Source organism: Streptomyces sp. 11x1 (genome assembly GCF_032598905.1).
Taxonomy (GTDB): domain Bacteria; phylum Actinomycetota; class Actinomycetes; order Streptomycetales; family Streptomycetaceae; genus Streptomyces.
This window is the reverse complement of record NZ_CP122458.1, coordinates 4651922-4767264: the sequence shown is the minus strand read 5'-3', so window position 1 is coordinate 4767264 and position 115343 is coordinate 4651922. Positions and strand designations below refer to the sequence as shown.

Here is a 115343-nt window from a genome sequence, read left to right as displayed (position 1 = left end):
GCGCCCGGCATGTCGGCTTTTTGGTTGATGCTGTCGGACGTCCAGTCGCAGGTGTCGAAGAGGGCCTTCGCCGACTGTGGGGTGGAGAGCGAGAGGGCGATCACCCCGAGTGCCACGAACAGCGCGGCGCGTGCCGCGACACCGGCACTGACCAGTGTTTTGAGGAGGGACCGCTTCGGCCGGCGCCGTGCCGGGCGGTCGGCGCGGGGCCGGCTGAGGGTCAGCATGAGAAGTCCTTCGGAGCGGATCAGACGTCTGTGGGGATGTACGTGGTCATGACGCACCCGTCGGCCTGCGCGGGCTTCTTCTCGTAGCCGCTCGGGACCTCGAACTTCGGGTCACACGCCAGGTAGTTGAGGCCCGACGTCCGCAGAGCCTCAGCCGTCTGGTCGTCCTGCGGGTACACCGCGAAGTCCTTGCCGATGAGGATGCCGCGGTAGCCCTTCTCCTTCATCGTCGTCTGGAACTGCTTCATGTCCGAGATCAGGAGCAGCGTGTTGGGGTGGTCGTACTGGTCCATGCAGACGGCACGGTCCTTGATCGCCCAGACCGGGTCGGTCGACTGGTCCTCCTCCAGCCAGGCGGCGTAGCGCTCCGCCTGGGTGGAGGCGTCGTACTCCTTGCCGGTCTGGAGATCCAGGCAAGCGGCGTGCTGGTTGAGGAAGTACTCGATGGACGCCATGTCCGAAGCCGCCGGCAGGGCGTCGGGCTGCTTCTCACCGGTCGACTCCTTGCTGCCCTTGCCCGCCTCCGCGCTCGCCTTCCCCGACGGCTTGCTCGTGTCGTCGTCACCGCCGCATGCCGTCAGGGACACCGACACGAGGAGGAGGGCGCCGATGGTGAGTGCTCGTTTGATTCGCATGGTCCTTCTTCGGCTGGGGGCTACGGGTGGGGGGCGCTGCGGCGCTGGCGGTGGGAGGTCACACGGTGGCCGTCTCCGGGGCCGTCGTCTCCGGGGCCGTGGGGCGCGCCGGGTCCTCCGTCATCTCCTGCAGGAACGTCCAGTCCCACACGCTCAGCGGCGGGTTGACCCCCTGGCGGGCCGGGCGGGTCGTGCCGTTGGTGTCCGTGGCCGCGAGGATCTCCTTGAAGACCAGGTCGACGGCGACCGTACCGACGCGCTTGTCGGCGTCGCGCTGCAGGCAGACACCGGTGCGGAGTTCCTGGAGGGCCGCGATGACCTTCGGGTCGTCCTCGGGGCGGCCGAGCAGCGGGGCCACCAGGGACGCCTCCTGCGCGGACTTCTGCTTGAAGGCGAAGACCGTGTGGATCTGGTTGGCGCCACCGCTGCGGGCCTCGGAGTCCTCGATCTGCACCAGGTCGATGGCCTGCTGGGTGATCAGGACGGTGACCGCAAGGTAGGAGCGGCCCTGCTTCAGGGCGCGGCGCATCAGGTCGCGGCCCGACTCCGTGGCCGTGACGACGTACGCCTCGTCCACGAACAGCGCCTTGGGGCGCAGGCCGATCTCGCCCGTCACCGGGTTCTTCTCGTAGCCGACGTCGAGCATCTGGCTGCCGAGTTCCACGACCGCCATGAGGGCCGTCGCCGCGAGCCGTTCCGCCGGGTTCCAGCTGCGCGGGTCCGAGGCGGCGGGTGACTGGAAGCCTCGCAGGGTGATGACCGTACGGCGCTTGCGCATCGCGGACAGCGGCTGCGGGCGCTCGGCGAAGGCGAGCCGGGCGTAGGGGAGGGTGCGCAGCTCGGTGAGGAGCATCTGCGCGAGCTTCAGGTCCTTCGCCGCCTCGCGGTCGTTCGTCGCGATCGCGTGGTCGTACGCCGCCACGACCTCGTCGACGACCTGCCACAACGTCGGGCGGGGCACCTGCTGGTCGGCGTCGCGGGCCGTCAGGCCCTGGTCCACCGCCTGCCGGATCGCGGAGTTGTAGCGGCCGATGACCGTGGCCATCGCCTCGATGACGGGGAGGCGTACGCGCTGGTAGTCCTCGTCGCCGAGGAAGCCGCGCAGCATGGACTCCGCGAGGAGACGACCGGCCGGGACGTCCCGGGCGATCACCCACGGGTCCAGTACGCCCGCCTGGCCCTTGAGGAGGTCGACGACCTCGGTCTCCGCCCAGAACTCCGGGTTGACCGGCTGGAACTTGCTGGCCGGGGTGCCCAGCAGGCCCGTCTCCGCGTCGCCGGCGAAGTCCGGGTCGTTCACCTGGGAACCGAAGGCGAGGTAGTAGCAGAGCTGGGCGAAGTCGGTCTTGGGGTCGATGACCAGGCAGCGGACGCCCGACTCGGACTCCTCGTAGAACTTCTGCAGGGCCAGGGAGGACTTACCACCACCGGAGGCCCCGACGATGGCGAGGCCACCGCCGTCGTTGCGGGCCGGGCCGACGTGCAGGGAGTAGTGGACCGGCATCTTGCCCGCCCAGCCGACCAGGTTGCCGACCCAGCCGAGCCGCTTTCCGGAGCGCTGCTCAGGGTTGTCGCCCAACTCCGTTCCGGCGGTGGGCAGTCCGGCGCCCAGCTGCTCCACTTCCTGGAGGCGGAGGTAGGGGGCGATGGGAAGCTTCGGCGCGTCGCCCGGGAGCTGGGACTGCAGCAGGCGCCACTGCTGGCGGGTCGGGCGCAGCAAGGTGACCTTCAGATCCTGCTTGAACTGCATCTCCAGGACCCGGCGGCGACGCTCCAACTCCTTGACGTCCGGGGCCGAGATCGTGAAGCGGATCTGCGCCTCCATCCCCGGCATCTTGTGCTCCTCGATGTCGTCGACGAGCTCCTGGGCGCGGGTCACCTGGGTGGCCAGCTTGGTGTCGGGGCTGCGGCCGGAGTTGGCCATGTCGTTCATCTCGTCGACGAGGTTGCCGCGGATCTTGTCGGCGCGGTCCTTGAACTTCAGGTACGGGATGAGCGTGAACCGCATGTCGATCTCGACCGGGAAGTCCACGTGCTGCGCGGCGTACCGGGCCCACGCCGTCGACTGGCGGAAACGGGTCTCCGCGGGCCAGTTGGCGGCGACCAGAGTCGTCGTGTAGCTGGTCTGCTGCTCGCCGGTGATCTCGTCGTACTGGTTCAGGACGATGTGCGTCTTGCGGTTCTCACCGGAGAAGTCGACGACGAGGTCGAAGGCGTTGGGACCCCAGGCGCGCGAGCCGAGCACCGGCTCGGGCGGGACTGGCAGGTCGCCGTGGAGCGGCTTGCGGATCAGCCAGACCAGCTCCTCGCGGGTGAGGGGGGTGCCGCGGAGGTTCTCCAGGCTCTCGTGGACCTCGGCCGCGACCTGCGTCCACTCCGCGACCACGGACGGGGACAGGTACTCGTCCGCGACACCGGTCGCCGCGGCGGTGACCTGGTCGGCGGCCCCGCTCACGCCCTTGAGCAGGCCGGCGTCGTCGTGCGGCTCGTCGTCCTGCGACAGCACACCCGTCCCGCCGCCGGTGCGCTTCACCGAACCCAGCTTCACCAGCAGGATGTTGCGCTCGCGCTTGGCGCCGATGCGCTCCTGGTACTCGGCCTTGCGCAGGTTGTACGCCTTGTAGTTGTCGGTCGGGTCCCAGGCGACCGCGTTGAGGTCCTCCGCCCAGGTCAGCGCGGTGATCGGCTGGTAGACCTTGCGGTAGTGGCACTCGACGTTGCGGTCACCGCGGGCGAGGTTGAGCAGACCGCGCGGCGGGCCCTCGGCCATCGCCTGCAGTTCGCCGGCGTTGAGGTACTCGTCGATGGCGGTGGGCAGGACGAGACCCGTCCACACCGAGTCGCCGTGGACGAAGATCATGTCGTCGGCGTAGCGGTAGGGGAGGCGGAGGTCCTCGCGGCGCGCGGAGGCCGAGGAACCGGAGGACCTGGAGCGGGAGGAGGACGAGCTTCTGCCGCCTCCGCCCTGGCCCTGCTTCTTGCCCGACGAGGCGGCCATGATCATGGCGACCACGAAGAAGGCGGCCGCCCCGCCCAGAAGGATCATCATGAACATGGAGGAGTCACCTGCGGTGGATCGAGGTCGGTTGGAGGTGGGTCGGTGCGGGACCGGGGGTCGGTGCGGGACCGGTCGGTGCGCGGTAGTGGCTCAGCGGTGAGCCGCGAAGGCGGTGCCGCGTTCGGCGGCCGCCCGGCGTGCGTCGTCGTAACGCGCCTGCCAGCGTGGTGAACCGGGGGTCCAGAGGATGACCTGCCAGTGCAGTTCCTCCGGTTCCTGGTCGGCGGAGAGCCCCTGGAGACGCTTGGGCTGGAACCACCAGTCGGTCCACACCACCAGCTGCTGGCTCAGGGTGAGCGCCGAGGGCAGGGGCCGCCCCCAGACGAAGTAGACGGCGAACGGCGGCCCGAAGTAGAGGATCGACGTCCACATCGACATGCCGAGGAACGGCAGGAACGCGGACAGGGTGAACAGCCCGATGAGCCAGACCAGGCCGAAGCCGAAGGCCGCGCCCAGCGCGGGCAGCAGCAGGCCGGGCAGCGGGATGTTGCCCCAGTTCCAGATCCGCTTGGGACGGTTGACCAGATCAGTGTGGTCGTACGCGACCAGCGGCTCCGGTGCCTCCTGGGCCATCGCGGCTGACTCCCCTCGTTCCTAGGGTGGCTGACGATCCGTCGGACGGACGTCAGTTGTTGCCCTGGCCGCCCTCGCCCCCGCCGATCTGGCTGCCGAGGTCGATCAGCACACCGGCGAGGCCGCTGGCGCCGCCGATGATCAGGGCGGCGAGCGCGATCATGCCGAAACCCTGGAAGGCCTCGCGCATGCCGTCACCGCGCTTCATCGACAGCAGCATGCGGATGCCGAGGACGAGGAGGGCGATGACGGCGACCATCGTGCCGGCGTTGGTGAGGATGTCCTGGATCTCTCCGAACATCGAATCCAGGGTGGCTGCCAGGTACACGGGTGGTTCCTCTCGATCAGACGGTGAAAAGCGTGGTGAAGAGGGGGACGTGGTCACGCTCAGGACTTGTCGGACTGCTTGTCCTTCGAGGACCGGGGGGACTTGGAGGCGGACGGTGACTGCGACGGGGAGGCGGCGCCGTCCTCGTCGGGTGCCGTGTCCTCGTCGGACCCGGTGTCGTCGTCGGGCGCGACGGTCTCCTCGTCCACGTCGGCCCGGCCGCCCTCCGCGTCCAGCACACCGCCACGGACGTCCTTGATGAACCAGCCCTGGGCCGTGTTCACCACGGTCATCCGGTACGAGCGGTTCACGGCCCCGCCGGCCGGGTCGGTCCAGGCCACGACCACCCGGAGCTGGACGGCCTGGCCATCGGCGTAGGAGTACGGGTCGGTGCCCTGGACGTTCCTCGGTACCAGTGCGTCGACTTCGCTGACGGTGGGATCGGACAGTTCGCCGGAGAGCCCGGTGGTCGCGGCCTGCGTGGCGTCGGACGTGGTGAAACGGGCCATGGCCGTGGTGTCGGACGCACCCCATGCCTCGAAGTAGCCGGGCAGCACCTGCTCCCGCAGCTGGTCGGACAGGGTGTCGTCCACGACCTCGGCGTCCTGGTCGACCGGCGGCACGTCCGCGCGGGGCGGCAGCGGCATCTGGCCGACGTCGCCCGCGACGCGCATGCCCTCGCCGGTCGCGAGGTCCTTCACATAGACGGGCACGGTGAGCGTGGTCAGCTTGCCGCCCTCGCTACGGACCTGCACGCCCAGGTAGCGGCCGTGGTCGCCGTACTCGGGCAGCGTCTCGGCGGTGCCGTCCCAGGTGGCGGCGACGGCCTTGCTCGTTCCCTTGCCGTCCCAGCCGCACTCGCCGTCGACGCCGGAGGAGATGTAGCGGGCGAGGTCGTCACGGCGCGTGGACGCGGTCTCGGGGGAGTACGTCATGCACAGCAGCGCGTACTGCTCGGCGAAGGTCGCCGCCTGCCGGGTCGGGAACTCGCTGAGGCGGTACTTGGCCGCGTCGGCGGGGTCGAGCCCGGCGGTCGCGGGCGTCGACGACTTGCCGATCACCAGCCCCATCACCCCGCACGAGCCCAGCGCGAACACACAGGTGGTGATCAGCAGGGTGGCCCGGAGGGCGACATGCGTACGGCGGCCACCTGCGGGGATACGGCCACCGGGCTTGGGGACCCCGAAGTCGCCGGCAGGGGTGGCCTTGGCGCCGGTCTGGGCGGAAGCGCCGGCGGCCGGACCCGTGGCGGAGGGCCCCGCGGCCGTGCTCCCCGCGGTGGCCCCGGTCGCCGAGGCGGCACCGGCCCTGAGGGTGAGCGTGGCGTTGGCCGGGACGTTCGCCTGGTGCGCGGGCGAACCCCCGGCGGCGTGGGGGGCGGTCGGGGAGGCGGGCCGGGCGGCCGAGGCAGCGGCGGGGGCCGGTGCCGAACCACCCTTCTTGCGCTGCTCCTTCGCCGCCTTCTTCTGCTCGTACGCGGCCTTGCGGGCCGCCCGCTCGCGCTCGCGCTTCTCCTTCTTCGACTCGCTCGCGGGACGCGTCTCGCGCGGCGGCAGCGCCGGTACGGCGGCCTGGCCGGCCTGGGGCGTGTTGCGCACCCAGGCGGCGGCGACCTGCGCACGGGCCGCGTCGGAGGGGAGCTGCTGCGGCTGGGGGTGCGAGGCCTGGGGAGCCGCGGGCTGCGCCTGGTGCGGAGCCGGGGCGTTCTGCCCCTGGCCCTGCGCCTGCCACGCCTGCTGATGCGGCGGCTGGGGCTGCTGCGGCTGTTGGGTTTGTGGGGGAGGACCGAAGGACCCGGGCTGCCCGGAAGGCTGGCCTCCGCCGACCGCGCCAGCAGGGCTGTTGTGGTCTGTCATCGAGTCGGTTACTCCAGCGAGTCGGTTCCCCGTCCGCCTGGGCGGGTCACGACCGCACCGCACGACGGGCCCTGGCCCAGCCAGGTGCGCAGGCAGTGTGACAAAGACCTGTCACCGGACCGTCGCCGCTTTCCCCGTCGGGAGAGTGTGGATTCCCGACGGGGCGGCCCCCGGGAAAGCGGCCGGGAAAAGTGTCAGGGACACGGCGGGAAAGCGGGCTCGCTGTCCCGGCCCGCCTTGGGCCCACAATGCGCGGGGCACGCGTGCCGTACGGCGGCGCACGTCCGCGGTACGCACGACGTCCCGGAACACCCTGCACCCGACGGACCCGGCGAAGGACGAGAGTTGACCGACCACAACGGGCACCCGCAGCAGCAGCCCGAACCGCGCGCCTGGGGCGTCCCCCAGCAGACGCCGATCCAGCAGACGCCGCCGGTCCAGGAGACGTCGGTCCGGCACACCCCGCCGACATCGCAGGCGCCCGTTCCGGCCCCCGCTCCCGCCTCCGTCCAGGCTCCCGCCCCCGCGGCCGTACCGGCGGCGCCCCAGGTCTTCCAGGCCGACCACGCCTGGGTCGACGGTTACGAGCCCGGTAACCCCTGGCAGGCACGGCTGTGCATGGAGACGCCGTACGGCACCTTCACCTATCCCCTCACCCCGCACACGATTCCCGAACTCCTGGAGCAGATGGTCCTGGTGGCCCAGGAGCAGCAGGGGTTGCCGGTCGGTTTCGACGCCGACCCCGAGTCCGGGCCGCTCCCGCCGGACGGGGAGGACGTGGACGTGGATCAGCAGGGCCAGGCGCCCGGTCTCCACGGCGGCCGCGCCGCCCGGCTCACCGGCTGGGCCCTCGTCCACGACCTGTGGGAGCGCGAGGACCCGACGGCGCGCATCGTGATGGGCGCTGTGGTCGTGGTGCTCCTGCTCCTCGGCATCGTCCTGACCTGATCCCTCCACCGTCCCCGGCCCCCGACAGCAGCCCGCAGGAGCGGAACGATGAGCGGCACCGAAGCATCCTCCGAACAGCCGGAGTTCTACTTCGCGGACGTCTACGCGTTCGTCTCCGACTACCTCGCCCAGATGGTCCGCCGCCGCGTCAACGGTTCGTCGGCGACCTGGTGCCCCCGTTGGTGGGAGCACCCCGAGGCAGGCGCCCGCCTCTCCGCGCTCTGGCTGGCCTGGGAACACCTGCGCCAGGATTCCGCGCTCGGCATGTCGACGTGGTGGCTGCACCACGCCGACCCGCATCTGCGGGTGCTGATGGACGCCGACGCGGGCCCGTTCGCGGCGTGTTCACCCAAGGACGGACACACGGCCTACCCGTTCGACCCGCTGCCGGTGGACGCCCGGCCGGAGTGAGCGGGACGGACGGGCGGGGGAACAGCGCGACGAAGCGGTGCCGGGCGTACGGGCCGACACGAGTGCCTCGGACGCCGACGGCCCGCCTCGCCCCTGCCCGTGGCGGTGACGCCGGGCGGCCCGTCCGGGCGGCACGGCCAGCCGCCCCCTGCTCGCGTGTCCCGCTCTTTCCCGGCGGCACCCCGTGCTTTCCCCGCCGGGAATCCCTTCGGCTCCCCGCCCCACACCTCCCCCTACCGTGTCCCGGTCACCCGTCGACCGCCGTACCGGCTCAGCACAAGGGAGGCGCGGGAGCGTGGAGTTGCCTGAGGAGAACAAGCGCACGGGGCTGTTGGCCCTGGGGGTGCTCGGCGTTCTCCTGATCGCCGTCCTGACCGTGTTCACCGTCTTCGACGGGGACGAGGGGAGCGACGAGGACGGTGGCTCGGCGAGCCCCACCGCCACCGCCGGCCAGGGTGGTACGGGATCGGGCGGACAGGAGACCTCCGACTCCGACTCCGACGAGGACACGTCGGACGGAGGCCGCGACGCGGCGACCGCGCCGATCGTCTCGGTAGCCGAGGCCGCCGAGGCCCACGGGATCATGACGCGGTACATGGCGGGCATCAACACCTACGACCACACGGCCAGGGCGGCGGCCTGGCGGGCACCGCTCCTCGAACTCACCCTGAACGACGAGCGGATGAAGGAGCTGACGGCGCTGCCCACCGGCAAGGCCTGGGCCACCTGCCAGGCCGAGCGGTGCACCTCCAAGGGCACCGCCGTCGTGGAGCGCGACGCGGTGATCTCGGACGATCTGGTGCGCGGCAGCGGCCGTTCCATCTCCAGCCTGGTCGAGGTGAAGGCCACGCGCACCGAGGGCGGCGAGACCATCACCGAGTCGAACCAGTGGCTGGTGAGCGTGCAGGAGGTCAACGGCAAGTGGGTCGTCTCCGGCTTCGACATCTTCGGGCTCGGTGACGTGGGCGCCTCCGACGACTCGGGGGCGTGACGCGCGATGGTGGCACCGGCGGTACTGGCCGCCGCCGCGAAGGCGGCGAAGGTCGCCAAGGCGGCCAAGGCGGCGGCCCAGGTCAAGAACGGCTCGGGTGGCGGCAAGAAGAACAACAACAAGAAGTGGCTGTGGATAGCGGCGGGTGTCGGATTCCTGCCCCTGGCCGGGATCGGCACCCTCGTCCTCGTGCTGCTGGGATCGCTTCTCGGAGGCATGGGAGCGGGAGCCGCCGCCGCCTCCTGTGCGGACTACGCCGACAACGCCGAGGCGGGCAACACCGACGACGCGGCGGCCACCAACCCGGTCATGCCGGCCGGGAAGATGTACACACCCAGTGAGACCGCGCGCAACGAGATCCCGCCGAAGATGATCCTCGCCGCGATGCGCGCGGCCGCCCGCTACGACGGTCTCGACTGGACCATGATCGCCGGGCAGATGTACCAGGAGACCAAGTACGGCCAGGACCCCTCGGCCGCGCCCGGCGGTGCCAACTCCCTCGGCTACATGGGCATCCTGCAGTTCGGCAAGCCGGCCTGGACGGACTACGGCGACGACGGCAACGGCGATGGCAAGAGGGACCTGTACAACATCGACGACGCGGCCTACGCCGCAGCCAACTTCCTGCACGCCAAGAAGGCGGAGACCCAGCCCTTCAAGGCCCTCCAGATCTACTCCGGTTCGGCCTCCTCCAACAGCGTCTACCCGCGTGTCGTCCTCACCCAGTCCGCCCGCTACCGAGGCGCGCTCACCGGTGACAAGGACCTCATCAAGCGCTGGTACGCCCATCTGAAGGAGACGATCGAGAAGAACCCCGACTTCCCCACCCTGGGGAAGCAGTCGGACATCCCCGAGCCGGTCGGCAACGGCGCCCAGCCCAGCCGGGCCCTCAGCATCGCCGCGAGCCCGGCCCGCTCCTGGTCGACGCCCCCGCTGAACGACGGCGGCGACGACACCACCACCGCGATGTCCCTGGCCGCGTACTCCGCAGACGCCGCCACCGGTTCGACGACCCTCGCGCTCCCCGCCGCCAAGCCCGTCACCGGTGGCAAGGACTGGCAGTGGCCCATGAAGAAGGGCACCTACCAAATAGGTACGCCCTACCACAAACAGGGCAACATGTGGAGCCTCGGCTACCACACCGGCCTGGACCTGACGGCCACCACCGGCACGCCGATCTATGCTCCGGCCGACGGAGAGGTCATCGTCGCCGGGCCGGGCGGGTCGTACGGAAACATGACCAAGCTCCGCCACGCGGACGGTGTCATCACGCTCTACGCCCACCAGACGTCGATCAAGGTGTCTGTCGGTCAGTCCGTCAAGCGCGGTGACCAGATCGGCACCATCGGTGCGACCGGCAATGTCACCGGCCCCCATTTGCACTGGGAGGTCCTCGTCCCGGGTGTCGACAACCCGTTCGTCGGCGGCCAGGACCAGGGCCCCGGCATGGTCGACCCGGCGGAGTGGATGGCGGGCCGGGTCACCGCCAACCCCGACTACGGCACCGTCCCGGGCGACAGCAACGGCGAGGGCCGCAACGCGCAGTACGAGGAGTGCGCCGAGGACAACGGCGGCGCGGCCGTCGCCCCCGACGGCGCCGGGGCCTCCGGTGTCCTCCCCGACTCCGACGACCCGGTGATCCGCGCTGTCCTCGGCTGGGCGCAGCGCGGGGTCGGTGTCCCGTACGTGTACGGCGCGCCGCGCCTCCAGGGCCGGAACCCGACCAGCTTCGACTGCTCCAGTTTCACGCAGTGGGCGTACTACATGGCCAGCGACGGGAAGATCAACATCGGCGCCACCACCCGTGATCAGGAGCCCAGGCTCCGCAAGTACGAGGTGCCGCTGTCCGAGGCGCAACCCGGTGACCTGATCTTCTTCCGGCCCGAGGGAGGCGGCTTCTCCGGGCACGTGGGCCTCGTCTGGGATCCCAAGACCAAGAAGATCATCCATGCCCCGCGCCCCGGCAAGTCGGTCTCCTTCAGCACCTGGGACGTCCAGGACGAGATCACGGGCGTCTACCGCGTGCCGATCCCGGCCGGTACGAACGCGGTCGAGGGCGACGGCAAGACCGGTACGGAGGACGCATGAGGCGCACGTTCCTGGTGACCGGGACGATCCTGTCCCTCGGTGTCCTGACCGCCTGCGGCGGGAGCGGCGATGCCGAGGACACGGAGGCGACGGAGAGGGCGAAGCCCAAGGCCTCACCCCCAGCCGTGCAGCGGACGGGTCCCGCGTACGAAGGGGCGAGGCTGCCCGGCCTGTCGGCGGAACCGGTGTGGAGCCTGAAGGGCGGCAGCCTCAGGGGCTGCGCCGACGACCCGGCCGAGGCGGCCGCGACCGAGGTCGTCCACTTCGACGCCCAGACCTGTGTGCTGGGTGACGCCGTGGTCCTGACCGAGGACCTGTCGGAGCACTCCGAGGCCGAGGAGACGGAGAGCCGCTTCCGGGCCCGGCTGTACGACCCCGCCACCGGCGAGATCCGTCGGACAGTCGACGTCACGGTCCCCGCCGAGTGGAAGGGCGACCGGGAGCGGTCCCTGGACCGTTTCCTGCAGATCTCCGAGTGGAAGGACGGCTCCCCGGCCCTCCTGGTCGTCTCCGGCGCCGTGGTCGAGCCGGACGGACTGAAGAAGGCCGCGATCACCACGACGTACACCATGTACGCGCCGTCCGGGAAGGAACTGGGCAGTTCCACCCTCACCGGTGAGGACGGCTCCGGCCTGAGCGCCGAGGCCGGGCACCTCCTCACGAAGGAGAAGCACAAGAGCGACACGTACACCCCCATCGGCGGCGGCTCCCCCGTCGAGGTCCGCGACCGGGGCCTTGACCCGCAGCCGCTGGGCCCCGGGTTCGGTTACCGCACCGCCTCGACCTGGTCCGTGGTCGACGGCAGCGGAAGCCGCCTGGTCGTCAGTGACCGCCTCACCGGCCAGGAACTGTGGGACCTCGGGGACGTCGACCGGCCGTCCGCCCTCGCCGCGGTCGAGGACTCCGGCGACCTGGATGCCCGTCTCCTCCCCCTCACCGACGACAAGGGCATCCTCGCCTGGAAGCAGCCGGGTGACGACGCGGACGACGAGATCCTGACCGTCGTCGACCTGAAGACCGGTCGGCTGATCGCCGAAGGGCCGAAGCAGGACCTCGACGAGCTCTCCCGAGGACAGGGGAACATCGTCCTGGCTCCGGACGGCGCCACTGTGGTCACCCGGTTCGGTGGTGCTGCGGTGGCCTGGGACCCGGGGACGGGCGCCGAACTGTGGCGGCAGAAGGAGGACGAGCACAGCGTCGAACCCTGGGGACTGACGACCACGGATGTCCTCTACGCCTCCGTCGACGGCATGGGGCTCACCGCGCTGGACCCGAGGACCAAGAAGGTCCTGGCCTCCGACCTCGCCCCGGACCTGAGCCCCGGCCTGACCGCCGACGCAGAACCCCTGCAACTCACCACGAACGGCTACGGGGTGCTGGCGGGGACGGACCTCTTCGTCTTCGCCCCCGAGACGAAGAGGTAGCCGCGACCGGCACGCATGGTGTGGTGGCGGACGCCGCCCCAGCCCCCATCCCACCCCCAGAAAGGACGGACCCGCGGGTGACCGCAGAACAGCAGAAGAAGCCCCGCGCCGAGGACGACTGGACGATCGAGATCGTCATCGTCGTCGCGATCGTGCTCCTGGGGGTCGTCGGGGCCTGGCTCGCGGCGAAGATCGGCGCGCCGTTCGCGGACGCGCCGGCGCCCGCGTCGAACCCGCTGACGTTCCTCGTCGCCCTGGTCAAGGGCGACTACAGCTGGCCGGGGTCGCCCGCCAGCGCCGTCGCCGCCGCCGAGGCCGTGCTGCTCGGCATCCTCGGGACCGCCGTGTACCGCATGGTGCAGCGGTTCAAGAAGAAGCCCAAGGTGGACGGGGCGGCGCAGCATCTCGCCAAGGGCGAGGAACTGGGCAAGCTGACGATGAAGGGCGCGGCGGCCATCGCCGAACGGCTCGGCGTGAAGGCCCAGACCCCCGGTGTCTTCATCGGACGGTCCGTCAAGGGCCGCCAGCCGCTGTTCGGTTCTTACGAGGACATGCACGTCGACATCTGGGGCCCGCGTACCGGCAAGACGACCCGGCGGGCGGTCCCCGCCATCCTCGACGGGCCCGGTGCGGTCCTCGTCACCTCCAACAAGCGGGACATCGTGGACTCCACCCGGGGCCCCCGTTCCGCGCGCGGCCCGGTCTGGGTCTTCGACCCGCAGCAGGTCGCCGCCGAGACGCCCAGCTGGTGGTGGAACCCGCTGTCGTACGTCACCGACGTGGCCAAGGCCCGCAAGATGGCCGACCACTTCGCCAGCGGCTCGCGGGACGCCAACGCCTCCACGGACGCCTTCTTCGACCCGGCGGGCCAGGACCTGCTCGCCAACCTGCTGCTCGCCGCCGCCTGCGGCAGGATGCCGATCACGCAGATCTACACCTGGCTGTCCAACCCGAAGGACGACACCCCGGAGCGGATCCTGCGCGGTTCCGGGCACACGATGGCCGCCGACGGCCTGAGCGGTGTCCTCACCGCCCCCGACAAGCAGCGCAGCGGCATCTACGGCGTAGCCCAGCAGATGGCGTCCTGCCTGATCAACCCGGAGGTCAACCGCTGGGTTACCCCGCCCGCCGACCCGAACACACCCCAGTTCGACCCGCACGCCTTCGTCCGGACCGGCGGCACCCTGTACTCCCTCTCCCGCGAGGGCCGTGACTCCGCCGGACCACTGGTCACCGCGCTCACCGTCGCCGTCGTCGAGGCGGCCGAGGAGTACGCCACCACCCAGCGCGGCGGCCGCCTCCCGCTGCCCCTCGTCGGCGTCCTCGACGAGGCCGCGAACGTCTGCCGCTGGCGCACGCTTCCCGACCTGTACTCCCACTACGGCTCGCGCGGCATCATCCTCATGACCATCCTCCAGTCCTGGGCCCAGGGCATCGAGGTGTGGGGCGAGCGCGGCATGGAGAAGCTGTGGTCCGCCGCGAACATCCGCGTCTACGGCGGCGGTGTCTCCGACACCCGCTTCCTGGGCGACCTCAGCGAACTGGCCGGCGAGTACGACATGCGCGAGTACCAGGCGAGCCGTGAGTCGGAGTTCGGCGGCTGGAGCGGCAACCGCACGGTCAGCGAGTCCGTCAGCCGCCAGCGCGTCCTCGGCGTGTCCGACCTGGGCGCCATGCCCCCGGGCCGCGCCCTCGTCCTCGCCTCCGGCACCAAGCCGGTCCTCGTCGAGACCATCCCGTGGTGGGAGGGGCCGTACGCCCGCGAGGTCCAGGAGTCGCTGCGCAAGTACGACCCCGGGGCGCGCTGAGCGCGAGGCGGGCGCCTGGCGCACGCCTGGAGGCGTCGCACGCCCGGCTGCGGTGAGGCCGGGCTGAGGCCGGGGCGGACGCGCCGCCCCGGCCTCACCGCCTCACACCTCGATTCCGTCGCCGCGGGGTCCGGACAGATCCGGCGGCGGCTGCTGTGCACCCCCGGACCGTCCCGCTCCGCTCTCCCCGGCACCGCGCCCCGCCGCGGGCGGGTCCTGGGAGACGCCCACCTGCCACAGGGACGTCGCGCTCTCGGCAGGGGCGGTACCGCGAGGGCTGCCGGTGCCGCCCTGGTGCTGGGGAAGGCCCACCTGCCACAGCGGCGTCTGCTGCTCGGGCGAGGCGGCACTCCGGGCGCTCTCGGCCCCGGCCTGGTGCTGCGCGCTCTGCGGACTCTGTCCGCCGGGCGCGTCCTGCGTGCTCTGTGTGCTCGGTGTGCTCTGGGCGTTCTGCGGCAGACCCGCCTGCCAGATCGGTGCGGGAGCGTCGGGTGCCCGGCCCTCCTGCACCGGCCCGTCACGCTGCACACCGACCCCGGGTTCCGGCCCCTCCGTCGCGGGCGGCGCCTGCTGTGGCGCGTCGGGCCTGAGCAACTGCCCGTCGGGTCCCTGCACCGTACGCATCAGATCCCGCTCCTGAGCGGTGACCAGCGCCCTGGGGTCCCGGTGCGGCAGCGGGGTCTGCTCCATCGCGGCCTGAACGGTGGCTTCGGCGGCGTGCTCCCAGGAGTACTGCTGGAGGATCTCCCGCATGCGCAGGGCACCGGCCTGGCGCTGGGGGAGGTCCTGCCTGAGCTGATTGATCGCCTGCATCCATGCCTGTGCGCGGCTGCTGCCGTCCGTAGGCTCGGCGACCACGCACGGTCGGCCGATCTCCGGCGGGAACCGCTCGGTGTCCTGGAGGAACTGAGCGGCCCCGCTCTCCTCGTTGACTAGTACGGGGACACCGTGCCCCAGCCCCTCCGAGGCCACCATGCCGAAGCCCTCGTGCTTGGACGGCATGATCATCGCGTGGGAGGCCCTGATGTCCTCGTTGATTTCGTCCACGCTTTTCGTGCGGGGTTTGACCGTGACGTTTCCGCCCGTGAGGTCCTCAAGCCTCTCGAACTGTTCTTCGAGCTCTTCCTGGCGGATGCCACGGACGGTGAGGTGTACCCGGAGACCGGCCTCGTTCAGCCGTTTCACTGCCATTGCGGCGTCGTCCACGCCCTTGAGGGGGTCCCCGACGCGTCCCATCACCAGGAGGTTCAGCGTCTCCGGCGCGGGGTCGTGCTGCACGGGATCGTAGACCCTGGTGCCCGGAACGAACTCGTGGGAGTGCGGGATGTGCTCGCCCTCGGCGGAGAGGTCTCTGCTCGCCTGCGCCAGCAGTGGGCCGACTCCGGCCACGACGTCCGAACGCTCCATCAGACCGCGTTCGATGGCGGAGTCCTTGGCAGCCTTGGCTTCGGCCCTCTCGGGAGTGAGGCCCCGCACGAACGGAAGCCGCTCGGGGCTCGTGTGCAGGAAGTGCACCAGGCGCGCGTCCTGGTACCAGTTCTCCCGCAGCCCGGCGGCGGCCGGCCCGGAAAAGCGCGAGTGCCCGATGATGATGTCGTACGGCTGGGCCGCAGGGTCTTCCAGTCCGTACTGCTGCGGGTCCTGACGGGCGAGTTGTTCGAGCCAGTCCCGCCGTTCCATCGGCTTCGGTTCACCCTCCTCGCCCGGTCCCGGCTCGATCAAGGGCGGTTGCGTCTGCACCGTCCTCTGAATGCCCTGGTGCGCGGGCATATCGGGATTGGCCGTGAACAGCGTGACGTTGTGCCGACGGGCGAGAGCCTCGGCCAACTCCTGGTTGAAGACCTCGGCACCTCCCTCACCTCTGCCACTGTTGTCAGAGACGACGAGAATGTTGTAGCGCGCTTCAGACACCGATTCCCCCGTGTTTCGCAACCTTCATCCGTCCCGTCTCAGAAGCCGTACGTCGCCCTGAGTTCGCGGCCGATTCCCTGGGCGATGAAGTCCGTCAGGTCGTAGGAGGACAGGTGCATGACGCCGCACTGGGCGCCCGGATGGATCCGCGCCGCGTACTCGTCCAGAAGCTCCGCCAGGATTTCCGCGCGGACGGCGGAGATGGCCACGTCCTCGGGGTTGCCCTTCTCACGGAAGATGCGGCGCTCGTTCGCGCGTGGGGCCCTCGGCTTCCGGCCCAACTCCACACTGCGCAGAAAGCCCTTGGCCATGCCCGTGACCGGCCGGGGATCCGGCTGGCCCTCGTTCCACTCCACCCCCAGCAGCGTGTGCACCCGCGGATCGATCGTCTCGTGCTGCTCCCGCCAGTACAGCCCCGACCGCCCGGCCAGCAGGTTCTGCAGGTCGTCGGCCGCGATCGTCGTCGCCGGAGTCACCGAGAAGTCCCCGTGGTCCCGCATGTCCTTCAGGGACGGCAGGTTCTCCGACGCACGCCAGGCCGCCCGGGACATGGTCTCGTACCGCGTCTGCAGGTCGTCCACGTCGGACGGCCGGTGGAACACTCGCGCCACGTCGACCGTGCCGACCGGGTGCGGGGTAGGTGTGGGCAGGCCGATGGCCGCCCTCAGTTCGTCGGCCGCCTCGTGCAGTAGACGGCTCAACTCCGCGGTGTCCGCGGCGATGGTCACCGGGGGACGCCCCGCCGCCAGCCGGTGGACCAACTCGTCGAGCGGGCGACACAGCACCATCATGTGGCCCTCGGGGATCACCACGGTCTGGCCCGGCACCATGTAGTCGTCCGGGTAGGGCTCCATCCGCGGCTCGTAGGGGCCGGGATCCTCGATCAGCCGTGCGGTCCACTCGGCGACCGCCTCGGCGAAGGTGATCGGCCGGTCGACGGGGCCCGCCGCGCGACGGGAGATCAGATGACGTACGGGGTCAGACGGTTCACCGGCCTGCGGCTCGGGCGCCTCGGAGACGCTGAGGGCCGCCTCCAGCGCGCGCCAGGCATCCCGGCGCTCCTCCGGCCAACCGCCGCCCGGGCTGTCCAGGCGCCACACACGGGTCTCTTCCACCCACATCATCCGCGCCGCCGCCGAGTACACGAGGTCGTAGGCGTCGGCAAGCTGCATCTGGCCGCTCATCCCGGCTCTCCTTCACGACTGATCAAGTAACTCACATTCTCACACTGCGCTTTAGCGAACCGGTGAAGATCAAACCGCCGATGGCGGAGCGGGTCCTTCGGTGAGCGTCGGGCGAAGGCCGAGAAGCCGAGGACTGCAGTTCGCGTGCCTCGCACGGAGCCTGTGCGCCCGTCAGGTGTGCCTCCGTGGACGGCTCAGGGCGCTGAACCATCCACGGCCGAGTGACGTCTCACCAGGTGAAACGCGTAGGTCGCCGGTTGGGGAGGCACTCATGGCCATGGTCGGACTGTTCTGGATCGCCGAGGACGGTGGGGTGTACGTCGGGGCGCAGCCGGAGGGGTTCGGGCACGGGGTGCGGCTGACGCGGGACTGGGTGGAGGGGCTGGGGACCGGGCAGAGCGCGGTGTGGGGCTGGTCGGAGATCAAGTCCGCCACCGTGCGGTACGTGCGGGTCCGGTCCGGCGCCCGGCTGCTCGCCACCACCGCCGTCGACCTCGTGACCCACGCCGTCGCCGGCGGCGGGGACGCCGCGGCCGCGTTCGAGGTGCACCTGGAGACCGCCGACCGGACCGTCGAGCTCAACGCGCTGTCGGCCGCGGCCCTCGGCGGCTACGTCCGGTCCGAGTACGACCTCTCCGTCGCCCTGCTGGACCGCCTCGTGGCGGGTACGGCGGACGTCGACACCCTCGCACGCTGGGGCCGCGACCACGCCGCCGAGGGCACCCCGCGGCGCGAGCAGCGCGAGGCCCTGTTGCGGGAGTGGACGGCCGTGGCCTGAGCCGTCGGGAGCGGGCGGCCGTGGCCTGCGCCCGTGGCCCGAGCCGCCGGGGTGTCCCGCGCGGTGTCTCTCTCCCGCCCGCGCGTTCCCGGGAACCCCGTTCCCCTCGTCCGCCGTCCCCCACAATGACCACTGGACACCGGGACACCGGAGGGACACATGACCGCACGGGACACTCCGTCAACCACCCCGCAGGGCGCTCCACGGGACACCGCACGCGGCACCGCGCGGAGCAGCGGTGTCTCGGTCACCCACGACCTGGAGCCGCACGACTGGTCGAACGAGGAGACCGCGGCGTACGAGGCCGCGATCGAGGCCGTGAACGGCGCGGTCGGCGCGTACAGCGCGCGCATCGCGGCGGAGGAGGCCAAGGACGCCCCCGACACGGCCGTCATCGAAGCCGCGCGTGCCGCGCAGGGACGGCTGGCGAAGGAGCGTGAACGGCTGCGGTCGGCCGACCGGGAGCAGATCGCCGAGGCCCGCTCGCGCTACGCCCGGCTCGCCCGCGAGGTCATGGCGGACCTCACGTGACCGACCCGGCCGAACACCGGTCCAGTGCGGGGCCCCAGTCGCCCCCGCCGCAGCCCAGCTCGCCGCCCCGGCCCGGCCTGCCGTCCCAGGCCTCCCCACCACCCCAGCCCAGCCCGCCGTCCTCGGCTGCCCCGCCGCCACCCCGGCCCGCTCCACCCCCGCGCCAGATCGACCCCGCCGAGGTGGAGCGGCACAGGCTGTCCGACGCCGAGAACCGGCGGATCTTCCGCGAGCGGATCGTCCCCGACCTCCTCGCGGGCCGCGTCGGGCAGGAGACCCCCACCGTGGTCTTCCTGGTCGGCCAGCCCGGCGCGGGCAAGAGCCGGGTCACCGAGATGGTCGCCGGCGCACTGAACCGGCACGGCGGCTTCGCCGACGTCGACAGCGACCTCTACAAGCCGTACCACCCCGCGTACGCCCGTCTGATGGCCGAGGACGACACCCTGATGGCCGCGTACACCCGTGCCGACGGGCGGGCCTGGATGGCCCAGGCCGAGGCGTACGTCCGCGAGCACGGGCTGCACGCGATCATCCAGGAGACCTCACAGAACGCGCGGGCCGTGGAGGAGAAGATGCGGGCCTACCGCGACTCCGGCGCCCGTGTCGAGGCCCTGTTCATGGGCGTGCCGCAGGCGATGAGCAACCAGGGCATCGTCAACCGGTACTTCGAGCAGCTCGCCGACCGGGGCCAGGGACGGCTGACCGTGCAGTCCAACGCCGACGAGTCCTACGCCGGCATCCTCGAACTCGCCGACCGCGTCGACCGGGGAGCCCTCGCCGACCTCGCGAGTGTCTACCGCCGGGGTGAGAGCAAGCCGCGCTACAGCAACTCCCTCGACGGCACCGGCAACTGGGCAGGCCCGCCGGAGCTGCGCCAGGCCCTCGCCACGGAACGGGCCCGCCCCTGGACGGCGGCCGAGAGCGACTCCTTCGTCAGTACGCAGCTGCGCCTGCGCGAAGGCGCACAAGCCCTGGGCCCCGAGTGGCCGGACCGCCTCACCCGCATCGAGGACCAGGCCCGCCCCCTGCTGACCCCGGCCGCCGCCGCCCGGCTGCCCTCCACGGCACCGTCGCCGCCACAGCCCCCCATGACACCTCCGACACCTCCGACACCTCCGGCGCCACCGAAGGCCGCCGGGCCGGCAGCACCCTCTCCCTCTCCCTCTCCCACCTCTCCCTCGGCCGCCGCCGCCCGCTCCCGCAGCACCCCACGCTCCGGCGGCCCGGCCACCCCGGGACAGGCCCCGCCTCCCGGACAGGGGCCCCGCCCCGGCTCCGGTCGGGCAGCCGTGCCCCCTCCGCAGGGCCCGACCGGCCCCGACCCCAACCGGCGCGGCAGGTAGCGGACAGCGGCCGGTCCGCTCGGCGGGTGGCGGCCTCCGCGTGAGGTCCGCCACCCTCTCCGCCCGCCCCCGTCGGCCGGAGAAACAGAACAAGCCGTGGCGAGCCCGTGGTGATCCCTGTCGCAGTCGGCCGCCCCAGCACGCCACACCACCCCGGTCGGCCCCCCGCCCTGACCTGCCGCCTCTCCTCGGCGACCCCCGTCCCGGCCCGCACACCCCCCTGCGCGGACAACACGCGGCCGTACGCCGGACCTTGGCGCCAGGCGGCCACCGGCGGGAGCCGCCCGCCCGGCTCGGGGGTGAAGGCCACGCGGCGAGATCGAGGGCCCTTGCTTTACCCTCTTCACACCGAGACCACACAAGGCTGTTGTCATCTCGTTAAGTGATTGGTCCTTGACGCAGAGGTGATCACCGCGTTGGCTTTCAGCCACCTGGGTCGCAGTGCTGCGTGCCCACGCCCGGAAGGCCCTTGATGTGAACGCCCGTACCACCAGCACCACCCCCAGCACTCGTATACGGCGTCGCGCCACAGTTCTGCGCCGTACCGCCACCGCCCTCGTCGCCTCGGCGGCGGCCGTGTCCCTGGCCTCCTGCGGGGTCTCGGACATCGGCGACAGCGCGGAGGCGAGCCCCACGAAGGGCGACGACATCACGGTGGGCGTGCTGTTCCCCGACAAGGACACCAAGCGGTACGAGCAGTTCGACTACCCGAACATCAAGAAGAAGATCGCCGAGCTCACCGACAACAAGGGCGTGACCAAGTACGCCAACGCGGACAAGGACGCGGAGACCCAGAACAGCCAGATCGACCAGATGGTCGCGGACAAGGTCGACATCATCATCCTCGACGCCGTGGACTCCAAGGCCGTCGCGCCCGCCGTGCAGAAGGCGGACGACGCGGGCATCCCCGTCATCGCCTACGACCGGCTGGCCGAGGGCCCGATCGACGGCTACGTCTCCTTCGACAATGAGCTCGTCGGGCAGGTGCAGGGACGGGCGCTGGTCGAGGACCTGGGTGACAGCGCCGCCAACAAGATCGTCATGATGAACGGGTCGCCGTCCGACCCGAACGCCGCTTTGTTCAAGGATGGGGCGCTCTCCGAGCTCCAGGACAAGGTGACGATCTCCGAGAGCTTCGACACCAAGGACTGGGACCCGAAGGTCGCCAAGGTCAACATGGAGCAGGTGGTCGCCAAGCTCGGTGCCGACAACATCGACGCGGTCTACGCGGCCAACGACGGCATCGCCGGTGCCGTGATCGACGTGCTGAAGACCGCCGGCGTCGCCAAGGTGCCGCCGGTCACCGGGCAGGACGCCGACCTGGACGCGGTGCAGCGGATCCTCTCGGGCGACCAGTACATGACCGTGTACAAGTCGTTCCCGACGCAGGCGAGCGCCGCCGCCGAGATGGCCGTCGCCAAGGTCCAGGGCCGCTCGATCGAGTTCGAGGCCCTCGCCAGGGACAGCATCGACTCCCCGACGACCAAGAACATCCCGGCCCAGCTGGTGCCGCCGGTCGCCCTCACCAAGAACAACATCCAGGACACGGTCATCGCCGACGAGATCTACACCGTCAAGCAGATCTGCACGGCGGAGTTCAAGTCCGACTGCGACGCGGTCAACCTGAAGTAGCGCACAGGGGCCCCGGCCGACCTGAGGTGGCGCCCAGGCGGCCCAGGCCGACCTGAGGCAGCGCACAGGCGGCCCGGCCCACCCCTGGCAGCCCTCAAGCCACCCGGGTGAACTCGACCGTCACCTCCGGCGGGCCCCCCGCCACCCCCCGGTAGATGCCCTTGTGCGGTGTCACGTCGTCGTAGTCGCGACCTCGGCCCACGACCACGTGGGACTCGTCTGCGGGGACGCTGTTCGTGGGGTCGTAGCCCGTCCAGTCGCCCGCCCAGTACTCGATCCAGGCGTGGCTCTGGCCGGCGACGGGGCGGTGGAGTTCGGCCTCGCGCTCCGGGTGGAGGTAGCCCGAGACATAGCGGGCCGGCAGGCCGAGGCCGCGGAGCATGCCGAGGGTGAGGTGGGCGATGTCCTGGCAGACGCCGGCCCCCTGCTCCCACGCCTCGGCCGCGCTCGTGTGCACCCCGGTCGCGCCCGGCACGTACGCCACCCGGTCGGCGACCAGGGACGAGACCGCGATCGCCGTCTCGTGCGCGGAGAGACCCTCCGACGCCTCCCGGGCCCGGTCCAGCAGGTCCTGCGGCAGCGTCGTACGGCCCGTCGCCGTCAGGTACTCCAGCAGCCGGGAGTCGGCGCTCGCCCGGCGGATCTCCGCCCGGTCCGGCGCGTCCGGGAGCGGCTCGGGCGGGGACGTCTCCACCAGGCTGGTCGCGGTGATCGTCAGGTCGGAGTGCGGCTCGATGAGGTCGAAACCGGTGACCTGGGTGCCCCAGTAGTCCCAGTACGACCAGGTCGGCGTCGACGGGTTCACCAGGACCCGGGCGTCCAGGGTGGTCTGGCCGGGCAGCGTCAGCGGCGTCATGCGGACCTCGTTGTGGGAGGAGGCCGCGGGCTGCGCGTACGCGACGCGGGTCGTGTGCCGGATGCGCAGGCGCCGGGGCGCCCGAGGAGCCGTGGCGGCCGTGGCGGGCGTGGCGGGCATGTTCATCGTGCTCACGCGCCTTCCTGGGCCCATTCGACGGGCCCCTGGTACGGGAAGAACTTCTCGGCGACCGCCTCCGCCGAGGCCATGCACGCCTGCTGGAGGTCGCGCAGCAGCGCCGGCAGCCCGGCCTCCAGCGACTCGGAGTCGAGGTATTCGAGGTGGGTGCGCAGGGCGCCGATCGGACGCCGGGCGGGGTCCTGACGGGGGCGGCCGAGCGCCGCCAGGCACTCCTCCGCCGTGGTGAGGGCGTGCAGCGCCGAGCGCGGGAAGTCGCGGTCCAGGAGCAGGAACTCCGCCACCTTCGGGCTGTCGCCGAAGCCGCCGTGCACCCGCGCGTACGCCTCGTCGGCGCCGCTCGCGCTCAGCAGGGTCGGCCAGTCCGGCGCGTGCGCCGCGTCCAGCACCCGTACCGACAGCAGCCGCACCGTCATGTCCACCCGCTCCAGGCTCCGGCCCAGCACCACGAAACGCCAGCTGTCGTCCCGGCTCATCGTGGAGTCCGCGAGCCCGAAGAAGAGCGCCGCGCGACGCCGCACCAGTTCCAGGTACGCGTACGGGCCACCCGTGCGGCGCGCGGCCGTGCGCTGGTCGGCGAGCGCGTGCCAGGTGGAGTTCAGGCACTCCCACATCTCCGACGACACCGCCTCACGGGCGCTGCGGGCGTTCAGCCGCGCCGCGCCGAGCGCGCCCTCGATCGACCCCGTCGAGCGGGCGTCGAAGGCCAGCCGGTCCAGCACCTGCTGCATGTCGCAGTGCCGGTCGGGCGCGTCGACGCCGAGGATCGCGTAGAGCGAGCGGCAGGCCGCGTCCTCGTCGCGCCAGGGATCTTCGAGGAGGCGGTGGAGGTAGGCGTCGAGGATGCGGCCGGTCGCGTCGGCCCGCTCCACGTACCGTCCCGTCCAGGTCAGGGCCTCGGCTATCCGGGAGAGGATCACGTCGTTCACTGCTGCTGCGCCCCTTCCTGTACGACCGCGCGGGTGCCGTCGGGTCCGAGCAGACGCGGTGCCTTCTGCGGCAGCGGTCCGCCGATCGCCTCGGGGCGCTGCTCGGCGGGGCCCTCGGCGAGCACCCAGGTGTCCTTGGAGCCGCCGCCCTGGCTGGAGTTGACGATGAGGTTGCCCTCCTGGAGGGCGACGCGGGTCAGCCCGCCGGGCAGGACCCACACCTCGTCGCCGTCGTTGACGGCGAAGGGCCGCAGGTCGATGTGGCGCGGGGCCATCCGTTCGCCGGCGAGGGTGGGGGAGGTGGACAGCGCGACCGGCCGCTGCGCGATCCAGCCGCGCGGATCGTCCGCCACGGCCTCCCGGGTGCGCTCCAGCGTCTCCCGGTCCGCCTTCGGGCCGATGACGATGCCCTGGCCGCCGGCCCCGTCGACCGGCTTGATCACCAGCTGGTCGAGCTGGTCGAGGACCGCCTCCAGTTGTCCGGGTTCGTCCGGCCGGAAGGACTCCACGTTCGGGAGAATCGGTTCCTCGGAGAGGTAGTAGCGGATGAGGTCCGGGACGTAGGTGTAGAGGAGCTTGTCGTCCGCGATGCCGTTGCCGACCGCGTTCGCCAGCGTCACGTTCCCCGCCATCGCGGCGCTCATGATCCCGGGGCAGCCGATCACCGAGTCGGGCCGGAAGTGGAGGGGATCGAGGAAGTCGTCGTCGAGGCGCCGGTATACGACATGGACCGGCATCTCCCCGCGGGTGGTCCGCATCCACACCCGGTTGCCCCGGCAGACGAGATCGTGTCCCTCCACCAGCTGCACGCCCATCAGCCGGGCCAGCAGCGCGTGTTCGAAGTAGGCGGCGTTGTTGGGGCCGGGGGTGAGGACGACGACGCGCGGGTCCCCGATCCCGCCGGGCGCGGCGGCCCGCAGCGCGGCGAGCAGCCGCTGCGCGTAGCCGTCGACGGGCACCACGTGCTGCTCGGCGAAGAGGGACGGGAACACCCGGGTCATCGCGCGCCGGTTCTCGATGACGTACGACACCCCGGACGGCACCCGGACGTTGTCCTCCAGCACCCGGAAGTCACCCGCCTCGTCCCGTACGAGGTCGATGCCGGCGACATGGATGCGGACCCCGCCCGCGGGCTCCACGCCGTGCGCGGCCCGGTGGAAGTGGGGGGAGTTGAGGAGCAGCCGCCAGGGCACCACCCCGTCCTCGAAGGCCCGGCACGGCCCGTACGCGTCGGCGAGGTACGCCTCCAACGCCCGTACGCGCTGCGCCACTCCGCGCTGGATCAGATCCCACTCCAGGGCGTCCAGGATCCTCGGCACCAGATCCAGCGGCCAGGGTCTCTCCTCGCCCGCGAAGGCGTAGGTCACGCCCCGGTCGGTGAACGCGCGGGCCATCTGGTCCGCCCTGAACCGCAGTTCGGCCGGCTCGATCGGCTGGAGCGCCGCGAGCACCGGCTCGTAGGCGGCCCTGACCTCACCCGGCCGCTCGAACATCTCGTCCCACGCGTCGGCCAGCGCGTACGCGTCAAATATGTCCGCCATGGGCCGACGGTAAGCGCGCTCCGTAACACCGTGATCACCATCGCGTTTCCGCCACCTTGCGGGGACGGCCACGACCTGCGGAAACGGAGGGTTTGAAGTACGGCCGGGCGGGGGAGGCGGGGGCCCTCTCCCCCCCATCAGGGGTGGGACCCCCCGCTGGGTGGATTCTCGTGGAGATCGCCGCCGGGCAGAGTGATGTGCGCAGGGACCGCACGGAACGCGCCGCGCGGACAGCCCTGTTCCGTCCACCGCGGGGACGGCTGGAGCATTCGGAGAGAGGAACACCCTGTGAAGGTCACCATCGCAAGACGCCTGGGCGTCGGCGTCATCGCCGCCCTGGCGCTCGGCACGGCTACGCCGGCCATGGCCTACGAGATCGGTCCGCACACCTACCCTGGCGAGCTCAGGTTCTGGACCGAGGGCACCCCGGACCGCGGGATCATGAACATCAAGGACACCGGTGAGGACCACTGGGTCAAGGCCGAGTACTACCGCGTCGCCCACGCGGACGACAAGCTGACCCTCTGGAACAAGGCCGGCCCGAACGGTCCGGCCGACAACGACGGCAACAGGGGCACCGTGGAGAGCGGCGAACACTCCGAGATCTACAAGGCCCGCGGCACGGTGTCACGCAACAACCTGCCCGACTACCACACCTCGTGGTACACCAACTGATTTCACCGCGCTCGGCCTGACGGATCGTTCGCCCGATCCTGACTCCGGCACCCGACCTGACCGAGAGGCCGAACTGCGCCTCTCGGTCAGCCGTGTTCGCCGTCCCCGCCGCTGTTCCCCCATCCGCACTTCCGACCGAGGGAGCCTCGTGTGACCCCACCCCCCACCCAGCCCGTCCTGCGTCTGAGCGACGTTGTCTACGGGGTCGCCGAACGACAGCTCCTCGCGGGTGCCGATCTCACCGTGCCGGCCGGACGCTCCGTGTCCGTGATGGGGCCGTCGGGCAGCGGGAAGTCCACGCTGTTGATGTGCCTCATGGGGCTGATACGCCCCGAGTTCGGCAGAGTCGAGGTCATGGGCGAGAACCTCGCCCGCCTTTCGCCCCGCGCCCTTGCCGCACATCGGCGCCGGCACATCGGCATGGTGTTCCAGTTCGGCGAGTTACTGCCCGAACTCACACCGGTGGAGAACGTGATGATCGCGAGCCTGCTGGCCGGGGACCTGGCCGACACCGCCCGGTCGCGTGCCGAGAAGCTCCTCCACGGCCTCGGCGTACCCCACCGTACGGCCACCCAGGACCTGTCCGGTGGCGAGCGCCAGCGCGTCGCTGTCGCCCGGGCCCTGGTGAACACACCGGAACTGCTGGCGGACGAGCCCACCGGCTCCCTCGACGGCGAGCACCGAGAGGCCGTCGCGGACCTGCTGTTCAGCACGCCCCGGGATCACGGATGCGCCCTGGTCGTGGTCACCCACGACCCCGCGGTGGCGAGTCGCGCGGACGTGCGACTGCATCTGCACGAGGGTCGGCTGGTCCAGGTCGAGGAGGCACGGTGAGCGGGCGCGGGCTGCGCCGACGGCTGCTGCGCATGGGCCGGGCCGCCTCCTGGACCGCCGAGGCAGGCCGGATCCGTTTCTTCGCGCTTTTCGCGGCAACGACGGTGGCGGTCCTCGCCGTGTGCGGGTACCTCCTCGCCTCCGCCTCGTTCGATGGCCGGGCCGAGCGTGGTGCGGCCCGCTGGCCGCAGATCACCGAGAACGGAACCGGCGAGCTGCTGTGGAAGGCGACGGTCGAGACAGTCGCCGACCGGCAGTACGACGTGGTGTACATCGAACCCCGTACGGCCGATGCCCCTCTGCCGCCCGGCCTGAGTCGCTGGCCCGAACCGGGAGAGGCCGTTCTCTCCCCGGCGCTCAAGTCCGCGCACCCCGAGGTGCAGCACGAGTACGGCGAGCCCGTTGGCACGATCGGCTTGGTCGGTCTGGAGGCCCCGGGTGAGTACTTCGTCTACGTACGGCCGTCAGCCGAGCGGCTCGACCCAGCGTCCATGGCCAAGGTCACGGGCTTCGGCGTCCCCTGGTCACCGCCCTTCGGTGAGCATCTGTACAACTTCGGCCCCGGAGAGTTCCGCTGGGCCTATCTGGCACTGGTCGGCCTGCCCGCCGGGCTTTTCGTCGTCATCGCGGCCCGAGTCGGCGCCGTGGCCCGTGACCGGCGCACCGCTCTCCTGACGGCCCTCGGGGCGTCCACCGAGGCGCGCGCCTGGTTCACCTTGGGGGAGGCAGTCGTACCCGTGGCCCTCGGCGGCCTGACGGGCGTGCTGGCCGTCACCCCTGCGCTCGCCTCCGACATCCCCCTGCCCATGGTCGACTTCGTGCTGTATCGGCCTGATGCCCGTGCCGCGCTCGGCGCCTTGGTCGTCGCCGCGCTCGCGGTCCCGGCGGCCGTGCTGGCCGCGGTGGTGCTGCTCCAGCCACCGTACCGGCCCGGCCGTTCGACCAGGCCGACCGCGGCACGGCGGCGCCGGGAGTGGACGCTGTGGCTGTTCCCCGTCGCCCTGTTCGGCACGGTCCAGGGCACCGGCCTGGCACCGTACGACCTACGTCTGCCCGTTCTGGCAACCGGATCCGTCGTCACCATCGCGCTGCTCCCGGGAGTGGTCGGTGCGGTGGTGGCGGCGACCGGTCCGGCGATGGCGCGGGTCGGTGCGGCGCGCGGCCGGATCGGCATGCTCATCTCCGGGCGGCGGCTCGCGGCAGGGGCCCGCCCCGTAGCGCGGGTGGTCGCCGCGGTGGTGGTCGCGATCGGGCTGGCCGCCCAGGGCCAGATAGCCATCAGCCTCTTCACGGAGATGAGCGACCGTGTCGACGCGATGGAGAAACACCTGGGCACCAGCGTGCTGCGGGTCTCCACCACGATGGACACCAGGTCGGCCGACATGGCTGCCTTCGAGAGGGCGTTGGGCTCGGGAACCGGCGTCCTGGCTGTACGGCAGGACCCGCGCAAGGGCCGGACGGACCTCGTGGCCCCCTGCTCGGCGTGGCGTGGGCTCGGCCTTCCCTGCCCGAAGACCGCCACCGAACGGCGCACCGTCCGGCATCCAGGTCTCGCGCAGGCCGTGGAGCTGGAGCGCTCGGTGGGCGTGGATCTGTACGCCGCGACGGGCGACGTCGAGGACATCGTGCGGACGACCGAGGCTCCGGCCCTGATGGTTCTCGCGGACGACGGACGCGAGTTGTCGATGTCATCGGTGCACCGGTCCGCCAACGAGCACCTGGCGATGGCGACGACGGTGACCGTCTTCGCGATGACCGGCACACTCGGCGGGAGTGGTGAGGGCATTGCGGCACAGCAATGGCTCGAACTGTTGTCTGTCACCGGGGTGTTGGTCATTGTGATGGTGGCCGGCATCGGGTCCGTCGCCCAGTTCGTGCGCGCCGGGCGCGAGTTGGGCCCGGTGTCCGTACTGACGGGCGATGTCCGGGTGTACTACTCCGTCTCCGTGTGGTCCCTGCTGGTGCCCGTCGTCTTCGCGGTGTGCGCGGCGGTCGCCGTGACCTGGTTCGTGACCACGCCGCTCATGGCCGATTCGGCGAGCCGGCTGTCCGCGCTGTCGACGGTGGGGGGCGCGGGACTTCTCTGCGCGGCGGTGATGGCGTGGTGGGGTGCCCGCACGGCGGCGTCGACGGGTTCCGTGTGGCGCCCCCGCAACGACTGACACCACCAGCTCAGGGGCTCGGGGGCGCAGACCGGTGCTCCCCGAGCCCTTGCTGTCAGCGCGGGTGGGGAATCAGCGCACCGCTCGGCCGGAAGCCGCTGCCGGGGCCCCTGACCGCGTCCGTGACCGGACCAGGGCGCCCGCCCGGTCGCTCCGCACCCGTGGATCTGCCGACGTCCGCCTGCCAGGCGATCCGCGCGGCCTGCACGCGGTTGTCGACCCCGAGTTTCGTGTAGATGGCGCGGATATGGTCCTTCACGGTGTGCCCGCTGATGGCCAGGGCGTCGGCCAGGTCTGCATTCGAATGTCCTTTCTTCAGGAATTCCAGAATTTCCTGCTCGCGCGGACTCAGTGCGGATATCGCATTGCGTGCGGCGGATGTTTCATCGCTCATGCGGTCGGGCTGAGTGCATTGTTCCCTCACCATCGCGGCTGCGGTGGGTGCAAGGGCGAGGCCGCCCGCCGCGGCGGCCCGTACGGCCCAGTGCAGGTGGGCGACGGAGTCCTCGCGGAGCAGGATCCCGTTGGCGCTGTGGTGCAGCAGTAGCCGGGTCGCCTGCTCCGACAGACGGTTCATCAGGACGATTTTCGGCAGGCTGGGGGCGATTGAGCCCAGGCCGCCGAGCGCGTCGTCCGCGTCGTCGTGGAGTATGACGAGCAGGTCCGGCCGTACCGTCCGGGCGAGGTGCGATGACTCGTTCATACTCCCCTCGCCCACGACTCGGATCCCCGCCTCCTCCTCCAGAACGCGCTTGACCCCGGCCCTTTCCAGCGGCACGCGCCCGAGTATCGAGACACGTAACAATTTCGCCTCCCCGTTTTCATGCCCGAAGAACCTCGCCGAAGCGGAAAAGAGAAGCTCTCTCGGTAAGTCGTTCGGTGATGCCATACGCGACGAGTGGGTCCCTGTACGACAGGTCGCGCGCGAAATGGCGACTCAGGTTGATCGATTGAATGAGTTCACTTACTTTGCACGGAACGCACATCCCTTCGCCACCTTCAGCTTGTTGCAGAGCGGACTGCCTGAAGGGTGTAGAAAGCGGCATATGTATGGGTATACCGGTGCATAAACGTGGCATGGCCGTGTTGCGGTGCCGGTGGCGGGCCGCGCATAGTTGCGCTGCGAAGGGCTGGAACCGGGGGTGAATGGGTGATGGCCGGGCACGCGACCGAGGAGCATCCGCACGGTGCCGACCGGCTCTGCGCGGCCGGGGACCGGGTGTACTCCAGGGCCGTACGGCGGGGCCGTGTCCCGCGCGCGGACGCCGACGCCGTGCCCTGTCTGCTCGAACTCGCCCTGCTGCATCCCGACCCCGACGACATGGGGTGGCTGGTGCCGACCTCCCCGCAGGAGGTCATGACCCGGCTGCTGCGCGGCGTCCATGCAGAGGTGAGTGCCAGTCAGGCCCGGATGGGCGCGGCGGTCGACGCGGTCGAGTGGTACGCCGGGCTCGGCAGCTCCCGGGGAGCGCATCCGGCCGAAAGCACGGCGATCCGGGTGCTCGACGGACTCTCCCGGATCCGGGCGGCGATCGACGAGGCCACCGACCGCTGTACGACCGAGGTGCTGACCGTGCAGCCGGGCGGCATCCGGCGCGAGGACGAACTGCGCGAGGGACTGCACCGGGCGCTGGCGATGTGCCGCCGGGGCGTGCGGATGCGGGACCTGTACACGCATGTGGCCCGGCACGGGCAGGGCCTGCACAACTACATGGAGCTGATGGGGGAGTCGGCGGAGGCCCGCACCCTGGACGAGGTCGTGGAACGCCTCATCGTCTTCGACCGCACGGTGGCCTTCATCCCCGCGAACTCCGACCGCACCATGGCTCTGGAGATCCGCCACCCCGCGCTGGTGGAGTACCTGGTCACCGTCTTCGAACGCCTCTGGCGCCTCGGAGTCCCGCTCGCCGCATCGCTCCCGTCCACCGGTGTCGCGGGCATCACCCACCGGGAGCGGTCCATCGCGGCGCTGCTGGCGGAGGGCCACCAGGACGCGGTGGTCGCCGAACGGCTCGGCATCAGCGTCCGCACCTGCCGGGCCCATATCGCCCGCCTCTCCGAACGCCTCGGCGCGGCCAGCCGCACGCAACTGGGCGTCCGCATCGCTGAGGCCGGCCTCGACGGTCCACCCCGTTCCACCCCCCCGGCCGGCCTGCCCACCTCTACGGCCTCAGTTTCGGCTCCCGCTCCAGAATCCCCGACCGCCCGATGAGGTAGCCGAGTTGAGCGCGGCTTTCGCTGCCGAGGGTGGCGGCGAGTTTGGCGATGTGGACGCGGGCGGTGCGGACGTTCATGCCGAGGCGGTCGGCGATGGCGGTGTCGGTGTGGCCTTCGGTGAGGAGGGCGGCGATGGCGCGTTGGCGGGGGGTGATGCCGTGGATCGTTGGGGGCTGGACCGCGTCGGGATACATCGGGGTGGCCAGCCGCCAGAGGCGGTCGAAGAACGTGGCGAAGTATCCGACCAGGGCTGGCTGGCGGACCGCCAGAGCGGTGGAGCCGGCCTTGTCACCGGAGATGAAGGCGACTTCGCCGTCGACGACGATGAGCCGGTCGGTGATCTCGTCGAGCGTGCGTGCCTCGGTATCGCCCTTCAGCTGTTCGTAGCGCGCGAGGACCATGGGAGCGTGGCGGAGAGTGTGCTGGTAGAGGGTGCGGATACGGACACCGCGGTCCAGCACGGCTTGGTCGCGGTCCAGTGCGACATGGCGGTTCTGCTGATGGTGGTATCTGACGTGTGGCTGGATACACAGAAGTTCCCGCGACGCGTCGGCGACAGCCGCGGTGATGGCCTCGTTGATCTGCTCGGAACCACTGAGGAAAGCGATCGCCGAATTGTCCACGATTCCCGTGTGGCGCGTGTCGACGCGCATTAGCGGTTCGAACATCGCGGTCAGCTGTTCCTCACGGTGGCGTTCGCGGGATATGCGATCCTCGATGCCGCGCAGGAGCCGATGGAGGGCCGCGACGGGTGAGACGGGTTCCAACCGCCCCGGGCCGTCGGTGGCAGGGCGGAGGAGCCCGAAGGCGAGGAGACAAGGGGTCTCGGCTGCGTCCTCGCTGCGTACATGTCCTTCGCGGAGGGCTCGTTCGTATAACTCCGCCCCTTTGGCGCATAGCTTTTCCGCGCCGTGTTCCGTGTGTGTCGCTGTGCTCACTGCGCGCTTCCTTCTTGTTCCAGGATCCCGGACTGTCCGATGAGGTAGCCGAGTTGGGCGCGGCTTTCGCTGCCCAGTATCGAGGCGAGTTTGGCGATGTGGACGCGGGCGGTGCGGACGTTCATGCCGAGGCGGTCGGCGATGGTGGTGTCGGTGTGGCCTAGGACGAGGAGGCGGGCTATGGCGCGTTGGCGGGGGGTGACTCCGTCGACCACGGGTAGCTGGACGGTCTCGGGATACATGGGTGTGGCCAGGTGCCAGAGGCGGTCGAAGGTGGTGGCGCAGAAGGCGATCAGCGCGGGATGACGGATCTCCAGAGCCGTGGTCAGGTCGCGGCTGGCGGGGATGAAGGCCACCGACCGATCGATGAGGACGAGGCGGTCGGTGACCTCGTCGAGGGTGCGGGCCTCGACGTCGCCCCGCAGGTTTTCGTAGCGGGCGATGGCCATGGGAGCGTGGCGGAGCGTGTGCGGGTAGAGGGTGCGGATACGGGCACCGCGGTCCAGCAGGGACTGGTCACGTTCGAAGGCGACGACGTGCGGGCCGCGTTGGTCGTAATAGTTGGTGTGTGGCTGGATGCAGAGGAGTTCCTGCGAGGCTCCCGCCATGGCCTCGGTGATGGCGATGTTGATGCGGTCCTTATTGCTGAGCACGGTGATTGCAAGGGGGCTGCCACTTGTCGGGGCGGTCTGTCGCTCCGCGATCCGCAGCAGCGGCTCGAAGGCTGTCACCAACCGCTCCTCACGGCGCCGTTCCTCAGCAACCCTGTCCTTGATGGCGCGCAGCAGTCTGTGCAGGGCGGTCGCCGGGGGTGCAGGCTCCAGCCAGGATGGGTCCTCGACCACCGGGTGCAGTAGTCCGGCATCGATCAGGCAGGGCGCGGACTCGGCATCCGTATCGCGCACCCGTCCCTCCCGCAGGGCGCGCGCGTACACCTCGGTGCCGGCCTCGCACGGGTCGTCCATCGCGTGGACCCGGTGTCCTTCCGTGCTCACTGGTCCGTGTCCTTCTGCTTGAGAATGCCCGACTCGGCTATGCGATAGCCGAGTTGGGCACGGCTGTCGCTGCCAAGGGTGGCGGCGAGCCTGGCAATATGGGTGCGGGCGGTTCGGATGTTGAGGCCGAGGCGTTGGGCGATGACGGTGTCAGTGTGGCCGTCTACCAGCAGATGGGCGATGGCGCGGGGTGATGCCGTCGGTTGGCGGTATCCGGACGGCTTCGGGGTACATAGGGGTGGCCAGGTTCCAGAAGCGGTCGAAGACCGTGGCGAGGAAGGAGACCAGGCCGGGGTGGCGGATCTCCAGAGCGTGTGTCCGGTCCTCACCGGCGGGGACGAAGGCCACGGCCCGGTCGACGATCAGTAGGCGCTTCGTGACCTCGTTGAGGGTGCGGACCTGGACGTCACCCGCCAGTCGTTCGAAGTGGGCGACGACTCCGAGATCGTGGCGTGTGGTGTCCTGGTAGAGCGTGCGGATGCTGCAGCCCCGGGCGAGCATCCGCTGTTCGCGCGGGAGGCCCACATCGCGCAGACGCACTGCGGAGCGTCTGCCTCCGGGCTGGATGGTGAGCAGTTCTTCATGGGCTTCGTCCATGGCCAGGCCGATGGCCTCGTTGATCCGGTCGAACCCGGTGAGCAGGCCGATGCCAGGAACGTCCGCAACCGATGCGGAATGACTGTCGAGAGCCAGCAACGGTGCGAACGCCTCTGCCAGTCGAGCCTCCTCACGCCGTCGCCTGGCGATGTCCCGGGCGCTTTCTTGCAGCAGGCGAGGGAGGGCCAGGGCTGGCGCCAGCGGACGTAGCCACCGGGGATCGTCGCGGTCCGGACGCAGGAGCCCTAAGCGGAGCAGGCATGGAGGGCGAGTACAGTCCTCCACTGAGACTCGCCCTTCACGTAGCGCCCGGCCGTACAGTGCCAGACCCGCCTCACACAGCTCCGCCGGCCCGTGATCGTGCTCCTCGGTGACGTTGCGCAACCCCTCTCCCGTGTTTTCTAGTTCTCCTGCTCCAGGATCCCCGACTGCGCGATCAAATAGCCGAGTTGGGCCCTGCTGCCGCTGCCCAGTGCCGTTGCCAGCTTGGCAATGTGGGCGCGGCAGGTACGGACGTTCATGCCCAGGCGGCGCGCTATGGCCTCGTCCACGTGGCCTTCGACGAGGAGCTTGGCGATGGAGTGCTGGATGTCCGTGATGCCGTCGGGGGCCGTCTCGTAGGGGGCGCCGGCGTTCAGAGGGACCGAGCGACCCCACATGAACTCGAAGACCTTGATCAGGTAGCGGACGAGGCCGGGATGGCGCAGTTCCAGCGCCACTTGCCGGTCGTCACGTGTCGGGATGAAGGCCACGGTTTCGTCGCAGATGATGAGTCTCTCGACGAGTTCGTCGATGGTGCGGTACTCCACCTTGTCGTTGGAGAACTGATCCACGTAGGCCTGTGTCTCAGGGCTGTACCGGGCCGTGTGCTGGTAGAGGGTCCGGATCCGTACGCCTCGATCCGTCAGGGCTCTGTCACGTTCGAGTCCTTGCTTGAGGATGTGTTCGAGGCGACGCCCGCTCGGTTGCACCGTGAGCATTTCCACCCGGCACTGGACCGTGGCCAGGTCGAGGGCCGCGTTGATGCGGTCGAGCCCCTCCAGCACCGTGATCGCGTGAGTGGCGGCGGTCGCCTGGGCGCTCATGGCCATGAACGGCTCGAATGCGTCGGCCAACTGGATGGAGAGCCGTCTGCGGTCGGTGATTTCCTGCTCGATGGGATTGAGCCGTTGAGACAGTGCGACCGAGGGTGGAACGGGACGTAGCCAATTCACGTCGTCGATGTCGGGGTGCAGCAGGCCGAACTCCATCAGACAGGGGGCAGCTTCGATATCGACGCGCGCTATGCGCCCTGCGCGCAGGGCGGTTGAGTAGACGCGGCTGCCCTCCTCGCACAGTTCGGTCACCGCATGGGGATGTGTCGCCTTAGTCCCATTAATCACCAAATCTCCACCCCCCAGGGTCCTGAACATGCAGGAACATGATGCATCGATTGTGTGGCCATGACGTGCCCGAATGCGCCATCGTCGTATCCGACGGGGGAAGAGGGGACCTTCAAGTGAGGACGAAGCCGACTATGCGTACCAGAATGCTTCGCTCGGTGCTTGTCGCCGCCTTCTCCGCCGTTGTGGCCTTCGGGACTCTGAGTGGCCTTGCTGGTGCGAAGGGTGATGACCGGACCGACGGTAGCCGGGGTTCGGTGCACATCTCCGCTGCCGCCAGCGACGAAAACGACAGCAGCTGGGGTGTGACGCCCGCGCTGCCGGCCGACAGTAGCTGGGGCTGACCGATGACCACTCCTCCCGACGACCGTTCCTTCCGGCGCGAGATGGCCACCGCCTATCGCTCCGGCTGGCACTTCATCGACCTGGCCACCGCCATCCCCCACAGCGGTGACTCGTTGATGGTGACCGTGTTCGGCGAACCGGTGGTGGTGACCCGGGACGAGGACGAGGACATCCGGGCGTACCGATGTCTGCGGCGACCGCGCGGCGCGCCGCAGCCAGTGCGGTGTGCCGTTCGGTACGGGATGGTCTTCGTCAATCTCGACCAGCGCGACCACCGGCTCGCCGAGCCGGAGACCCAGGCCTCCACGGCCGTCTCAGCCACCCCCCGCAGTGCCTGAAGCGATTCCCCCGTCGTTTCAAATCGCTCAGGCGCTTCCCCCCAGCAGCGGCGTCACCGTGACCTGAACACGGTGACGCCGCTGCAGGTTTGTGGGGACATTTCAGGACCCCTCCCGGTATCGGCGCCACCCCGTCGGCCCGTTCGGCTGTACGGCGCCCGTCCGCATCTGTCCGAAAAAAGGTCAACCGGAAGCGGACCGTCACCCCCGCCCCAACGCCCGCGTCAGCTCGATCTCGATCACCACGCGCTGCGGATTCGGCCGCGGATCCCTGCCGTACCGCTCCGCGTACCGTCGCTCGGCGTCCGCGATCCGCTCCCGGTCCGTGCGGACGAACGCGCGCCCTTCCAGCGTGGCCCAGCGCTTGCCCTCCATCTGGCAGACGGCGACCCGGGCGCCTTCCTCCCCGGCGAGAGCCACATGCCGCGCCTTCGCACTCGTCGAACTGGTGATCACCCGAGCGAGACGCGCCCCGGGCTCGTATGTGACCCCGACCGGCACCACGTGGGGGCTGCCGTCGGCGCGGAGGGTGGTGAGGGTGCAGAGGTGGCGCTCCCGCCAGAAGGCCAGGTACGCGTCGTCGGGATCGCCCGGATCCACTCGGTAGGTGCTCACGGTCCCGGAATCTATCCAACGGGGAACGCTCCCGACTCCACCTTGAGTGGAATAGACTCAACTTTGTGTACGTTGCTCAAGTCACTGTCACCGTCACTGTGACCGACGACTGACGCCAGGAGGGAAACGCGACTGTGGACGCCGAGCTGACCAACAGGAGCCGGGACGCGATCAACGCGGCCAGCAACCGGGCCGTGTCCGAGGGGCACCCCGACTTCACCCCCGCCCACCTGCTGCTGGCTCTGCTCCAGGGGCAGGACAACGAGAATGTCACCGACCTGCTCGCCGCCGTCGACGCCGACCAGGCGGCCGTACGCGCGGGCGCCGAGAAGATCCTCGCCGGTCTGCCCAGCGTGACCGGCTCCACCGTCTCGCCGCCGCAGCCCAACCGCGAGCTGCTGAGCGTCGTCGCCGAGGCCCAGGCCAAGGCCAAGGAACTGGGCGACGAGTACGTCTCCACCGAGCACCTCCTGATCGGGATCGCGGAGAAGGGCGGCCAGGCCGGGGACGTACTCTCCCGGCAGGGGGCGAACGCCAGGAAGTTGCAGGAGGCGTTCCAGAAGGCAAGGGGAGGACGCCGGGTGACCACCGCCGATCCGGAGGGCCAGTACAAGGCCCTGGAGAAGTTCGGGACCGATTTCACCGCCGCCGCGCGGGACGGGAAGCTCGACCCCGTCATCGGCCGGGACCAGGAGATCCGGCGCGTCGTGCAGGTGCTCTCCCGCCGGACCAAGAACAACCCCGTCCTCATCGGTGAGCCCGGTGTCGGCAAGACGGCCGTCGTCGAGGGGCTCGCCCAGCGGATCGTGAAGGGCGACGTGCCCGAGTCGCTGAAGAACAAGCGGCTGGTCGCGCTCGACCTCGGCGCCATGGTCGCCGGGGCGAAGTACCGGGGTGAGTTCGAGGAGCGCCTGAAGACGGTCCTCGCCGAGATCAAGGACTCCGACGGACAGATCATCACCTTCATCGACGAGCTGCACACGGTCGTCGGCGCGGGCGCCGGCGGCGACTCCGCCATGGACGCCGGCAACATGCTGAAGCCCATGCTCGCGCGGGGTGAGCTGCGGATGGTCGGCGCGACGACCCTCGACGAGTACCGCGAGCGCATCGAGAAGGACCCGGCGCTGGAGCGCCGTTTCCAGCAGGTGCTGGTCGCCGAGCCGACCGTCGAGGACACCATCGCCATCCTGCGCGGACTCAAGGGCCGTTACGAGGCCCACCACAAGGTCGTGATCGCGGACGCGGCGCTGGTCGCCGCCGCCACCCTCTCCGACCGGTACATCACCTCCCGCTTCCTGCCCGACAAGGCCATCGACCTCGTCGACGAGTCCGCCTCCCGCCTCCGGATGGAGATCGACTCCTCGCCCGTCGAGATCGACGAGCTCCAGCGGTCCGTGGACCGGCTGCGCATGGAGGAGATGGCCCTCGACAAGGAGACCGACGCCGCCTCCCGCGAGCGCCTGGAGCGCCTGCGCCGCGACCTCGCCGACAAGGAGGAGGAGCTGCGGGGCCTCACCGCCCGCTGGGAGAAGGAGAAGCAGTCCCTCAACGCCGTCGGTGAACTCAAGGAGAAGCTCGACGAGTTGCGCGGCCAGGCCGAACGCGCCCAGCGCGACGGCGACTTCGACACCGCCTCCAAGCTGCTCTATGGCGAGATCCCCACGCTGGAGCGGGCGTTGGAGGAGGCCTCCGAGGCGGAGGAGGAGGCCGCCGCGTCCAAGAACACCATGGTCAAGGACGAGGTCGGCGCCGACGACATCGCGGACGTCGTCGCCTCCTGGACCGGCATCCCGGCCGGCCGCCTGTTGGAGGGCGAGACCCAGAAGCTGCTCCGCATGGAGGACGAGCTGGGCCGCCGTCTCATCGGCCAGACCGAGGCCGTACGCGCGGTGTCGGACGCCGTACGGCGTTCCCGCGCGGGCATCGCCGACCCGGACCGCCCCACCGGCTCCTTCCTCTTCCTCGGCCCGACCGGTGTCGGCAAGACCGAGCTGGCGAAGGCCCTCGCCGACTTCCTCTTCGACGACGAGCGGGCCATGATCCGCATCGACATGTCGGAGTACAGCGAGAAGCACAGCGTGGCCCGGTTGGTCGGCGCGCCCCCCGGCTACATCGGCTACGAGGAGGGCGGGCAGCTGACCGAGGCCGTCCGCAGGCGCCCGTACTCCGTGGTCCTGCTCGACGAGGTGGAGAAGGCCCACCCGGAGGTCTTCGACATCCTCCTCCAGGTGCTGGACGACGGCCGGCTCACCGACGGCCAGGGCCGTACGGTCGACTTCCGCAACACCATCCTGATCCTCACCTCGAACCTGGGCAGCCAGTACCTGGTCGACCCCGTCACCACCGAGGCGGAGAAGAAGCAGCAGGTCCTGGAGGTGGTCCGGGCCTCTTTCAAGCCGGAGTTCCTCAACCGCCTGGACGACCTGGTCGTCTTCTCCGCCCTGAACAAGGCGGAGCTGGAGCGCATCGCCAAGCTCCAGATCGACCGCCTCTCCAAGCGGCTCGCCGAGCGCCGCCTCACCCTGGAGATCACCCCCGAGGCGCTGGCCTGGCTCGCGGACGAGGGCAACGACCCGGCCTACGGCGCCCGCCCCCTGCGCCGCCTCGTCCAGACCGCCATCGGCGACCGCCTCGCGAAGGAGATCCTCTCCGGCGAGGTCAAGGACGGCGACACGGTCCGGGTGGACGCGTTCGGAGAGGGAGAGGGCCTGATCGTGGGGCCGACGACGGGCACGCCGGCCACCTCCGCGACGGACGGCCCGACCGCCCCGTCGATGGAGAAGAAAAACCCGTGACCGTCGATGTCGATGGAGAAGGACGCGTGACCGGGGGTACCCGAAAAGGCGTGACCGGGGGTACCCGAAAGGTTCCCGTCCACGCTCGTAGCTGAATCCGCGGACGAATCCCTTCCCGGATCCGGCCAAGGGCGACGAACCACGCGGGGCGGGGGTTGCCACTCCCGCCCCCGCATGGGGGAGGATGGCGGAATCCGTACGAAGGGAAAATCACGGTGAGCATCGACCCGTCCTCGATTCCGAACTTCGGGGGCCAGCCCGAGCCGCAGCCCGGCCCGCCGCCCGGCCCCGTGGTCCCGGATCAGGACCTCGTGAAGCAGCTCCTGGACCAGATGGAGCTGAAGTACGTCGTCGACGACGAGGGTGACCTCGCGGCGCCGTGGGAGGAATTCCGTACGTACTTCATGTTCCGTGGCGAGGGTGACCAGCAGGTCTTCTCAGTGCGCACGTTCTACGACCGCCCGCACCAGATCGACGAGAAGCCGGCCCTGCTGGAGACCATCGACGACTGGAACCGCCGCACCCTGTGGCCCAAGGTCTACAGCCACACCCACGACGACGGCACGGTCCGCCTCATCGGCGAGGCCCAGCTGCTGATCGGCACCGGCGTCAGCCTGGAGCACTTCGTCTCGTCGACGGTGAGCTGGGTGCGCGCCGCCATCGAGTTCGACAAGTGGCTCGTCGAGCAGCTCGGCCTGGCCGAGGACGTCGACGAGGCCGACAAGCCCAAGGACGACGAGGGCGACGCGTAGCCGCCCCGCCCGCTTCCGTGGCCACCGGCGGCCGACCGCCCCCGGTGGCCGTCCGGAGGGACACCCGAAGGCGAAGCCAGCCCTCTCGCCGAGCGCACCGCAGTCACCAGCTCGGGCGCGGCCTTGCCCGGTGTGCCCCAGTCCTGCTGATCTCCGAGGTCGTCTCGACCTCCTCCGCGCGCAAGGACGGCATCCCGATCTACCTGGTGGTTGACCCCTACGCCCAGGAAGTCGTCCTCCACACCCAGCCGACCGGCACGGGGTACATCGCGGCACACACCCACAAGTACGGCACGGGCAAGCTCCCCATCCCCTTGGCCGACGGCCGCACCTTCACCCTCGACCTCAACGAGCTCCCGCGTCCGGAGTGAGCAACCAGCCCTCACCGCGGTGGTAATTCACCGCGTCACGCTCCAGTTCGGCGCGAAAGCCGAACGAAAGCTCCTCCCGATCGGCGCACCACGGATCACCCCTGCCTCGGCTTCCTGACGGGCAGGCCTCTTCCGGCCTGCGTGGACGACGGCGTCCGCGAGCCTCGCCGACAGCAGGTCGCGCTGGGCCAATTGGGTATGGACATGACATGCTGCTGTCCTCTTGAATGCCAGCACAAGATCGGCGCCGCCCCCGGCGCCTCTCATGTGCCACCCCCCCCGGTGCCGCCCACGCGCGCCCCAGGCATTTCTCCAGGAGACAGAAGACACTGATGAGTCGGTTACGGCAGCACGTCCGAGGTTCCCGTCTCGCCACCGTCGGCATCGCCGCCACCACCACCGCCACACTGCTGGCCGCCGCCCTCTCCCCGGCCGCCGACGCCGCCGACAGGCCGACGCGTGCCACCGCCCTCGACAACGCGGCGGCGGTCCTCGCCGACCGGGCCGCGGTCCTGGGCCTCACCTCCGCGCAGGACACCTCCGTGCGTGACGTGGTCGTGGACAGGGACGGCGCCCAGCACGTCCGGTACAACCGGACGTACCGCCAACTACCCGTGCTCGGCGGCGACTTCGTCGTTCACCTGGCGCCCGACGGAACGTACCGCGGCGCCGACCGGGCGGCGAGGGCGGCGATCTCGCTGCCGAGCACCACCCCCAAGGTGTCGGCCCCCAAGGCGGCCGACGTCGCCGTGAAGGCCCTGCGCTCGGCCAGGCCGGGCGAGACGCTGAAGCAGGTGAAGGCCAGACCCCAGCTCGTCGTCGACGCTGTGCACGGTGCCCCGAGACTGGCCTGGCGCACGAACGTCTCCGCCCTGGACTCCCTCGGCAACCCGGTCGCCCGCGCGGTGCTGTCCGACGCGCGCACCGGCGCACAGATCGACGCCTGGGACACCATGGAGACCGTCGCCGGCGACGGCCAGTCCCTGTACAGCGGCACCGTCCCGCTGGAGACGACCCTCTCGGGATCGGCGTACCAGCTCAAGGACCCCACGCGCGGCAACACCTACACCGGTGACGCGGCCGACAAGACGGACGTGTGCGCCGGCGGCACCTGCAGCAGCCGTGTCCCCCTGACCCTCTTCACGGACGACGACAACCACTGGGGCACGGGCACGACCGCCGACCGCTCGACAGTCGCCCTCGACGCCCAGTACGGCAGCGCCATGACCTGGGACTACTACAAGGACGTGCACGGCCGCAACGGCATCGCCAACGACGGCAAGGGCTCCTACAACCGCGTCCACTACGGCAACAAGTACTCCAACGCGTACTGGACCGACGACTGCTTCTGCATGACGTACGGCGACGGTAACGGCGTCCACTTCGGGCCGATGGTCGGGCTGGACGTGGCCGCCCACGAGATGTCCCACGGCGTGACCTCGAGAACCGCCGGACTGGTCTACTCGGGCGAGTCCGGCGGTCTGAACGAGGCGACGTCCGACATCCTCGGAACGCTGGTCGAGTTCCACGCGGGGAACGCGCAGGACCCCGGCGACTACCTGATCGGAGAGAAGGTCGTCCGCTCCGGCTTGGGGCGCGACGCCCTGCGCTACATGGACAAGCCGAGCAGGGACGGCGGCTCCGCGGACTACTGGAGCGGTTCCGTCGCCAACCTCAGCGTCCACTACTCGTCCGGCGTCGCCAACCACTTCGCCTACCTCCTCGCGGAGGGCAGCGGCACCAAGACCATCAACGGGGTCACCTACAACTCCCCGACGTACAACGGCTCGACCGTCACGGGCATCGGCCGCGCCAAGCTCGGCGCGATCTGGTACCGCGCCCTGACCGTCTACATGACGTCCACGACGAACTATGCCGGCGCGCGGACGGCCACCCTGAACGCGGCTCGCGACCTCTACGGCGCGGGCAGCACGGAGTACGACACGGTGGCGGCGGCCTGGAGCGCGGTCAACGTGAACTGAGCGGCCGTCAACTGGCGGGACCGGCGGCGGTCAGCCCGCGAATGCCTTGCGTAGCCGTTCCGTCGCGTCTGCCAGCACCTCGGTGCGCTTGCAGAACGCGAACCGTACGAACGGGGCGCCGGCCTCCCGGTGGTCGTAGAAGACGGCGTTCGGGATGGCGACCACCCCGGCGCGTTCGGGCAGCGCGCGGCAGAAGGCGAAGCCGTCCCTCTCACCCAGGGGGCGGATGTCGGTGGTGATGAATTAGGTGCCGGCCGTGCGGAACACTCCGAACCCGGCGTCCGCGAGTCCCGCCGACAGCAGGTCGCGCTTGGCCAGCATGTCCGCGCGGAACGCGTCGAAGTAGCTGTCCGGCAGGGCGAGGGCCTCGGCGACGGCGTACCGGAACGGCCCGGACGCCACATAGGTCAGGTACTGCTTCGCCGAGCGCACTGCTGTCACCAGCTCGGGCGCGGCCGTCACCCAGGCGACGCCTCGTTGGCCTACCTGTTCCTCTGTCGTGCGAGAGGCCCCGATGCGGATCTCCGGCACCGGCGGTGAGCGGGCCGCACACCCTGTCCGGACCGGTCTCCCGGCCGTACCGCCGGTCTCGGTGACGCGGCACTGTCCGTCGTATCCTGACCACACACGGGAAGGAGCCGTTGATGAGCGTCGACGCGATCGCGCACACCGAGTTCCCCAAGGGATACATGGTTCTGTTCGGGGCCGACGGAAAGGTGATCATGACCCCGCGGAGCTTCGAGCACTCCAGCACGATCAAGTCGATGCAGTACGACACGATCGTGTCCCTCGGGCGCCATGCGAAGACCGTCTCCGACGTCTACATCGACTTCCCCGCCGACGAGAACTCCGCCCCCGATCTGGCGATCCTCCGCGAGGACGCCCGCCGGGAGGGCAAGCGCTACAGCTTCGAGGACGTCCTGCTGATCTCCGAGGTCGTCTCGACCTCTTCCGCACGCAAGGACTACGACGACTGCACCGCGAAGTACGGCCGCTGCGGAATCCCGATCTACCTGGTCGTGGACCCCTACGCCCAGGAAGTCGTCCTTCACACCCTGCCGACCGCCACCGGTTACATCGCCGCACACACCCACAAGTACGGCACGGGCAAGCTCCCCATCCCCCTGGCCGACGGCCGCACCTTCACCCTCGACCTCGACGAACTCCCGCGCCCGGATCCCGAGGCGGACGCCCGCTGACGAGGGACTCCCCGCCGGCCAGGCCCGTGCCGTCGGCACCGCCGTCGCCGGACGTGGTCGTTCCTGGTCGGGGCAGCCGGCTGGGATGGCCCGGCCTTTCGTCGATCGAGATCGGCCAGGGTGGCGTGCCGTTCCATGACGTGAGCTTGTGCGACGAAGTCCGTTTCGCCGCAAGGAAGTTCGAAGCCGCGTTTGCTGCGGGCGACAACCACCACGTACTGCCCTGAGGTAGCGGGCGACCAGACGGCAGCCGAGCTTGCCGAAGAGGACGCGTGCTTCGAGCGAGCCCAAAGGCGGCCTGAGTTCAGGACGCGAGGCGTTGCAGTCGACCGGCTGCCTCGTGGAGAACGTCGTTTTTCTTGCAGAACGCGAAGCGAACAAAGGGTGAGCCCTGCTCACGGTGGTCGTAGAAGACCGCGTTGGGGATCGCGACCACCCCGCAGCGCTCCGGCAGTGCACGGCAGAAGGTGAAACCGTCGCTCTCACCAAGGGGCCGGATGCCGGTGGTGATGAAGTACGTGCCGGCCGGGCGGAAGACCTTGAAGCCCGCCCGCTCCAAGGCCGCCCGCGAGCAGGTCCCGTTTGGCCGGCATGCCCGCGCGGAAGCCCGCGAAGTATGGCGCGAGTCCTCACCTCAGCCTGTGTGCCCCGACTGCCGCCCGTGGTCGCGTGCATAGGCCTCGAACGCCTGACTTGTTGTGCCTTCCGTATGGAGGAAGCGCTCGTCGAGGATGGCGGCGAGATCTTCAAGGGCTGCCTGGAGTACCGCGGCGGAGTTCCGGGCCTTGCGGTGAGTGGTGGATGCTGCCAGGTCGGCTTGTTCGGCGGCGTAACCGATCTGGCCGGCCAGGGAGGTGCGGTCGTCGCCGTCGTAGAAATAGTAGGACTCGGCGTACTGCATGAAGTCGATGGAGACGACGGCGACTTCCCTGGAGAGACTGTCCAGCAGATCCGCATCGGCAAGAAGAGCGCCCTGCTCTGTCGCGGGGTGGCTGCGACGCAGATGGGAGAGCCGTAGGGCCAGGGCTCGCCGGCGAGCGAGGGCCGGGTAGATGCCGAGGATCCAGGAGACGGTGGCGCTCAGAAGGGCGAAGCCGACGAGGGCCTCCATGGGGGCGATGATGCGCAGCCATCCCGTGGCCGGTGCGATGTCTCCAAGACCGAGGGTGGTGATGTTGACAAGGGAGATGTACATTGCGTCCGCAAATTCGGCGTGCTCGGAAGGCTCAAGGCCGGTGGCGTAGGTGAAGGAGCCCGGCATGTGCGGCCAGTAGATGAGCGCCCATCCGACGGTTGTGGTGAGAGCCCACAGAGCAACAACCGCGACCATGGCGAGCGGGCCCGCCAGGCCGGCCGTCCGGCGGCGCGTGCTGAGCCGCGAGGTAAGCCGCCACGCGGCTGTCATGACGAGTCGGCTGAGGCCGCCGTGGCGGGTGGGATGCCACAGCGTGTGGAACACGTCCCGCAGGATGAGCAGCACGACAAGCGCTCCCACGACTGCAATCGGCCACTCCATGCCGCTCCCCTTCCGCCGCTATGCCACCTTCTCGCGACTGTGGGCCTGAACGCTGGAGCCGCACGCACCGGACCGGGCTCGCTTCCCCGTGGCACCGCCCCTCACAGCGGGGGCGCCACGGCCAAGGGCCCTACGTGCCCAGCGTCTTGAGACGGGCCGCGGCCTCCTCCAGCACGTCTGTCCGTTCACGGAAGGCGAACCGGTGTTCATGCACTTGCTGCCGGCGCAGCAGCAGCGTCGGAGGGGGTGGGTCCTGTCGCAGGAGTGGGGCTTTCAGCTGCTATCCACGTCGCGCGATAGAAATCAGAGCGCAATCAGAGTACAGTCTGAGTATGAGCGTCGCACCCTTGGCATTCGAATCGGAGTCTGTCTCGTTCACCGATCTGTCGCGGAACCCGAGGGCTGTCGCTGCCAGGGCCGCCGCCCTGGGATGCCTGCGTGTCACGCACCGAGACGCGCCCGACATGGTGTTGACCACGGCCATATACGCAGAGCGCACCGAGGAAAACCTGACCACGGCGTCCCGGCTGTTTCTTGCACTGTTGAAGCAGGACGACGGTGCCAAGTCGCTCATGCTCGCGCTGCCCGAGGTGTTCCCGTGGGTGCGTCACCTGGACGCTGAGGAAATCCGGGAATTCACCGTCGAGCTTCTGGAAGCGCTGTCCGACGCCGCTGAGCTGGGCGCCAGGGAGGCTGTGCACCGAGCGATCGTCTCGTGGCGGGCCACCGCTCGCATCAACGCCGACCCTGACCAGCTCAGGGAAGCGCTCCGTCCGCTCGGTGACGTCGACCTCGGTCCCGTCGAGGTGCACGAGTGAGTCCGAAGAAAGGCGATCGGGTCAGCGTTCCTCCGCTGAGCGGCTGGAACGTCATTTACGGGACGACGGAGGCCGCGACCGGTTGGGAGGAGCTGTGCCGGGTGGCGTTGCCGAACGCCCATCGCTGCCTGGAAGCCCTTCGCACGGACCCGCTGTCGCGGGCCAACTGGAATCGCCGGCACCAGCTCCGCGGCAGGCATGCCACCAGGGAATGGAAGGGCTCCGAGCCGGAGCAGTGGGAGTACGAGATCACCAGCGGCGGCCGGGTCCGCTACCTGGTCAGTACGGATACCTCGACTGTGATCCTGGTGTACGCCTCCCCGCGACACCCGAAGGACACCGAATAGCCTCCGGCGTTTCGCCCGTGCGGAAGGCAAGGCGAACCGGGGCGCGGGTTGCGATGGGCTCTTGCGGTGCAGTTGGCGGGCCGACCGGAGTCGGAGGACGGCCGTGCCAAGGGCGACTGACCCCATGCAGCGGCGGTCAGTGCGCGAATGCCCTGCGGAGTCGTTCTGTCGCGTCCGCCAGTACCTCGGTGCGTTTGCAGAACGCGAACCGCACGTAGGGTGCCCCGGCCTCTTTGTGGTCGTAGAAGACCGCGTTTGGGATGGCGACGACACCCGCCCGCTCGGGGAGGGCGCGGCAGAAGGCGAGGCCGTCGGCCTCGCCGAGTTGGCGGATGTCGGTGGTGACGAAGTAGGTGCCGGTCGGCCGGAAGACGGTGAAGCCGGCGTCGATGAGGCCAGCGCTGAGCAGGTCCCGCTTGGCCTGCATGTCCGAGCGGAACCCCTCGAAGTACGTGTCGGGCAGCGCCAGCGCCTCGGCGACGGCGTACTGGAAGGGCCCGGAGGCGACGTACGTCAGGAATTGCTTGGCGGAACGCACGGCGGTCACCAGTTCCGCGGTTCCGGTAACCCAGCCCACCTTCCACCCGGTGAACGAGAACGTCTTGCCCGCCGACCCGATGGTGACCGTCCGCTCCCGCATCCCGGGGAACGACGCCAGCGGCAGGTGCTCGGCGTCGTCGAAGACCAGGTGCTCGTAGACCTCGTCCGTCACCACCAGCAGGTCCCGCTCCACCGCCAGCTCGGCGATCGCCGTCAGCTCCTGGCGGGTGAGGACCGTTCCGGTCGGGTTGTGCGGTGTGTTGATCAGCAGGAGCCGGGTCCGGTCGGTGACGGCGTCCCGCAGTTCGTCGAGGTCCAGCCGGAACCGCCGGTCCCCGCCCGTGTCGCCGGGCCTCTCGTCCGACTCTTCCGACGGCCGCAGCGTCACCGGTACGCGCGTTCCGCCCGCCATCGCGATGCAGGCCGCGTACGAGTCGTAGTACGGCTCCAGGGCCACCACCTCGTCGCCCGGCTCCAGCAGCCCGAGCAGGGCGGCCGCGATGGCCTCCGTGGCACCGGCGGTGACCAGCACCTCGGTGTCCGGGTCGAACGTCAGTCCGTACCGTCGCCGCTGGTGGTCGACGATCGCGGCCCGCAGCTCGGGCACGCCGGGGCCGGGCGGGTACTGGTTGCCCCGGCCGTCCCGCAGCGCCCGAACGGCCGCCTCGCGGATCTCCTCGGGGCCGTCCGTGTCCGGGAAGCCCTGTCCGAGGTTGATCGACCCGGTCCGCAGGGCGAGCGCCGACATCTCGGCGAAGATCGTCGTCCCGAACTCGGCGAGCCGCCGGTTGAGCACCGGACGAGGGGCGGGGGCGGAGCTTGCGGTGGAGGTCATGGCCGTCATCCTGCGCCGAAGCTCTGGTCTTCCTCAACCCGCGTACGGAGCGGCACCTGCGGTGTCGCTCCGCGCACCGCCCGGCCGGGAAGCCCCGGCCGGGCGCCGTGCGTCCCGCGATCAGGCGGGCGGACCGTCGAAGGAGGACCACTCGGACCAGGCGTCGTCGGGGTGGGTGCTCACCTTCCACGAGGACACCGAACCGCTGTCGGTGCCGACCACGATCTGCGGACGGCCGTCCGTCAGGGTGGCCACACCCACACTGCGGGCCGAGCCCGGCAGGCCGTTGAACTTCGTCCAGTCGGCCCACGCGGCGCTGGGGTCGGTGCTCACCTTCCAGGTGCTCCACAGCTCGCCGCCTTCGGACACGGCGAAGATCTGGGGCCGTTCGTCCGTGAGCGGGGCCGCGGCCAGCGACACCACGCGGCCGTGGTCGAAGTCGAACGGCTGCCAGTCGGTCCAGCCGGCATCCGGGTGCTCGCTCACCTTCCAACGGGTGAACAGCCCGTGGTTGCTCCCCGCGAACACCTGCGGACGACCGTCCGTGAGCCGCGCCGATGCCATGCTTCGAACAGACATATGATCCGTCTCCTTGTTCAACGCCCGGACAGGTGTTCACGTCCCTCCCCTCCGCTCCAGGTTCGCGCGGCCACCCGGAACCGCAAGTCGGGCGGCCCGCGACCCGCATGTCTGTGCAGGTCAGGAGGTGTTGACCCGGGAGAACCCTCTGAACTTGCTCAACTCGGCTTTGACCGGTGAGACGCGAGGGCATCCCCACGTCACGCACGGCCCACGGGGGGTCCGTACGGGGGAACGAAAGGCGGGTGCCGTCATGGATGGCTTCTTCATTCTCTTCCTGGGCGCGGTGGCCCTGATCGGGGTGCTGTCGTCGCTCGGCCGAGGCTCGCGGCGCAGCCGCCGCAGCAGCTGGTGGGCGGACGGCGGGTCGTCCCACCGGTCGTCCGGGGGCGGCAGCTGGTTCTCCTGCGGCGGTGGCTCGTCGTGCGGCGGTGGCTCGTCGTGCGGCGGGGGAGGCGGCGGTGGCGGCGGTTGCGGTGGCGGCAGCTGAGGACGTGCCGCCGCGCGCGAAGCTCTGGACTTGCTCAACTCGGCTTTGGGCGGTCACCGGCGGGGGCATCCCCGCCACACGCAAGTGAGCGAGGCACCCACGGGGGGTCGCTTCGGGGGACACGAGCAAGGAAGAAGGGAGGGTGGGCCATGGCGGATGTCGGTTTCATCCTGGTGCTCAGCGCCATCGGTCTGGGCATCGTCGTCGGAGTCGTCAGGAGTGCCAGGCGACGCGCCCGGCGCGGCAGCTGGTGGGCGGACAAGGGCTCGTCCAGCAGTTCGTCGTCCAGCGGTTCGTCCTGCGGGGGCGGCTCGTCCTGCGGAGGCGGGTCCTCCTGCGGTGGGGGCGGCTGCGGCGGCAGCTGACCGAGCGCGTTTCCGGACTCGCTCGACTCGGTCCGAGCGGTCAACCGGCGGGGGCTCCCGCGACACGCATATGAACGAGGCACCCACGGGGGGTGGCTTCGGGGGACTCAGGACAAGAGGGGAGGGGTGACGCCATGAACGCGATCGCGGTGATCGGCATCATCCTGGTGGTGGTCTGTGTGGTGACGGTGGTCGTCGTGGCCGTCAACCGCGGCAGGGCGAACGCGGCACGTACGGCGGCAGGGCGGCGTCGGACGTCCGCCCGGGGCGGCAGCGCGTACCGCGGCAGCCGAAGCGGCAGCGGTGCCCACAACAGCAGCTCCGACAACAGCTGGTGGGTGATCGGGGCGGCGACCGTCGGCGACTCGGGATCGTCCCACTCCTCGGACGACGACCGCGGTTCGTCGTCCGGTGGTGGTGGCTCGTCCTGCGGCAGCAGCAGTGGTTCCTCGTGCGGAAGCAGTAGCGGCTCGTCCTGCGGTGGCGGGTCCTCCTGCGGAGGCGGCGGGGGCGGATGCGGTGGAGGCAGCTGACACGGGGCAGCCGAGCTCCACGACACGAGCGCCCGTCGGGACGAACCTCCCGGCGGGCGCTCGCGTATCCAGGTTCGCGTGTCCAGGTTCGCGTGTGTATATCCGTCACAAGGGGGCAGGCGCACCGATGTGGCGTTTTTTCACGCCTGAGTACGCCGGGTGGGCCCGGTTGTCCGGCAGGCGCTCCCCCGAGTTCGCGCGCCCGGCCCGATGGGCGCGTGGGGAGCGCGTCGACCGACGGGGCGTACGCCTGGTTGAACAGTTGAGCTGGGCAGCCCTCGGGGGGATGGAAAGCACGTCAAGTTGGGTAAAAACGCTGTGGTGGCGCCACAGTTCATGATTCCCTATAAATCGCCAACGCAGCCCCCGGACGTCCCTCCCGGCAGGCCTGACCTGGCTGACCGGACCGACCGGGACGTCGTCCTCACGTGACCTGGCTGACCGGGCCTCAGCTCCCGGTGCCTACCGGGGTGCGCCGGACCCACCTCCTCTTCTCTTTGCGTCGCTGCGGAGCCGACCCATGCTCACGACCCTGAACACCGCCTACACCGACACGCGCGCGGCCGACCTCGCCTGGGCGCTGGGGCGCGAGCCGCTGCCCGCGCTCGCCACGCTCGATCTCGAACTCACCGGTGCGAAGCTGCAGTTGAGGCTGCTCGGCGCGTCCCATCAGGTTCTCCTGGAGGAGGAGCGGGGGAGCCACTGTTCGGAGACGGTCGCGTGCATCCCGGGATCCAGCACGCCGCTCCCGCTCGGGGTGGCCAAACGTGTGGGCGACTGGGAGTACGAATTCGCCGCGCGGGTCGAGGTCTTGTCGCCGGGGTCGTTCGCGGGCCGGGCCCAGGAACTCCTGGCGCTCGTCTCCGACCATCCCCATGGACTGGCCGGGGTCTTCCCCGGCAGCCCGCACGCCTTCACGGCGATGCTGGCGCAGCGTCACGAGGGGCAGGTGCACTGGCGTACGTGGCACGCGTATCCCCAGGACGGGCAACTGGTGGCCACGAGAACGAGGGTGGGGGTGCCGGTGCCTGCGGCGCTGTGATGGGTGCCTGATAGCTCGGGGGTGCGGGTTCGTCGGCGGGTGCGGCTCGTGGGGCTTCTCGCGCAGTTCCCCGCGCCCCTGAAAGACCAGGCCCTGCGGGCCTGCAAGCGCACGGCCCTGCGGGCCTGCAAGCGCACGGCCCTGCGGGCTTGATGAGCACGGGGCTGCGGGTCTGAAAAGCGTGGGGCGTAGCCCCCGGTTTTCAGGGGCGCGGGGAACTGCGCGAGAAGCCCCACCGGAGCCGCAGCCGCCCACCCACCCGAACCCCCGAGCTATCAGGCACCCGGCCAAGCGTCGCAGATCACCCGTGTGGGTGACCCAGTGCAGCGCGACCGTGACGGTAGCGTGCCAGGAGTGATCGAGCCGCACGCCCCCGCACCCCCCGGCGCCCCTCCCCCCTGGCGCGGCAACGGCGGCCCGGGCCCGGGTGCCCAGGCGTGGCTCCCGGTCCGCCCGGGACTCGGCCGTTTCCTCGTCCTCGCCGGCGTATTCGTCTGCGCCGCCTGTGGACTGGTGTACGAACTCGAACTCGTCGCCCTCGCCTCGTACTTGATCGGCGACTCCGTCACCCAGGCCTCCGTGGTCCTCTCGGTCATGGTCTTCGCCATGGGCATCGGCTCCCTCGGCGCCAAACGCCTCCGCCCCCGCGCGGCCCTCGGTTTCGGCCTCATCGAGGCCGCCCTCGCCCTCGTCGGCGGCTGCAGCGCCCTCGCGCTGTACGCCGCGTTCGCCTGGACCGGCGACTGGGGCGGCATGTGGGCGAGCGGCTCCCGCTACCTCCTCGTCGCCTTCTCCCTGGCCATCGGCCTGCTCATCGGCGCCGAGGTCCCGCTGCTGATGGAGCTGATCCAGCGCATCCGCCGCCAGGACGCGGGCGGCGCGGTCGCCGACCTGTTCGCGGCCGACTACGTGGGCGCGCTCGTCGGCGGCCTCGCCTTCCCCTTCCTCCTGCTGCCCTGGCTCGGCCAGTTGACCGGCGCCCTGCTCACCGGCACGGTCAACGTCCTGGTCGGCGGCGCGCTCGTCCTCGGTCTGTTCCACCGCGACCTGACCCGCCGCGCCCGATGGCTGCTGCTGGTCACCAACCTCGCCGTGCTCGGCCTCCTCGCCACCGCCGCCGTACAGGTGGACGACTTCGAGCGTGCCGCACGGCGCGCGATGTACGGCAAGGACGTCCGCGTCGCGTGGCAGACCGGTCGGCAGGAGGTCGTCCTCACCGGCGGCCGGGACGGCCGCCCGTTCTCCCTCTACCTCGACGGCCGGCTGCGCATCAACGGCAACGACGAACAGCGCTACCACCGGGCCCTCGTCCACCCCGCCATGACCGCCGGACCGCACGCCCGTGTCCTCGTCCTCGGCGGCGGTGACGGCCTCGCCGCCCGCGAGGTGCTCCGCCACGACGGCGTACGCCGTGTGGACATCGTCGAGATCGACCCGGGCGTGGTGCGCCTGGCCCGCACGGACCCGGCGCTCTCCGCGCTCAACGGCCACGCCCACGACGACGACCGGGTACGCGTCCACACGGAGGACTCCTTCGCCTGGCTGCGCGGCGCCCGGCCGACCGAGCCGTACGACGTCGTGATCTCGGACCTCCCCGACCCCGGGATCACCGCGAGCACCAAGCTCTACTCGCAGGAGCTGTACGGGCTGGCCCGCGAGGTCCTGGCGGTCGACGGGCGCATGGTGGTGCACGCCGGGCCGGTGGCGTCCCGGCGGCGGGTGTTCTGGACCGTCGACGCGACCGTCCGCGCCGCCGGGCTGCGCACCACGCCCTACAGGGTCACGGCCGCCGACCCCGGTTTCGTCACCGGCCCCGACCGTACGGCCCACACCTCCAGCGCGCCCCACGACTGGGGCTTCGTCCTGGCGACCCGTCCCTCGCCCTACGACGGCCGCCGCCCGGCCCCGGCCCTCGGCGCCGAGGTGATGCGGCTCAGCGCGGCCGACGGGTTGCGGGACCTGCCGCCGTCGACACTGGTGCACCCGAGGTACGCGGGCTGAGCCGTGGAGGGGGTGGTGGGGCGCAGGGAGGTGTGTGGGGCCGCGTGGGCGGAACACGAGCAATAACGCGTATGTACGGGTGCGGTGCGGGGCCTCGTGGGTAGGCTCGACTGCCATGGAGCATGAGGTGTTCGTTCCGGTTCCCGTCGGCCGCCTCCGGGAGGCGCTGTCCGACCCCGAGCGGGTGGCCCGAGCGGTCCCCGGGCTCCAGCAGGACGCGGGTACGCCGCCGGTCGCCGGGCGCCTGAAGGTACGGGTCGCGGGGCACACCATCACCTACCGGGGCACCCTGCGTGTCACGCCGCAGGAGGACGGCTCCTACGTCGTGGAGGGGGACGCCGCCGAGGTCAGGGGCTCCGGCACCGTGAAACTCACCCTGACCCTCCGCCTCGTCCAGGCCGGTGAGGGCACGACCATCGCCTGCTCTGCCGCCGCGACCGCCACCGGCCGGATCACCGACCTCCCGCCCGACTCGGTGACCTCGGCGACGACCCGTCTGCTGGACAGGTTCGCGGAGAACCTGGGTGCGGCGGGGCCGACGGCATCCGAAGGCGAAGCCCCCGCCGACCAGGACGAGCACGGAAAGCCCCCGGCCCCGGCCGAGGAAGAACAGCCGGCCGCACCCAAGCCCGCGGACGGAGCCAAGCCCGAGGCCGACGGCGAGCCCGGTGCCACCGCCGACGAGAAACCCCCGGCTTCCGGCGACGAGAAACCCCCGGCTTCCGGTGACGAGGAGCCCCCGGCCACCGCCGACGAGGAGCCCCCGGCCACCGCCGACGAGGAGAACCCCCCGGCCACCGCTGACGAAGAACCCCCGGTCTCCGCTGAGGACGAGCCGTCGGCCTCCGTTTTCGAGACCGACGTCCCACCCTCGGCTCTGGACCCCTTCGGCGAGGGCGGCTTCGTCGCCGGGGACGAACCCCCGGCCGAGGCGGCGCACGCCCGCCGGACGATGATCGGCCGCAGTGCGGAGGAGGTGGACCACGCCCCACCCCGCGGCAGATACGCCCCGGTGCCGGCGCTCGGCGCGGTGCCCGCGAGCGCTGCCCTCCGCTGGGCGGTGCCTGCGGCGGCCCTGGCTGTGGCGTCGGCCATCATCGTGAGTCGGGCCTTGCGCAGACGCCGCTGATCGTAGGCCGCCGGGCTGTGCCCGCTCTTCGGCTCAGTTCTGCTGTCGAACTGGCCCGGCTCTGGGTTTCAGCTCCGTTCCCGGTGCCGGCGCTCGGCGCGGTGCCCGCGAGCGCTGCCCTCCGCTGGGCGGTGCCTGCGGCGGCCCTGGCTGTGGCGTCGGCCATCATCGTGAGTCGGGCCTTGCGCAGACGCCGCTGATCGTAGGCCGCCGGGCTGTGCCCATTCCTCGGCCCAGTTCTGCTGTCGGTCGGCGCCGGCTTGCCTACGGCCCTTTTCCGGTCCGGGGCCAGCCGCCCCTTCCTGCTCCCGGCCTTCCCCCCACCACCTCTTCCCGCCTCACCCCCCGGCGACTCGCGCCGCGGCATCGTCGTCCGTAACTCCCCCGTCCCGTCGACCAGTAGGGTCGAGGCGTGAGTAGTGAAGAGATCACGTTGGCCGCGGGTGACGCGGAGGTCGTGTTGGCGCCGGGGAACGGTGGCCGGGTCGCGGGGCTGCGCGTCGGTGGGGTCGAACTGCTGCGGCAGGGCGAGCGGTTCGGCTGCTTCCCGATGGTGCCGTGGTGCGGACGTATCCGCGACGGACAGTTCCTCAGCGGCGGCTTCGTCCAGCAGATGCCCCTCAACGCCCCGCCCCACGCCATCCACGGCACCACCCGCGAGGGCGCCTGGCGCGTCGCCCGTCACGACGCCACCGAGGCCGTCCTCATCTACGACCTGGTCGAACCCTGGCCCTACCCCGGCCGTGTCACCCAGGTGTTCGCCCTCGCCCCCGACGCCCTCACCCTCACCATGGCCGTGGAGGCGTACGACTCCTCCTTCCCGGCCCAGATCGGCTGGCACCCCTGGTTCAACCGGAACCTGGACGGCGGCGGCGAGGACGCGGACGTACGGATCGACTTCCAGCCCGCCTGGCAGGAGGAGCGGGGCGCGGACCATCTGCCCACCGGTAACCGCGTCGATCCCAAGAGCGGCCCGTGGGACGACTGCTTCGGGATGCCCGACGGCGTCGACGTCACCCTCACCTGGCCGGAACGGCTGGAGCTCAAGGTGACCTCGCGCGAGGAGTGGGTCGTGGTCTACGACGAGCAGGCGGAGGCCGTGTGCGTCGAACCGCAGACCGGCCCGCCCAACGGCCTCAACACCCACCCCCGTCTGGTCACCCCCATCGACCCGCTGGAGGCGAGCACGACCTGGACCTGGCGTCGCCTGTAAGCGGACACGCCTGTAAGCGGACATAAGGGCCCCCTTAAGCTGACTGCCATGACTGACGTGGACGTACGTGGATCTTTGCTGCAGCAGATCAAGGACAAGGCCGTGGTGCACGGCAAGGTGACCCTGTCGTCGGGTCTGGAGGCGGACTACTACGTCGACCTGCGCCGCGTCACCCTCGACGGCGAGGCCGCCCCGCTGGTCGGTCAGGTCCTCCTCGACCTGACCGCCGACCTCGACTTCGACGCGGTCGGCGGTCTCACGATGGGCGCCGACCCGGTCGCCGGCGCGATGCTGCACGCGGCCGCCGCCCGGGGCCGCAGGCTGGACGCGTTCGTCGTCCGCAAGGCCGCCAAGGCGCACGGTCTGCAGCGCCGGGTGGAGGGCCCCGACATCAAGGGCCGTCGCGTCCTCGTCGTCGAGGACACCTCCACCACCGGCGGCTCCCCGCTCACCGCCGTCGAGGCCGTCCGCGAGGCCGGTGCCGAGGTCGTCGCCGTCGCCACGATCGTCGACCGTGCCACCGGTGCCGCCGAGAAGATCGAGCAGGGCGCCGGAGTCCCGTACCGGTTCGCGTTCTCGAAGGACGAACTGGGTCTCGACTGAGGCCGACTCGCCGGGAGGAACACCAAGGTCAGGGGTTACCGAACAGTTCCGGACACCCTGGCCGGAGCATCGGGTCCCGTCTGGAAGGATGGGGCCGACGATGATGTCGCAACCCTAGGTCAGGGACCGTAAGCACAACGCCACCCGCACATACAAGGAGCGGACCATGCCCATCGCAACCCCCGAGGTCTACAACGAGATGCTCGACCGGGCGAAGGCAGGCAAGTTCGCCTACCCGGCCATCAACGTGACCTCGACCCAGACGCTGCACGCCGCTCTGCGGGGCTTCGCGGAGGCGGAGAGCGACGGCATCGTCCAGATCTCGACCGGCGGAGCCGAGTTCCTGGGCGGTCAGTACAGCAAGGACATGGTGACGGGATCCGTCGCCCTCGCCGAGTTCGCGCACATCGTGGCCGAGAAGTACCCGGTCACGGTCGCCCTGCACACCGACCACTGCCCGAAGGACAAGCTGGACGGCTACGTACGTCCGCTGCTGGCCGTGTCGGAGGAGCGCGTCAAGGCCGGTCGCAACCCGCTGTTCCAGTCGCACATGTGGGACGGCTCGGCCGAGACCCTCGCCGACAACCTCTCCATCGCCCAGGAACTCCTCGCCCGCGCCGCCGCCGCGAAGATCATCCTGGAGGTCGAGATCACCCCGACCGGTGGCGAGGAGGACGGCGTCTCCCACGAGATCAACGACTCCCTCTACACGACGGTCGACGACGCGATCCGCACCGCCGAGGCGCTCGGCCTGGGCGAGAAGGGCCGCTACCTGCTGGCCGCCTCCTTCGGCAACGTCCACGGCGTCTACAAGCCGGGCAACGTCGTCCTGCGCCCCGACCTCCTCAAGGAGCTGAACGAGGGCGTGGCCGCCCGCTTCGGCAAGGAGTCCCCGTTCGACTTCGTCTTCCACGGCGGCTCGGGCTCCACGGAGGAGGAGATCCGCACCGCGCTGGAGAACGGCGTCGTCAAGATGAACATCGACACCGACACGCAGTACGCCTTCACGCGTCCGGTCGCCGCGCACATGTTCCAGAACTACGACGGCGTCCTGAAGGTCGACGGCGAGGTCGGCAACAAGAAGACCTACGACCCGCGCACCTGGGGCAAGCTCGCCGAGGCGAGCATGGCCGCGCGTGTCGTCGAGGCGACGCAGAACCTGCGCTCGGCGGGCCAGAAGATCAAGTAAGCCCAGCCCGCACATCTCCTTTCGCACAGCGAGCCCGGCGCCACGGCGCCGGGCTCGCTGTATACCTGGACCCATGCCCGACATCCGGCTCTCCTCGCCCCAGGGCAAGTGGGTCCTGTTCACCACGATCCTCGGCTCCGGCATGGCGCTGCTGGACTCCACCGTCGTCAACGTCGCCCTGCCCCGGATGGGCGAGGACCTGGACGCGGACCTCGCGGCCCTCCAGTGGACCGTCAACGCCTACATGCTGACCCTCGCCGGTCTGATCCTGCTGGGCGGCGCTCTCGGCGACCGCTTCGGGCGGCGCAAGGTGTTCGTGATCGGCGTGGTGTGGTTCGCCGCGGCGTCCCTGCTGTGCGGTCTCGCGCCGAACGCCGGCGTGCTGATCGCGGCCCGCGCGCTGCAGGGCGTGGGCGGGGCGCTGCTCACCCCGGGCTCCCTGGCGCTCATCCAGGCATCCTTCCACCCCGACGACCGCGCGCGGGCCGTCGGCCTGTGGTCCGGCTTCGGCGGCATCGGCGCGGCCGTCGGCCCGTTCCTGGGTGGCTGGCTGGTGGACGGCCCCGGCTGGCGCTGGGTCTTCCTGCTGAACGTCCCCCTGGCGCTCGTCTGCGTGCCCGTGGCCACCCGGCACGTCCCCGAGTCGGGTGACGGCCGGGCCCACGAGAGCCGGTTCGACGTGCTGGGCGCGTTCCTCGGCGCGGCGTCGCTGGCGCTGGTGACCTACGCCCTGATCGAGGCGGGGGAGGGCTCCCTGGTGGTGACCGTCTCGGCCGTCGCCGGGGTCGCGGCGGGCGTGGCCTTCGTGTACGTCGAACGCGGCCGCCCCGACCCGATGATGCCGCCGGAGATCTTCGCCTCCCGCCAGTTCACGACGGTCAACCTGGTCACCCTGTGCGTGTACGCGGCCTTCGGCGGCTTCTTCTTCCTCGCCGCGCTCCAGCTCCAGGTGGTGTCGGGGTACTCGGCGCTGGGTGCGGGCACGGCCCTGCTCCCCATCACGGTGCTGATGCTCCTGCTCTCCTCCCGCGCGGGCGCGCTCGGCGAACGGATCGGACCCCGGATCCCCCTCACCGTCGGCCCGCTGCTGTGCGCGGCGGGCATGCTGCTGGCCCTGCGCGTCGGGCCGGACGCGTCGTACGTCCTTGACGTCCTGCCCGCGCTGCTCGTGCTCGGCCTGGGCATGGTCACCCTGGTCGCGCCCCTGACCGCGACGGTCCTGGCCTCCGTGGACACCGAACACGCCGGCCTGGCGAGCGGCATCAACAACGCCGCGGCGCGTGCGGCCGGTCTGGTCGCCGTGGCCGCGCTGCCGCTGATCGCGGGGATGGGGCCGGAGGCGTACCGGTCGGTGACCCAGTTCGACGAGGCGTTCGGCACGGCGATGATCGTCTGCGCCGCGACGCTGGTGGTGGGCGCGGTGCTGTCCTTCACCACGATCCGCCGCCCGGAGCCGGACTGCCGCCATCCCGAGTGCCGGACGCACTGCGGGGTGGTGTCGCCGCCGTTGGAGGCGGGTGAGGTGGGGGAGGGGTGACACAGGGGCGGGCGACCGGCCCCGCGACGGCCACACGGCCGACGGCGGCGGAGCTGAGGGTGCTGCCCACGGGTTGCGTGCCGCCGTCACTGGGCGGCGGCCCGCAACCCGTGGGCGGCGGTGACTACCGCTTCAGTTCGGTGTACGCCTCGGCACTGCTGTCCTTGAGGAACTGCCAGCAACGCTCCGTCTCGTCCTTCTCGTCGATCGCGCCCGCGGCACGAGCGAGCGCGGCAAGGCAGCGCAGGAAGCCCCGATTGGCCCGGTGCTCCCAGGGGATGGGGCCGTGGCCCTTCCACCCGGCACGGCGCAGCGAGTCCAGACCGCGGTGATAGCCGGTGCGCGCGTAGGCGTACGACTCGACCACGCGCCCCGCCTCGAAGGCGTCGTCCGCGAGCATGGCCCAGGCGAGCGAGAACGTGGGGTGCTTCGCCGCGACCTCGGCCGGGGGCTGGGACTCCTCGCCCAGGAGGCGGTACGCCTCTTCGTTCTCCGGCAGGTGCGTCGGGTCCGGGCCACCGAGCAGGTTCTTGTGCGTCGTCATGTCTGCAGTCTGCCACTTGCGGATGAGCCCTCGGACCGTCCCCCCGGGGGCAGCGCCCCTTCGTTTCCAGGGCCTCCCGCGCGGTCATGACCGCTCGCTCTCCACGGCGATCTCCGCCCAGATCGACTTCCCCGAGGCCCGGTGGCGGGTGCCCCAGCGCTCGGCGAACTGGGCGACGAGCAGCAGGCCGCGACCGCCCTCGTCGAACATGCGCGCCCGCCGCATGTGCGGGGCGGTGCCGCTGCCGTCGGAGACCTCGCAGATGAGCACGGAGTCGCGGATCAGGCGCAGCTCGACAGGAGGCGTGCCGTAGCGGATGGCGTTGGTGACCAGTTCGCTCACGACCAGTTCGGCGGTGAAGACCACCTCGTCCAGTCCCCAGTCCGCCAGGAGTCGGGCCACCTTGGCGCGGGCGTCGGCCACGGCGGCGGGGTCGGACGGCAGGTCCCAGGCGGCCACCAGGTTCGCGTCGAGGACCCGGGTGCGGGCGACGAGCAGTGCGGCATCGTCCGAGGGCTGCGCGGGGAGCAGACCGCGGACCAGGTCGTCGCAGGTGGCCTCCAGCGTGCGGGCGGGGTGTTCCAGGTGGTGCCGCAGCAGTTCCATGCCCGTGCCGAGGTCGTGTTCGGAGCCCTCGACGAGGCCGTCCGTGTACAGCACGAGGAGGCCGCCTCGGGGCACTTCCCACTCGACCGCCTCGAACGGCAGCCCGCCGACTCCCAGCGGTGGGCCGACGGGAAGATCGATGAACTCGGCCTTGCCGCCGGGCGTGACCACGGCGGGCGGGGGGTGGCCCGCGCCGGCCGCGGCGCAGCGGCGCGAGACAGGGTCGTAGACCAGATACAGACAGGTGGCGACGAGATCGGTGACGATCTCGAACTCGGGATCGGCGGCCACTTCCTCCTCTGCCCTGAGATGGGTGATCAGGTCGTCGAGGTGGACGAGTAGTTCCTCGGGTGGCAGATCGACGTCCGCCAGCGTGCGTACCGCGGTCCGCAGCCGTCCCATGGTGGCGGAGGCGCGCAGGCCATGGCCCACCACATCGCCGACGACCAGGGCGACCCGGGCGCCCGACAGCGGGATCACGTCGAACCAGTCGCCGCCCAGCCCCGCCCGGGACCGGGCCGGGAGGTAGCGGTAGGCCACCTCCGCGGCGCTCTGGGCGGGCAGCCGCCGCGGCAGCAGGCTCCGCTGGAGGGCCAGCGCGGTGGTCCGCTCCCGGGTGAAGCGTCGCGCGTTGTCCACGGCCACGGCGGCACGCGCGGCGATCTCCTCGGCGAGCAGCAGGTCGTCCTCGTCGAAGGAGTCCCTGCGGCGGTGGCGGACGAGCACGGCCACGCCGAGTGCGATGCCACGGGCCCGCAGCGGGATGACCATGATCGAATGCATCCCGAAGGAACGGACCTTCGCCGCGCGCTCGGGATCGGTGGCCTGCCAGCTCGCGACGGCCTCGTCCAGGGTCCGGTGCAGCGACGACCGGCCCGTGGCCAGACAACGCGCGGGAGGTGAGGATTCCGGGTAGTGGTCCACCTCGCCCGGCTGGACCACGGACTCGGGGATGCCGGGGAGGACCGACTGCTGAGCGGCGCGGCGCAGCGCGACGGTGCGCGGAGCGGACGGCTCGGGTTCGACACCGCGGAAGAGCCCGTCCAGCAGGTCGACGCTGATGAAGTCGGCGAGCGACCTCACCGCCACGTCGGCCATCTCCTGGGCCGTGCGCGTCACGTCGAGGGTGCTGCCCACCTGTGCGCTGACGTCGTTCAGCAGGGCGAGCCGTTCGCGCGCCCGGTGCTGTTCGGTGACGTCCAGCGCGATGAGCTGCACGTGTCGCACCTGTCCTGCCGGGTTCCTGAGGGGGGACACGGAGACCGCCCAGTACCTGTCGCGGGCTCCGCGCCGCGGTCGGCCGTGCACCGGGAAACGCTCCGGTTCGCCCGTTTCGAACACCCGGCGCATGCCCTCCTCGACCGTGGTGCAGATGTGGGGAGGCAGGATGTCGGTGACGCGCCGGCCGCGTATCTGCTCCTGCGTGAGCCCCAGTTCGCGGGCGGCGCCGGCGCTTCCCCGCAGGGCCCGCAGCTCCGCGTCGTAGATCATCACCGGCAGGTGGGACTGTGCGAAGGCTTCCTCCGCGGTGGCCTCCTCGTCCTCGTGCGGGCGGGGTGGATGCGGCGGAAGCGGGGACTGTGGCGACTGCGGTGACGTCGCCACGATGATCCACTGTGCGGCGCCCTCGCGGTCGAGTGACGCGTACGCCCGCAACCCCGCCTCCACGGGGTGGCCGTCCTGGTGCCGCAGCCGGGCGGGCCCACCTCGTTCCTCGAGAACCTCCGCGAGAGCCTCGGGCGTGCACACCTCGGCGTCGGCGGTCCCGCCGATCAGGCGCGCCGCGGGACGCCCCACGACGTCCTCGTGCGCGTACCCGAGCAGCCGCTGCGCACCGGGACTCCACCCCGTCACGATCCCTCCCGCATTCACGACCGCTGTGGCCGCGGCGACCGGGTCCGGGAACTGATCGAGGCCGTTTCCGAGGGGGTCGGCATGCTCCATGTCCATACATCGCCCATCCTGCCCCGTGTCCCGGGGCTGGGGAGACTCGGCGGGGACCGCGGGGCGGTGGCGACCTCGTACCGGTCGCGTCGGGTCCTCTCCCACTTGTAACTCCCGTCGCGCACACCCGCAGGTCGACAGACTTCGCGCCGGCCCCGCCGCCCCGGCACGCGTTCCCCACGCCTCGGGACAAGTGGCTTCGTCGGCAGGCGAGTTCACGGCCGCCCCGCACGGCGACATCGGTTCCCGGAGTGCGTGGGGAACACCGAGCGCTCACACTGGTCTGGAGGGACCCCGGCCGGGTCGGGCAGACACCATGGGCTCTCCCCGTCGGTACGGCGGCGCCGGACGATGGAGACGCTCACGACCGCCGCCGGACATCGTGCCCGTCGGAGCACGCGCGCCCAGGAGAGCGGACCGCTCCTGGACGTGGCAGGCCGGGGAACCGGACGCGGGGGCTCTGCCGGTCGGCGACGACCATCGCCTCAGCACCCCGGCACTTCTTGCTGTTCGTCGCCGTCGGCGCCACCTACTCCACCGGCACGGAATTCGTCCTGGACGGCGGTGTCACCGTCGGCCCACCGACCGCCGTGGCACCTCCCCGCTGCTCCGTCGCGGCCGTCCGGCGTTGGCGTGCGTCGGTCGGTCGACCGTCCCGTCCGCCGTCCGTCGGCTACCCCTCCTTCGAATGCCTGCCCATCGAACGTCCGCCCATCGAACGTCCGGCCCTGAAAGGAGATTTCCCGTGCTCTACGTCATGACCATGCGCTGGCAGCCAGGGCTGAGCCGTGAGGAGCGCGACGGCATCCTCATCCGGCGTGCCCAGTGGCCGTACCCGGACAACGTGACGGTCGTCGGCGAGTACTGGACGGCCTCGGACGACGCCGCGATCGTCGTGGTGTTCGAGGCCGACGACTTCGCCTCGATCCTGGACATCGGCCTGACCTGGGGCGACGGCTTCCAGGTCACGACCAACCCCGCGATCACCGCTGAGGAGGGCCTGAGGATCGGCCCCACCGTCCTCGAACAGCGGCGGGCGTAGCGGCCGGACCGACGGGCCGTGCGGCCGCGGCCCACCGCCTCGTCACCTGACGAGGTGGACCTCCACCCGCGTCGTCACCGGGTCGACGGGATGCCCACGCATGAAGCCCCTGGCCGTACGGTAGGCACCCGTGCCTCCGGTGACCGCGACCTCGAAGTCACCGGCGAGAACGGGGCGTCGGGCGGCGCCCTCGCCCGAGGCCAGGACGGGGAAGCGGCCCTGGAACGCGATGTCACCACCGGACAGGGACGAGGTGATGGCACACTGCGCGTCCCCCGTCCCGTCCGGGTGGGCGGCGGTCACCGTACAGATCCCGCCGTTGCGCCCGATCTTTTTGTTCCCCTGCGAGAGTTCCTCGGAGAACACGAGCGTCGCTCCCTGCACGAAACCCTCCGGCCCTTGGTAGGAGGCTTGGACGATCCTGGATGTGGCGTACAGGACGGTCTCCCGCGGCTTTCCCGTGGCCGCGGCGGCGGGATCCGTCGCCCTGTCTGCAGCAGCGGCGGGAGTGGCCCCGGAGAGGGCAGGTACGGTCCCGGAGACCATCAGTGCCAGGACGGCCGCCGCACCGCGCCGCCCGAGTCTGCCCGCACAAGCCATTCCAGTCCTCCTGAACCGGGAAGGTCGACACCTCCTCGGAAGAGAACCCTTCCCGGCCCCCGCCGTTCTCTCTTCCGCTGCCGTGTCGGCTTCAGCGGGACGAGTGACAGACAGGAGTCGTTCCTCGGCCCCCTCGGTCAGACCGCACGAACGGCACTTCTGCGGCTCCCCGAGGGCGAGCGCGGCGAGCGGACGCCGATCGGTCACTGAGCCGGCCGGAGCGTCGTTCGCGCAGGTCCGCCTGGTGTGACCAGGCGGACCTTGCGGTGCGGGGGTGGTATCGCCGACCATGCCGGTGGGGACCGGGGCCCCCGTGTCGGAATTCGGCAGGGGCGGACCGCTACCCGGAGTACACAACAGGAGACAGCGATGTCCCAGCAGGCTCAGCCCCACGAGGCTTCGGAGCCCGAGACCCCGCATCTCGACTTCCAGGGCACGACCCCGTACGAGGACTACGTGCAGGCGGACGTCCTCACCCACCTCCAGCACCCCCTCTCCGACGACCCCGGCGAGATGGTCTTCCTGGTGACGACCCAGGTGATGGAGCTGTGGTTCACGGTCATCGTCCACGAGTGGGAGACCGCGACCGCCGCGATCCGGGGCGACGACGTGGCGAGGGCCAGGGACGCGCTGAAGCGTTCCGTGCGCGAACTGGAGGCCCTGAACGCCTCCTGGCGCCCGCTGGCCCAGCTCACCCCCGCCCAGTTCAACTCCTACCGCGCCGCCCTCGGCGAGGGCTCCGGCTTCCAGTCGGCGATGTACCGCCGGATGGAGTTCCTGCTCGGCGAGAAGTCCGCCTCCATGCTCGTCCCGCACCGGGGCGCGCCCCGCGTCCACGCCGAACTGGAGAAGGCGCTGCACGAGCCGAGCCTCTACGACGAGGTCCTGCGGCTCCTGGCCCGGCGCGGCCACGCGATCCCCGAGTCCGTGCTGAGCCGTGACGTCTCCCAGCGCTACGAGCCGTCCCCCGAGGTCGAGGAGGCGTGGACCGCGCTGTACTCCGGCGACCCGGACCATGAACTCGCCCGCCTCGGTGAGGCGTTGACCGACGTCGCCGAGCTGGTGTGGCGCTGGCGCAACGACCACCTCGTCGCCACCCGCCGCGCGATGGGCGCCAAGGCCGGCACGGGCGGCTCCGCCGGGGTGGCCTGGCTGGAGAAGCGCGCCCGCAAGAACGTCTTCCCCGAGCTGTGGACGGCGCGCTCCCATGTCTGAACCGACCGCGCTCAGCGCTGAACTGACCTCCCAGGCAAGGGAGTTGGACAAGGCCGACGAACTGGCCTGCCTGCGCACCCGCTTCGTCCTCGACGACGCGGTGTACCTCGACGGCAACTCGCTCGGCGCGCTGCCGGTCGCGGTCCCCGGCCGGCTCGCGGACGTCCTGTACCGCGAGTGGGGCGAGCTGCGCATCCGTTCCTGGGACGAGAGCGGCTGGTGGACCGCGCCCGAACGCATCGGCGACCGTATCGCTCCGCTGGTGGGCGCGGCCCCCGGGCAGATCGTGGTCGGCGACTCCACGAGCGTGAACGTCTTCAAGGCGGTCGTGGCGGCGGTCCGGATGGCGGACGAGGACGCGGCCGCGGGTACGTCCGAGAGGGAGGCCGGGGCCGGTGGGGGTGGTGTCGGGCGGCGGGACGAGATCCTCGTCGACGCGACGACGTTCCCCACGGACGGCTACCTGGCCGAGTCCGCGGCCCGGATGACCGGCCGCACGCTCCGCCCGGTGACCCCGGCGGAGGTCCCGGCCGCCCTGGGCGACCGTACCGCCGCCGTCCTCCTCAACCACGTCGACTACCGCACGGGCCGCCTCCACGACCTCCCCGGTCTGACGGCGGCGATCCACGAGGCCGGTGCCTACGCCGTCTGGGACCTCTGCCACAGCGCAGGCGCCCTCCCCGTCGGCCTCGACGCGCACGGGGTCGACCTGGCGGTCGGCTGCACCTACAAGTACCTCAACGGCGGCCCCGGCTCACCGGCCTACCTCTACGTCCGCCGCGACCTCCAGCCCCGCTTCGACTCACCCCTGCCCGGCTGGACCTCCCACACCGCCCCCTTCGCCATGCGCCCGGCCTACGAGCCCGCGCCGGGCGCGGTACGGGGCCGGGTCGGCACGCCCGACATCCTGTCCATGCTGGCCCTGGAGGCGGCACTGGACGTCTGGTACGGCTGGGTCGACGGGAAGGAGAGCGGCGACGGGAAGAGCCCGGGCCCGGCCCAGGAGGCCGGGGCGATGATCGAGTCGGTCCGCGCCAAGTCCCTCGCCCTCACGGACTTCTTCCTGCGCTGCGTGTCGGCGTACGTCCCGGAGGGCCGCGTGGAGTGCCTCACGCCGACCGCCCACGCGGAACGCGGCAGCCAGGTCGCCCTGCGCTGCGACGACGCCGGCGACATCATGAAGCGTCTCATCGCCCAGGGAGTCATAGGCGACTTCCGCCACCCCGACGTCCTCCGCTTCGGCTTCACCCCGCTGTACGTCAGCTTCACGGACGTGGAACGAGCGGCACGGGTGCTGGCGGAGACGCTGGAGGGGGCGGGGTAGCGAGCGCGCGGGGCGGGGGTGGGGTGAGCGGCCGGTCTCCGGCCGCTCTCAGCGGCACCCGGCGAGCGCCGGTGAGTGAAACCCACCCCCGTCCGACCCCGCCCAGCTCCACCCCCTGACCCCCCGTCACATCCCCGTGTCCGCGCACGTCACCCGCCTGATACCGTCCCCGCCAACGGCAGGCGCCCATTCCCCGGTACCCGCCCACCCAAACCCTTCCAAATCCGTTCCCCCGAGAGGTGCCGCATGCCGGACGACGACGCCGCAGCCCGCGATGCCGCCGAAGAGGCATCCGCCTTCTCGCACCCCCCGGTCACCCCCGACGCGACCGCCCCCTACGGCGACCACCCCGACCAGGTGATCGACTTCTACGCCCCCCGAGGCGCGGTCACGGCCTCGGCCACCGCCCCCCTCGTCGTGGTCCTGCACGGCGGCGCCTGGCGAGCCCCGTACGACCGTCACCACATCACCCCCTTCGCGGACTTCCTCGCCCGCCACGGCTTCGCGGTGGCCAACGTCGAGTACAGGAGGGGCAGTTCACTCCCGGCCCAGACCGGCCCCACGGGCACCCCCTCGCCGGTCGCGGGCCGCTGGCCGGAGACGTTCGACGACATCGCAGCCGCCCTCGACGCCCTCCCGGACCTCGCGCGCGAGGCCCTGCCCCAGGCCGACTCCCGCCGCACGGTCCTCACCGGCCACTCCGCGGGCGGCCACCTCGCCCTGTGGGCCGCCGCCCGCCACGTACTGCCGCCCGACACCCCGTGGCGCAGCCCACGCCCCGCCCCCCTGCGCGGCGTGGTGGCCCTCGCCCCGATCGCCGACTTCGCCGTGGCCGAGAAACTCGACGTCTGCGGCGGCGCGACCCCCCAACTCCTCGGCGGGCCGGACAAGTTCGCGGACCGGCGCCCCTACGCCGACCCGGCCCTGCTGCTCCCGACCGGCATCGCCACCACCCTCGTGCAGGGCCGCTCGGACATCGTCGTGCCCCAGGCCGTCGCCGAGGCGTACGCCGACGCCGCGGCCAAGGCGGGCGAGGTCGTGGGCCTGACCCTGCTGGAGGAGGTGGGCCACTTCCCCCTCATCGACCCGGCGGCGGACGCCTGCGCGGTGGTGGTGGAGGAGATCGCCCAGCTGGCCTGGTGAACGACGGAGCCGAGCCCCCTGCGGGTTCCCGCCCCCGCCCCGCACTCGACCCGTAGTACCTGAGACGGACCCGGACAGACCCTCCTCACTGGTGACGACGGCACACCCGCCCTCCGCCTACCGTTTTCCACGTGACCGAGACGACCCAGACGCAGACGATGCCCTCACGCGGCGGGGGCAAGCCGAGCAGCCCGGAGTTCCGGGTGGTGATGGACGCGTGGCGCAGGCTGCGACACGACCTGATCGATGACGCGTTCGCCTACCGGCCGATGCCGCCCATGAAGATGGACGGCCTGTTCACCAGCAGGCTCTCCGGCCGTCTCCGTGCCTATGCGGCCTGGGCCCCGCACGCGGCGGTGGTGGCGGCGGGCCTGCTCTCGATGACCATCGCCGCCTCCGCCACCGACGGCGACGGCATCGCCGCCCTGATCGCGGCGGCCTTCGCCCTGATCCCGATCCTGCTGACCATGGTCCGGCCCGTGGCCGCCTTCTGGGCGTCCATGATCGCCACCCCGCTGACCTCGGTGTTCAGCGACATGTGGGACGACTGGCCGTGGACGGCCGGCAGCTTCGCCACCCACCTGGTGGTGATGACGGTGGTGGCCCTGCGCAGCCGGCCGCGCATAGCCGCCTGGATGTGGGGGCTGACCGCGGCGTACGGGGTGTTCGTGGAAAGCACGATCGGCGGCGCTCACTACGCGTCCAACACGGGCCCCCTGCTCGTCATCTCCGCGATGTCCCTGCTGGCCGTCTCCGCGCTGACCATCCGCCGCACGGCCCAGCGGGAGGTCACCGCCCAGCAGACGGTGACCGAGCACGAGCGCTCCCGGCGCACCCTCCTGGAGGAGCGCACCACGATCGCCCGCGAGCTGCACGACGTGGTCGCCCACCACATGTCGGTGGTCGCCATCCAGGCCGAGGCCGCGCCCTACCGCGTGGAGAACCCGCCGCCGGAGCTGGAGCAGGCCTTCGCCACGATCCGGGAGAACGCGGTGGCCGCGCTCACCGAGCTGCGCCGTGTCCTCGGGGTGGTCCGTGCCGAGGACTACGAGGCCCCGGACGCCCCGCAGCCCACCCTCGCCGACCTCGACGGCCTGCTCGCCAATGTGCGCGAGGCCGGGCTGACGGTCGACAAGGCGGTCACCGGAGCGGTCCGCGAGCTTCCGCAGGGCGTGGAGCTGTCGGCGTACCGGATCGTGCAGGAGGCCCTCAGCAACACCCTGCGGCACGCACCCGGGGCGACGGCCCGCGTGGAGATCGGCTACGTCCTGGGCGGCCTCGGGCTGCGCGTGGTCAACGGCCCGCCACCGGAGGTGAACCTGGTGAAGTCCACCCACGGCACGGGCCACGGCCTCACCGGCATGCGGGAGCGCGTCACCATGCTGAACGGCGAGATGACGGCGAACGAGACGCCGGACGGAGGCTACGAGGTGACGGTGTTCCTGCCGGTGGCCGGCGCGAGCGAGGCCGACGCATGACGATCCGTGTGCTGATCGCCGACGACCAGATGATGGTCCGCGAGGGCTTCTCCGTGCTGCTCGGCGCGATGCCGGACATCGAGGTGGTCGGCGAGGCGGTGAACGGCCGGGACGCCGTCGACCGGGTCCGGGAACTGTCGCCGGACGTCGTCCTGATGGACATCCGGATGCCCGAGCTGAACGGCATCGAGGCCACCCGGGAGATCGTCGCGTCGGACGGCGGGGCGAAGGTGCTGGTGCTGACGACGTTCGACCTGGACGAGTACGTGTACCAGGCGCTGCGCGCGGGGGCCTCCGGGTTCCTTCTCAAGGACGCCTCGGCCCGCCAACTGGCCGACGGGGTGCGGGTGGTGGCCTCCGGGGAGGCACTCCTCGCGCCGTCCGTCACCAAGCGGCTGATCACGGAGTTCTCCAAGCTGGCCCAGGCCCCCCGCCCCTCGGCGGCCGCCCAGCTGGCGTACGGCGAGCTCACCGACCGGGAGACCGAGGTCCTGGTCCTGATCGCCCAGGGCCTGTCGAACTCGGAGATCGCGGAGCGCCTGGTGGTCGCCGAGTCCACGATCAAGACCCATGTGAGCCGGATCCTGGTCAAGCTGGGCCTGCGCGACCGGACACAGGCGGCGGTGTTCGCCTACGAGGCCCGGCTGGTCACCCCCGGCTGACCGGGCACCGGGAGCGGTTTTGGAGAGGTCACACGCCGGTTCCCCCTGTTCAGCGGGCCCGGTCGCGGGTTAGCGTCCGTTCATGGCACCTGCTTCCGACCTCGCTTTCGACCCGTGGGACCCCGACTTCGTGGCTGACCCGTACCCGGCGTACGCGGAGCTGCGGGCCCGGGGCCGGGTGCGGTACTTCGAGCCCACGAACCAGTGGCTCGTCCCGCACCACGCGGACGTCTCGGCGTTGCTGCGGGACCGGCGGCTCGGGCGGACGTACCAGCACCGGTTCACGCACGACGACTTCGGCCGCACCGCCCCGCCGGCGGAGCACGAGCCGTTCCACACCCTGAACGACCACGGGATGCTCGACCTGGAGCCCCCGGACCACACCCGGATCCGGCGGCTGGTCTCGAAGGCGTTCACCCCGCGCACGGTGGAGCAGCTGAAGCCGTACGTGCGGGAGCTGGCCGGTGAGCTGGTGGCCGCACTGGTCGAGGCCGGCGGCGGCGACCTGCTGGCGGACGTCGCGGAGCCGCTGCCGGTGGCGGTGATCGCCGAGATGCTGGGCATCCCCGAGTCGGACCGGGCGCAGTTGCGGCCCTGGTCGGCGGACATCTGCGGGATGTACGAGCTGAGCCCGTCGGAGGAGACGGCGAAGCGGGCGGTGCGCGCGTCGGTGGAGTTCTCGGACTATCTGCGGGACCTGATCGCGCACCGCAGGGCGGAGCCGGGCGAGGACCTGATCTCGGGCCTGATCGCCGCGTACGACGAGGGCGACCGGCTCACCGAGCAGGAGATGATCTCGACCTGTGTGCTCCTGCTGAACGCGGGCCACGAGGCCACGGTGAACGCCACGGTCAACGGCTGGTGGGCGCTGTTCCGCAACCCCGACCAGCTGGCGGCCCTGCGTGCGGACCACTCGCTGGTGCCGACGGCGGTGGAGGAGCTGATGCGGTACGACACCCCGCTGCAGCTGTTCGAGCGCTGGGTGCTGGACGACATCGAGATCGACGGGACGACGGTCCCCCGGGGCGCGGAGATCGCGATGCTGTTCGGGTCCGCGAACCATGACCCGGCCGTGTTCGCCGACCCGGAGAAGCTGGACCTCACCCGCCGCGAGAACCCGCACATCTCCTTCAGCGCGGGCATCCACTACTGCATCGGCGCGCCCCTCGCCCGTATCGAACTCGCGGCCTCGATGACGGCACTCCTGGAGCGGGCCCCGACCCTCGCCCTCACCACCGAGCCGACCCGCAAGCCGAACTTCGTGATCCGGGGCCTGGACGGCCTAGCGGTCGAGATCTGAGGGTCCGGCGGCGCCCGACCGCGGCCCCGACCTGGGGCCTGGCTCCGGACCAGCCCCTGGTCGCGGCTTCGGCTCCGGCGCGTGCCTCGGCTCTGGCGCGTGCCCCGCACCTGCCCTCGACCTCCGTCGGCGGGCCAGCAGGAGCGCGATCGCCAGGCAGACGGCGGCGGGGAGGGCGGCGCCGGCCAGGGCGACGAGGGGGAGTTCGGTGGCGAGGACGGTGTAGTCCATGTCCTCGCCCTCGAAGCCGCCCCCCCAGATGGCGCCGGGTCCGGTCCGAGGCCCCCCAGACGAGGGTCGCGGCCACCGCGCCCACCCCCGACAGGGCACACCCACCACACCCGGAAACACTCTGCCGATCCAACCCCGGCCCCCTCGCCCGACCCCGCCTGCTGATGCTCCTGCCGGCGGTCGTTTCCGCCCGCCGTGGTCCCTGTCCCCTCAGCCGCCCACATCCCGTCGCCGCAGCCCCGCCAGACCGCCGGCCACCAGGACCACCGCGATCCCGGTCAGGGCCAGTACCGGCGTCCAGTCCATCGTGCCGCCCGGCAGCTTCGGGAGGTGGCCGAAGGGGGAGAGATCGAGGACCCAGCCGGGGGCATTGAGGGCGGGGCCGATCCAGCCGATGAGGAGGACGGCGCCGGCGAGGCCCCAGGCCGCGGTCGCCGCCCGGGGGGTGAGCCCGTGGAGCAGCACGGCGGCACCGCCGATCACCCAGACCCCGGCGACCTGGACGAGACACGCGCCCAGGATCGGACCGGCCTCCTTGCCGTAGCCGAGGGTGAAGCCGAGACCGGCGAGGACCATGATCCAGACGGTTCCGCCGAAGGCGATCACCAGATGCCCGGCGGCCCAGCGCAGCCGGCTCAGCCGGTTCGCGAGAAGCGGCTCGGCACGCCCGGAGGTCTCCTCGCCGTGCAGCCGGAGCACCGCGCCGACGATGTAGAGCGCCGCGACCAGCCCGAGCACGCCGATCATCGACGCCAGGAAGGCGTTGGTCAGCCCGGACTGCCCGCCCATGCGTTCGAAGATCTCGCGTGCGCTCTTGTTGTCGCCGACGAAGTCGGCCGTGCCCTCGGTCAGGCCGCCGTAGACGAGCCCGGCGAGGAGGAAGCCGATGCTCCAGCCGAGGACGCTGCCGCGCTGGAGCCGCCAGGCCAGCGCGCCGGCCGTTCGCAGTCGGCCGGTCGCCGGTCCCGGCCGGGTCGGCAGGAAGCTCATGCCGACGTCGCGGCGCCCGGCGAGCTCGTACGCCACCAAGCCCTGGATCACCGCCGCCGCGACGAACAGCAGCAGCACCCACCATCGCTCGTCCGCGAACGAACGCTCGTTTTCGAGCCACCCCAGCGGCGACACCCACGTAAAGAAAGACGAACCTTCGTTCTCGGAAGCGTCGCCCGCCGCCCGCAGCACGAACGCCGCGCCCAGCGCACCGGCCGTCAGCCCCCGCGCCAGCCGCGCGCTCTCCGTCAGCTGCGCCACGACCGCCGCCATCGTTGCGAACACCATCCCGACGCCCGCGATCCCCAGCCCCAAGGCCAGCGCGCCGACCGCGCCGTGCCCCGCCAGCCCCAGCGTGACCAGCAGCGCGAGCCCGCCGTTGGCGACGGCGGCCGTGAGCAGGGCGGCGGTCAGCGAGGCTCGGCGGCCGACCGTGCCCGAGGCGATCAGCTCCTGGCGGCCGCTCTCCTCCTCGTCGCGGGTGTGGCGGATGACGACGAGGAGGCTCATGACGGCAGCGAGGAGACCGCTGAAGACCCCGACGCGCCAGGCGGTCAGGGCACCGAGGGAGTCGTCGAAGACCGGGCCGATCAGGGCGCGCAGCGAGGAGTTGGTGGCCAACTGGCGCATGAGGTCGGCACGTTCGGCGGCGGTGCCGTACAGGGCGCCGAGGCTGTTCGGCATGGAGAGGACCATCAGCCCGGTCACCGCGACCCAGGCCGGCACCATCACGCGGTCACGGCGCAGGGCGAACCGCAACAGGGTCCCCGTACCGGCCAGTTGACGGCTGCCTCCGGACCGTACGGCGGGTGTCCCCGCGAGACCGGTGTCGGTGCCGCCCGAACTGTCGGCGGTCGTGGTCATCACGTGGCCACCTCTTCCGCCTGGTAGTGCCGCAGGAACAGCTCCTCCAGCGTCGGCGGCGTCGAGGTCAGGGACCGTACGCCGGACTCGGTCAGGGAGCGCAGGACGGCGTTGAGTTCGGCGGTGTCGACCTGGAGGCGGACGCGGTGGCCCTGGACGTCGAGGTCGTGGACGCCGGGGAGGTGGGCCAGGCCGTTGGGAGGGGCCGCCAGTTCGGCGGTGACGGTGGTCCGGGTCAGATGGCGCAGGTCGGCGAGGGAACCACTCTCGACGGTGACGCCCTTGCGGATGATGCTCACCCGGTCGCACAGCTCCTCGACCTCGCTGAGGATGTGGGACGACAGCAGGACCGTACGGCCCCGGTCGCGCTCCTCGCGCACACAGCGCTGGAAGACCTCCTCCATCAGCGGGTCCAGACCCGAGGTCGGCTCGTCCAGGATGAGGAGGTCGACGTCGGAGGCGAAGGCGGCGACGAGGGCGACCTTCTGACGGTTGCCCTTGGAGTACGTACGACCCTTCTTCGTGGGGTCGAGTTCGAACCGTTCGACGAGATCGGCCCGGCGCCGGGCGTCCAGTCCGCCCCGGAGCCGCCCGTAGAGGTCGATGACCTCGCCGCCGGACAGGTTGCGCCAGAGGGTCACGTCACCCGGCACGTACGCGATCCGGCGGTGCACCTCCACCGCGTCCGACCACGGGTCGCGGCCCAGCACCCGGACGGTGCCCGCGTCGGCGCGCAGCAGGCCGAGCAGGACGCGGATGGTGGTGGACTTTCCGGAGCCGTTGGGGCCGAGGAAGCCGTGGACCTCGCCGGTCTCGACGGTCAGGTCGAGGCCGGCGAGGGCGTGCGTGCGTCCGAAGGACTTGTGGAGTCCGGACACCTCTAGGGCGGGGTTGGCCTTCGTCATGCTTCAGAACGTACGCTTGCTTCAGAAATTTGTGAAGTTAAGGAAACGTATAAACCGCCGGTAGGCTGGTTGGGGCGTCGGTGAGGGCACCCGAGCGGTGCGGGGGCGGTGCGCGACCGGCGTTCGACCAGGGGAGATGATCGAGGGATGGTGGAGTCGAGGGCCGAGGCGGATGTTCCGGAGCGGGACCCGGAGTCGGTCTCCCGTTTCGTCGAACTCTTCGCGGCGCAGCTCGTCGAGGCCGGGATGGCGCGTATGCCCGCCCGCGTCTTCGCCGCGCTCCTGGCCTCCGACACCGGTGCGCTGACCTCGGTCGAGCTGGGTGAGCAGTTGCGGATCAGCCCCGCCGCCGTCTCGGGCGCGGTGCGCTATCTCGCCCAGGTGCACCTGGTCTCGCGCGAACGCGAGCCCGGTTCGCGCCGTGAGCGCTACCGCGTCCACAGCGAACAGTGGTACGAGGCCCTCACCAACCGCGAGGCCATCATCAAGCGGTGGGAGGAGGCGCTGCGCGAGGGCGTCGCCAGCCTGGGCGCCGACAGCCCGGCGGGCCGCCGGCTCTCGGAGACCCTCGCCTTCTTCGAGTTCCTCGAGACCGAGGTCGAGGCGATGATGAACCGCTGGCGCACCCACCGCGACGAACTCTTCGGCCGGGACTGACCAGTGCGCTGGTTGCCGAGACGGTGACCGAACCGGACCGTCGGCGACCGTCGTCCTCCCGGCCAGTGCCCCGACCGCGTGGGTTCGTCGGGTCACTCGGGCTGCGGCGACGAGAAGGCGTCCGCCCCAACAGAGGCTTTCGCTGAGGATGCGGGCACGTTCGCCGCGTTGGCGGCCAGGACGTCGTGGTGGCGGGCGTTGCGGCTGCAGCTTCTGCCTCTCCTGGGCGGTCAAGCCGCGCACACGGACAGGCTGAGCCACCGCCCCCAGCAGTCCGGGGGATAGGGCGCCGGAGGTAGGCAACCGCGTCCGACTGGCGGTCCCACTGGTCGGGTGACTAGTTCTTGGTCGCCAGCAAGTGCAGCTCCTGGAACTGCCGCTTGTCGGATGGCTTCGGCTCGCACAGTAGCCGGGCGATCTCGCTTACGCCGACGTCGCGCAGCAGTCCCGCCAGGCGGTCGGGCGACCAGCGATAGGCCGTCATCACGGAGTGGTCGAAGGACTGCTGGGGGATGGCGGAGTCGTCGGTGGCGTAGCAGCTGATCAGCAGGTGGCCGCCAGGGGCCAGGACCCGGGCGAACTCCGCGACCACGGTCGGGAGGTCCTGGGGTGGGATGTGGATGATCGAGGACCGCGCGAGCACCCCGCCCAGGGTGCCGTCCGCGATGTCGAGCGCTGCCATCGAGCCCACCTGGAACCGCAGCCCCGGGTTGGCGTCCCGTGCCAGCCCGATCATGGCGGGCGACGCGTCGACACCGAAGGCCCGCAGTCCCAGTTGTCCCAGATGAGCGGTGATATGGCCGGGTCCGCAGCCCAGATCCGCGACCTCGCCTGCGCCACCAGCGCGCACCGACTCGGCGAACGCGGCGAGCAGCGCCCGTTCCAGCGGCCGGTCGCGCAGAGTGTCGGCGAAGTGCTGTGCGTAGCGCGGTGCGACGGCGTTGTAGGCATCGCGGGTGGCGCAGAGGGAGTCCGGTTCGACCATCCCCGGAACGTAGCGCGTGCCACTGACACGGGCAGCGCCCGGAGCGGCGCGACCCGCATCGTGGTCGGGCAGGTCGGGGCCGATGCCGTGTCGAGTCGATGCGGCCTTCGGCGTCGGCATGGGCCGGCAGGGAGCGGAGGATCACGTCCCAGGTGCCGTCCGCTGACCAGCGTCGGTGCCGTTCGTAGACGGTTTTCCACGGCCCGTACGGTGAGGGCAGGTCGGGCCAGGGGACGCCGGTCCGCAGACGATAGAGGATGCCGTTGATCACCGTGCGGTGATCGCTCCACCGGCCGCCCGGCCGTCCGCTGCTGGGCAGCAGCGGCTCCAGCCGAGTCCACTCGTGATGTGTCATATCGCCCCGCCCGCCGTCGGGCACGACGCCCCCGCTCCCTCAGCGCAGATCCGGCTGCTACGCGGTGCCCCTTCGCGCGTACACCTCTATCTCGATCTTCATGCGGGGGTCTGAGAGGCCGCACATGAGCATCGTGGCGGCCGGTCGGACGTCGCCGAAGCAGCGGCGTAGGACCGGCCAGCAGGGCTCGAAGTCTTCGCGGTCGGGCAACAAGTAGCGCACCCGCACTACGTCGGCGAAGGTGCACTTCGCCTCGGCCAGCGCGGCCTCGATGTTGCGCAGGCACTGCTCGGCCTGCACCACCACGTCGTCGGAGATCGTCATGGTGGTGTAGTCGAAGCCGGTCGTCCCGGACACATGCACCCAGTCCCCGTCGACCACGGCACGGGCATAGCCGATCTGCTCCTCAAAGGCCGAGCCGCTGAGGATCGCGTGTCGCTCTGTCATGCGCCGAACGCTAAGTGACCAGCACAGATACGTCTAATACAGCTGAAGGCATGGCCTGATATCTCTAGGCGTATGGAGCGCCCCCAACTTCCCCTCCCACAGTTGCACGCCTTCGTTGTGCTCGCCGAGGAACTTCACTTCGGCCACGCGGCCGCCCGCCTGGGCATCGCACAGCCGCCGCTGAGCCAGCAGATCCGCAGACTGGAAGACAAGGTCGGTCACGCGCTGTTCACCCGCGAACCGGGACGCGTCACGCTCACCCCGGTCGGCCGCGAACTGCTGCCCGCCGCGCGGCGGGCTCTCACCGACCTTGCGGACGGCCTGGCCATAGCCAGGGCCGTGGGCAGCGGCCGGGCCGGCCGCCTACGGATCGGTTTTGCCGCCTCCCTCGCCCTGACCATCCTGCCTGGCCTGCTGCGCACCTTCCGGCAGCGGTTCCCCGGCGTGCACCTGGACATCCGTGAGATGACCACCGCGCCGCAGATCGCCGCCCTGCACGACAAGACCATCGACATCGGCCTGTTGCGCGAACCCCCCGCCGGCGAGGCAGAGCTCGGCTTCAGGACGATACTCAGTGAGCCCTTCGTGGCCGTGCTGCCGGCCGCCCACCCATTGGCCGCCCAACGGACCGTGCAGCTTGCACAGCTGGCGGACTCGCCCTTCGTGCTGCTGCCCCGTGCGGTCGGCCCACAGCTGCACGACCAGATCACCGGGCTGTGCACCGCAGTAGGCTTCACACCGCAGGTAGCCCAGCACGCGGTGGAGTGGCAGACCGTGTGCGCGCTTGTGGAAACCGGTCTGGGCGTCTCCCTGGCCCCGGCGAGCATCCGACGCATGCGCCTCAAAGGCGTTGCCTTCCGTAGGATCGAGCCCAGCACCGCTCGCACGAGAGTCGCAGTCGCCTGGCGCAAGAACGACCAAAGCCCCCCGGTCACACACCTGCTGGCGACCCTCAGCCAAGATCCGCCGGACAGGCCCTAGCCGTCCGCCCTCTCGGTGCGGCTCGCCAGGCGTTCGTAGCGCTGCCTTGCCGCCTGGGGAGTCTGGAGCCCCAGGCCGAAGGCGATCTCGGGCCAGGTCATGCCCCTGCCCCGGGCCATCTCCAGTAGGCCGACCTCCAGTTCGTCCATCTCGCCACGGGCGAGGGGGAGGAGGGTGAGGGCGGCGGTGATGTCCGCGCGGTCGACCTCGTCCTCCCCGTCGTCGAGGAGCGCGGCGCCGCTCAGTAGGAACGACACCAGCCGGATCGCCTCGTGGGGCCCGAGCACATGCGGATGGGTCTGGCGGCGACGCTGCTCGTCCGTGGCCGCGTGGCACTCCGCGATCCGGAACAGGGACGCGGGGACGCGCTGAGCCCGCGCCTCGTCAGCGCTCGGTGGCGTGAACGGGGCTGTGGGGGCTGTGGGGTTGGCGGTGTCGGAGGGCTGTTGTGGAGCGTTCGGCGGCGTCATGGGTCCAGCGCCGAAGGGAAACAACCTGTTGTCAACGCCTTGTTGCTTGGAGCTTGAAAATAAAACATGTGCGCGAAGGTCCGTGGGTTGATCTGATGGCCGGCGACCAACAACGCTCAAACAACGGGGAATTACATGCGCATACGTACGACTGCGGCCTCCGCCGCCCTGGCCGGCCTGCTCGCTCTCGGCGCGGCGGTCCCGGCACATTCGGACGACGGCGACAGCACGCAGGAGACCTCCCACACCTACAGCCTCGAGACCGAGGCCGCCGGCGCGGCCGCCGCGGGCGTGGGCGCGTTCGTGACGGGCGGCGACAACGTCCACTTCTCGCACACGGTGGCCGGAGCGGTCAACGCGCACGGCTGGTGGAAGCGCATCAGCGGTCCGGCGACCAAGGCCAAGGTCACCGTGGACATCCAGGTGAAGTCGGGGGCCGGCTGGCGCACGCTGAACACGGGCACCAAGACGGTGTACTCCGGCGGCGGCAGCGCCAAGCGGGCGTCGGCCGCCTGGAAGTGCACGAACCTGATCCAGCGGAACTCCTTCCGCAGCGTCGTCGACGTCGACCTGGTCGGCTATCCGGACGACTCCAACAAGAAGATCACCGCCACGCAGACGCTGTACTGTGGCACGTGATGAAGAGCTGACAGCGGCGCCGGAGGAGAAATCCCCCGGCGCCGCGTGTTTTCCGGGAGCGCTCGCGATGTCCCCGACGGAGATCCCCCCGACCGGGGTGTTGCCGACCGAGATTCCCCCGACCCTGACCGTGGGTCTGCACGGCCTCCTCCAGCGGCATCCCTGGCTGGACCGCGTGGTGGAGCGGGATCCCGAGAGTTCCGTCGAGGAGGACGTCCTCGGTCTCGCGATCGAACGGGCGGGTGCCTACGGCTGGCAGACCGTCAGCCGGTGGCTGAGCGAGGAGGGCCAGGTCACGGCCCACCACGAGCCCACCGCGTGGGCCCACGAGGAGGTCGGCGGCGACTGGACCGACGACGGCCGGGTGCACCAACTGGGCTGGCTCCAGGCCGGAGTTCTCCCCGACCCCGTACGCCCGAGGCTCCCCGTACGGCCGATCGCCCTGCTGCTGTCCGAGACGCTGGCCCGGGCGGGGGAGGTGACGTTCACCGGCCTGCACGCGCTGTTGCCGCTGCGCCCCGGCGAGCGCGACACTGCCTTCCACCAGGCCGAGTTGGCACCGTGGTTCGGCCTCGCCGATCCGGACGTCCGGCACGAGGTGGTGGTGACCGTCTCCGGCCGCCCCGGCGAGTGCGCGATGAGCGAGGGCGACGTTGTCGCCGTGCGCGACGCGGTGCGGGACATGGCACAGGACTCCGTGGCGGACGTCTCCGTGACGGATGCATCCGTGACGGACGGCCGCTTGCCGGGACTGGAACTCGACCTCGACCGTGTCCTGCACACCCAGGGGATGCGTGAGGTGGCGCGGTTCGGCTGCCGTACCCGTGAGTGGTCACCGGACAACGCCGTGTGGCTGGTGGAGCTGGTCGCCGACGGGCTGCGCGCGGCCGGGCTGTCGGCTCAGCTGGTGATCACGGTGTCCCTGGCATCGCCGACGGTGTAGCTCCGGACTTCGGCGTACCGGAGCCACCTCGTCATCGGCCTCAGTCCTGGCTGATCCGCCGCGCCGCCCCCGCCGCCTTCCTGGCCGCGCGGTGACGTTTGGCCAGCCGCATCGAGTGCAGGCACGAGACCCCGTCCCGTCGGCACGCGTCCACGCAGGCCACGGCATGGTCCAGCCACTCGCTGAACGTGGCCAGGACGGGATCGGAGGGCGGGGCGGACCCCTCTGCTCGTTCTGTCGTTCCGTCGGTCATGCCGTACGTCCCTCCCCCAGGTACGCCGTGACATACGCCCGCACGAGGCATCCCTCGTCTGCTTCATCCGCGTGCGGTCCATCCATGAGTACGGCCCACACGGGCGCCGCTCTCATCGGACGCCTCTCCCAACAGGGTTCGTGCGGTGGGAACGGCAACCACCGGCCGTACGTGGCCCGATACCGTTCCGCGCGGGCCGCCCAACGCCGCCACCGCCCACGGTACGGACTCAGCACCGCCGCGCTCACCGTACTGCCCGCCCCGGGATCACGAAGTACGCCCACACGCACTTGGTGAACGGCCGTGCCTCGTGCCCCGATCGTTCGGAGAGCGCGTCGACCAGCACGAGTCCACGGCCGCCGTCCCCCGCAGCCCCGGACCGACACCACCACCTCGACCTCCGCGAGGGTCACCCGGCAGTGCCGGACCGCGTTCGTCACGAGTTCCGTGGCCACGGTGGCGACGTCATGGGCGAGTTCACCGTCGAGCGCCCAGTCCTTGAGGATCCGCTGCACGCGGGCGCGGGCTTCGGGGACGTGTCTTCCACGCTTGGGGATACGGAAGGAGTCGCGACATGGGGTGAGAGCGGGCATGGCGAAGGAACCCCCTGAGTGGCAGCCGGTTCTGGTGCCGGGGCTTCTGCAGACCCCGGGGTACGCCGAGGCGATCATCGCGGCCAACCCGCACTACATCGCTCCCGAGCGGATCACTGAACTGGTGAAGGTACGCCTCGGACGCCAGGCGAAGATCGAGGAGGGCGGGGCGACGTACGCCGTCATCATCTGGGAAGCGGTGGTGGCCCACCCCTTGGTGAGCGACGACATTCATCAAGAGCAGCTCTCCGCGATCCTCGAGGTCGGGAAGCGGAAGAACGTCACCGTGCAGGTGCTGCCGTTCAGCGCGGGGGCGATGGCCGGCCTCACAGACCCCTTCTCCTCCTTCAGCTTCGACTCCGAGCCGATCGTCGAAGCCGTAACCCTGGAGAACTTGCGAGGCACTTCGGTCCTGGAGGCGCCCGAGGATCTTGCGGCTTACGCCTATACGCACGAGCATCTACGATCGGCGGCACTGGCACCGGACGCCAGTGCGCGGCTCATCAGGAGTGCACTGCGGAGTAGCAAGGAAGACGCATCGTTCCCGAGGGCATAGGTACCTTCCGGAGGTCGGCACACTCCGGAGCGGAGGGCAACTGCGTAGAGGTCGCCGTCACCACCACCGGCGGCCGAGCAATCCGCGACAGCAAGAACTCGGAGGGCCCCCTCCTCTACCTCGCCCATTACCTTCTTCGTAGAGCCCGGTTCGGGTTCGTGGCCATCGGGGCCGGTATGACTCTTTGCCCCTGTCCTTGATGATCCGGGGGGTGCTGTCACTGGTCCCGGCGGCACCGGTTGATCGCTGATGGAAGCGTGTCCGCCCATGGGCAGGGCTGCGTAATGTGGCTGCCGATCTCCGGTGTCCCGGCAGGCCACCCGTTGTGCCGGGAGGGGAGGGAAAGCCCGGTGACCAGCAACGACTTCCCATCGATCGATGTCTTCTGCGCCCTGGACGTCGGCAAGTCCGAGCATCACGGCACGGCCCTGCTGCGTGATGGCCGCACGGCCTTCGACAAACCGCTGCCCAACAACGAGCCCCAGCTGCGCGAGCTGTTCAACCGCCTGGGGCGCAAGGGGAAGGTCCTGGTCGTGGTCGACCAGCCGGCCTCCATCGGCACCCTGGCGGTCACCGTCGCCCGCGCCTGTGGATGCGAAGTCGCCTACCTGCCCGGCCTGTCGATGCGCCGGCTGGCCGATCTGCACCCCGGCACCGGCAAGACCGACGCTCGCGACGCCTACGTCATCGCCGATGCCGCCCGCACCATGCCCCACCTGCTGCATTCCATCGATCCCGACGAGAGCGTGCGGGCCGAACTGACCATGGTCCTGGGCCACGACGACGACCTCGCCCAGGACGCCACCCGCACCTCCAACCGGCTGCGCGGCCTGCTCACCTCCGTCCACCCCGCACTCGAACGCGTCCTCGGGCCCCGCCTGCGCCACCCGGCCGTCCTGGCCCTGCTGCAGACCTACGGCTCCCCCACCCAGCTGGCCCAGGCCGGCACCGAGCAGATCGCGCAGGTCATGCTCCAGGCCGCCCCGCGGATGCGCAGCGCTCACACCCTGGCCGACCAGATCACCACCGCCCTGGCAGAGCAGACCGTGCAGGTTCCCGGCACAGCCTCGGCGGGGGAGATCGTCTCCGGTCTGGCCGAGGCCCTCGCCGTGCTCCTCAAGCGCCGGGACGTCCTGGAGACGCGGGTCGCCGCACTGCTGGAGGCCCACCCTCTCGCGAAGGTCCTGACCTCCATGCCCGGGGTCGCGGTCAGGACCGGCGCCCGCATCCTGGCCGAGGTCGGCGACGCCAGCGCGTTCCCCACCGCCGCCCACCTGGCCTCCTACGCGGGACTGACCCCCACCACACGCCGCTCCGGAACCTCCATCCGGGGCGAAGGACCACCCCGCGGCGGCAACAAGACGCTCAAACGGGCCCTGTTCCTGGCCTCGTTCGCTTCCCTGAGCAGCCCCGAATCGCGGGCCTACTACGACAGGAAACGCGCGGAGAAGAAGCGCCACAACGCCGCCCTCATCTGCCTCACCCGCCGCCGCGTCGACGTCCTGCACGCCATGCTCAAACACCGCACCCTCTACCAGCCCGGGCACGAACAAACAGCCTGACCAAGCCCACAGCCCTTGACCGAACAGATAGAAGCACCCCCCCACGCCTGGCAGGCCTTTCTTGGTGCCACCAAGGGCGCAGAGCGGCGGAGTAACAGGGAAAAGACATCGTGACCGAGCTCATAAGCTCCTTCCGGAAGTCTTCGTACTCCACGTCACAAGGCGAATGCGTCGAGGTCGCCCTCGTTTCCACCGGCGGTCGAGTCATCCGCGACAGCGAAAACCCCCACGGCCCTCTCCTGCACATCTAGCCCACCGGATGGCACGCCTTTCTCGGCGGCGTCGCCGGAACGGCCGTGCCGTGCTGACTACCATGGACAAGGTCATCCCGTAGGGATACCCCCGTGCCGGAACCCCGGCTCGATTACGGCGAGCCGGGGCTTCCGGTACTGGGTATGCCGGGGTGAGCGCTTGCCCTCGCGGTTATCACGAGTGGTGGCCGTTTTCGACGACGCGGAAGCTGCCGATGAGGAGGTGTCCCTCCCGGTCACCTTCGACCGCGCTGCTGGAACTGTGCGGTCCGACCGTGGCGACGGGAGCCCCGTTGTCGCAGGTGATCCCGTTGAAGAATTCGACGGTCCCGTCGGTGTCGTTCCGGATGTTGAAGCTGTCGGCGCCCTCCCGACCCCGATTCCGGTCCTGACTCTGGTTCGAGTTCTGGGGCTGGTTCGGGCTCTGGCCCTGCCCGTGGTGGCGCACGTTGACCACGGCGATGCAGGACCCCGGCTCGGCGCCGTACACACGCTCGTTGATCTGGATCTGGCCCTCGTCCCGGTGGTGCCCGCCGCGACCCGCGCCGCGGCCTTCGCCCCGGCCCTCGTTGCCCTTCCGGGGACCGTTGAAGTTGTCCGACGCACCCGCGTCGGCCGGGGCGTTGGCCGCGTTCGAGCCGGCGCTGGTGCCCGTACCGTTGCCGCCGCGGGGGGCCGGGGCGGCGTCGGTGACGGCCGAGGCGGACTTGGGGGCCGACTCCAGGGCGGAGCTGGCGTAGGTGACACCGGTGGCGGCCGCGACTGCCACGCCGACGGAGGCGGCGATCACTGTGATCTTACGAGTGCGCAATGCACTTCCCCTTCTCTTCGTTCTCGTCGACAGGACCTGCCGACGAGAACGAACGTAATGACGGCCATTTCCGCTGTCATTTCGAGGAGGGGTGGAGTGGGGCCAGAAAAGGGGCTGAACGGCCGCATGAATTGTCGCTCTGACGGGTGACCCTCGGCGTGCCTGACGCTCTATCAAAATAGGGCAATGAGCTGGTATTTCGAATTCAGGTGCGGCCTACACCCTCGCACGCTGACACGTCGTCACCCTCTTGGAGGCCCCGAGGGCCGGTCGCTCGCTGACCCCACGTCAGGTCGCGGCTGTGAACCGCACCTGACGCCTCCTCAAAAGCAGCCGACGGCGGGGCGAAACGTCATTGCGTCCCGTCGCGTGGATCCGTTCGCCGAGAAGTGAACATGGCGGCGTGTCGCGCATCCGTACGGGCGCCCGGCGCATATCGTCATCGGCCCTGCGGTGAGGGTCGCGACCTTGGCAACACGCGCCCCTGTGCGCTCACCGGTAGGGGTGGAAACGGGCATATCGGCGCGCGTGAGGGGCGGGTCGCCGTGTCAGCTGTGGCTGGCCCCTGCTGACCGACGATCGCCCCGGGAACCCCCTCCCATGCGCCGACCCCTCCTCCCCATCCACGCCACACCCCTCGCCGCCCTCCTCGTCTGCGGAGTGCTTCTCACTGCCGGTACCGCCTGCTCCACGGCCCCACCGGCCACCTCGGCGTCGGCCCCGCCGCCCCGGTTCTCCCCGGACGACGTCATCAAGGCGGCGACCCAGCGGCTGACGGACGACTGCCTGGCCCGGCAGGGGCTCACCCCGCCGCGCCCCGGGCAGAGCGGCTCGCCGGACCTCGGGCGGACGCGTGTCGCGGAGGCCATGTTCGGCGCGGGGCGTACGGAGCTGTCGTTGCGGCTGCCCACGGGGCACGTCGTCCGCGCCCACACCGACGGCTGCCTGGCCGAGGCCCAGCGGCGGCTCTACGGCGACCAGCGCCGCTGGTTCCGTACGTCGACGATCGTCAACAACCTCGCTCCCGAGGCCGCCCACACCGACCGCACCCTCGCCGAGGTCCACGCGGACCGGCGTACGGAACTCGCCGAATGGCGGCGGCTGCGGTCCCGGGCCCTCACCGAAGCCACCTCTCTGATCGGTAGTACCGGCAACACCAACCCCCCACCCTCGAAGGGAAATCCACCACAGTGAAGCGCTTCACCGCCCTCCTCTCCGCCCTGCTCTTCTCCGCCGGACTGGTTCTCGCGTCGTCCGTGCCGGCTCAGGCCGCCGCCTGCGGCACCGGCAACTTCTGTGTCTGGACCGACGCCGATTTCGGCGGCATGAAGGTCGAGTGGCCCGGCGACGACCGCTGGTGGGAGGGCAACATCGCCGACGAGGACTCCTCCTGGGCCAACCACGGCGTCTCCGGACCCGGGGTCAAGGACCACGTCAAGGTGTACTCCCGCGCGCAGCTCGGCGGGCACATGACCATCTGCCTCACCCCCGGCCAGGAGGTCGGCTACAACGGCGCCGCCAACGACAACGGCGACTCCCACACCTGGGCCATGAGCTGCTGACCCTGTGACCCAGTGATCCGATGACTCAGGGGCGCCCGGCACCCGCCTGGCGCCCCACGCACGCCCGCGGCGCACCCGCCGCACCCAAACCGTTCTCACCCCGGCAGCGTCAGCCCCCACGCCGCCTCCCGTACCGTCCACGTCCGCGTCCGCACCGGACCCGCCACCAGGGAGTCCGCCCGGTAGCGGAAGTCCGCGCCGGAGACGGTCACCCGGTGGCCGGTCGCCAGCAGCGGGGCCGCCTCGGCGCCCACCGACACCGGCCGGATCTCGACGTCCGCGCCGCCGTCGACACCGGGCATCACCGACACGGTCTCCACGGGCTGGTCTAGGTCGACGAGGATCACCCCGTCCACCTCCACCCGCAGCCGCGAGGGCCCGGGCCCGCCCCCGGCGGCGACCCGTATGCGCGAGGGCCGCAGCGGACGGGACATCCGGGCGGGTATCGCCGGACGCGTCGACAACGTACGGGCGAGGGACTGCGGCCAGGCGCGCAGCCAGAAGTGGGAGCCGGAGCCCGACGGCGGTGACGCACAACCTTCGGCCGACCCTTCTCCGGACCGGGTCGCCCCGTCCGGCCCCGCGCCACTGCCCGCCTCCCGGCCCGCCCCCGAACCCGTACCCGAGGAGCCGGTTCCGGAGGGGCCCGTTCCGGAGGGGCCCGTCCCTGTCCCGGAGGCCGTCCCGGTCCGCCCCGGAGCCGTGCCCCGGTCGGATCCGGGGGCGGCCTTGCCCCTGCCGGGGCCCGGCGGGGCCGCGCCAGCCGCCGGCCCGCCCGCCTCCGGCGTGTCCCGCGGCGGCACGCCCGGCAGGGCCGGGATGCGCAGGGCGCCCAGGACCACGCCGTCGCTGTCGTCGACGAGCAGATCCAGCCGCCGTTCGACTCCGTCGAGTGCGGCGCGGGCCGCCGCGACCGCGCCGGGGGGCACGCCCAGGGAGTGGGCGAGACCCAGGGCGGTACCCACGGGAACCAGGGAGAGCGCGCACCCCGCCAGCTCCCGCCGCCGATGCAGATGAGACACCGCCCGCAGCAGCGCGCGGTCGTCGCCGACCACCACCGGGCGCCGGGAGCCGCGTCGCGAGAGCGCCCGCGCGAATTCCTCGGGCCCTTCCGGAAGGCACACCTTCGTACTCGCCGCACCCGCGCTGAGCACGTCTTTCGCGATCCGTACGGCCTCGCCGTCCGTGCGACGGGCGAGGGGGTCGATGACCACGAGGAGCTGGTCGTCAGTCGCCACCTCGGTCCTGCCTCGCTTCCTCGGGTAGCATCTTTGTGCAAGAGCCCCTTGCGCTATTGCGCCAGGGGCTTCGTCTATTCCGGGGCATCCGGGTCCACAGTGTGCGGCCAACGACGGTCGCGCGGCGCACGCGACGGTAACAAGCCATCGCGTACGCCCCCGACCATGGACATGCCCCGCCCGGAAGGGGTGTACGCGCGTGCCCGCACTTGTGCTGCTCGGTGCTCAGTGGGGTGACGAAGGCAAGGGAAAGGCGACGGACCTGCTAGGCGGATCCGTCGACTACGTGGTGCGCTACCAGGGCGGCAACAACGCCGGCCACACGGTAGTCGTGGGTGACCAGAAGTACGCCCTCCACCTTCTCCCTTCCGGGATTCTCTCCCCCGGCTGCACGCCGGTCATCGGCAACGGAGTCGTCGTCGACCCGTCGGTCCTGCTCTCCGAGCTGAGCGGTCTGAACGAGCGCGGCGTCGACACGTCCAAGCTCCTGATCAGCGGCAATGCTCACATCATCACGCCGTACAACGTCACCGTGGACAAGGTCACGGAACGTTTCCTCGGTAAGCGCAAGATCGGCACGACGGGGCGGGGCATCGGTCCGACCTACGCCGACAAGATCAACCGCGTGGGCATCCGGGTCCAGGACCTGTACGACGAGTCGATCCTGACGCAGAAGGTCGAGGCGGCCCTCGACGTCAAGAACCAGCTCCTCACCAAGCTCTACAACCGCCGCGCGATCGCCGTGGACCAGGTCGTCGAGGAGCTGCTGGGCTACGCCGAGAAGCTGGCGCCGTTCGTCGCCGACACCGTCCTGGTGCTGAACCAGGCGCTGGAGGAGGACAAGGTCGTCCTGTTCGAGGGCGGCCAGGGCACCCTCCTGGACATCGACCACGGCACGTACCCCTTCGTGACCTCGTCGAACCCGACGGCCGGCGGCGCCTGCACGGGCGCGGGCGTCGGTCCGACGAAGATCAGCCGGGTCATCGGCATCCTCAAGGCCTACACCACCCGCGTCGGCGCCGGTCCGTTCCCCACGGAGCTGTTCGACGAGGACGGCGAGGCGCTGCGCCGCATCGGCCACGAGCGGGGTGTGACCACCGGCCGTGACCGCCGCTGCGGCTGGTTCGACGCGGTCATCGCCCGCTACGCGACCCGCGTGAACGGCCTGACGGACTTCTTCCTCACCAAGCTCGACGTCCTCACGGGCTGGGAGCAGATCCCGGTCTGCGTCGCGTACGAGATCGACGGCAAGCGCGTCGAGGAACTGCCGTACTCGCAGTCCGACTTCCACCATGCGAAGCCGATCTACGAGACCCTGCCGGGCTGGTCCGAGGACATCACCTCGGCCAAGTCCTTCTCCGACCTGCCCAAGAACGCCCAGGCGTACGTCAAGGCACTGGAGGAGATGTCCGGCGCCCCGATCTCCGCGATCGGCGTCGGCCCGGGCCGCGACGAGACGATCGAGATCAACTCGTTCATCTAGCCGCAGCCGTTCCTCGCTCACACAAGGGCGTCCCCACACCGGCCGAGCACGCGCAGACGTGCCCGGCCGGTCCTATTCTGGGAATGTGCGCAGATATGCGCATATCGGGCGACCGGAGGAAGTGACTGCGATGCGCATGATGCTCAAGGCCCGGCTCGACACCGAGAAGTCCAACGAGGCCATTCGGAACGGGACTCTGGGGAAGCTGATGCAGGCCTCCATGGAGCAGGTGAAGCCGGAGGCCGCGTACTTCACCGCCGACAACGGGCACCGCGCCTGTTACCTGGTCTTCGACATGCAGGACAGCTCACAGATGCCCGCCATCGCCGAGCCGTTCTTCCTCGAACTGGATGCCGAGGTCACGTACACCCCGGTCATGAACGCGGAGGACATGCAGAAGGGCCTCGCGGCCCTGGGGCGGTGAGCCCAAGTGTCGAGAACCGGGCTCAGCTGAAGACGATCATCGAACCCTGCGCCAGGCTGCGGGTCGTCGCCGCGTGCAGGCCCAACCAGACGTGCCGTTCACGGGCGAACGGGCTGGGGTCGTAGGGCGCCGGGACGGCCGGTTCCTCCAACTCCGTGGGCGCGAGTGGCGCCTCGGGCGGTGACGGGGGGTTCGCCGGGTCGATGCCGATGGCCGGGGCCACGAACTCCAGTTCCCGCAGGAGGCCCTGGGAGGAGCCCAGGGGGCCGCCGCCGGCGAGGAGTTCGTCGCTGGAGAGGGGCTGCGGGAAGTCGACGGGGACGTAGGCGCCCGCATGGTCGTAGTGCCACACCAGGTGCGACTGCTGGGCCGTGCCCTCGAACATCTCCAGGAGCTGCTCGTAGTCCCCGCCCAGCGCGTCCACCGGGGTCACCGCGAGTCCGCACACCTGCAAGAGGTAGGCGCGACGCAGGAAATGCAGCGCGTCGTAGTCGAAACCCGCGACGGGGGCGACCTCCCCGGTCAGCCCCGGCATGTACTGGTACACCGGGACCGGTGGCAGACCGGCCTCGCCCAGCAGCTTGTTGTAGAGCGCGAGTTCCTCGGCGAAGGGGTTGTCGGGCGTGTGGCACAGCACGTCGACGAGCGGGACCAACCAGAGGTCACAGGCCAAAAGAGAACTCCTCGGTCATCCGGCCGCACACGCACGGTAGGGATACGTTCGCGTACGGCACACAGTGGTCAGGGAAGCGTAGTCGCTGCACGCGCCTTCAGTCCCCTTGGTGCAGGTCCCATACCCACACTCCGGCCACCCACCTCCCGGGTCGGCCGATCAGCTTGTCCACGGCCTCCCGCAACTGCGCGTCGTACGGCTGCGGGCGCAGGACCAGCGCACCCGCGTGCCAGTACGCGAAGTCCCTGCGGGCCTGCGCCTGCCAGTTCTCCCCGATCACCGGGACCTTGCCGGTGTAGCGGATGTCACGCAGCAGGTTGGAGGTGTGGCGGGGGACGGCGCCGTAGATGCCGACCCGGTCCTCGCCGAACGGGCCGTTGAAGTAGCCGCCGGGCATCCGGAACCCGAAGCCCGCCGTGGTCTGCCAGTGCAGCGCCTCCGCGTTGCCCGGGTCCGGCAGCGGCACCGGCACCAGGGTCTCGCCGGCCGAGACGTCGACGTACGACCGCCACGTGCCGTCCGCGAAGAACGCCGGGACCTCGGCGCGGTCCACGGACTTCAGGGGGGCCGGGACGATCGGCAGCAGGGCGAGGGTGACGGCCAGGAAGCCGACGTAGCGGGTGCCGAGGGAGGGGGCCGCCGCCAGCCGTTCGCAGGCGATCGCCAGCAGCATGCCCAGCACCGGGGCGCAGATCATCGCCACCCGGCCCTCGACGACCGACTCGAAGAGCGGCTTTTCCGCCAGCAGCGCCCATGGGCCGGGCAGGACGAGGTCCGTCTGCGGCAGGCGGAACTCGGGGCCGAGGGAGAGCACGGCGGCGGCGAAGGCGGTGGCGGCCAGCGCCTTCACCAGGGGGCGTTCCCACAGCCGTACGACGATGCCGAGGGCCAGCAGGACCAGGGGCCAGCCGTAGAAGGCGTTCTGTTCGGTGATGTTGAGGGAGAGCGCGTCCGCGCGGTCGCGGTCGCCCGCGAGGAGGGAGCGTTCGGCGAAGGAGAGGAGCGCGAGCGGGCTGTTGCCGGAGTTCGCGCCGTGCGCGATGTTGCCGTAGCTCTGCGGGCCGAAGAACTGCCAGGAGAGCGGGAAGGTGACCAGGGGGAGGGCCACGACGACCGCGATGCCGAGGCCCGTCAGCAGCGGGCGCCAGGACGCGCGGGCCACGTCCCGGCGCACCAGGCCGTACGCGACGGCGAACAGCAGCATGCCCATCGCGGCGAGGAGGAGGGGCTCCTCGCCGAGGAACACCTGGTAGGCCGCCATCAGGCCGAGGACGATCCCGTCCCGCCGGGTCCGGGCGCCCGTGCACAGGCGCAGCGCCCGGTCGACGATCAGCGGGAGCATGAACAGGACGACGAAGTTCGGGTGCGCGTTGGCGTGGCTGACCATCGGCGGCGCGAACGCGGCGAGGGACGCTCCGGCGAAGGCCGCGCCCCGGTGCCGTACGACCCGTTTGACGATCAGCCAGTACCAGGCGGCTGCCGTGGCGGCGAGGCCCAGGGTCATGACCAGGGCGAGCGAGACCGCCGGGCCGAGGAGGAGCGTGACGGGCGCGAAGGGCACCGACAGGCCGAGCATGACGGTGTTGGCCATCAGGTTCACGCCGTCGGGGAAGCCCTGGAAGGTGGTGAACAGCGGGTTGCGGAAGTGGACGAGGTTGTCGGCCGTGACGGCGAAGAACCACTCCCACTGGTTCTGGTCCTGGAGGGAGTCGGGGAGGTAGCGGCCGTTCGGATCGATCCAGCGGCCGATGTAGAGGGTCACCGCCAGCAGCAGGAGGCCCAGGACCGCGAGGACGTCGGCCCGGCGGACGGAACGGGCCCGCAGGGCGGCGAGTTCGCCGAGGACCCGGGCGTAGTCGCTCGGGCGGATCTTCGAACCGGGCTGGTGGGACCAGCGGACGGGGACCTCGGCGACGGGCCAGCCGTTGCGGTGGAAGTACCGCAGGATCTCCACGTCGATCCCGAACCCGTCGAGTCGGGAGGCGGCGAAGGCCTCGCGGGCATGGTCGCCGTCGAACAGCTTGAAGCCGCACTGGGTGTCTCGGATGCCGGGCACCGCGACGCCGCGTATCAGGAAGTTGCCGGCCCGGCCGAGCGTCTCGCGCAGCCGGTGCTGGTGGCGCTCGATGCTGGCGCCGGGCGCCTCGCGCGAGCCTATCGCCGCGGTGTGGCCGTCGGAGAGCGCCTTGTCGAGCCGCTCCAACTCGTCGATGGGCGCGGAGAGATCGGCGTCCGTGAGCAGCACCCGACGGCCGTGCGAGGCGAGGACACCGAGCCGCAGGGCATGCCCCTTGCCCCGGTTGCGGGGCCCGCCGGAGACCAGCTGCACCCGTGCGTCGCGGGCGGTGACGGCGGCCACGACCTCGGCCGTCGCGTCGGTCGACCCGTCGTCGACGACGATGATCTCCCAGCGGGCGGCGGCCTCGGTGGCCGAGAGATGACCGATGATCGCGTCGAGCGTGGGGGCGAGACGGTCCTGCTCGTTGTAGGCGGGGACGACCACGGAGAGGTCGACGCTCAGCTGCCCGCCGCCCGTCTTCGGGGTCGGGCTCATCCGTCCGCCAGTCGTTCCACAAGCGTCAGGGACTGCTCGTCGTAACCGGCGATGATCTCCTGCGCGCTCTGCGCGTCCCGGCGGCTGAGGGCGTCGACGAGATCGGTGTGGTCGGCCCACAGCCGGCCCTTGAGGTCGTCCGTCCCGTGGCTGCCCTGCCGCAGGTACTGCACCGCGCACACCCAGGACTGCACGCGCAGCCGGTGCAGGAAGTCGGTGAGGTACGGGTTGCCGAACAGGGCGCTCAACTCACGCCAGAACCGCAGGTCGTAGCCGATGAGGATGTCCAGGTCCCCGGCGGTCGCGGCCCGCCGCGCCTCCTCGCCGCGCCGTCGGATCCCGGCGAGCGCGGCCGCCGTACGCGGGTCGACCTTGCGGTCGCCGAGCCGCCGGAACATGCCGTCGGCGATCAGGATGCGGGCCTCGACCATGTTCCGGTAGTCGGCCACCGAGTACGCGCGGACCTCGAAGCCACGGTGCTGCACGGCGTCCAGCAGCCCCTGCGCGGACAGATCCACCAGCGCCTCGCGCACGGGCGTCGCCGAGACACCGTACTGCTCGGCGATCTCCTTGACGGTGAACTCCTGCCCGGGCTTGAGTCTGCCGGCCAGCACCTCGTCACGGAGCGCGTCCGCGAGCTGCTGCCGCAGGGTGCTGCGGGTCACGGCGCCAGTGCCGCCGCCGGTGCCGGGCATCGTGGTCTGGGTCCCCCATCCGCGTACGCGTACGCGTCCTGTGCGTGCTCTCCGAGCTCTCTTACGAGTTCTCTTCCGAGTTCTCTTCCGATTTCTCTTACGAGCACGTCACCTTACGCGTTCGGGTTCGCGGGAGAAGTTTCAGCCCTTCCGCTCGGCACCGCCGCCTGTCACGGCGTCACGCGGTGTACTCGTCCGCCACGGACAGCGCCGCGTCCAGGGCGGCCAGCCCCTCCTTGGCCTCGGCCTCGGTGATGGTGCACGGGGGCACGACGTGGGTGCGGTTCATGTTGATGAAGGGCCACAGGCCGCCCGCCTTGGCGGCCGCGCCGAAGGCCAGCATGGGGGCGTTCGCCTCACCGGTCGCGTTGTAGGGGACGAGGGGCTCGCGGGTCTCCTTGTTCCGCACCAGCTCCAGCGCCCAGAACATGCCGGTGCCGCGCACCTCGCCCACGGAGGGGTGACGGTCGGCCAGTTCGTGGAGGGCGGGCCCGACGAGGGTGGCGCCGAGGGCGGCGGCGTTGGTGACGACGCCCTCCTCCTCCATCACGCCGATCGTCGCGACGGCGGCGGCGCAGGCCAGCGGGTGGCCGGAGTACGTGAGACCGCCGGGGTAGGGGCGGCGGGCGAAGGTCTCGGCGATCGCGGGGGAGATGGCGACCCCGCCGAGGGGGACGTAGCCGGAATTCACGCCCTTGGCGAAGGTCATCAGGTCGGGCACGACGTCGAAGAGGTCCGCCGCGAACCAGGTGCCGGTCCGCCCGAAGCCCGCCATGACCTCGTCGAGGACGAACACGATCCCGTACTTGTCGCACAGCTCCCTGACCCCGGCCAGATAGCCCGGCGGCGGGACCATGATCCCGGCGGTGCCCGGGACGGTCTCCAGGATGATCGCGGCGATCGTCGACGGCCCCTCGAAGACGATCGTCGTCTCCAGGTGCTCCAGCGCGCGGGCGCACTCCTGCTCCTCCGTCTCCGCGTGGAAACGGGTGCGGTAGAGGAACGGCGCCCAGAAGTGCACGACGCCCGCCGTGCCGGTGTCGGAGGCCCAGCGGCGGGGATCGCCCGTGAGGTTCACGGCCTGCTGGGTGCCGCCGTGGTACGAGCGGTACGCGGCGAGGACCTTGGGGCGGCCGGTGTGCAGGCGGGCCATGCGGGTGGCGTGCTCGACCGCGTCGGCGCCGCCGTTGGTGAAGAAGATCTTGTCCAGGTCGCCGGGGGTGCGTTCCGCGATGAGCCGGGCGGCCTCGGAGCGGGCCTCGACCGCGAACGCCGGGGCGAAGGTCGTCATCGTGGCGGCCTGCTGCTGGATGGCCGCGACGACCTTGGGGTGCTGGTAGCCGATGTTCGTGTAGACGAGGCCGCTGGTGAAGTCGAGGTAGCGGTTGCCGTCGTAGTCCCAGAAGTAGGAGCCCTCCGCGCCGGCGATGGGGAGGGGGTCGATGAGTTCCTGTGCGGACCAGGAGTGGAAGACGTGCGCGCGGTCCGTGGCCTTCACCTGGGCGCCGGCCTGGGGGTTGGGGCGAGGGGTCATGGGGTGAGGCTAGGGGTGGGTGGTGGGTGGGGGACATCGGCTTTGTGTCTGCGTGCGGCTCGGTGAGCGCGACAGTGTGTCGCCCCCGCCGCCTCTGCCCGTCCCGTCCTCGCAAGGCCCGCAGGGGCCGTTGCTTTTAGGGGCGCGGGGAACTGCGCGAGAAGCCCCACTCGGCCGCAGTCGAGCGACCGCCCCCCGCTCCCAATTGACAGCCCACTGTCACTATGTCAGCATGCTGTCATGACGAATCGGAAGCCCGTTCATCTCGCCGTGTACGACACCTACGCCGACTGGGAGACGGGGCACACCACCGCCTGGCTCGCTCGGGGCGGGTACGAGGTCCGGACGGTCGGGGAGGGGGCCGACGCCGTGCGGACGATCGCGGGGGTGAGGATCCAGCCCGACTCGGCACTGGAAGGGCTGCGGCCCGAGGACAGCTCCCTGCTCGTCCTCACCGGCGCGGACCTGTGGGACACGGGGGACACGCTCGCCCCGTTCGCCCGGAAGGCGCGGGAGTTCCTCGCGGCCGGCGTACCCGTCGCCGCGATCTGCGGCGCGACCGCCGGTCTCGCCCGCGAAGGGCTGCTGGACGACCGGGACCACACCAGCGCGGCCCCCTTCTACCTCGCGGCCACCGGGTACGGCGGCGGTGAGCGGTACGTCGACGCGGACGCCGTCACCGACGGCTCCGGGCTGCTCGTCACCGCCGGCCCCACCGAACCCGTCGCCTTCGCCCGCGAGGTCCTCCGTCTCCTCGGCGTCTATGAGGGCGAGGTCCTCGACGCCTGGTACCGCCTCTTCCACGACTCCGACGCGGAGGCGTACGCCGTGCTGGAGGCGGCGGCCCGGTGAGCCGCGAGCAGCAGGACCTCCTCAGCCGCGCCGCCCTCGGCGTCTTCCGCCTCAACGGCCAGTTCCTCTCCGTGGCCGACGAGTTGGCGAGCCCAGCCGGGCTCACGGCCGCCTGGTGGCAGGTGCTCGGCGCGGTGCTGCCCGAGCCGTTGCCGGTCGCCGGGGTCGCCCGGGCCATGGGCATCACCCGGCAGAGCGTCCAGCGGGTCGCCGATCTCCTCGTCGACCGGGGGCTTGCCGTGTACCTGCCGAACCCGGCCCACCGTCGCGCCAAGCTCCTCACGCCGACGCCCGCCGGCCGCGCGGCGATCGAGCGGATCGACCCGGGCCACGCGGCCCTGGCCGCCCGTCTCGCCCGGGCGCTGGGGGAGGAGGAGTTCGCGGCGACCGTGCGGGCGCTGGAACGGCTGTCGGCCGTCCTGGACGACCTCGCGGCGCCACCGGACGCTGTTACGGAACCGTAGACACCGCCCCATCCGCCTCCCCGCACGGCCGCACTACGATCGGTCCGTTGCACACGTACGCGACGTAGACGACGTTGATGAGGTTGCCGACGTAGGCGACGTACCCGTACGTACATGCACACGGATGCACGGAGACACGGATACGTGCACGCGTCCACGGACGCGGCGGGGGCGGCACGGGGAATCAGGGGGACGGTGGCCATGGAGAAGCTCGGGCCCGGAGATCCGCAGCGGATCGGGGCGTACCGGCTGCTCGCCCGGCTGGGGGCCGGCGGCATGGGGAACGTGTACCTGGCCCGGTCCGAGCGCGGCCGTACCGTCGCCGTCAAGCTGGTCCGGCAGGAGCTGGCGGAGCAGGAGGAGTTCCGGGCGCGGTTCCGGCAGGAGGTGCGGGCCGCGCGGCAGGTCGGCGGGTACTGGACCGCGCCGGTGCTGGACGCGGACACCGAGGCGGGGGTCCCGTGGGTCGCCACCGGGTATGTCGCCGGGCCCTCCCTCCAGGCCGTGGTGGGGCGTGACCACGGGGCGCTGCCCGAGCGGTCCGTACGCATCCTCGCGGCCGGGCTCGCGCACGCGCTGGAGGACATCCACGCGGCCGGGCTCATCCATCGCGACCTCAAGCCGTCCAACGTCCTGGTGACCATCGACGGGCCGCGCGTCATCGACTTCGGGATCGCGCGGGCGCTGGAGACCGTCACGGACGGCGGACTGACGCGCACCGGCGCGCTCGTCGGGTCGCCGGGTTTCATGGCGCCCGAACAGGTGCGCGGCGACCGCGTCACCCCCGCCTGCGACATCTTCTGCCTCGGTTCCGTCCTCTCCTACGCCGCCACGGGCAACCTGCCGTTCGGCGCCGCCAACTCCGGTGTCCACGCGCTGATGTACCGCATCGCCCAGGAGGAACCGGACCTGGACGGGCTGCCGGAGGGGCTCTACGACATCGTCCGCGACTGCCTGCGCAAGGACCCCGCCGCCCGCCCCACCCTGGCCCAGATCCTCCAGCGCACCGGCGCCGAGGACACGGTCTTCGCGGGCCGCTCCCGCGACCCGTGGCTGCCGAGCGCCCTGGTCGCCCAACTCGGCCGGCACGCGGTGCGCTTGCTGGAGGCCGAGGATCCGGAGGAGAGCGGGGGGACGGGGCAGCCGGGGCAGCTTGGGGAGACTGGTCGATCGGGGCAGCCCGGGCGGCCGGGAGCGGGAGGTCTGGGGGCTTCCGGAGTGCCCGGGGTTCCAGGGGGGGCAGGGGCTGCCGGAGGTATTGGCGGGGCGGGAGGCCCGGCGCTAGCGGCGAGCGCGGCGGCTGCGGGTGGGCCGGGTGTGCCGGGCGGGCCGGGCGGTGGCTTCGGCGCGCCGGGAGGTCCGGGGGGAGGCGGTCGGCCGACGGCTTCCGGTGGTTCCGGCCACTTCGGGCAGCCGACCGCAGCGGCTTCCTCGGCCTCGGCCCCGCCCGCCGCGGGCCCGCACCCGGAGGCGCCGGGCCAGTCCCCTGACTTCCCCACTCCGCCGTCGACCCCGCCGTCGACTCCGCCCGCGACCGCGCCGTCCGCTCCGCCCTCGGGGCCGTCGGCGAGCCCGTCGGGGGCCGCCGCCGCGAACCTGGCGGGCGGTGCCGCTGCCCAGCAGTCGCCGTCGGCCGGTGCACCGTCCGCCGGTCCCGCGTCCGCGCCCCCGGCCGGGGCCGCCGGGCCGCCGTCGGCTCCGCCCGTGTATCCGCTGGGTGATCCGCATTCTCCGTACGGTGGTTCGGGGGCCGCGTCGGGCACTTCCCCGTCCCCGCACTCGGGTGGGGCGGCTGGGGCGGCAGCTCCCGGCGCCGCCCCCGGCTCGCCGGCCGATCACCCCGCCGCCCCGCCCGAGGGTGCCGTGCCGCCTCCGCCGGGGGCGCCGGGTGGGGAGCCGTCGGACCGGATGCCGACACGCGTCGCGGGGGCGCCCGCCGCACAGCCGCCTCTTCCCGCGGCCCCACCCGGGCCCGCCGCCGCACCCGGTGGTTACAACCCGGGGCCCGCGCCCGCCGGCTATGGCTTCCCGCAGCCGTACACCCAGCAGCCCGCCGGTGGCTACGGCCGGCACCCCGCCCCCGGCCCCGCCCTCGGCCCCGCCTACGGCTACCCACAGAGCGGACCGCAGGCGCCGTACGGGGCGTACGGGCAGCAGCCGTACGGCGGCGGTCAGGGGCCCGGAGGCGCCGCCGGGGCGGGGCTGGGCGCGACCCCGCCGTACGGGCCGGAGCCCCTCTACGGATCGGAGCCCCCCTACGGGCCCGGGGCCGGGACGGGCCTCGGCGGGGGTCCCGAACCGGAGCGCGGGAGCCGGGGCGCCTCCGTGCTGCTCGTCGCCGTCGCGTTGGTGGTCGCCCTCGGCGCGGGCGGCTCGGTGTACGCGCTGATGAAGAAGGGGGGCGACGGCGGCGAGAAGGACGACGCGAAGGGCGGTACGACGACGAGCGCGCCCGAGACGCCGGGGCCGACGTCCGACGAGCCCACGGACCCCGCGACCTCGGCGGACCCGACCACCGAGGCGCCCGACGCGGGCACGATCCCGGAGGACTTCCTCGGCACCTGGGACGCCACGCTCGACGGTGCGAACACTCGCCGGCTCTTCATCCGGCAGGGCGAGGTCGGCGACACGGTGCTCTCGCTCACGGCGGACGGACCGCTCGAAGGCGGCGGCACGTACCACTGCGTGTTCGAGGCGACGCTGACGGACGAACCGGACGACGACGGTCCGCTCCGGATCGGCCCCTCCACCGTCACCACCGGCGAACCGGCCGAGTCCTGTTCCCCCGGTGCCGCCACCACCGTCACCCTCCTGCCCGACGGACAACTCCGCCGCGTCGACACGGCGGGCAAGTCGGTGACCTACGCGAAGACGGGCTGAGAGGTTCGGGCTACGGCTTTCGGGTGCCCTGGAAAAAGCCGGGGCGCAGCCCCGCTCATTTCCAGGGGCGCGGGGAACTGCGTGACCAGCCCCCACCGAACCCGCCCGTGGGGGTCAGAGGGGCGCAGCCCCTTGCGACGATGGGACGGGTAGGGGCGGCGGGGGCGAGCAAACCCCCACCGAGCCTCCGGTGGCCCCTACCGAGCCTCCGGCGGCCGCTGCCGTGGCATGTTCGGCCGAGCCCCCGGAGGCAACGGCACCCGCCCGTTCACCACCCCCTCCGGCCGGCCCACGGATCCCCCCACCCGCAACCCCGACGGCGCCGCCCCCGCCCGGAACTCCACCATCCAGTCCACCGTCTCGGCCCGCACCAGCTCCGTGATGTCCTCGGAGAACCGCCGCAGCACCCCGAGGCACCGCTCGGCGGCCTCCCCGGCCGTCCCCTCCGCCGGTCCCAGCACCTCCCGCGCGCTCTCCGACGCCCAGTCGAACCGCAGCATCTGCAACCGCCGCTGCACGGCCTGGGCCGTGGCGACGTCCCGCATCCACCCGGAGGTGACCCCGAAGAACCGATCCACCGCCACGCACGCCACACAGGACAGCAGCGCGAGATACCCCCAGGGGGCCGCCCCGCCCACCGCCCCGGTGAGGTCGAGCAGCGGCAGCGCGGCCCCGACGAGCGCGCCCGTCGCCGCGCCGACCCGCAGCACCCGCGCCGCGAGGCGTTTCCACACCCGGTCCGCGAGATACCACGACGCGGTCTCCAGCGCCGCCCGCTCGACCCACTGGTACAGCTCCTCCAGCCGCTCCGCCGGCGCCCCCCAGTCCCCCTGCGGGAACGGCCGCCCGGCCAGTTCCCCCACCCACGGTCCGGTCGCGGCCGTCCACGGCTCCGCCCACAGCCCGGACCCCTCACCCCGCCCGTCCTGGGGTCCCCCCTCGGGCTGCATCTCCGGCTGGCTCACCCGGCACTCCCTACGTACGTACGGCGCTCACGCACCACCCTGACGCGGCCGGACCCCTTCCTACCGCCCAATGGGTGGCGAAGATGGTGTTTTCGCCGCTTATCCCCTGGAAGATGCCCTTGATCGGATATACGAATCCCCGCCGACTCACTCGAAAGAGTGGCGCGGCAGAGGCCGTGCCGACCACGTAGGCTCGTTGCGACCGCAAGAAGGTCCCCGGGGGCGTCCGTAGAACCGTCCCCGCGGGCCTCCGCAAGTACTCGTGCGAGGGAGCTGAACGTGATCCCCGGTGGTGGCCAGCCCAACATGCAGCAGCTGCTCCAGCAGGCCCAGAAGATGCAGCAGGACCTGGCGAGGGCACAGGAGGAGCTCGCGCACACGGAGGTCGACGGTCAGGCGGGCGGCGGCCTGGTGCGGGCCACCGTCAACGGCTCCGGCGAACTGCGCGCCCTGAAGATCGACCCCAAGGCGGTGGACCCGGAGGACACCGAGACCCTCGCCGACCTGATCGTCGCGGCCGTCCAGGCGGCCAACGAGAACGCCCAGACCCTCCAGCAGCAGAAACTGGGCCCCCTCGCCCAGGGCCTCGGCGGCGGTTCGGGCATCCCCGGCCTGCCCTTCTGAACCGGGCCTCTCGGCCGCCCCCTCACCCACCCCTCTCCGCGCCCCCGGCGCGACTTTTCCGCTGAACACCTCCCGACCCTCCGAACTCCGCAGAACTCGCCCGCAACCCCCCGGCGAGCCCATCCGTGCCCGATACCGCCTTCCTCGGAGCGGCGGCGGCCGACTACGGTACGTACTGAAAGACACCAGGAAGGACGGCAGTCCGTGTACGAAGGCGTGGTCCAGGACCTCATCGACGAGCTGGGGCGACTGCCCGGCGTCGGTCCCAAGAGCGCGCAGCGGATCGCCTTCCACATCCTGCAGGCGGAGCCCACGGACGTACGGCGGCTCGCGCAGGCCCTCCTCGAGGTGAAGGCGAAGGTCCGTTTCTGCGCGACCTGCGGCAACGTGGCGCAGGAGGAGCTGTGCAACATCTGCCGCGACCCGCGCCGCGACCCGTCCGTCATCTGTGTCGTCGAGGAACCGAAGGACGTCGTCGCGATCGAGCGCACCCGCGAGTTCCGGGGCAAGTACCACGTCCTCGGCGGCGCGATCAGCCCGATCGAGGGCGTCGGCCCCGACGACCTGCGCATACGGGAGCTGCTGGCCCGCCTGGCCGACGGCACGGTCACCGAGCTGATCCTGGCCACGGACCCGAACCTGGAAGGCGAGGCCACGGCCACGTACCTCGCCCGCATGATCAAACCCATGGGCCTCAAGGTCACCCGCCTGGCCAGCGGCCTCCCGGTGGGCGGCGACCTGGAATACGCGGACGAGGTGACCCTCGGCCGCGCCTTCGAGGGGAGACGATTGCTGGATGTCTGACGCCACGCTGCACGCGACGGACCTGAACCCGGACGACTTCGCGGTCCAGATCGCGGACCAGATCGAGAGCTTCCTGGTCGCCGTCACCGAGGTGGCCAAGGGCGACGAGCCGGACTCGGCCGTCCCGTTCCTGCTGCTGGAGGTCTCCCAGCTGCTGCTGGCCGGCGGTCGCCTCGGCGCGCACGAGGACATCGTGCCCGACGAACGCTACGAGCCCGACCCCGGTTTCGAGCCGGACGTGGACGAGCTGCGCGAACGCCTCGCCCTGATGCTCGACCCGGTCGACGTCTACTCCGAGGTCTTCGACCCCTACGAGCCCCGCAAGGCGCCGGTCCCGGCCCGGATCTCCGACGACCTCGCCGACGTGATCGCCGACCTGCGCCACGGCATGGTCCACTACCGCGCGGGCCGCACCACCGAGGCGCTGTGGTGGTGGCAGTTCTCCTACTTCTCCAACTGGGGCTCCACGGCATCGGCGACCCTGCGGGCCCTGCAGTCCCTCGTGGCGCACGTCCGCCTGAACCAGCCCCTCGCCGAGCTGGACGGCCTCGACACCGACCAGGAACTGATGGGCGACGAGACGCTGGAGTTCGAGGCGGGCAAGGTCATGGCGGAGGAGATCGCGGGGCCGCTGGGACTGGGCAGGAAGGTCAAGTAGCTCCACCGTCCACCGTCCACCGTCCGTCGTCCGCCTCGAACGCCTGCCGCCTCGCCTGTCTCGTCGCCCGCTTCGGGGCACGCCAAGGGGTGCTGCGGGTGCGGGGACCGGCGGTAGCGTAAGCGCCGTCGCCCGCCCCCGACAGGAACCGGACCCAGTGACGTGACCGTTCTCCTGCTGCTTCTCGTCGCCGTGGCTCTGACCGCCGCCGTGGTGGGTCCCCGTGCGCTGCTGAGGGCCAGGTGGCCCGAGCGGGAACCCGTGGTCGCGCTGTGGACGTGGCAGTGCCTGGTGGCGGCGGCCCTGCTGAGCTGTCTCGCGGCGCTGGTGCTGGGCGCGGCAGCCGTGTTCGAGACGGTTCGGACGCATGCCTTCGCCCCCGCGCCCCCGGCGGTGACCGCCGCGTACGACCTCACGGCCGCGCCGCCCTGGACGGCCGTACTGACGCTGGTGCTGGCCCTGGGGGCGGCCTGGAGCGGTGCGATGCTGGCCCGGGAGCTGGTCGAGGCCCGGCGTCGTCGGCGGTTGCGCCGTGCGCACCTGCGGGAGCGGGCCCCCGATCTCCCGGCGGGCCTGCCGCAGGCGAAGGGGCCGCTGCTGGTGCTGGAGGACGAGTATCCCGACGCGTGGCTCATGCCGGGTGCGCCGCCCCGACTGGTCGTCACCACGGGCGCGTTGGGCAAGCTGAGCGACCGTCAGCTGGACGCCGTGCTCGCCCATGAACTGGGTCACGCCCGCGCCCGCCACGACTGGCTGCTCCACCTCTCGACCGCCCTCGCCACGGGCTTCCCGCGCATCCCCCTCTTCGCCCACTTCGCCGACCAGACCCACCGCCTCGTCGAACTCGCCGCCGACGACACGGCCTCCCGTCGCTGCGGGCACTTGACCACCGCCCTGGCCCTCATCGAACTCAACCAGCACCGGGGCGTGTTGAGCTGCTCCAACACCCGCCGCCTGCTGGGCGACCGGGTGGAGCGGCTGTTGGAGCCGCCGCCCCGCCTCGACCGCACCCGCCGCGCGGCCACCACGACGGCCGCCGCCCTGCTGGCCCTGCTCCCCCTGCTCATCGCGTTCGCCCCGGCGCTCGGGACCCTCTAGGCCCTGTCGTCACATTCCCGTCGTCGCCCGAAGGGCGGCCCCGCGGCGTCGTGGGGGTACCTCCCGGTCGAGCGCAGCCGAGGCCGGGGGAGCGTGCTCTCGGCGTGCCGGGCACTGACCCGCGTACTGGACGTAATCGGGTCGGTGCCCGGTGCGTCGAGAGCGCGTGCATGGCGCCGCGGGGCAGGCGGGAATGTGACGACAGGGCCTAGGAGACCGCTGAAGATCTTGCTCTGGCCGCCCGACTCACCCTGGATTGCCGGTAAATGTCAATCGCCATCAAGTAGGGCAAGCCGGGCGCATTTTCAAGATCTTCAGGACGCTTCTAGGCCGGACCCGACTCAGGCGACGGTTCCGAGGAACGCCAGTAGAGCGCCCGCGAGTTCGGCGGGTGCGTCCTCCTGGACGAGGTGTCCCGCGCCCGCGATCGGGACGAAGCGCGCCCCCGGGATGCGGTCGGCCAGCTCCCGCCCCTTCGCCAGCGGGATCCAGCGGTCGTCCTCGCCCCAGCACACCAGCGCCGGGAGGCCGATCTCCCCGTACCGGTCCTGGATCTCGTCCGTGTGGGCCTGGTCCGCCTGGGCGATCTGCCGGTAGAAGGCGGGCTGACCGTGTTCGCCGAGCCACGGCTGGACGAGCCGGTCGAGGACCGCCGGGTGCAGCCCGGGGCCGCTGGCGGAGCTCACGTACTCCCGCACGAGGGCCCGGTGCAGCGCGGGCGGCAACTGTTCGAAGACGTCGGCGTGCCGGCCGAGCAGCCGGAAGGAGGGCGACCCCCACGGGGCCAGCGCCACGGGGTCCACGAGGGCGAGCGCGCGGTAGCGGGCCCCGTGCAGCAGATGGGCCCGCAGGGCGACGGCTCCCCCGAAGTCATGGGCCACCACCAGGGGTTCACCCAGCCCCCACCACTTCAGCAGGTCGGCGAGGACCCGCCCCTGGGCGGCCAGGGAGACGTCCTGGCCGGTGTGCATGTCCGACTCGCCGTACCCGGGCATGTCCCACACGAACACCTGGTACCGGCCGGTGTCGGCCAGCGTCTGGGCGATACCGCGCCAGACGTAGGAGGAGAAGGGCGTGCCGTGGCAGAGCACGACCGGCTCCTGACCCGCCTCTCCGGCCGTGCCCCACCGCACGGCTCCCGACGCACTACGAAAACTCTCGCTCAGCAGCACTTCGCTCATGGCTGTCTGTTACCCCGTGAGCCCCGCACCAGAGGTGCACGTCGCGTCACGGTGTGTGCTTTGTACGATCCCTGCCCCACGGCTGTACGTCCGTTGCACGGCCCCTAACTCGCCCCGCGCGAATCTTGAGTCACTTCCGCCGTACCGGAAGCGGAGGCAGTAACTCATCAACCTCGCACGGGAGATCGCGATGACCCGCAAGAACCGGATACGTGCCGCCATCGTCACCGCCACCGCTCTGGTCACCGCCGGCACGGTCACCGCAGGTGTCAGCATGGCCGGAGCCGAGGCCGCGCCGAAGAAGCCCTCCAAGAAGGAGATCGCGGCGCTCTTCGACGGCTGGAACAAGGCGCTGCAGACCGGTGACTCCAAGAAGGTCGCGGACCGCTACGCGAAGGACGCGGTCCTCCTGCCGACCGTCTCCAACAGGATCCGCACGAACCGCGCCGGCATCGTCGACTACTTCGACCACTTCCTGGAGAACAAGCCGGTCGGCAAGAAGACCAAGACGATCATCAACGTCCTGGACGGCGACTCCGCGATCGACACCGGCTCGTACGTCTTCACGCTCACCGACCCGAAGACCGGCAAGAAGCGTGCCGTCGAGGCTCGTTACACCTACGAGTACGAGAAGCGGAACGGCGTGTGGAAGATCGTGAACCACCACTCGTCGGCGATGCCCGAGGGCTGAGCACCCGCCCTCACGAGCGTGGCTGAGCCCTCCACCTCCCGGCTCAGCCACCCCCGTGGCGCGCAGCGCGCAGGGTGAGCGCGACGCACAACCCGCCCCCGGGCGCGTCCTTGAGGGCCACGGTCCCGTTGTCGTCGGTGACGAGTTGCTTGACGACGGCGAGGCCGAGGCCCGACCCGGACTTCCCGGTGAGGCCCTGACCGCGCCAGAAGCGGTCGAAGGCGCGGGACTTCTCGGCGTCCGACATGCCGGGCCCCTCGTCCAGCACCGACAGCACCACCTCGTCGCCCCGGGTCTCCACCGAGACCGTGATCGTCGCACCGTCCGGCGAGACCTCCAGGGCGTTGGAGAGCACGTTGTCCAGGACCTGGTCCAGATGACCGGGACTGGCCAGCACAAGCGGCCGGCCGTCGGCACTCCCCCTGAGCGTGATGGTGACTCCGCGCTCGTCGGCGGCCGGTCTCCACACATCCAGGCGCTCCTGGATGACGTCCCGCAGGGACAGCGGTTCCGCCGCCGTCACCTTCGCCTCGGCCCGCGCCAGCACCAGCAGACCGTTGACCAGACGGCTCATCCGGACCACCTCGGCCGTCGCCTGCTCCACGTCCTCCCGGACGAACTCGTCGTCCACCCCGTCCGCGATGTTGTCCAGGGACAGCCGCAACGCCGTGAGGGGAGTGCGGAGTTGGTGGGAGGCGTCGGCGACGAAGATGCGCTGCGACGCGATCAGTGTGTCCAGCCGTTCGCCCGCCTGGTTCAGTGTCCGCGCCAGGGTCTGTGTCTCCTGCGGACCGGTCACGGGGGAGCGGGCCGTCAGGTCGCCGTCGCTCATCTTGCTCGCCATCTCGTTGAGCTGGCGCAGCGGAGCGGTCAGCCGTCGGGCGGCGAACACGCCGATGAACGCGGCGGCCGCGAGGACCAGGACGGCCAGCGCCGCCCGGAAGCCCCAGATGGTCCAGAGGCGGTAGGTGAGGTGGTCGGTCGAGAAGACGATCCGTACGGCGCCGACGACCTCATCCGTCGCCTTCCCGTCCGCCGTGCGCTCATGGGCGGGGACGGTGATCACCAGGTTGTCGCCCCAGATGAAGTCGGCTCCCCAGTCGGTGGTGGCCCTGCCGTCCTCCAGGGCCCTGGTCAGGGCCGCGTCCCGGACCGGTGCCGCCAAGCCCTCGGGCCCGCAGCCGTTCGTGGCGGACACCTGGACCTCGGCGTCGTCGTCGGTGTACGCCTTGGCCATCTGCGTGAGGGCCTCGCACGCGGCGACGTCGTCGGTGCCCAGCAGCTTGGCCATGGTCTCGGCCTCACGCTTGACGGACAGCTCGGTGTCGCCCCGCAGCTGATTCGTGAGCGTGAACGCCACCGGCACGGTGAACAACGCGATGGCCACGGCCACGAGGAGGACGTAGCTGCGGATGAGCTGACGGATCATGACGCGCCCGGGCCCTCACTGCCGTCGGCGCCCGAGCCTTCACTGCCGTCGCTGCCCGCGCCCTCGTCGACGACGAGCCGGAACCCCACGCCCCGCACCGCCTCGATGGTGATCGCCCCGGCGAGCTTGCGCCGCAGCGCGGCCACATGGACGTCGAGCGTCTTCGTCGGGCCGAACCAGTTCGCGTCCCAGACCGCCTCCATGATCTGCTCGCGCGACATCAGCGCGCCCGGCTCCTCGGTGAGGAAGGCGAGGAGGTCGTACTCCTTGGGGGCCAGTGCCACCTCCGTGCCGTCCAGGTGGACGCGCGCGGCCTTGCGGTCGACGGTGAGGCGGGGGCCGTAGCGGTCGGGGCCGGCGGCGGGCGTGCCGGCGGCGCGCGGCTGCACCCGGCGCATCACCGCCCTTATCCGGGCGATCACCTCGCGCACACCGAACGGCTTGGAGACGTAGTCGTCGGCGCCGAGCTCCAGCCCGACCACCCGGTCCGTCTCGTCGCTCCGGGCGCTGATCACGATGATCGGCACCTGGCTGCGGTCCCGCAGGGCCTTGCAGACGTCGAGGCCGTCGGTGTCGGGCAGCCCGAGGTCCAGGAGGACGACGTCGTACGGGCCGTCGTACGACAGCGCCGCCCCGCCTGTGTTGACCCACTGCACCTCGAAGCCGTACCGCAGGAGCCCTCGTCGCAGGGACTCGGCGACCGGCTCGTCGTCTTCCACCAGAAGTACGCGCACGGCCACGACCTTAATGCTTGAAAGTTGCGGTTCCCTCGGCGGAAGGGCCCTCGGTGGGCCGGAGTGTGACTCCAGGCACTTTTCCCCGTCCGCGCCGACTGTTCGGCGGCGGCCTGGGCAGGGACGTTCCCGGAGCGGTCGAGGCTCCGGACGAGAAGCCGGGCGAAACCGGTGGAAGGTCCGGAGAAAAACCAGGTGATCAAAGGGTGAGCGGGACATCTCACCATGCGGTACCAAGGAAGGGATATTCGACCGCTCGATAGACTGAGCCGACCGCCGCAGCACGTGTGAGTGCGTGTGTATGTGCGGATAAGGGACTGAAACGGAGCGAGGAGCGCACGTGGGCCTTGTCGTGCAGAAGTACGGAGGCTCCTCCGTAGCCGATGCCGAGGGCATCAAGCGCGTCGCCAAGCGGATCGTGGAAGCGAAGAAGAACGGCCACCAGGTGGTCGTCGTCGTTTCCGCGATGGGCGACACGACGGACGAGCTGATCGATCTCGCCGAGCAGGTGTCACCGATGCCTGCCGGGCGTGAGTTCGACATGCTGCTGACCGCCGGAGAGCGTATCTCCATGGCGCTGCTGGCCATGGCGATCAAAAACCTGGGCCACGAGGCCCAGTCGTTCACCGGTAGCCAGGCAGGCGTCATCACCGACTCGGTCCACAACAAAGCCCGGATCATCGACGTCACGCCCGGCCGCATCCGGACCGCGCTGGACGAGGGCAACATCGCCATCGTCGCCGGCTTCCAGGGTGTCAGCGCGGACAAGAAGGACATCACCACCCTCGGTCGCGGCGGGTCGGACACGACCGCCGTCGCGCTGGCCGCCGCGCTGGACGCCGAGGTCTGTGAGATCTACACCGACGTCGACGGCGTCTTCACCGCCGACCCGCGGGTCGTGAAGAAGGCGAAGAAGATCGACTGGATCTCCTCCGAGGACATGCTCGAACTGGCCTCGTCCGGTTCGAAGGTGCTGCTCCACCGCTGTGTCGAGTACGCCCGCCGCTACAACATCCCGATCCACGTCCGCTCGTCCTTCTCCGGACTGCCGGGCACCTGGGTCAGCAACGAGAAGCCAGAGTCGCAAGGGGACCACAAGGTGGAGCACGCCATCATCTCCGGAGTCGCCCACGACGTCTCCGAGGCCAAGGTCACGGTCGTCGGCGTCCCGGACAAGCCGGGCGAGGCCGCCGCGATCTTCCGTGCCATCGCGGACGCCGAGGTCAACATCGACATGGTGGTGCAGAACGTCTCCGCCGTGACGACCGGGCTGACGGACATCTCCTTCACCCTCCCCAAGACCGAGGGCCGCAAGGCCATCGACGCGCTGGAGAAGAACAAGGCCGGCATCGGCTTCGACTCGCTGCGCTACGACGACCAGATCGGCAAGATCTCCCTGGTCGGCGCGGGGATGAAGACCAACCCGGGCGTCACCGCCTCCTTCTTCGAGGCACTGTCCGACGCGGGTGTGAACATCGAGCTGATCTCGACCTCCGAGATCCGCATCTCGGTCGTCACCCGCGCCGACGACGTGCCGGAGGCCGTGCGCGCCGTGCACACCGCCTTCGGGCTCGACTCCGACAGCGACGAGGCCGTCGTCTACGGAGGCACCGGACGATGACGGTCCGTTCGTACCGGGCGTACGACGGCGGTGCCGGCGTACGCATCGGTGGCGGTGCCCGTAGCGGTCTCGGCATCGGTCGCTGATGGCGGTCGATGCCGGGCGTGCCGGCAGGCCGACGCTCGCGGTCGTGGGCGCGACCGGGGCCGTCGGCACCGTCATGCTCCAGATCCTGTCCCACCGCGCGGACATCTGGGGCGAGATCCGTCTGTTCGCCTCCCCGCGCTCGGCCGGCCGCAAGCTGACCGTGCGCGGGGAGCAGGTCGAGGTGTCGGCCTTGTCGGAGGATTCCTTCGACGGGGTCGACATCGCCCTGTTCGACGTCCCCGACGAGGTCGCCGAGCAGTGGGCCCCGGTCGCGGCGGCCCGGGGCGCGGTCGTCGTCGACAACTCGGGCGCCTTCCGGATGGACCCGGAGGTGCCCCTCGTCGTCCCCGAGGTGAACGCGCACGCCGCCCGGAACCGGCCGCGCGGGATCGTCGCCAACCCCAACTGCACGACCCTCTCCATGATCGTGGCGCTCGGCGCGCTGCACGCCGAGTTCGGGCTGCGCGCGCTGGTGGCCTCCTCGTACCAGGCGGTCAGCGGCGCGGGCCGGGCCGGCGTGGACACCCTGCGCCGACAGATCGCCCTGGTCGCCGGCACGGAGCTGGGGACCGCCCCCGGCGACGTACGGCGGGCCGTGGGCGACAGCACCGGGCCGTTCCCGGAGCCGGTGGCGCTCAACGTGGTGCCATGGGCCGGGGACCTCCGCGCGGACGGCTGGTCCTCGGAGGAGATGAAGGTGCGGGACGAGTCCCGCAAGATCCTCGGAATGCCGAAGCTCCCGGTCGCCGTGACCTGCGTACGGGTGCCGGTGGTCACCGCGCACTCCCTCACCCTGCACGCCCGCTTCGAGGGCGAGGTCACGGTCGCCAAGGCGCGGGAGATCCTCGCCACGGCCCCCGGGGTCGTCCTCTACGACGATCCGGGCGCGGGGGAGTTCCCCACGCCGGCCGACGTGGTGGGCACGGACCCCACCTGGGTCGGGCGCGTACGCCGGGCCCTGGACGACCCGACGGCCCTGGAACTCTTCGTCTGCGGCGACAACCTGCGCAAGGGCTCCGCCTTGAACGCGGTTCAGGTGGCTGAACTGGTGGTCAAGGGCGCGTAGTCGCTCGGGGGCGCGGGTCGCTTTGGCGGGTGCGGGTCGGTGGGGCTTCTCGCGCAGTTCCCCGCGCCCCTAAAAGATCAGGCCCTGCGGGCCTGAAAGACCGGCCCTGCGGGCCTGGAAGATCACGGCCCCGCGGGTCTGGAAAGCGGCGGCCCTGTGGGTCTGGAAGGCGGCGGGGCCGCTGGATGAAAAGCATGGGCGCAGCCCCGGCTTTTCAGGGGCGCGGGGAACTGCGCGAGAAGCCCCACCGGGCCCGCGGTCGCCGACGAACCCGCACTCCCCGCCCCCGCGGCGTCGGCCCCTGTCAGCGGTGGCGTGTAAGTTCTTCGGGTCGACGGTTCCACGGACGGACGATTTCCGCCCGTACCGCCGCCGGATTTCCGGGTTGATTCAGGCCTCCCGGTGATCGAGGATTTTTCTCCCCGTCCGCCGCAACCGCGCGACGCACGGGGAGCGTCTTTACCGGGCGCCCTTCGGCGGGGCTGGGCGCCACCACTTGGGGCATAGGGGAAGAGCTGGTACGCATGAGGGCGTTCGACGCGCTGTCCGGTGTTCGGTGGGTCGTACCGATGGCTGCGCGCTGCGTGCCGACGGACGTGGCCGCCATACCGACCAGCGCCCATGCCATACGGACACATGTGCGGTCTGACGCAAAAGTGATGCCTGTCTCGTACAACCCCGACGGGGGGATGCGCGTCCAACAGGCGTGGCAGAGGTACTCGATTTCACCGCGGTACAGACGAGGGGCACCGCCCTGCGTCCACCCCGCCGTCCCCGCATGCCCGGTTCGGCCGGCGGCATGCCGGTGATCGCGCCGATGCCCGCGACGCGGCCGACCCGCATACCCAGCCAGCGCGACGGCGCGGACGACACGTCGACGGTGCCGGCCTCCGGTACGACGGTCGACCACCTCACCGAGACGTACCGCGCTCACTATCGCTCGCTCCTCGGTCTCGCGGCGCTCCTCCTCGACGACACCGCCTCCTGCGAGGACGTCGTCCAGGAGGCGTTCATCCGCGTGCACTCGGCGCGCAAGCGCGTCCGGGACCCGGAGAAGACGCTCGCCTATCTGCGCCAGACGGTCGTGAACCTCTCGCGCTCCGCCCTGCGCCGCCGGATCCTCGGCCTGAAGCTGCTGTCGAAGCCGATGCCCGACATGGCGAGCGCGGAGGAGGGCGCGTACGACCAGCTGGAGCGCGACTCGCTCATCAAGGCGATGAAGGGGCTCCAGCGGCGGCAGCGCGAGGTTCTCGTGCTGCGCTACTTCGCCGACATGACCGAGGCCCAGGTCGCCGAGGCGCTCGGCATATCGCTGGGCTCGGTGAAGGCGTACGGCTCCCGGGGCATCGCGGCACTGCGCGTCGCCATGGAGGCGCCCGCATGAGCACGCGCGGCAAGGACGACGGACCCGACAGGCACGGCGGGCCGGGCGGTCGGGACGAGCTCGCCCCCAGGAGGCGTGCCTCCTGGGGGCGCCGGGACGAGGACGAACGCGCCGAGGAGCGCGAGGACGAACGCGCGGAGCAGCGCGGGCGGGACGGGCGCGTCGGGGGGCGCGGGCTCGAGGAGCACGAAGAAACGCAATCGCACGCTGGGAACGGAACTGTGAATCACGGCCCCGAAGAACAAGGCCCCCACCCCGAGGGCCAGGATCTCGAAGGCCACGCTCCGGACGACTCGCGTGAGGACGACTCGCGTTCGGCCGACCTGAATTCGGCTGACCCGAGTACGGACGACGCGACCCCGGATGGCCCCGCGCCGGATGGCCCCGCGCTCAACGGTGCGGTGCTGAACGGTGCGGTGCTGAACGGCTCGGGGGCGAAGGGTCTCGGCGCGTTCGACTCCGACGAACTGGTGCTGCGCAATCTCCTGCACCAGGCGGTGGCGGAGATCGAGCCCAGGGACGGCACCCTGGAGCATCTGCGGCGGGCGGTACCGGCGCGGCGGACCCGCAAGCGTCAGGCCGTCGTCGGCATGGCCGCCGCCGCGCTCCTCATCGGCACGGCGATCCCGGCCCTGGTGCACGTCTCCAACTCCACCGGCTCCGACGTGAACACCTCCATCATGGGCAACGGCTCGCACAAGCAGGAGACCGAGGGCCAGTCCAAGGGCCAGACCGGCGGGAACGGTTCGTCGGGAGGCTCCTCCGGCGGGTCCAAGGAGCCCGGCAAGAGCACGGACAAGGACAAGAGCGACAAGGACAAGGGCCAGAGCAGCGGCTCCACGAGCGGCACGCAGGCGACGCCGACGGCCGCCGCCTCCGCGCTCTGTACGGCGGCCCAGCTCGGCGGGGGCGGGAGCGTGGGCGCACCGGACTCCGGCGGAGCCGTCTACGGCTCGTTCCGCATCTCCAACATCTCCGGCACGAGCTGTACGGTCACCGGCGGGGGCTCCGTGAGCGCCCTCCCGCAGGGTGCCGCGGACGGGTCGAAGATCACCGTGGCGACCCATGTCGCCGGTGACGCGGCGGCCGGACTGCCCGACCCGTCGCTGTCCCTGACCCAGCTGGTGCTGCAGCCGGGAGCGGCGTACGAGGTGCGGTTCGCCTGGGTGCCGTCCGAGCCCTGCCAGACCACCGGCGGGACGACGGGCGGCGGCACCGGCGGTTCGGATCCGTCACCGGACCCGACGCCCACGGGGGAGGCGAGCCCCGGCACCACGACCGACGGCACCAACTCCGTCTCCACCCAGCTCTTCACCGAGGACGGCGTCGCCGACGGCAGCGTCCTCGTCTCCCACACCACCGAGGGCGGCATCGTCACCTTCTCGGCGAACATCGGCAACGCCTGCGCGGGCGTGGTCTACCGGACGGGTTTGATGGCAGCGACCTGACGGGTCTGCGGGTGGGCGCCTGACTGCCCTGCTGGGGGCGCCTGACGGGGGCGGCAGGGTCGCGGGGCCGTGGCGTGGCCGTGGGGTGCCGTCGATTCTCAGCGGAGCCCGCCGGTCCTACGGGGCCGGCTCGGCCTCGCGGGAGCGGTTCTCGTCGGCTCGGTCGGCGTGCGCCCCGTCTCGGTTCGCTTCGCCGCCGCCCTGCTCGTCGCCGTCACCGTCCGGTGCGGCGGCGCCACGGCCGTCTCCGTCCCCGTCCGATTCGGCGGTGTCGGGCAGCAGCCCCAGTTCCGTGTCACGGATGAACTCGACCTCGCGGCGGATCAGGCGGAACCACATGAACACGACGAAGCCGGCGAAGACGAACCACTCGCCGGTGTAACCGAGGTTCTGGAAGGCCTTGAGGTCGAGCCCGGTGTCCTGCGGCGCCGTCGCGGGGACGGCCTTCATGCCCGAGTCGCCCTTGTCGAGGGTGATCCAGGCGTCGTACAGGTCGTCCGGCACAAGGTTCACCAGCGCCGCCGCGCTGATCGCCGAGGTCTGGCCGGCCGGCAGCCCGCCCTGGAGGGGCACGCCGTTCGACCCCGGGGTCTCGGAGGCCTGGAGCGACCCGGTGACGGTGACCTCGCCGGAGGGGGCCGCCGGGGCCCGGCCGGCGTCCGCCGCGCCGGGCAGCCAGCCCCGTACCACCGGCAGGGCCTTGCCCTCGTCGGTGCGCAGCAGCGTCAGCACGTAGAACCCGGTCCGGCCGTCCAGCTCACGGTTGGGCACGAGGAGCTGCTCGCCGTACCGCCCGCTCACGGTGGCCAGTTCGCCCGAGGTCTCCTTGTCCACCGGCAGCAACGACCCCAGCGGGCGCGCCGGGGCCCGGTCCGCCGGGTCGATCCGCTCGGTCGCCGCGCGATGGTCCTGCATCCGGTCCTCGAACCGGCTCAGCTGCCACGACCCCATGAACACGCAGAACGGGATGGCGAGCAGCACGAAGACGTTGATCCCCCACCATCGGGGCGTCAGCAGGAACCGGTACACGCCTTCCACCGTACGGTGCCCGCGCGGGGCCCCCGGCCCCGGGGTCGCCCCGCCGAGCCCGCCGCGACGCCCCCCCTCAGTACCGCTCGACGAGGTGCTCTCGCCCGGCCGGAGGCTCGTACGGTTCGGGCCAGAAGTCCGTGATCGCGGCTATCCGGCCGTCCTCGTCCCCGGTGAAGAAGGAGATCGCGTACATCTCCTCCAGCCCCACGGTGACGTGTGTCCAGCTGACGACCTGCCCCGGCTGCCCCGGCTGCCCCGGCGATCCCGGTCGCGGCGGCTCCGCGACGATCCGTTCGATCCGGGCGTGCCAGTCACCGGGGTACTCCCGGTTGAACTCCACGTACCGCTCGCGGCCGCGGATCCGCTCCCGCGTCTGCGGCAGTTCGTACACGACGTCCTCGGCCAGCGTCTCGGCGAACGCGGCCCAGTCCCGGCTCTCGGCGGTGGCCCAGAACCGCTCGACCGTCCCGCGCAGATCGGCACGCGCAGTCGTCCCCGCAGCGGTCGCCGCAGTCGTCCCCGCAGCGGTCGCCGTAGTCGGCCCCGACCGGGTCCCCGTAGTCGTCCCCGTGTCCGTCCTTCGTGTCGTCGAAGTCATGCGGCGAGTCTGCACCCGGGCACTGACAATCGTCCCGGACGACTCCGACTCGGGCACGGGTGATCAGCCCGGACGGCCCCGCGGCGGCCGAAGTTATCCACAGGCTGGGGACCTCGTCGGCGCGATGTCGTGCGGTCGGGGCAATATGGGGCCATGACTGAGAGCAACGGGGCCACCCCGCAGCAGCAGCACGGGTCCATGCCCGACTGGGAGAAGAGGTTCCGGGCACCGAGGGTGTCCCTGCCGGAATGGGCGGAGGATGCGCCGCACCGCTCGCTGTTCGTCTCCAACGCCACGGGCACGTACGAGCTGTACGCGTGGGACCGCGTCACCGGCGAGCAGCGCCAGGTCACGAACCGGGCCAACGGCACGACGGACGGTGTGCTCTCACCGGACGGCGAGTGGATCTGGTGGTTCGACGACAAGGACGGGGACGAGTTCGGCGTCTGGCGGCGCCAGCCGTTCCAGGGCGGCCCGGACGAGGAGGGCGCCCCGGGCCTGGAGCCGTCGTATCCGGCGGGCCTGGCCCTCGGCCGGGACGGCCGGACGGCGGTCGTCGGCCGCTCCACCGACGAGGACGGCTCCACGATCCACCTGTCCCGGCAGGGCGAGGCCCCCGTCGAGATCTACCGCCACCGTGAGTCGGCCGGCGTGGGCGACCTCTCGCACGACGGCTCGCTGATCGCGATCGAGCACACCGAGCACGGCGACGCGATGCACTCGGCGCTGCGCGTGGTCCGGCCGGACGGCACTCCGGTCGCCGAGCTCGACGACACCAAGGGCGGCACCATCGAGCTGGGCCTGGAGGTGCTGGGCTTCGCCCCCGTCGTCGGCGACACCCGGCTGCTCATCGGCCATCAGCGGGGCGGCCGTTGGGAGCCGCTCGTCTGGGACGTGGTCTCCGGCGAGGAGACCGACCTCGGCCTCGCCGACCGGCTGGAGGGCGACCTGAGCGCCGAGTGGTATCCGGACGGCTCCGCGCTGCTGGTCGCCCACAGCTTCGAGGCCCGCAGCGAGCTGTTCCGCTACGACCTGGCGACCCGTGCCCTGGAGCGGGTGGACACCCCGCGAGGGACCGTGTCGGGGGCCACCGCCCGCCCCGACGGCAGTATCGAGTACCTGTGGTCCTCGGCCGCCGAACCGCCGGTCGTCCGCTCGACGACCGGCGAGGTGGTCCTCGACCCGCCGGGCCTGAAGTCGCCCGGTTCGGTGCCGGTGGAGGACGTCTGGGTGGACACACCCGGGGGGCGCGTCCACGCCCTCGTCCAGTGCCCCGAGGGCGTGTCCGGCCCGTACCCGACGGTCTTCGACATCCACGGAGGCCCGACCTGGCACGACAGCGACGCCTTCGCCGCGGGCCCGGCCGCCTGGCTCGACCACGGGTACGCGGTGATCCGCATCAACTACCGCGGTTCCACCGGGTACGGCCGCGCCTGGACCGACGCTCTCAAGCACCGGGTCGGCCTGATCGAGCTGGAGGACATCGCGGCCGTGCGGGAGTGGGCGGTGGGCTCCGGGTTCGCCGACCCCGACCGTCTCGTCCTCACCGGCGGCTCCTGGGGCGGGTACCTCACCCTCCTGGGCCTCGGCACCGAGCCGGAGGCCTGGACGCTCGGCATCGCCGCGGTCCCCGTCGCGGACTACGTGACCGCGTACCACGACGAGATGGAGGCGCTCAAGGCGATGGACCGCACGCTCCTCGGCGGCACGCCCGAGGAGGTCCCCGAGCGCTTCGAGGCCTCGTCCCCGCTGACCTACGTCGACGCGGTGAAGGCCCCGGTCTACATCTCCGCCGGTGTCAACGACCCCCGCTGCCCCATCCGCCAGATCGACAACTACGTCGACCGCCTCGCCGCCCGCTCCGCCGTCCACGAGGTCTACCGCTACGACGCCGGCCACGGCTCCCTGGTCGTCGACGAACGCATCAAGCAACTCCGCCTGGAACTCGACTTCGCACAACGCCACTTGGGAGGCCGCTCCTGAGGCCACCAACACCCCCGCGCCCCGTAAGGGGCGCGGGGAACTGCGCGAGAACCCCCACCGAACCCGCGGACGAACGACGACGCAGAACCCCCTCAGGCCGCCACCAGCACGCGCTCGCCCTCCCGCCCCTCCTCCCGACATCCCTCCGCTGCCACCAGCAACCGCACGAGCGTGCTCCGCGCCCGCGACACCCGTGACCGCACCGTCCCGACGGGGCACCCGGTCAGCTCCGCCGCGTCCTCGTAGGACAGCCCCAGCATCTGGGTGAGGACGAACGCCTCACGCCGTTCCTCGGGCAGTGCGCCCAGCAGATCGGCGAGCGCGATCCCGTCGTCGAAGCCGGGCAGCCCGCGCGGCTGGGCGTGCTCGACGGCCAGCCGCCAGTCCGGTACGTCGGACAGCCGGGGCCGGGCCGCCGCGTACCGGAAGCTGTCGGTCACCGCCCGGCGGGCGATGGACAGCAGCCACGTACGGGCGGAGCAGCGGCCCTCGAACCGGTGCAGGCTGCCGAGCGCGCGCAGGAACGTGTCCTGCGCGAGGTCGTCCACCGCCTGCGGGTCCGCGCAGAGGTGGGCGACGAAGCGCCGGACGTCACGGTGGAGCGCGCCGACGAACCGTTCGACGGCCTCCGGGTCCCCGCCGCGCGCGGCGAGCGCCCAGGCGGTTATGGACTCGTCGGTCGTGGACCGGGAGGCGCTCGGGGGCGAGGCGGGCGGGGGAGTAAGGGTGATCACCTGATGTCCTTCTCGGGTCGTCCGGGACCCGGACCATCCATCGACGCGGGCATGCGGGCATGCGGGCATGCGGGCATGCGGGCACGCAGGCACGCGTGCGGGCGGGCAGGCAGGCGTACGGATGCGTGCGGACGTGTGCGACACGTGGGAACGCGTTCGGTGGTCCGGTGGGGAGGGAAGCCGGCCGTACGGCACGCGCGTGGGCGGCATACGGCCGTAGCCCGGGAGCGAGCCGTGGTGGCTGCCCCGGGGCACCGGCTGTCGTCAGCTGACAGCGGTGCCGGCGGGCGGACCCCGAGTGGTGATCGCATGGACGAGAAGGAGTCGACGAGGCGAGCGGTCCGTACGGCCGCGCCGTACCCGCAGACGCGG

At 71.1% G+C, this 115343-nt stretch carries 107 protein-coding genes and 3 pseudogenes (2 of these 110 running past the window's edge); 64 read left to right on the top strand and 46 right to left on the bottom strand.

Annotation, left to right across the window (positions count from 1 at the left end):
* The 6 genes from P8T65_RS20805 to P8T65_RS20780 all read right to left on the bottom strand — a co-directional run.
* Positions 1-227, bottom strand: partial view of a hypothetical protein gene (locus tag P8T65_RS20805; RefSeq protein WP_316726804.1) — the beginning only. It extends 1960 nt beyond the left edge of the window; only the first 227 of its 2187 coding nucleotides appear in the window; its start codon is at positions 225-227; its stop codon lies off the left edge, out of view.
* A gap of 20 nt (positions 228-247) precedes the next feature.
* Positions 248-862, bottom strand: a complete 615-nt coding sequence (locus P8T65_RS20800; protein ID WP_316726803.1) for a hypothetical protein — start codon at positions 860-862, stop codon at positions 248-250.
* Positions 863-920: 58 nt separating this feature from the next.
* Positions 921-3917, bottom strand: coding sequence for an ATP-binding protein (locus P8T65_RS20795; protein WP_316726802.1), 2997 nt, complete (start codon positions 3915-3917; stop codon positions 921-923).
* A gap of 93 nt (positions 3918-4010) precedes the next feature.
* Positions 4011-4493 (bottom strand): hypothetical protein, encoded by a 483-nt coding sequence (locus tag P8T65_RS20790; RefSeq protein WP_316726801.1) that lies wholly within the window; start codon positions 4491-4493, stop codon positions 4011-4013.
* 52 nt (positions 4494-4545) lie between these two features.
* On the bottom strand, positions 4546-4821 hold the full coding sequence (locus P8T65_RS20785) for a TrbC/VirB2 family protein (RefSeq protein ID WP_184905623.1): 276 nt from the start codon (positions 4819-4821) through the stop codon (positions 4546-4548).
* 59 nt (positions 4822-4880) lie between these two features.
* Entirely contained in the window at positions 4881-6677 is a 1797-nt protein-coding gene (locus tag P8T65_RS20780) for a conjugal transfer protein (RefSeq protein ID WP_316726800.1), read from the bottom strand.
* Between the two features lie 345 nt (positions 6678-7022).
* Here P8T65_RS20780 and P8T65_RS20775 point away from each other — a divergent pair, with 345 nt between their 5' ends.
* From P8T65_RS20775 to P8T65_RS20750, 6 genes are all read left to right on the top strand, one after another.
* Positions 7023-7625: a hypothetical protein gene (locus tag P8T65_RS20775; RefSeq protein WP_316726799.1), complete on the top strand. Its 603-nt coding sequence runs from the start codon at positions 7023-7025 to the stop codon at positions 7623-7625.
* Between the two features lie 48 nt (positions 7626-7673).
* Entirely contained in the window at positions 7674-8036 is a 363-nt protein-coding gene (locus P8T65_RS20770) for a DUF4913 domain-containing protein (RefSeq protein ID WP_230214976.1), read from the top strand.
* A 295-nt stretch (positions 8037-8331) separates the two neighbouring features.
* Positions 8332-9027, top strand: a complete 696-nt coding sequence (locus P8T65_RS20765) for a hypothetical protein (RefSeq protein WP_316726798.1) — start codon at positions 8332-8334, stop codon at positions 9025-9027.
* A 6-nt stretch (positions 9028-9033) separates the two neighbouring features.
* Complete coding sequence (locus P8T65_RS20760) at positions 9034-11115, top strand: peptidoglycan DD-metalloendopeptidase family protein (protein WP_316726797.1); 2082 nt, start codon at positions 9034-9036, stop codon at positions 11113-11115.
* A complete protein-coding gene (locus P8T65_RS20755; protein WP_316726796.1) occupies positions 11112-12539 on the top strand; it encodes a PQQ-binding-like beta-propeller repeat protein in 1428 nt (475 codons plus the stop codon). Before P8T65_RS20760 ends, P8T65_RS20755 begins: the two co-directional genes overlap by 4 nt.
* A 77-nt stretch (positions 12540-12616) precedes the next feature.
* Entirely contained in the window at positions 12617-14347 is a 1731-nt protein-coding gene (locus P8T65_RS20750) for a TraM recognition domain-containing protein (RefSeq protein WP_316726795.1), read from the top strand.
* 102 nt (positions 14348-14449) lie between these two features.
* Here P8T65_RS20750 and P8T65_RS20745 read toward each other — a convergent pair whose 3' ends face one another.
* Both P8T65_RS20745 and P8T65_RS20740 read right to left on the bottom strand, forming a co-directional pair.
* Positions 14450-16258, bottom strand: coding sequence for a glycosyltransferase (locus tag P8T65_RS20745; protein WP_316726794.1), 1809 nt, complete (start codon positions 16256-16258; stop codon positions 14450-14452).
* A 38-nt stretch (positions 16259-16296) separates the two neighbouring features.
* Positions 16297-17442, bottom strand: a complete 1146-nt coding sequence (locus P8T65_RS20740; protein ID WP_316726793.1) for a hypothetical protein — start codon at positions 17440-17442, stop codon at positions 16297-16299.
* 271 nt (positions 17443-17713) lie between these two features.
* Between P8T65_RS20740 and P8T65_RS20735 the strand changes: the two genes are divergently transcribed.
* From P8T65_RS20735 to P8T65_RS20720, 4 genes are all read left to right on the top strand, one after another.
* Positions 17714-18220, top strand: coding sequence for a hypothetical protein (locus P8T65_RS20735; RefSeq protein WP_316726792.1), 507 nt, complete (start codon positions 17714-17716; stop codon positions 18218-18220).
* Positions 18221-18379: 159 nt separating this feature from the next.
* Positions 18380-18751 carry a hypothetical protein gene (locus P8T65_RS20730; RefSeq protein WP_316726791.1) on the top strand — a complete coding sequence of 124 codons (372 nt, stop codon included), beginning with the start codon at positions 18380-18382 and terminating at the stop codon, positions 18749-18751.
* A gap of 182 nt (positions 18752-18933) precedes the next feature.
* Entirely contained in the window at positions 18934-20094 is a 1161-nt protein-coding gene (locus P8T65_RS20725) for a zeta toxin family protein (RefSeq protein ID WP_316726789.1), read from the top strand.
* Positions 20095-20568: 474 nt separating this feature from the next.
* Positions 20569-21726 carry a substrate-binding domain-containing protein gene (locus P8T65_RS20720; protein WP_316726788.1) on the top strand — a complete coding sequence of 386 codons (1158 nt, stop codon included), beginning with the start codon at positions 20569-20571 and terminating at the stop codon, positions 21724-21726.
* Positions 21727-21820: 94 nt separating this feature from the next.
* On the opposite strand, the gene P8T65_RS20715 is transcribed toward P8T65_RS20720, so the two are convergent.
* Genes P8T65_RS20715 through P8T65_RS20705 form a run of 3 tightly spaced genes read right to left on the bottom strand, consistent with a single transcriptional unit; the run spans position 21821 to position 25190 of the window.
* A complete protein-coding gene (locus P8T65_RS20715) occupies positions 21821-22708 on the bottom strand; it encodes a transglutaminase family protein (RefSeq protein WP_316731650.1) in 888 nt (295 codons plus the stop codon).
* A gap of 5 nt (positions 22709-22713) precedes the next feature.
* The gene (locus tag P8T65_RS20710; protein WP_045558194.1) at positions 22714-23649 is read right to left on the bottom strand and encodes an alpha-E domain-containing protein; all 936 of its coding nucleotides are present in this window, start codon (positions 23647-23649) and stop codon (positions 22714-22716) included.
* The gene (locus P8T65_RS20705; RefSeq protein WP_316726786.1) at positions 23646-25190 is read right to left on the bottom strand and encodes a circularly permuted type 2 ATP-grasp protein; all 1545 of its coding nucleotides are present in this window, start codon (positions 25188-25190) and stop codon (positions 23646-23648) included. The genes P8T65_RS20710 and P8T65_RS20705 overlap by 4 nt, the downstream gene beginning before the upstream one ends.
* Before the next feature lie 288 nt (positions 25191-25478).
* Between P8T65_RS20705 and P8T65_RS20700 the strand changes: the two genes are divergently transcribed.
* The 3 genes from P8T65_RS20700 (at position 25479) to P8T65_RS20690 (ending at position 28861) form a co-directional block, all read left to right on the top strand.
* Positions 25479-25865 carry a hypothetical protein gene (locus P8T65_RS20700; protein ID WP_316726784.1) on the top strand — a complete coding sequence of 129 codons (387 nt, stop codon included), beginning with the start codon at positions 25479-25481 and terminating at the stop codon, positions 25863-25865.
* Between the two features lie 150 nt (positions 25866-26015).
* Positions 26016-26699, top strand: coding sequence for an ABC transporter ATP-binding protein (locus tag P8T65_RS20695; RefSeq protein WP_316726783.1), 684 nt, complete (start codon positions 26016-26018; stop codon positions 26697-26699).
* A complete protein-coding gene (locus P8T65_RS20690; protein WP_316726781.1) occupies positions 26696-28861 on the top strand; it encodes a hypothetical protein in 2166 nt (721 codons plus the stop codon). The genes P8T65_RS20695 and P8T65_RS20690 overlap by 4 nt, the downstream gene beginning before the upstream one ends.
* Positions 28862-28916: 55 nt before the next feature.
* Here P8T65_RS20690 and P8T65_RS20685 read toward each other — a convergent pair whose 3' ends face one another.
* Positions 28917-29750, bottom strand: coding sequence for a response regulator transcription factor (locus tag P8T65_RS20685; RefSeq protein WP_316726779.1), 834 nt, complete (start codon positions 29748-29750; stop codon positions 28917-28919).
* Between the two features lie 264 nt (positions 29751-30014).
* Between P8T65_RS20685 and P8T65_RS20680 the strand changes: the two genes are divergently transcribed.
* Entirely contained in the window at positions 30015-31073 is a 1059-nt protein-coding gene (locus tag P8T65_RS20680; protein ID WP_316726778.1) for a LuxR C-terminal-related transcriptional regulator, read from the top strand.
* On the opposite strand, the gene P8T65_RS20675 is transcribed toward P8T65_RS20680, so the two are convergent.
* From P8T65_RS20675 to P8T65_RS20660, 4 genes are all read right to left on the bottom strand, one after another.
* Positions 31024-32016, bottom strand: a complete 993-nt coding sequence (locus P8T65_RS20675; RefSeq protein WP_316726777.1) for a LuxR C-terminal-related transcriptional regulator — start codon at positions 32014-32016, stop codon at positions 31024-31026. The two genes, P8T65_RS20680 and P8T65_RS20675, sit on opposite strands and share 50 nt — an antisense overlap.
* On the bottom strand, positions 32013-33011 hold the full coding sequence (locus P8T65_RS20670) for a helix-turn-helix transcriptional regulator (protein WP_399099498.1): 999 nt from the start codon (positions 33009-33011) through the stop codon (positions 32013-32015). The genes P8T65_RS20675 and P8T65_RS20670 overlap by 4 nt, the downstream gene beginning before the upstream one ends.
* Positions 33012-33161: 150 nt before the next feature.
* The gene (locus P8T65_RS20665; RefSeq protein WP_316726776.1) at positions 33162-33707 is read right to left on the bottom strand and encodes a hypothetical protein; all 546 of its coding nucleotides are present in this window, start codon (positions 33705-33707) and stop codon (positions 33162-33164) included.
* Between the two features lie 302 nt (positions 33708-34009).
* Positions 34010-35020: a helix-turn-helix transcriptional regulator gene (locus P8T65_RS20660; RefSeq protein WP_316726775.1), complete on the bottom strand. Its 1011-nt coding sequence runs from the start codon at positions 35018-35020 to the stop codon at positions 34010-34012.
* A gap of 317 nt (positions 35021-35337) precedes the next feature.
* On the opposite strand from P8T65_RS20660, the gene P8T65_RS20655 reads away from it, so the two are divergent.
* Entirely contained in the window at positions 35338-35673 is a 336-nt protein-coding gene (locus P8T65_RS20655; RefSeq protein WP_033524521.1) for a hypothetical protein, read from the top strand.
* A 201-nt stretch (positions 35674-35874) separates the two neighbouring features.
* Here P8T65_RS20655 and P8T65_RS20650 read toward each other — a convergent pair whose 3' ends face one another.
* Entirely contained in the window at positions 35875-36288 is a 414-nt protein-coding gene (locus P8T65_RS20650; protein WP_184905592.1) for a pyridoxamine 5'-phosphate oxidase family protein, read from the bottom strand.
* A gap of 134 nt (positions 36289-36422) precedes the next feature.
* On the opposite strand from P8T65_RS20650, the gene clpB reads away from it, so the two are divergent.
* The 4 genes from clpB (at position 36423) to P8T65_RS20630 (ending at position 42188) form a co-directional block, all read left to right on the top strand.
* Entirely contained in the window at positions 36423-39083 is a 2661-nt protein-coding gene (gene clpB / locus P8T65_RS20645) for an ATP-dependent chaperone ClpB (RefSeq protein ID WP_316726774.1), read from the top strand.
* Positions 39084-39298: 215 nt separating this feature from the next.
* On the top strand, positions 39299-39835 hold the full coding sequence (locus P8T65_RS20640) for a YbjN domain-containing protein (protein WP_184905588.1): 537 nt from the start codon (positions 39299-39301) through the stop codon (positions 39833-39835).
* 206 nt (positions 39836-40041) lie between these two features.
* On the top strand, positions 40042-40206 hold the full coding sequence (locus P8T65_RS20635; RefSeq protein ID WP_316726773.1) for a hypothetical protein: 165 nt from the start codon (positions 40042-40044) through the stop codon (positions 40204-40206).
* Between the two features lie 332 nt (positions 40207-40538).
* The gene (locus P8T65_RS20630) at positions 40539-42188 is read left to right on the top strand and encodes a M4 family metallopeptidase (protein WP_316726772.1); all 1650 of its coding nucleotides are present in this window, start codon (positions 40539-40541) and stop codon (positions 42186-42188) included.
* Positions 42189-42218: 30 nt separating this feature from the next.
* Here the strand turns inward: P8T65_RS20630 and P8T65_RS20625 are convergent.
* Positions 42219-42659, bottom strand: a pseudogene (locus P8T65_RS20625) (aminotransferase class I/II-fold pyridoxal phosphate-dependent enzyme); the annotation flags it as partial.
* 173 nt (positions 42660-42832) lie between these two features.
* On the opposite strand from P8T65_RS20625, the gene P8T65_RS20620 reads away from it, so the two are divergent.
* Positions 42833-43387, top strand: a complete 555-nt coding sequence (locus P8T65_RS20620) for a Uma2 family endonuclease (protein WP_316726771.1) — start codon at positions 42833-42835, stop codon at positions 43385-43387.
* Positions 43388-43691: 304 nt separating this feature from the next.
* Here the strand turns inward: P8T65_RS20620 and P8T65_RS20615 are convergent.
* Both P8T65_RS20615 and P8T65_RS20610 read right to left on the bottom strand, forming a co-directional pair.
* Positions 43692-44004 (bottom strand): annotated as a pseudogene (locus tag P8T65_RS20615) (aminotransferase class I/II-fold pyridoxal phosphate-dependent enzyme); the annotation flags it as partial.
* A gap of 17 nt (positions 44005-44021) precedes the next feature.
* The gene (locus tag P8T65_RS20610; protein WP_316726770.1) at positions 44022-44867 is read right to left on the bottom strand and encodes a potassium channel family protein; all 846 of its coding nucleotides are present in this window, start codon (positions 44865-44867) and stop codon (positions 44022-44024) included.
* 368 nt (positions 44868-45235) lie between these two features.
* Here P8T65_RS20610 and P8T65_RS20605 point away from each other — a divergent pair, with 368 nt between their 5' ends.
* Positions 45236-45721 (top strand): prevent-host-death family protein, encoded by a 486-nt coding sequence (locus P8T65_RS20605; RefSeq protein ID WP_316726769.1) that lies wholly within the window; start codon positions 45236-45238, stop codon positions 45719-45721.
* Positions 45718-46068: a hypothetical protein gene (locus P8T65_RS20600; RefSeq protein ID WP_316726768.1), complete on the top strand. Its 351-nt coding sequence runs from the start codon at positions 45718-45720 to the stop codon at positions 46066-46068. The genes P8T65_RS20605 and P8T65_RS20600 overlap by 4 nt, the downstream gene beginning before the upstream one ends.
* Before the next feature lie 136 nt (positions 46069-46204).
* On the opposite strand, the gene P8T65_RS20595 is transcribed toward P8T65_RS20600, so the two are convergent.
* The gene (locus P8T65_RS20595) at positions 46205-47452 is read right to left on the bottom strand and encodes a pyridoxal phosphate-dependent aminotransferase (protein WP_316726767.1); all 1248 of its coding nucleotides are present in this window, start codon (positions 47450-47452) and stop codon (positions 46205-46207) included.
* Between the two features lie 111 nt (positions 47453-47563).
* Positions 47564-48022, bottom strand: a complete 459-nt coding sequence (locus tag P8T65_RS20590; protein WP_316726766.1) for a hypothetical protein — start codon at positions 48020-48022, stop codon at positions 47564-47566.
* Positions 48023-48275: 253 nt separating this feature from the next.
* On the opposite strand from P8T65_RS20590, the gene P8T65_RS20585 reads away from it, so the two are divergent.
* The 10 genes from P8T65_RS20585 (at position 48276) to P8T65_RS20540 (ending at position 58124) form a co-directional block, all read left to right on the top strand.
* Positions 48276-48512, top strand: a complete 237-nt coding sequence (locus P8T65_RS20585) for a hypothetical protein (protein WP_316726765.1) — start codon at positions 48276-48278, stop codon at positions 48510-48512.
* Between the two features lie 149 nt (positions 48513-48661).
* On the top strand, positions 48662-48877 hold the full coding sequence (locus P8T65_RS20580; protein ID WP_316726764.1) for a hypothetical protein: 216 nt from the start codon (positions 48662-48664) through the stop codon (positions 48875-48877).
* A 134-nt stretch (positions 48878-49011) separates the two neighbouring features.
* Entirely contained in the window at positions 49012-49410 is a 399-nt protein-coding gene (locus P8T65_RS20575) for a hypothetical protein (RefSeq protein WP_316726763.1), read from the top strand.
* A 520-nt stretch (positions 49411-49930) separates the two neighbouring features.
* Positions 49931-50452, top strand: a complete 522-nt coding sequence (locus P8T65_RS20570) for a DUF2617 family protein (RefSeq protein WP_184905573.1) — start codon at positions 49931-49933, stop codon at positions 50450-50452.
* 354 nt (positions 50453-50806) lie between these two features.
* Entirely contained in the window at positions 50807-52453 is a 1647-nt protein-coding gene (locus tag P8T65_RS20565) for a polyamine aminopropyltransferase (protein WP_316726761.1), read from the top strand.
* A 115-nt stretch (positions 52454-52568) separates the two neighbouring features.
* Entirely contained in the window at positions 52569-53582 is a 1014-nt protein-coding gene (locus P8T65_RS20560) for an SRPBCC family protein (protein ID WP_316726760.1), read from the top strand.
* A gap of 412 nt (positions 53583-53994) precedes the next feature.
* Positions 53995-54795: an aldose 1-epimerase gene (locus P8T65_RS20555; protein ID WP_316726758.1), complete on the top strand. Its 801-nt coding sequence runs from the start codon at positions 53995-53997 to the stop codon at positions 54793-54795.
* Positions 54796-54843: 48 nt separating this feature from the next.
* Positions 54844-55398, top strand: coding sequence for an orotate phosphoribosyltransferase (gene pyrE / locus P8T65_RS20550; protein WP_184905565.1), 555 nt, complete (start codon positions 54844-54846; stop codon positions 55396-55398).
* Positions 55399-55564: 166 nt separating this feature from the next.
* Entirely contained in the window at positions 55565-56587 is a 1023-nt protein-coding gene (gene fbaA, locus P8T65_RS20545) for a class II fructose-bisphosphate aldolase (protein WP_033524532.1), read from the top strand.
* Positions 56588-56660: 73 nt separating this feature from the next.
* On the top strand, positions 56661-58124 hold the full coding sequence (locus P8T65_RS20540) for an MFS transporter (protein WP_316726755.1): 1464 nt from the start codon (positions 56661-56663) through the stop codon (positions 58122-58124).
* Between the two features lie 124 nt (positions 58125-58248).
* Here P8T65_RS20540 and P8T65_RS20535 read toward each other — a convergent pair whose 3' ends face one another.
* Entirely contained in the window at positions 58249-58668 is a 420-nt protein-coding gene (locus P8T65_RS20535; protein WP_184905561.1) for a DUF3151 domain-containing protein, read from the bottom strand.
* Between the two features lie 84 nt (positions 58669-58752).
* A complete protein-coding gene (locus P8T65_RS20530) occupies positions 58753-61224 on the bottom strand; it encodes a SpoIIE family protein phosphatase (protein WP_316726753.1) in 2472 nt (823 codons plus the stop codon).
* A 739-nt stretch (positions 61225-61963) separates the two neighbouring features.
* On the opposite strand from P8T65_RS20530, the gene P8T65_RS20525 reads away from it, so the two are divergent.
* Positions 61964-62260 (top strand): DUF3303 family protein, encoded by a 297-nt coding sequence (locus tag P8T65_RS20525; protein WP_316726751.1) that lies wholly within the window; start codon positions 61964-61966, stop codon positions 62258-62260.
* A 42-nt stretch (positions 62261-62302) separates the two neighbouring features.
* Here P8T65_RS20525 and P8T65_RS20520 read toward each other — a convergent pair whose 3' ends face one another.
* Entirely contained in the window at positions 62303-62860 is a 558-nt protein-coding gene (locus tag P8T65_RS20520; protein ID WP_316726750.1) for a hypothetical protein, read from the bottom strand.
* A 369-nt stretch (positions 62861-63229) separates the two neighbouring features.
* Between P8T65_RS20520 and P8T65_RS20515 the strand changes: the two genes are divergently transcribed.
* The 6 genes from P8T65_RS20515 (at position 63230) to P8T65_RS20490 (ending at position 69982) form a co-directional block, all read left to right on the top strand.
* Positions 63230-64075: a tryptophan 2,3-dioxygenase family protein gene (locus P8T65_RS20515; RefSeq protein WP_184905555.1), complete on the top strand. Its 846-nt coding sequence runs from the start codon at positions 63230-63232 to the stop codon at positions 64073-64075.
* Entirely contained in the window at positions 64068-65399 is a 1332-nt protein-coding gene (locus P8T65_RS20510) for an aminotransferase class V-fold PLP-dependent enzyme (protein ID WP_316726747.1), read from the top strand. Before P8T65_RS20515 ends, P8T65_RS20510 begins: the two co-directional genes overlap by 8 nt.
* A gap of 246 nt (positions 65400-65645) precedes the next feature.
* Positions 65646-66542 carry an alpha/beta hydrolase gene (locus P8T65_RS20505; protein ID WP_316726746.1) on the top strand — a complete coding sequence of 299 codons (897 nt, stop codon included), beginning with the start codon at positions 65646-65648 and terminating at the stop codon, positions 66540-66542.
* 131 nt (positions 66543-66673) lie between these two features.
* Positions 66674-68020 carry a histidine kinase gene (locus tag P8T65_RS20500; protein WP_316726744.1) on the top strand — a complete coding sequence of 449 codons (1347 nt, stop codon included), beginning with the start codon at positions 66674-66676 and terminating at the stop codon, positions 68018-68020.
* Positions 68017-68682, top strand: coding sequence for a response regulator transcription factor (locus P8T65_RS20495; protein WP_316726742.1), 666 nt, complete (start codon positions 68017-68019; stop codon positions 68680-68682). Before P8T65_RS20500 ends, P8T65_RS20495 begins: the two co-directional genes overlap by 4 nt.
* Positions 68683-68764: 82 nt before the next feature.
* Positions 68765-69982, top strand: a complete 1218-nt coding sequence (locus P8T65_RS20490) for a cytochrome P450 (RefSeq protein WP_316726740.1) — start codon at positions 68765-68767, stop codon at positions 69980-69982.
* 441 nt (positions 69983-70423) lie between these two features.
* Here P8T65_RS20490 and P8T65_RS20485 read toward each other — a convergent pair whose 3' ends face one another.
* Positions 70424-72067 (bottom strand): ABC transporter permease, encoded by a 1644-nt coding sequence (locus tag P8T65_RS20485; RefSeq protein WP_316726738.1) that lies wholly within the window; start codon positions 72065-72067, stop codon positions 70424-70426.
* On the bottom strand, positions 72067-72972 hold the full coding sequence (locus P8T65_RS20480) for an ABC transporter ATP-binding protein (protein WP_316726736.1): 906 nt from the start codon (positions 72970-72972) through the stop codon (positions 72067-72069). The genes P8T65_RS20485 and P8T65_RS20480 overlap by 1 nt, the downstream gene beginning before the upstream one ends.
* Positions 72973-73119: 147 nt before the next feature.
* Here P8T65_RS20480 and P8T65_RS20475 point away from each other — a divergent pair, with 147 nt between their 5' ends.
* The gene (locus P8T65_RS20475) at positions 73120-73629 is read left to right on the top strand and encodes a MarR family transcriptional regulator (RefSeq protein ID WP_316726734.1); all 510 of its coding nucleotides are present in this window, start codon (positions 73120-73122) and stop codon (positions 73627-73629) included.
* 337 nt (positions 73630-73966) lie between these two features.
* Here P8T65_RS20475 and P8T65_RS20470 read toward each other — a convergent pair whose 3' ends face one another.
* The 3 genes and pseudogenes from P8T65_RS20470 to P8T65_RS20460 form a co-directional block, all read right to left on the bottom strand.
* The gene (locus P8T65_RS20470; RefSeq protein ID WP_316726732.1) at positions 73967-74614 is read right to left on the bottom strand and encodes a class I SAM-dependent methyltransferase; all 648 of its coding nucleotides are present in this window, start codon (positions 74612-74614) and stop codon (positions 73967-73969) included.
* A gap of 94 nt (positions 74615-74708) precedes the next feature.
* A pseudogene (locus P8T65_RS20465) lies at positions 74709-74969 on the bottom strand (transposase); the annotation flags it as partial.
* Positions 74970-75026: 57 nt separating this feature from the next.
* On the bottom strand, positions 75027-75416 hold the full coding sequence (locus P8T65_RS20460; RefSeq protein WP_316726730.1) for a RidA family protein: 390 nt from the start codon (positions 75414-75416) through the stop codon (positions 75027-75029).
* 72 nt (positions 75417-75488) lie between these two features.
* On the opposite strand from P8T65_RS20460, the gene P8T65_RS20455 reads away from it, so the two are divergent.
* Positions 75489-76397, top strand: coding sequence for a LysR family transcriptional regulator (locus tag P8T65_RS20455; protein ID WP_316726729.1), 909 nt, complete (start codon positions 75489-75491; stop codon positions 76395-76397).
* Here the strand turns inward: P8T65_RS20455 and P8T65_RS20450 are convergent.
* Positions 76394-76867 carry a DNA-binding protein gene (locus P8T65_RS20450; RefSeq protein ID WP_316726727.1) on the bottom strand — a complete coding sequence of 158 codons (474 nt, stop codon included), beginning with the start codon at positions 76865-76867 and terminating at the stop codon, positions 76394-76396. The two genes, P8T65_RS20455 and P8T65_RS20450, sit on opposite strands and share 4 nt — an antisense overlap.
* Before the next feature lie 135 nt (positions 76868-77002).
* Here P8T65_RS20450 and P8T65_RS20445 point away from each other — a divergent pair, with 135 nt between their 5' ends.
* Both P8T65_RS20445 and P8T65_RS20440 read left to right on the top strand, forming a co-directional pair.
* The gene (locus P8T65_RS20445; protein WP_316726725.1) at positions 77003-77506 is read left to right on the top strand and encodes a hypothetical protein; all 504 of its coding nucleotides are present in this window, start codon (positions 77003-77005) and stop codon (positions 77504-77506) included.
* Between the two features lie 67 nt (positions 77507-77573).
* A complete protein-coding gene (locus tag P8T65_RS20440; RefSeq protein WP_316726723.1) occupies positions 77574-78449 on the top strand; it encodes a hypothetical protein in 876 nt (291 codons plus the stop codon).
* Between the two features lie 40 nt (positions 78450-78489).
* Here P8T65_RS20440 and P8T65_RS20435 read toward each other — a convergent pair whose 3' ends face one another.
* Positions 78490-78702, bottom strand: coding sequence for a hypothetical protein (locus P8T65_RS20435; RefSeq protein ID WP_316726721.1), 213 nt, complete (start codon positions 78700-78702; stop codon positions 78490-78492).
* A 591-nt stretch (positions 78703-79293) separates the two neighbouring features.
* Between P8T65_RS20435 and P8T65_RS20430 the strand changes: the two genes are divergently transcribed.
* From P8T65_RS20430 to P8T65_RS20415, 4 genes are all read left to right on the top strand, one after another.
* Positions 79294-79851 carry a DUF5753 domain-containing protein gene (locus P8T65_RS20430; protein WP_316726719.1) on the top strand — a complete coding sequence of 186 codons (558 nt, stop codon included), beginning with the start codon at positions 79294-79296 and terminating at the stop codon, positions 79849-79851.
* Complete coding sequence (locus tag P8T65_RS20425) at positions 79833-80051, top strand: DUF397 domain-containing protein (RefSeq protein ID WP_316731648.1); 219 nt, start codon at positions 79833-79835, stop codon at positions 80049-80051. Before P8T65_RS20430 ends, P8T65_RS20425 begins: the two co-directional genes overlap by 19 nt.
* Before the next feature lie 150 nt (positions 80052-80201).
* A complete protein-coding gene (locus tag P8T65_RS20420) occupies positions 80202-81413 on the top strand; it encodes an IS110 family transposase (protein WP_316723618.1) in 1212 nt (403 codons plus the stop codon).
* Between the two features lie 110 nt (positions 81414-81523).
* Positions 81524-81664 carry a DUF397 domain-containing protein gene (locus P8T65_RS20415; RefSeq protein WP_316726717.1) on the top strand — a complete coding sequence of 47 codons (141 nt, stop codon included), beginning with the start codon at positions 81524-81526 and terminating at the stop codon, positions 81662-81664.
* A 175-nt stretch (positions 81665-81839) separates the two neighbouring features.
* Here P8T65_RS20415 and P8T65_RS20410 read toward each other — a convergent pair whose 3' ends face one another.
* The gene (locus P8T65_RS20410) at positions 81840-82475 is read right to left on the bottom strand and encodes a hypothetical protein (protein ID WP_316726715.1); all 636 of its coding nucleotides are present in this window, start codon (positions 82473-82475) and stop codon (positions 81840-81842) included.
* A 600-nt stretch (positions 82476-83075) separates the two neighbouring features.
* On the opposite strand from P8T65_RS20410, the gene P8T65_RS20405 reads away from it, so the two are divergent.
* Entirely contained in the window at positions 83076-83669 is a 594-nt protein-coding gene (locus tag P8T65_RS20405) for a hypothetical protein (protein WP_316726714.1), read from the top strand.
* Entirely contained in the window at positions 83666-84037 is a 372-nt protein-coding gene (locus tag P8T65_RS20400; protein WP_316726713.1) for a peptidase inhibitor family I36 protein, read from the top strand. Before P8T65_RS20405 ends, P8T65_RS20400 begins: the two co-directional genes overlap by 4 nt.
* A gap of 95 nt (positions 84038-84132) precedes the next feature.
* Here the strand turns inward: P8T65_RS20400 and P8T65_RS20395 are convergent, their stop codons facing one another.
* Complete coding sequence (locus tag P8T65_RS20395) at positions 84133-85275, bottom strand: diacylglycerol kinase family protein (protein ID WP_316726711.1); 1143 nt, start codon at positions 85273-85275, stop codon at positions 84133-84135.
* Between the two features lie 199 nt (positions 85276-85474).
* Between P8T65_RS20395 and P8T65_RS20390 the strand changes: the two genes are divergently transcribed.
* Entirely contained in the window at positions 85475-86758 is a 1284-nt protein-coding gene (locus P8T65_RS20390; RefSeq protein WP_184905509.1) for an adenylosuccinate synthase, read from the top strand.
* 130 nt (positions 86759-86888) lie between these two features.
* Positions 86889-87182, top strand: coding sequence for a DUF3303 family protein (locus P8T65_RS20385; RefSeq protein ID WP_316726710.1), 294 nt, complete (start codon positions 86889-86891; stop codon positions 87180-87182).
* A gap of 22 nt (positions 87183-87204) precedes the next feature.
* On the opposite strand, the gene P8T65_RS20380 is transcribed toward P8T65_RS20385, so the two are convergent.
* From P8T65_RS20380 to P8T65_RS20365, 4 genes are all read right to left on the bottom strand, one after another.
* Positions 87205-87855, bottom strand: a complete 651-nt coding sequence (locus P8T65_RS20380; protein ID WP_316726709.1) for a hypothetical protein — start codon at positions 87853-87855, stop codon at positions 87205-87207.
* A 97-nt stretch (positions 87856-87952) separates the two neighbouring features.
* Positions 87953-90409 carry a glycosyltransferase family 2 protein gene (locus P8T65_RS20375; RefSeq protein ID WP_316726708.1) on the bottom strand — a complete coding sequence of 819 codons (2457 nt, stop codon included), beginning with the start codon at positions 90407-90409 and terminating at the stop codon, positions 87953-87955.
* Positions 90406-91104: a GntR family transcriptional regulator gene (locus tag P8T65_RS20370; protein ID WP_316726707.1), complete on the bottom strand. Its 699-nt coding sequence runs from the start codon at positions 91102-91104 to the stop codon at positions 90406-90408. The genes P8T65_RS20375 and P8T65_RS20370 overlap by 4 nt, the downstream gene beginning before the upstream one ends.
* Before the next feature lie 178 nt (positions 91105-91282).
* Positions 91283-92638 carry an aspartate aminotransferase family protein gene (locus tag P8T65_RS20365; protein WP_316726706.1) on the bottom strand — a complete coding sequence of 452 codons (1356 nt, stop codon included), beginning with the start codon at positions 92636-92638 and terminating at the stop codon, positions 91283-91285.
* A gap of 240 nt (positions 92639-92878) precedes the next feature.
* Here P8T65_RS20365 and P8T65_RS20360 point away from each other — a divergent pair, with 240 nt between their 5' ends.
* The 3 genes from P8T65_RS20360 to P8T65_RS20350 all read left to right on the top strand — a co-directional run bounded on the left by P8T65_RS20360 (position 92879) and on the right by P8T65_RS20350 (position 96834).
* Entirely contained in the window at positions 92879-93490 is a 612-nt protein-coding gene (locus tag P8T65_RS20360; RefSeq protein ID WP_316726704.1) for a DJ-1/PfpI family protein, read from the top strand.
* Complete coding sequence (locus P8T65_RS20355) at positions 93487-93954, top strand: MarR family transcriptional regulator (protein WP_316726703.1); 468 nt, start codon at positions 93487-93489, stop codon at positions 93952-93954. The genes P8T65_RS20360 and P8T65_RS20355 overlap by 4 nt, the downstream gene beginning before the upstream one ends.
* Before the next feature lie 201 nt (positions 93955-94155).
* A complete protein-coding gene (locus P8T65_RS20350) occupies positions 94156-96834 on the top strand; it encodes a serine/threonine-protein kinase (RefSeq protein WP_316731647.1) in 2679 nt (892 codons plus the stop codon).
* A 197-nt stretch (positions 96835-97031) separates the two neighbouring features.
* On the opposite strand, the gene P8T65_RS20345 is transcribed toward P8T65_RS20350, so the two are convergent.
* Positions 97032-97799 carry an SLATT domain-containing protein gene (locus P8T65_RS20345; protein WP_316726701.1) on the bottom strand — a complete coding sequence of 256 codons (768 nt, stop codon included), beginning with the start codon at positions 97797-97799 and terminating at the stop codon, positions 97032-97034.
* Between the two features lie 279 nt (positions 97800-98078).
* Between P8T65_RS20345 and P8T65_RS20340 the strand changes: the two genes are divergently transcribed.
* The 4 genes from P8T65_RS20340 (at position 98079) to P8T65_RS20325 (ending at position 100983) form a co-directional block, all read left to right on the top strand.
* Positions 98079-98423, top strand: coding sequence for a YbaB/EbfC family nucleoid-associated protein (locus P8T65_RS20340; RefSeq protein WP_316726700.1), 345 nt, complete (start codon positions 98079-98081; stop codon positions 98421-98423).
* A gap of 204 nt (positions 98424-98627) precedes the next feature.
* Positions 98628-99227: a recombination mediator RecR gene (gene recR, locus P8T65_RS20335; protein ID WP_184905496.1), complete on the top strand. Its 600-nt coding sequence runs from the start codon at positions 98628-98630 to the stop codon at positions 99225-99227.
* Positions 99220-99885 carry a DUF5063 domain-containing protein gene (locus P8T65_RS20330; RefSeq protein ID WP_184905494.1) on the top strand — a complete coding sequence of 222 codons (666 nt, stop codon included), beginning with the start codon at positions 99220-99222 and terminating at the stop codon, positions 99883-99885. Before recR ends, P8T65_RS20330 begins: the two co-directional genes overlap by 8 nt.
* A gap of 162 nt (positions 99886-100047) precedes the next feature.
* Positions 100048-100983: a M56 family metallopeptidase gene (locus P8T65_RS20325; RefSeq protein ID WP_316726699.1), complete on the top strand. Its 936-nt coding sequence runs from the start codon at positions 100048-100050 to the stop codon at positions 100981-100983.
* A gap of 341 nt (positions 100984-101324) precedes the next feature.
* Here P8T65_RS20325 and P8T65_RS20320 read toward each other — a convergent pair whose 3' ends face one another.
* On the bottom strand, positions 101325-102164 hold the full coding sequence (locus tag P8T65_RS20320; RefSeq protein ID WP_316726698.1) for an alpha/beta hydrolase: 840 nt from the start codon (positions 102162-102164) through the stop codon (positions 101325-101327).
* Between the two features lie 190 nt (positions 102165-102354).
* On the opposite strand from P8T65_RS20320, the gene P8T65_RS20315 reads away from it, so the two are divergent.
* Positions 102355-102855, top strand: coding sequence for an SgcJ/EcaC family oxidoreductase (locus tag P8T65_RS20315; RefSeq protein ID WP_316726697.1), 501 nt, complete (start codon positions 102355-102357; stop codon positions 102853-102855).
* A 43-nt stretch (positions 102856-102898) separates the two neighbouring features.
* Here P8T65_RS20315 and P8T65_RS20310 read toward each other — a convergent pair whose 3' ends face one another.
* A complete protein-coding gene (locus P8T65_RS20310; RefSeq protein WP_316726696.1) occupies positions 102899-104284 on the bottom strand; it encodes a HAMP domain-containing sensor histidine kinase in 1386 nt (461 codons plus the stop codon).
* Positions 104281-105018 (bottom strand): response regulator transcription factor, encoded by a 738-nt coding sequence (locus P8T65_RS20305; protein WP_316726695.1) that lies wholly within the window; start codon positions 105016-105018, stop codon positions 104281-104283. The genes P8T65_RS20310 and P8T65_RS20305 overlap by 4 nt, the downstream gene beginning before the upstream one ends.
* A gap of 340 nt (positions 105019-105358) precedes the next feature.
* Between P8T65_RS20305 and P8T65_RS20300 the strand changes: the two genes are divergently transcribed.
* The 4 genes from P8T65_RS20300 to P8T65_RS20285 all read left to right on the top strand — a co-directional run bounded on the left by P8T65_RS20300 (position 105359) and on the right by P8T65_RS20285 (position 110624).
* Positions 105359-106639 carry an aspartate kinase gene (locus P8T65_RS20300; RefSeq protein ID WP_230216011.1) on the top strand — a complete coding sequence of 427 codons (1281 nt, stop codon included), beginning with the start codon at positions 105359-105361 and terminating at the stop codon, positions 106637-106639.
* 85 nt (positions 106640-106724) lie between these two features.
* Positions 106725-107792 carry an aspartate-semialdehyde dehydrogenase gene (locus tag P8T65_RS20295; protein ID WP_316726694.1) on the top strand — a complete coding sequence of 356 codons (1068 nt, stop codon included), beginning with the start codon at positions 106725-106727 and terminating at the stop codon, positions 107790-107792.
* Positions 107793-108498: 706 nt separating this feature from the next.
* On the top strand, positions 108499-109176 hold the full coding sequence (locus P8T65_RS20290; RefSeq protein WP_399099445.1) for a SigE family RNA polymerase sigma factor: 678 nt from the start codon (positions 108499-108501) through the stop codon (positions 109174-109176).
* Positions 109173-110624 (top strand): hypothetical protein, encoded by a 1452-nt coding sequence (locus tag P8T65_RS20285; protein WP_316726692.1) that lies wholly within the window; start codon positions 109173-109175, stop codon positions 110622-110624. Before P8T65_RS20290 ends, P8T65_RS20285 begins: the two co-directional genes overlap by 4 nt.
* A gap of 117 nt (positions 110625-110741) precedes the next feature.
* Here the strand turns inward: P8T65_RS20285 and P8T65_RS20280 are convergent, their stop codons facing one another.
* Positions 110742-111653, bottom strand: a complete 912-nt coding sequence (locus P8T65_RS20280) for an SURF1 family protein (RefSeq protein ID WP_316726691.1) — start codon at positions 111651-111653, stop codon at positions 110742-110744.
* Between the two features lie 76 nt (positions 111654-111729).
* Entirely contained in the window at positions 111730-112254 is a 525-nt protein-coding gene (locus P8T65_RS20275; protein WP_316726690.1) for a nuclear transport factor 2 family protein, read from the bottom strand.
* A 153-nt stretch (positions 112255-112407) separates the two neighbouring features.
* On the opposite strand from P8T65_RS20275, the gene P8T65_RS20270 reads away from it, so the two are divergent.
* Complete coding sequence (locus P8T65_RS20270) at positions 112408-114237, top strand: prolyl oligopeptidase family serine peptidase (protein WP_316726689.1); 1830 nt, start codon at positions 112408-112410, stop codon at positions 114235-114237.
* A 92-nt stretch (positions 114238-114329) separates the two neighbouring features.
* On the opposite strand, the gene P8T65_RS20265 is transcribed toward P8T65_RS20270, so the two are convergent.
* Positions 114330-114971, bottom strand: a complete 642-nt coding sequence (locus tag P8T65_RS20265; protein WP_316726688.1) for a sigma-70 family RNA polymerase sigma factor — start codon at positions 114969-114971, stop codon at positions 114330-114332.
* Between the two features lie 264 nt (positions 114972-115235).
* A protein-coding gene (locus P8T65_RS20260; protein ID WP_316726687.1) for a hypothetical protein crosses the window boundary here: on the bottom strand, positions 115236-115343 show its end. Its footprint extends 558 nt past the window's final position; only the last 108 of its 666 coding nucleotides appear in the window; its start codon lies off the right edge, out of view — the gene reads right to left on this strand; its stop codon occupies positions 115236-115238.

Bases quoted from the DNA above. Each gene is read 5' to 3' on its own strand.
- P8T65_RS20800 (WP_316726803.1), bottom strand. From the start codon at position 862: ATGCGAATCAAACGAGCACTCACCATCGGCGCCCTCCTCCTCGTGTCG.
- P8T65_RS20795 (WP_316726802.1), bottom strand. From the start codon at position 3,917: ATGTTCATGATGATCCTTCTGGGCGGGGCGGCCGCCTTCTTCGTGGTC.
- P8T65_RS20790 (WP_316726801.1), bottom strand. From the start codon at position 4,493: ATGGCCCAGGAGGCACCGGAGCCGCTGGTCGCGTACGACCACACTGAT.
- P8T65_RS20780 (WP_316726800.1), bottom strand. From the start codon at position 6,677: ATGACAGACCACAACAGCCCTGCTGGCGCGGTCGGCGGAGGCCAGCCT.
- P8T65_RS20770 (WP_230214976.1), top strand. From the start codon at position 7,674: ATGAGCGGCACCGAAGCATCCTCCGAACAGCCGGAGTTCTACTTCGCG.
- P8T65_RS20760 (WP_316726797.1), top strand. From the start codon at position 9,034: ATGGTGGCACCGGCGGTACTGGCCGCCGCCGCGAAGGCGGCGAAGGTC.
- P8T65_RS20755 (WP_316726796.1), top strand. From the start codon at position 11,112: ATGAGGCGCACGTTCCTGGTGACCGGGACGATCCTGTCCCTCGGTGTC.
- P8T65_RS20740 (WP_316726793.1), bottom strand. From the start codon at position 17,442: ATGAGCGGCCAGATGCAGCTTGCCGACGCCTACGACCTCGTGTACTCG.
- P8T65_RS20735 (WP_316726792.1), top strand. From the start codon at position 17,714: ATGGCCATGGTCGGACTGTTCTGGATCGCCGAGGACGGTGGGGTGTAC.
- P8T65_RS20730 (WP_316726791.1), top strand. From the start codon at position 18,380: ATGACCGCACGGGACACTCCGTCAACCACCCCGCAGGGCGCTCCACGG.
- P8T65_RS20715 (WP_316731650.1), bottom strand. From the start codon at position 22,708: ATGAACATGCCCGCCACGCCCGCCACGGCCGCCACGGCTCCTCGGGCG.
- P8T65_RS20705 (WP_316726786.1), bottom strand. From the start codon at position 25,190: ATGGCGGACATATTTGACGCGTACGCGCTGGCCGACGCGTGGGACGAG.
- P8T65_RS20685 (WP_316726779.1), bottom strand. From the start codon at position 29,750: ATGGCATCACCGAACGACTTACCGAGAGAGCTTCTCTTTTCCGCTTCG.
- P8T65_RS20680 (WP_316726778.1), top strand. From the start codon at position 30,015: ATGGCCGGGCACGCGACCGAGGAGCATCCGCACGGTGCCGACCGGCTC.
- P8T65_RS20660 (WP_316726775.1), bottom strand. From the start codon at position 35,020: ATGTTCAGGACCCTGGGGGGTGGAGATTTGGTGATTAATGGGACTAAG.
- P8T65_RS20655 (WP_033524521.1), top strand. From the start codon at position 35,338: ATGACCACTCCTCCCGACGACCGTTCCTTCCGGCGCGAGATGGCCACC.
- P8T65_RS20630 (WP_316726772.1), top strand. From the start codon at position 40,539: ATGAGTCGGTTACGGCAGCACGTCCGAGGTTCCCGTCTCGCCACCGTC.
- P8T65_RS20620 (WP_316726771.1), top strand. From the start codon at position 42,833: ATGAGCGTCGACGCGATCGCGCACACCGAGTTCCCCAAGGGATACATG.
- P8T65_RS20605 (WP_316726769.1), top strand. From the start codon at position 45,236: ATGAGCGTCGCACCCTTGGCATTCGAATCGGAGTCTGTCTCGTTCACC.
- P8T65_RS20595 (WP_316726767.1), bottom strand. From the start codon at position 47,452: ATGACGGCCATGACCTCCACCGCAAGCTCCGCCCCCGCCCCTCGTCCG.
- P8T65_RS20590 (WP_316726766.1), bottom strand. From the start codon at position 48,022: ATGTCTGTTCGAAGCATGGCATCGGCGCGGCTCACGGACGGTCGTCCG.
- P8T65_RS20585 (WP_316726765.1), top strand. From the start codon at position 48,276: ATGGATGGCTTCTTCATTCTCTTCCTGGGCGCGGTGGCCCTGATCGGG.
- P8T65_RS20580 (WP_316726764.1), top strand. From the start codon at position 48,662: ATGGCGGATGTCGGTTTCATCCTGGTGCTCAGCGCCATCGGTCTGGGC.
- P8T65_RS20575 (WP_316726763.1), top strand. From the start codon at position 49,012: ATGAACGCGATCGCGGTGATCGGCATCATCCTGGTGGTGGTCTGTGTG.
- P8T65_RS20570 (WP_184905573.1), top strand. From the start codon at position 49,931: ATGCTCACGACCCTGAACACCGCCTACACCGACACGCGCGCGGCCGAC.
- P8T65_RS20560 (WP_316726760.1), top strand. From the start codon at position 52,569: ATGGAGCATGAGGTGTTCGTTCCGGTTCCCGTCGGCCGCCTCCGGGAG.
- pyrE (WP_184905565.1), top strand. From the start codon at position 54,844: ATGACTGACGTGGACGTACGTGGATCTTTGCTGCAGCAGATCAAGGAC.
- fbaA (WP_033524532.1), top strand. From the start codon at position 55,565: ATGCCCATCGCAACCCCCGAGGTCTACAACGAGATGCTCGACCGGGCG.
- P8T65_RS20540 (WP_316726755.1), top strand. From the start codon at position 56,661: ATGCCCGACATCCGGCTCTCCTCGCCCCAGGGCAAGTGGGTCCTGTTC.
- P8T65_RS20535 (WP_184905561.1), bottom strand. From the start codon at position 58,668: ATGACGACGCACAAGAACCTGCTCGGTGGCCCGGACCCGACGCACCTG.
- P8T65_RS20530 (WP_316726753.1), bottom strand. From the start codon at position 61,224: ATGGACATGGAGCATGCCGACCCCCTCGGAAACGGCCTCGATCAGTTC.
- P8T65_RS20520 (WP_316726750.1), bottom strand. From the start codon at position 62,860: ATGGCTTGTGCGGGCAGACTCGGGCGGCGCGGTGCGGCGGCCGTCCTG.
- P8T65_RS20515 (WP_184905555.1), top strand. From the start codon at position 63,230: ATGTCCCAGCAGGCTCAGCCCCACGAGGCTTCGGAGCCCGAGACCCCG.
- P8T65_RS20510 (WP_316726747.1), top strand. From the start codon at position 64,068: ATGTCTGAACCGACCGCGCTCAGCGCTGAACTGACCTCCCAGGCAAGG.
- P8T65_RS20505 (WP_316726746.1), top strand. From the start codon at position 65,646: ATGCCGGACGACGACGCCGCAGCCCGCGATGCCGCCGAAGAGGCATCC.
- P8T65_RS20495 (WP_316726742.1), top strand. From the start codon at position 68,017: ATGACGATCCGTGTGCTGATCGCCGACGACCAGATGATGGTCCGCGAG.
- P8T65_RS20490 (WP_316726740.1), top strand. From the start codon at position 68,765: ATGGCACCTGCTTCCGACCTCGCTTTCGACCCGTGGGACCCCGACTTC.
- P8T65_RS20485 (WP_316726738.1), bottom strand. From the start codon at position 72,067: ATGACCACGACCGCCGACAGTTCGGGCGGCACCGACACCGGTCTCGCG.
- P8T65_RS20480 (WP_316726736.1), bottom strand. From the start codon at position 72,972: ATGACGAAGGCCAACCCCGCCCTAGAGGTGTCCGGACTCCACAAGTCC.
- P8T65_RS20475 (WP_316726734.1), top strand. From the start codon at position 73,120: ATGGTGGAGTCGAGGGCCGAGGCGGATGTTCCGGAGCGGGACCCGGAG.
- P8T65_RS20470 (WP_316726732.1), bottom strand. From the start codon at position 74,614: ATGGTCGAACCGGACTCCCTCTGCGCCACCCGCGATGCCTACAACGCC.
- P8T65_RS20460 (WP_316726730.1), bottom strand. From the start codon at position 75,416: ATGACAGAGCGACACGCGATCCTCAGCGGCTCGGCCTTTGAGGAGCAG.
- P8T65_RS20455 (WP_316726729.1), top strand. From the start codon at position 75,489: ATGGAGCGCCCCCAACTTCCCCTCCCACAGTTGCACGCCTTCGTTGTG.
- P8T65_RS20450 (WP_316726727.1), bottom strand. From the start codon at position 76,867: ATGACGCCGCCGAACGCTCCACAACAGCCCTCCGACACCGCCAACCCC.
- P8T65_RS20445 (WP_316726725.1), top strand. From the start codon at position 77,003: ATGCGCATACGTACGACTGCGGCCTCCGCCGCCCTGGCCGGCCTGCTC.
- P8T65_RS20440 (WP_316726723.1), top strand. From the start codon at position 77,574: ATGTCCCCGACGGAGATCCCCCCGACCGGGGTGTTGCCGACCGAGATT.
- P8T65_RS20435 (WP_316726721.1), bottom strand. From the start codon at position 78,702: ATGACCGACGGAACGACAGAACGAGCAGAGGGGTCCGCCCCGCCCTCC.
- P8T65_RS20430 (WP_316726719.1), top strand. From the start codon at position 79,294: ATGGCGAAGGAACCCCCTGAGTGGCAGCCGGTTCTGGTGCCGGGGCTT.
- P8T65_RS20405 (WP_316726714.1), top strand. From the start codon at position 83,076: ATGCGCCGACCCCTCCTCCCCATCCACGCCACACCCCTCGCCGCCCTC.
- P8T65_RS20385 (WP_316726710.1), top strand. From the start codon at position 86,889: ATGCGCATGATGCTCAAGGCCCGGCTCGACACCGAGAAGTCCAACGAG.
- P8T65_RS20375 (WP_316726708.1), bottom strand. From the start codon at position 90,409: ATGAGCCCGACCCCGAAGACGGGCGGCGGGCAGCTGAGCGTCGACCTC.
- P8T65_RS20370 (WP_316726707.1), bottom strand. From the start codon at position 91,104: ATGCCCGGCACCGGCGGCGGCACTGGCGCCGTGACCCGCAGCACCCTG.
- P8T65_RS20365 (WP_316726706.1), bottom strand. From the start codon at position 92,638: ATGACCCCTCGCCCCAACCCCCAGGCCGGCGCCCAGGTGAAGGCCACG.
- P8T65_RS20360 (WP_316726704.1), top strand. From the start codon at position 92,879: ATGACGAATCGGAAGCCCGTTCATCTCGCCGTGTACGACACCTACGCC.
- P8T65_RS20350 (WP_316731647.1), top strand. From the start codon at position 94,156: ATGGAGAAGCTCGGGCCCGGAGATCCGCAGCGGATCGGGGCGTACCGG.
- P8T65_RS20330 (WP_184905494.1), top strand. From the start codon at position 99,220: ATGTCTGACGCCACGCTGCACGCGACGGACCTGAACCCGGACGACTTC.
- P8T65_RS20320 (WP_316726698.1), bottom strand. From the start codon at position 102,164: ATGAGCGAAGTGCTGCTGAGCGAGAGTTTTCGTAGTGCGTCGGGAGCC.
- P8T65_RS20315 (WP_316726697.1), top strand. From the start codon at position 102,355: ATGACCCGCAAGAACCGGATACGTGCCGCCATCGTCACCGCCACCGCT.
- P8T65_RS20310 (WP_316726696.1), bottom strand. From the start codon at position 104,284: ATGATCCGTCAGCTCATCCGCAGCTACGTCCTCCTCGTGGCCGTGGCC.
- P8T65_RS20295 (WP_316726694.1), top strand. From the start codon at position 106,725: ATGGCGGTCGATGCCGGGCGTGCCGGCAGGCCGACGCTCGCGGTCGTG.
- P8T65_RS20285 (WP_316726692.1), top strand. From the start codon at position 109,173: ATGAGCACGCGCGGCAAGGACGACGGACCCGACAGGCACGGCGGGCCG.
- P8T65_RS20275 (WP_316726690.1), bottom strand. From the start codon at position 112,254: ATGACTTCGACGACACGAAGGACGGACACGGGGACGACTACGGGGACC.
- P8T65_RS20270 (WP_316726689.1), top strand. From the start codon at position 112,408: ATGACTGAGAGCAACGGGGCCACCCCGCAGCAGCAGCACGGGTCCATG.